At 52.8% G+C, this 115343-nt stretch carries 92 protein-coding genes and 2 pseudogenes (2 of these 94 cut by a window edge); 37 read left to right on the top strand and 57 right to left on the bottom strand.

The window, feature by feature from the left end; genetic code table 11:
* From ACFSW5_RS01905 to ACFSW5_RS01925, 5 genes are all read left to right on the top strand, one after another.
* On the top strand, window positions 1-531 hold the 3' portion of the coding sequence (locus tag ACFSW5_RS01905) for a substrate-binding domain-containing protein (RefSeq protein WP_379269137.1). 477 nt of this gene lie to the left of the window's left edge; the window shows 531 of its 1008 coding nt (coding positions 478-1008); its start codon lies off the left edge, out of view; it ends in the stop codon at window positions 529-531.
* Window positions 528-1988, top strand: coding sequence for a sensor histidine kinase (locus tag ACFSW5_RS01910; protein WP_379269140.1), 1461 nt, complete (start codon window positions 528-530; stop codon window positions 1986-1988). The genes ACFSW5_RS01905 and ACFSW5_RS01910 overlap by 4 nt, the downstream gene beginning before the upstream one ends.
* Window positions 1966-3384, top strand: a complete 1419-nt coding sequence (locus tag ACFSW5_RS01915) for a response regulator (RefSeq protein WP_379269142.1) — start codon at window positions 1966-1968, stop codon at window positions 3382-3384. Before ACFSW5_RS01910 ends, ACFSW5_RS01915 begins: the two co-directional genes overlap by 23 nt.
* Window positions 3385-3651: 267 nt before the next feature.
* The gene (locus ACFSW5_RS01920; protein WP_379269144.1) at window positions 3652-5274 is read left to right on the top strand and encodes a sodium:solute symporter family protein; all 1623 of its coding nucleotides are present in this window, start codon (window positions 3652-3654) and stop codon (window positions 5272-5274) included.
* Between the two features lie 28 nt (window positions 5275-5302).
* Window positions 5303-5524, top strand: coding sequence for a hypothetical protein (locus tag ACFSW5_RS01925; RefSeq protein ID WP_379269146.1), 222 nt, complete (start codon window positions 5303-5305; stop codon window positions 5522-5524).
* A gap of 315 nt (window positions 5525-5839) precedes the next feature.
* Here the strand turns inward: ACFSW5_RS01925 and ACFSW5_RS01930 are convergent, their stop codons facing one another.
* The 13 genes from ACFSW5_RS01930 to ACFSW5_RS01990 form a co-directional block, all read right to left on the bottom strand.
* Window positions 5840-6598 carry an ATP-binding cassette domain-containing protein gene (locus ACFSW5_RS01930; protein WP_379269814.1) on the bottom strand — a complete coding sequence of 253 codons (759 nt, stop codon included), beginning with the start codon at window positions 6596-6598 and terminating at the stop codon, window positions 5840-5842.
* 143 nt (window positions 6599-6741) lie between these two features.
* Entirely contained in the window at window positions 6742-7548 is an 807-nt protein-coding gene (ssuC, locus tag ACFSW5_RS01935) for an aliphatic sulfonate ABC transporter permease SsuC (protein ID WP_379269148.1), read from the bottom strand.
* A gap of 13 nt (window positions 7549-7561) precedes the next feature.
* The gene (gene ssuD, locus ACFSW5_RS01940; protein ID WP_379269151.1) at window positions 7562-8704 is read right to left on the bottom strand and encodes an FMNH2-dependent alkanesulfonate monooxygenase; all 1143 of its coding nucleotides are present in this window, start codon (window positions 8702-8704) and stop codon (window positions 7562-7564) included.
* Window positions 8705-8741: 37 nt separating this feature from the next.
* The gene (locus ACFSW5_RS01945) at window positions 8742-9794 is read right to left on the bottom strand and encodes a sulfonate ABC transporter substrate-binding protein (RefSeq protein ID WP_379269153.1); all 1053 of its coding nucleotides are present in this window, start codon (window positions 9792-9794) and stop codon (window positions 8742-8744) included.
* Between the two features lie 467 nt (window positions 9795-10261).
* Complete coding sequence (locus ACFSW5_RS01950; RefSeq protein WP_379269155.1) at window positions 10262-10675, bottom strand: VOC family protein; 414 nt, start codon at window positions 10673-10675, stop codon at window positions 10262-10264.
* Window positions 10676-10931: 256 nt separating this feature from the next.
* Window positions 10932-13208 (bottom strand): glycoside hydrolase family 88/105 protein, encoded by a 2277-nt coding sequence (locus ACFSW5_RS01955; protein ID WP_379269157.1) that lies wholly within the window; start codon window positions 13206-13208, stop codon window positions 10932-10934.
* Between the two features lie 15 nt (window positions 13209-13223).
* Window positions 13224-14423: a hypothetical protein gene (locus ACFSW5_RS01960; RefSeq protein WP_379269816.1), complete on the bottom strand. Its 1200-nt coding sequence runs from the start codon at window positions 14421-14423 to the stop codon at window positions 13224-13226.
* Between the two features lie 95 nt (window positions 14424-14518).
* Entirely contained in the window at window positions 14519-15256 is a 738-nt protein-coding gene (locus ACFSW5_RS01965) for a DUF1961 family protein (protein WP_379269159.1), read from the bottom strand.
* Between the two features lie 86 nt (window positions 15257-15342).
* Window positions 15343-17967, bottom strand: a complete 2625-nt coding sequence (locus ACFSW5_RS01970) for an exo-rhamnogalacturonan lyase family protein (protein WP_379269161.1) — start codon at window positions 17965-17967, stop codon at window positions 15343-15345.
* 554 nt (window positions 17968-18521) lie between these two features.
* Window positions 18522-20843: a helix-turn-helix domain-containing protein gene (locus ACFSW5_RS01975; protein ID WP_379269164.1), complete on the bottom strand. Its 2322-nt coding sequence runs from the start codon at window positions 20841-20843 to the stop codon at window positions 18522-18524.
* A gap of 530 nt (window positions 20844-21373) precedes the next feature.
* Window positions 21374-22972 (bottom strand): extracellular solute-binding protein, encoded by a 1599-nt coding sequence (locus ACFSW5_RS01980; RefSeq protein WP_379269166.1) that lies wholly within the window; start codon window positions 22970-22972, stop codon window positions 21374-21376.
* 130 nt (window positions 22973-23102) lie between these two features.
* Window positions 23103-23987 (bottom strand): carbohydrate ABC transporter permease, encoded by an 885-nt coding sequence (locus ACFSW5_RS01985; protein WP_379269168.1) that lies wholly within the window; start codon window positions 23985-23987, stop codon window positions 23103-23105.
* Window positions 23988-24008: 21 nt separating this feature from the next.
* Complete coding sequence (locus tag ACFSW5_RS01990; RefSeq protein WP_379269171.1) at window positions 24009-24971, bottom strand: ABC transporter permease; 963 nt, start codon at window positions 24969-24971, stop codon at window positions 24009-24011.
* A gap of 281 nt (window positions 24972-25252) precedes the next feature.
* Here ACFSW5_RS01990 and ACFSW5_RS01995 point away from each other — a divergent pair.
* Window positions 25253-27245, top strand: a pseudogene (locus tag ACFSW5_RS01995) (beta-galactosidase).
* On the opposite strand, the gene ACFSW5_RS02000 reads toward ACFSW5_RS01995, so the two are convergent.
* Window positions 27236-28144, bottom strand: a complete 909-nt coding sequence (locus ACFSW5_RS02000) for an ArsR/SmtB family transcription factor (protein ID WP_379269173.1) — start codon at window positions 28142-28144, stop codon at window positions 27236-27238. The pseudogene ACFSW5_RS01995 and the gene ACFSW5_RS02000 sit on opposite strands and share 10 nt — an antisense overlap.
* A gap of 173 nt (window positions 28145-28317) precedes the next feature.
* Entirely contained in the window at window positions 28318-29829 is a 1512-nt protein-coding gene (arfA, locus tag ACFSW5_RS02005) for an arabinosylfuranosidase ArfA (protein ID WP_379269176.1), read from the bottom strand.
* Between the two features lie 436 nt (window positions 29830-30265).
* Between arfA and ACFSW5_RS02010 the strand changes: the two genes are divergently transcribed.
* From ACFSW5_RS02010 to ACFSW5_RS02035, 6 genes are all read left to right on the top strand, one after another.
* The gene (locus tag ACFSW5_RS02010) at window positions 30266-31192 is read left to right on the top strand and encodes a hypothetical protein (RefSeq protein WP_379269178.1); all 927 of its coding nucleotides are present in this window, start codon (window positions 30266-30268) and stop codon (window positions 31190-31192) included.
* Between the two features lie 13 nt (window positions 31193-31205).
* Window positions 31206-32012 (top strand): hypothetical protein, encoded by an 807-nt coding sequence (locus ACFSW5_RS02015; RefSeq protein WP_379269180.1) that lies wholly within the window; start codon window positions 31206-31208, stop codon window positions 32010-32012.
* Window positions 32009-34114 (top strand): glycosyltransferase family 4 protein, encoded by a 2106-nt coding sequence (locus ACFSW5_RS02020; protein WP_379269182.1) that lies wholly within the window; start codon window positions 32009-32011, stop codon window positions 34112-34114. Before ACFSW5_RS02015 ends, ACFSW5_RS02020 begins: the two co-directional genes overlap by 4 nt.
* A 129-nt stretch (window positions 34115-34243) precedes the next feature.
* Window positions 34244-35014 (top strand): glucose-1-phosphate cytidylyltransferase, encoded by a 771-nt coding sequence (gene rfbF / locus ACFSW5_RS02025; RefSeq protein WP_379269184.1) that lies wholly within the window; start codon window positions 34244-34246, stop codon window positions 35012-35014.
* Entirely contained in the window at window positions 35002-36120 is a 1119-nt protein-coding gene (gene rfbG / locus ACFSW5_RS02030) for a CDP-glucose 4,6-dehydratase (protein WP_379269187.1), read from the top strand. Before rfbF ends, rfbG begins: the two co-directional genes overlap by 13 nt.
* Window positions 36117-37220 carry a glycosyltransferase family 4 protein gene (locus ACFSW5_RS02035; RefSeq protein ID WP_379269189.1) on the top strand — a complete coding sequence of 368 codons (1104 nt, stop codon included), beginning with the start codon at window positions 36117-36119 and terminating at the stop codon, window positions 37218-37220. Before rfbG ends, ACFSW5_RS02035 begins: the two co-directional genes overlap by 4 nt.
* A 49-nt stretch (window positions 37221-37269) precedes the next feature.
* Here the strand turns inward: ACFSW5_RS02035 and ACFSW5_RS02040 are convergent, their stop codons facing one another.
* Window positions 37270-38196, bottom strand: a complete 927-nt coding sequence (locus ACFSW5_RS02040; protein WP_379269191.1) for a hypothetical protein — start codon at window positions 38194-38196, stop codon at window positions 37270-37272.
* A 335-nt stretch (window positions 38197-38531) separates the two neighbouring features.
* On the opposite strand from ACFSW5_RS02040, the gene ACFSW5_RS02045 reads away from it, so the two are divergent.
* Window positions 38532-39206 carry a DUF1796 family putative cysteine peptidase gene (locus tag ACFSW5_RS02045; RefSeq protein ID WP_379269193.1) on the top strand — a complete coding sequence of 225 codons (675 nt, stop codon included), beginning with the start codon at window positions 38532-38534 and terminating at the stop codon, window positions 39204-39206.
* Window positions 39207-39225: 19 nt separating this feature from the next.
* Here the strand turns inward: ACFSW5_RS02045 and ACFSW5_RS02050 are convergent, their stop codons facing one another.
* Genes ACFSW5_RS02050 through ACFSW5_RS02060 form a run of 3 tightly spaced genes read right to left on the bottom strand, consistent with a single transcriptional unit; the run spans window position 39226 to window position 42531 of the window.
* Window positions 39226-40197 carry an NAD-dependent epimerase/dehydratase family protein gene (locus tag ACFSW5_RS02050; protein WP_379269195.1) on the bottom strand — a complete coding sequence of 324 codons (972 nt, stop codon included), beginning with the start codon at window positions 40195-40197 and terminating at the stop codon, window positions 39226-39228.
* Window positions 40198-40199: 2 nt separating this feature from the next.
* A complete protein-coding gene (locus ACFSW5_RS02055; protein WP_379269197.1) occupies window positions 40200-41495 on the bottom strand; it encodes a hypothetical protein in 1296 nt (431 codons plus the stop codon).
* 46 nt (window positions 41496-41541) lie between these two features.
* Complete coding sequence (locus ACFSW5_RS02060; protein WP_379269199.1) at window positions 41542-42531, bottom strand: hypothetical protein; 990 nt, start codon at window positions 42529-42531, stop codon at window positions 41542-41544.
* A 281-nt stretch (window positions 42532-42812) separates the two neighbouring features.
* On the opposite strand from ACFSW5_RS02060, the gene ACFSW5_RS02065 reads away from it, so the two are divergent.
* Complete coding sequence (locus tag ACFSW5_RS02065; protein ID WP_379269201.1) at window positions 42813-44249, top strand: SpoVR family protein; 1437 nt, start codon at window positions 42813-42815, stop codon at window positions 44247-44249.
* A gap of 193 nt (window positions 44250-44442) precedes the next feature.
* Here the strand turns inward: ACFSW5_RS02065 and ACFSW5_RS02070 are convergent, their stop codons facing one another.
* A complete protein-coding gene (locus ACFSW5_RS02070; protein WP_379269203.1) occupies window positions 44443-46059 on the bottom strand; it encodes an amidase family protein in 1617 nt (538 codons plus the stop codon).
* 76 nt (window positions 46060-46135) lie between these two features.
* Here ACFSW5_RS02070 and ACFSW5_RS02075 point away from each other — a divergent pair, with 76 nt between their 5' ends.
* From ACFSW5_RS02075 to ACFSW5_RS02095, 5 genes are all read left to right on the top strand, one after another.
* Complete coding sequence (locus tag ACFSW5_RS02075; protein ID WP_379269205.1) at window positions 46136-46945, top strand: MFS transporter; 810 nt, start codon at window positions 46136-46138, stop codon at window positions 46943-46945.
* A gap of 112 nt (window positions 46946-47057) precedes the next feature.
* Entirely contained in the window at window positions 47058-47399 is a 342-nt protein-coding gene (locus ACFSW5_RS02080; RefSeq protein ID WP_379269208.1) for a DMT family transporter, read from the top strand.
* 1 nt (window position 47400) lies between these two features.
* On the top strand, window positions 47401-47715 hold the full coding sequence (locus ACFSW5_RS02085; RefSeq protein WP_379269210.1) for a DMT family transporter: 315 nt from the start codon (window positions 47401-47403) through the stop codon (window positions 47713-47715).
* Between the two features lie 22 nt (window positions 47716-47737).
* Window positions 47738-48316, top strand: coding sequence for a TetR/AcrR family transcriptional regulator (locus ACFSW5_RS02090; RefSeq protein WP_379269212.1), 579 nt, complete (start codon window positions 47738-47740; stop codon window positions 48314-48316).
* Window positions 48313-50628, top strand: a complete 2316-nt coding sequence (locus ACFSW5_RS02095; RefSeq protein WP_379269214.1) for an ATP-binding cassette domain-containing protein — start codon at window positions 48313-48315, stop codon at window positions 50626-50628. The genes ACFSW5_RS02090 and ACFSW5_RS02095 overlap by 4 nt, the downstream gene beginning before the upstream one ends.
* A 163-nt stretch (window positions 50629-50791) precedes the next feature.
* Here the strand turns inward: ACFSW5_RS02095 and ACFSW5_RS02100 are convergent, their stop codons facing one another.
* The 5 genes from ACFSW5_RS02100 to ACFSW5_RS02120 form a co-directional block, all read right to left on the bottom strand.
* Window positions 50792-51250 (bottom strand): Uma2 family endonuclease, encoded by a 459-nt coding sequence (locus ACFSW5_RS02100; protein ID WP_379269217.1) that lies wholly within the window; start codon window positions 51248-51250, stop codon window positions 50792-50794.
* Between the two features lie 333 nt (window positions 51251-51583).
* Window positions 51584-52075, bottom strand: coding sequence for a CBO0543 family protein (locus ACFSW5_RS02105; RefSeq protein ID WP_379269219.1), 492 nt, complete (start codon window positions 52073-52075; stop codon window positions 51584-51586).
* 190 nt (window positions 52076-52265) lie between these two features.
* On the bottom strand, window positions 52266-53213 hold the full coding sequence (locus ACFSW5_RS02110) for an aldo/keto reductase (RefSeq protein ID WP_379269221.1): 948 nt from the start codon (window positions 53211-53213) through the stop codon (window positions 52266-52268).
* Between the two features lie 103 nt (window positions 53214-53316).
* A complete protein-coding gene (locus ACFSW5_RS02115) occupies window positions 53317-53673 on the bottom strand; it encodes a DMT family transporter (protein ID WP_379269224.1) in 357 nt (118 codons plus the stop codon).
* Window positions 53666-54304: an EamA family transporter gene (locus tag ACFSW5_RS02120; protein WP_379269227.1), complete on the bottom strand. Its 639-nt coding sequence runs from the start codon at window positions 54302-54304 to the stop codon at window positions 53666-53668. The genes ACFSW5_RS02115 and ACFSW5_RS02120 overlap by 8 nt, the downstream gene beginning before the upstream one ends.
* 128 nt (window positions 54305-54432) lie before the next feature.
* Here ACFSW5_RS02120 and pdxR point away from each other — a divergent pair, with 128 nt between their 5' ends.
* On the top strand, window positions 54433-55821 hold the full coding sequence (pdxR, locus tag ACFSW5_RS02125) for a MocR-like pyridoxine biosynthesis transcription factor PdxR (RefSeq protein ID WP_379269229.1): 1389 nt from the start codon (window positions 54433-54435) through the stop codon (window positions 55819-55821).
* A 270-nt stretch (window positions 55822-56091) separates the two neighbouring features.
* Window positions 56092-57612, top strand: a complete 1521-nt coding sequence (locus ACFSW5_RS02130) for a glycosyl hydrolase (protein ID WP_379269231.1) — start codon at window positions 56092-56094, stop codon at window positions 57610-57612.
* A gap of 269 nt (window positions 57613-57881) precedes the next feature.
* Here the strand turns inward: ACFSW5_RS02130 and ACFSW5_RS02135 are convergent, their stop codons facing one another.
* From ACFSW5_RS02135 to ACFSW5_RS02165, 7 genes are all read right to left on the bottom strand, one after another.
* Window positions 57882-58859, bottom strand: coding sequence for a glycosyl hydrolase (locus tag ACFSW5_RS02135; protein ID WP_379269233.1), 978 nt, complete (start codon window positions 58857-58859; stop codon window positions 57882-57884).
* Between the two features lie 103 nt (window positions 58860-58962).
* The gene (locus ACFSW5_RS02140) at window positions 58963-60669 is read right to left on the bottom strand and encodes an ABC transporter substrate-binding protein (RefSeq protein ID WP_379269235.1); all 1707 of its coding nucleotides are present in this window, start codon (window positions 60667-60669) and stop codon (window positions 58963-58965) included.
* Window positions 60670-60742: 73 nt separating this feature from the next.
* Window positions 60743-61681 carry a carbohydrate ABC transporter permease gene (locus tag ACFSW5_RS02145; RefSeq protein ID WP_379269237.1) on the bottom strand — a complete coding sequence of 313 codons (939 nt, stop codon included), beginning with the start codon at window positions 61679-61681 and terminating at the stop codon, window positions 60743-60745.
* A gap of 10 nt (window positions 61682-61691) precedes the next feature.
* Window positions 61692-62645 carry an ABC transporter permease gene (locus tag ACFSW5_RS02150; RefSeq protein ID WP_379269240.1) on the bottom strand — a complete coding sequence of 318 codons (954 nt, stop codon included), beginning with the start codon at window positions 62643-62645 and terminating at the stop codon, window positions 61692-61694.
* An 85-nt stretch (window positions 62646-62730) separates the two neighbouring features.
* Window positions 62731-64281 carry a response regulator transcription factor gene (locus ACFSW5_RS02155; protein WP_417629402.1) on the bottom strand — a complete coding sequence of 517 codons (1551 nt, stop codon included), beginning with the start codon at window positions 64279-64281 and terminating at the stop codon, window positions 62731-62733.
* Window positions 64278-66056: a sensor histidine kinase gene (locus tag ACFSW5_RS02160; protein WP_379269242.1), complete on the bottom strand. Its 1779-nt coding sequence runs from the start codon at window positions 66054-66056 to the stop codon at window positions 64278-64280. The genes ACFSW5_RS02155 and ACFSW5_RS02160 overlap by 4 nt, the downstream gene beginning before the upstream one ends.
* A 118-nt stretch (window positions 66057-66174) precedes the next feature.
* A complete protein-coding gene (locus ACFSW5_RS02165; RefSeq protein ID WP_379269244.1) occupies window positions 66175-68358 on the bottom strand; it encodes an alpha-galactosidase in 2184 nt (727 codons plus the stop codon).
* Between the two features lie 195 nt (window positions 68359-68553).
* Here ACFSW5_RS02165 and ACFSW5_RS02170 point away from each other — a divergent pair, with 195 nt between their 5' ends.
* Window positions 68554-69399 carry an AraC family transcriptional regulator gene (locus tag ACFSW5_RS02170; protein ID WP_379269246.1) on the top strand — a complete coding sequence of 282 codons (846 nt, stop codon included), beginning with the start codon at window positions 68554-68556 and terminating at the stop codon, window positions 69397-69399.
* A gap of 11 nt (window positions 69400-69410) precedes the next feature.
* On the opposite strand, the gene ACFSW5_RS02175 is transcribed toward ACFSW5_RS02170, so the two are convergent.
* The 4 genes from ACFSW5_RS02175 to ACFSW5_RS02190 all read right to left on the bottom strand — a co-directional run bounded on the left by ACFSW5_RS02175 (window position 69411) and on the right by ACFSW5_RS02190 (window position 72533).
* Window positions 69411-69914, bottom strand: a complete 504-nt coding sequence (locus ACFSW5_RS02175; RefSeq protein ID WP_379269250.1) for an arsinothricin resistance N-acetyltransferase ArsN1 family A — start codon at window positions 69912-69914, stop codon at window positions 69411-69413.
* A gap of 21 nt (window positions 69915-69935) precedes the next feature.
* The gene (locus ACFSW5_RS02180; protein ID WP_379269252.1) at window positions 69936-71393 is read right to left on the bottom strand and encodes an FAD-dependent oxidoreductase; all 1458 of its coding nucleotides are present in this window, start codon (window positions 71391-71393) and stop codon (window positions 69936-69938) included.
* Between the two features lie 71 nt (window positions 71394-71464).
* Window positions 71465-71812 (bottom strand): ArsR/SmtB family transcription factor, encoded by a 348-nt coding sequence (locus ACFSW5_RS02185; protein WP_379269254.1) that lies wholly within the window; start codon window positions 71810-71812, stop codon window positions 71465-71467.
* 304 nt (window positions 71813-72116) lie between these two features.
* The gene (locus tag ACFSW5_RS02190; protein WP_379269820.1) at window positions 72117-72533 is read right to left on the bottom strand and encodes a MarR family winged helix-turn-helix transcriptional regulator; all 417 of its coding nucleotides are present in this window, start codon (window positions 72531-72533) and stop codon (window positions 72117-72119) included.
* A 218-nt stretch (window positions 72534-72751) separates the two neighbouring features.
* Here ACFSW5_RS02190 and ACFSW5_RS02195 point away from each other — a divergent pair, with 218 nt between their 5' ends.
* From ACFSW5_RS02195 to ACFSW5_RS02210, 4 genes are all read left to right on the top strand, one after another.
* Window positions 72752-73069 (top strand): ArsR/SmtB family transcription factor, encoded by a 318-nt coding sequence (locus ACFSW5_RS02195; RefSeq protein ID WP_379269257.1) that lies wholly within the window; start codon window positions 72752-72754, stop codon window positions 73067-73069.
* A 15-nt stretch (window positions 73070-73084) separates the two neighbouring features.
* Window positions 73085-74377: an arsenic transporter gene (locus tag ACFSW5_RS02200; RefSeq protein ID WP_379269260.1), complete on the top strand. Its 1293-nt coding sequence runs from the start codon at window positions 73085-73087 to the stop codon at window positions 74375-74377.
* Between the two features lie 20 nt (window positions 74378-74397).
* Window positions 74398-74820, top strand: coding sequence for an arsenate reductase (thioredoxin) (gene arsC / locus ACFSW5_RS02205; protein ID WP_379269262.1), 423 nt, complete (start codon window positions 74398-74400; stop codon window positions 74818-74820).
* A gap of 203 nt (window positions 74821-75023) precedes the next feature.
* Window positions 75024-75596, top strand: a complete 573-nt coding sequence (locus ACFSW5_RS02210) for a hypothetical protein (RefSeq protein ID WP_379269264.1) — start codon at window positions 75024-75026, stop codon at window positions 75594-75596.
* Between the two features lie 713 nt (window positions 75597-76309).
* Here ACFSW5_RS02210 and ACFSW5_RS02215 read toward each other — a convergent pair.
* Together ACFSW5_RS02215 and ACFSW5_RS02220 are read right to left on the bottom strand one after the other, a co-directional pair.
* Window positions 76310-77917 carry a 2-hydroxyglutaryl-CoA dehydratase gene (locus ACFSW5_RS02215; protein WP_379269267.1) on the bottom strand — a complete coding sequence of 536 codons (1608 nt, stop codon included), beginning with the start codon at window positions 77915-77917 and terminating at the stop codon, window positions 76310-76312.
* A 70-nt stretch (window positions 77918-77987) separates the two neighbouring features.
* A pseudogene (locus tag ACFSW5_RS02220) lies at window positions 77988-81433 on the bottom strand (BadF/BadG/BcrA/BcrD ATPase family protein).
* A gap of 146 nt (window positions 81434-81579) precedes the next feature.
* Between ACFSW5_RS02220 and cls the strand changes: the two are divergent.
* Together cls and ACFSW5_RS02230 are read left to right on the top strand one after the other, a co-directional pair.
* Window positions 81580-82986: a cardiolipin synthase gene (gene cls, locus ACFSW5_RS02225; protein WP_379269270.1), complete on the top strand. Its 1407-nt coding sequence runs from the start codon at window positions 81580-81582 to the stop codon at window positions 82984-82986.
* A gap of 39 nt (window positions 82987-83025) precedes the next feature.
* Window positions 83026-83700, top strand: a complete 675-nt coding sequence (locus tag ACFSW5_RS02230) for a class I SAM-dependent methyltransferase (RefSeq protein WP_379269272.1) — start codon at window positions 83026-83028, stop codon at window positions 83698-83700.
* Between the two features lie 31 nt (window positions 83701-83731).
* Here the strand turns inward: ACFSW5_RS02230 and ACFSW5_RS02235 are convergent, their stop codons facing one another.
* Window positions 83732-84661, bottom strand: a complete 930-nt coding sequence (locus tag ACFSW5_RS02235) for a glycoside hydrolase family 113 (RefSeq protein ID WP_379269823.1) — start codon at window positions 84659-84661, stop codon at window positions 83732-83734.
* Between the two features lie 239 nt (window positions 84662-84900).
* Between ACFSW5_RS02235 and ACFSW5_RS02240 the strand changes: the two genes are divergently transcribed.
* From ACFSW5_RS02240 to ACFSW5_RS02250, 3 genes are read left to right on the top strand one after another with little or no spacing between them, the layout of a single operon-like run.
* On the top strand, window positions 84901-86085 hold the full coding sequence (locus ACFSW5_RS02240) for an AGE family epimerase/isomerase (RefSeq protein WP_379269275.1): 1185 nt from the start codon (window positions 84901-84903) through the stop codon (window positions 86083-86085).
* Entirely contained in the window at window positions 86082-87263 is a 1182-nt protein-coding gene (locus ACFSW5_RS02245) for a glycoside hydrolase family 130 protein (protein ID WP_379269277.1), read from the top strand. Before ACFSW5_RS02240 ends, ACFSW5_RS02245 begins: the two co-directional genes overlap by 4 nt.
* 49 nt (window positions 87264-87312) lie before the next feature.
* The gene (locus ACFSW5_RS02250) at window positions 87313-88317 is read left to right on the top strand and encodes a substrate-binding domain-containing protein (RefSeq protein WP_379269279.1); all 1005 of its coding nucleotides are present in this window, start codon (window positions 87313-87315) and stop codon (window positions 88315-88317) included.
* Here ACFSW5_RS02250 and ACFSW5_RS02255 read toward each other — a convergent pair.
* The 7 genes from ACFSW5_RS02255 to ACFSW5_RS02285 all read right to left on the bottom strand — a co-directional run bounded on the left by ACFSW5_RS02255 (window position 88314) and on the right by ACFSW5_RS02285 (window position 99429).
* On the bottom strand, window positions 88314-89768 hold the full coding sequence (locus tag ACFSW5_RS02255) for a helix-turn-helix domain-containing protein (RefSeq protein ID WP_379269281.1): 1455 nt from the start codon (window positions 89766-89768) through the stop codon (window positions 88314-88316). The two genes, ACFSW5_RS02250 and ACFSW5_RS02255, sit on opposite strands and share 4 nt — an antisense overlap.
* A 167-nt stretch (window positions 89769-89935) precedes the next feature.
* Entirely contained in the window at window positions 89936-91726 is a 1791-nt protein-coding gene (locus ACFSW5_RS02260; protein WP_379269284.1) for an extracellular solute-binding protein, read from the bottom strand.
* A 50-nt stretch (window positions 91727-91776) separates the two neighbouring features.
* A complete protein-coding gene (locus ACFSW5_RS02265; protein WP_379269287.1) occupies window positions 91777-92676 on the bottom strand; it encodes a carbohydrate ABC transporter permease in 900 nt (299 codons plus the stop codon).
* 19 nt (window positions 92677-92695) lie between these two features.
* On the bottom strand, window positions 92696-93658 hold the full coding sequence (locus ACFSW5_RS02270; RefSeq protein ID WP_379269289.1) for an ABC transporter permease: 963 nt from the start codon (window positions 93656-93658) through the stop codon (window positions 92696-92698).
* 282 nt (window positions 93659-93940) lie between these two features.
* Window positions 93941-95530 (bottom strand): SagB family peptide dehydrogenase, encoded by a 1590-nt coding sequence (locus tag ACFSW5_RS02275; protein WP_379269825.1) that lies wholly within the window; start codon window positions 95528-95530, stop codon window positions 93941-93943.
* A 54-nt stretch (window positions 95531-95584) separates the two neighbouring features.
* On the bottom strand, window positions 95585-97528 hold the full coding sequence (locus tag ACFSW5_RS02280; protein ID WP_379269293.1) for a TOMM precursor leader peptide-binding protein: 1944 nt from the start codon (window positions 97526-97528) through the stop codon (window positions 95585-95587).
* The gene (locus tag ACFSW5_RS02285) at window positions 97525-99429 is read right to left on the bottom strand and encodes a putative thiazole-containing bacteriocin maturation protein (protein WP_379269827.1); all 1905 of its coding nucleotides are present in this window, start codon (window positions 99427-99429) and stop codon (window positions 97525-97527) included. The genes ACFSW5_RS02280 and ACFSW5_RS02285 overlap by 4 nt, the downstream gene beginning before the upstream one ends.
* Before the next feature lie 236 nt (window positions 99430-99665).
* Here ACFSW5_RS02285 and ACFSW5_RS02290 point away from each other — a divergent pair, with 236 nt between their 5' ends.
* Window positions 99666-99821 carry a hypothetical protein gene (locus ACFSW5_RS02290; RefSeq protein ID WP_379269295.1) on the top strand — a complete coding sequence of 52 codons (156 nt, stop codon included), beginning with the start codon at window positions 99666-99668 and terminating at the stop codon, window positions 99819-99821.
* A 259-nt stretch (window positions 99822-100080) separates the two neighbouring features.
* Complete coding sequence (locus ACFSW5_RS02295; protein ID WP_379269297.1) at window positions 100081-100239, top strand: hypothetical protein; 159 nt, start codon at window positions 100081-100083, stop codon at window positions 100237-100239.
* Window positions 100240-100429: 190 nt separating this feature from the next.
* Here ACFSW5_RS02295 and ACFSW5_RS02300 read toward each other — a convergent pair whose 3' ends face one another.
* The 3 genes from ACFSW5_RS02300 to ACFSW5_RS02310 all read right to left on the bottom strand — a co-directional run bounded on the left by ACFSW5_RS02300 (window position 100430) and on the right by ACFSW5_RS02310 (window position 104507).
* A complete protein-coding gene (locus tag ACFSW5_RS02300; protein WP_379269299.1) occupies window positions 100430-101098 on the bottom strand; it encodes a class II aldolase/adducin family protein in 669 nt (222 codons plus the stop codon).
* An 89-nt stretch (window positions 101099-101187) separates the two neighbouring features.
* A complete protein-coding gene (locus tag ACFSW5_RS02305; protein WP_379269302.1) occupies window positions 101188-102681 on the bottom strand; it encodes a rhamnulokinase in 1494 nt (497 codons plus the stop codon).
* Window positions 102682-102716: 35 nt separating this feature from the next.
* Window positions 102717-104507: an L-fucose isomerase gene (locus ACFSW5_RS02310; RefSeq protein ID WP_379269304.1), complete on the bottom strand. Its 1791-nt coding sequence runs from the start codon at window positions 104505-104507 to the stop codon at window positions 102717-102719.
* Between the two features lie 164 nt (window positions 104508-104671).
* Here ACFSW5_RS02310 and ACFSW5_RS02315 point away from each other — a divergent pair, with 164 nt between their 5' ends.
* From ACFSW5_RS02315 to ACFSW5_RS02325, 3 genes are all read left to right on the top strand, one after another.
* Window positions 104672-105274 (top strand): acetylglutamate kinase, encoded by a 603-nt coding sequence (locus ACFSW5_RS02315; RefSeq protein WP_379269306.1) that lies wholly within the window; start codon window positions 104672-104674, stop codon window positions 105272-105274.
* 140 nt (window positions 105275-105414) lie between these two features.
* Window positions 105415-105540: a sporulation protein YjcZ gene (locus tag ACFSW5_RS02320; protein WP_379269308.1), complete on the top strand. Its 126-nt coding sequence runs from the start codon at window positions 105415-105417 to the stop codon at window positions 105538-105540.
* Window positions 105541-105723: 183 nt separating this feature from the next.
* On the top strand, window positions 105724-105954 hold the full coding sequence (locus ACFSW5_RS02325) for a hypothetical protein (protein ID WP_379269310.1): 231 nt from the start codon (window positions 105724-105726) through the stop codon (window positions 105952-105954).
* A gap of 31 nt (window positions 105955-105985) precedes the next feature.
* On the opposite strand, the gene ACFSW5_RS02330 is transcribed toward ACFSW5_RS02325, so the two are convergent.
* From ACFSW5_RS02330 to ACFSW5_RS02350, 5 genes are all read right to left on the bottom strand, one after another.
* Window positions 105986-107203 carry a Ger(x)C family spore germination protein gene (locus ACFSW5_RS02330; protein WP_379269312.1) on the bottom strand — a complete coding sequence of 406 codons (1218 nt, stop codon included), beginning with the start codon at window positions 107201-107203 and terminating at the stop codon, window positions 105986-105988.
* A 3-nt stretch (window positions 107204-107206) separates the two neighbouring features.
* Window positions 107207-108739 (bottom strand): spore germination protein, encoded by a 1533-nt coding sequence (locus ACFSW5_RS02335; RefSeq protein ID WP_379269314.1) that lies wholly within the window; start codon window positions 108737-108739, stop codon window positions 107207-107209.
* A 2-nt stretch (window positions 108740-108741) separates the two neighbouring features.
* Window positions 108742-109851: a GerAB/ArcD/ProY family transporter gene (locus ACFSW5_RS02340; protein WP_379269317.1), complete on the bottom strand. Its 1110-nt coding sequence runs from the start codon at window positions 109849-109851 to the stop codon at window positions 108742-108744.
* Between the two features lie 119 nt (window positions 109852-109970).
* A complete protein-coding gene (locus ACFSW5_RS02345; protein ID WP_379269319.1) occupies window positions 109971-111101 on the bottom strand; it encodes a glycosyltransferase family 4 protein in 1131 nt (376 codons plus the stop codon).
* Complete coding sequence (locus ACFSW5_RS02350) at window positions 111101-112015, bottom strand: DUF6492 family protein (protein WP_379269322.1); 915 nt, start codon at window positions 112013-112015, stop codon at window positions 111101-111103. The genes ACFSW5_RS02345 and ACFSW5_RS02350 overlap by 1 nt, the downstream gene beginning before the upstream one ends.
* Window positions 112016-112313: 298 nt before the next feature.
* On the opposite strand from ACFSW5_RS02350, the gene ACFSW5_RS02355 reads away from it, so the two are divergent.
* Window positions 112314-113240, top strand: coding sequence for a DUF3895 domain-containing protein (locus ACFSW5_RS02355; protein ID WP_379269324.1), 927 nt, complete (start codon window positions 112314-112316; stop codon window positions 113238-113240).
* Between the two features lie 122 nt (window positions 113241-113362).
* Here the strand turns inward: ACFSW5_RS02355 and ACFSW5_RS02360 are convergent, their stop codons facing one another.
* The 3 genes in view from ACFSW5_RS02360 to ACFSW5_RS02370 are tightly spaced (at most 47 nt apart) and all read right to left on the bottom strand, a layout consistent with a single transcriptional unit that may run on beyond the window.
* Entirely contained in the window at window positions 113363-114427 is a 1065-nt protein-coding gene (locus ACFSW5_RS02360) for an ABC transporter substrate-binding protein (RefSeq protein WP_379269326.1), read from the bottom strand.
* 47 nt (window positions 114428-114474) lie between these two features.
* Window positions 114475-114807 (bottom strand): 4Fe-4S binding protein, encoded by a 333-nt coding sequence (locus ACFSW5_RS02365; protein ID WP_379269328.1) that lies wholly within the window; start codon window positions 114805-114807, stop codon window positions 114475-114477.
* Window positions 114804-115343, bottom strand: the end of a protein-coding gene (locus tag ACFSW5_RS02370; protein WP_379269331.1) for an FAD-binding protein. 1089 nt of this gene lie beyond the right edge of the window; 540 of the gene's 1629 nt are visible here — the last part of the coding sequence; the start codon falls outside the window, past its right edge; its stop codon occupies window positions 114804-114806. Before ACFSW5_RS02370 ends, ACFSW5_RS02365 begins: the two co-directional genes overlap by 4 nt.

A 115343-nucleotide genomic window follows, 5' to 3' on the forward strand; every position in this document is an offset into this window, starting at 1 on the left:
CTGGGCGAGCTCGTTGCGGGCGGAGAGGAGACGCATGGAAGCATCGGCGTCATTATCAGCAGTCCCGAAGCCGACAATCAGCAGCTGCGTCTCAAAGGCTTCCGGTCGGTTGTCGAATCCGCCGACGGGTATACGATTGCGGCTATCGGGCAGTCGAAGCTGTCGCGTATCGAGGCGGCGCGGCAAACGGTTGAAATGCTTACCGCACATCCCGAAATCAGCACGATGGTCGGATTAAGCGGACTGGATGCCCCCGGTATTGCCGAAGGAGTGAAAGTAGCCGGGCGGACGGATGTCCGCGTCTTCGGGTTCGACGATTTGGAGGCGACGCGGGAAGCGATTGCAGCCGGCTCCGTCGCGGCGACGGTCGTTCAGCAGCCGAAAATGATCGGCCAAGAAGCGATTCGGCTGCTGAACCGCTACTTCGCGGGAGAAAGCGTATCCGATATTTCCTATACGCCTTTCACCGTTCTGAACGGATCGAATTTAAACGGAACCGAAGACGGCAGCGGGCAGGGTGAGGCGCCATGAGCATACGCGTAAAATTGGTCGTGTTTATCCCGGCTATTATCTTACTGGTCAACTGCGCCGCCTTTTTTATTTTTCAAAGCGGCCGAAACGTGCAGGAAAGCTACAACGCCATGCTGGAGAGGCTGCTGACCTATTCGCAGCTGACCGCCCAGACGGAACTCAACTTATCCGCACTTAACTTGTATTTGAACGAAAGAAGCTCCGCCTCCTACGAGGCATATATTAACGAGCGGGATGAGCTCGCGGACATCGCGGACGGCCTCCCGTCGACGCATGCCGTGCCCGAAACGGCACTCGCTTTGCGCAGCTACGCCAGCATGATCGCCGCGTTCGCGCAGCAGGAGGAAGCTGCCGTTCAGGCCGCCCGCGACCCCGGTTCCCTGGCTTACGCGGCGAAGTACGCCGAAGCGGAAAAAACGGCAACGTACATCCGGGCGCAAGGCAGCGAAATTATCGATATGGAGCTTAGCTACTATCAGCCGTTCTACCGCCGGCTGTTCGCCCAGACGGAACGGATGAACCAATGGGCTTCCGCCCTGATCGTCACCGACACGGTGATGGGGATATTGTTCGCGTTATGGCTGGCCAGCGGCATAACCGGGCCAATCAAGCGGCTCGTCCGTTCGGCCAAGCAAGTATCGAAAGGTTATTTGCAAACCGAGCGGCCGGCCATATCGAGCCGGGACGAATTGGGCATTCTGTCGGACGCCTTCTCGCGCATGCTGGACGATTTGATCGAGCAAATGGCGAAAGAGAAAAACATGCTGGAGACGGAGAAGCTCGTGAAGGAGCTGGAGCTCAAAGCGCTGCAAAATCAGATCAATCCCCACTTCCTGTTCAATACGCTGAACGCTCTTTCCAAGCTTGCGCTGATCGAAGGCGCGGAGAGGACAAGCGACTTGACGGTTACCGTTTCGAACCTGCTCCGGTACAGCCTTCGCGAGCAGAACCGGCTTGTGCCGCTGCGCGACGAAGTCGAGCATTGCGAAGCGTATATCGCCGTTCAGAAAGCCCGGTTCCGGGACCGCATCGCCTTCGACCAGCGCATCGAGGAAAACTGTCTGGACGTCGAGGTGCCTCCTCTGCTGCTTCAGCCGCTGATCGAAAACGCCTTTATCCACGGCATCGAAGCGATGGAATCGGGAGCCCGGATCGGCCTCAACATTCGGAAGGAAAACGGCGACGTCTTGATTGCGGTGTCGGATAACGGATCCGGAATGACGGAGGAAACTCGCCGCGCTCTGCTTCGTGCGGAAGAAGGGGGCTCGGCTCTGCAGCGGCCCGAAGGAAAGTCGACCGGCATCGGAACGCGAAACGTCTTCCGCCGTCTTGCCCTGCTTTTCGGAAGAGAGGATCTGGTCGATATCGAAAGCGCACCGGGTCAAGGCACGACGATTACGATCCGAATACCCCATGAAGGAAGGAGAAACGACCATGTACCGCCTGCTGATCGCTGACGACGAAGCCCTGGAGCGGGAAGGCCTCGAGCTGATCGTCGAGCGGATGATGCCGGATACGTTCCGGATTGTCCACGCGGAGAACGGACGGACGGCCATTGAAAAAGCGGAGGAATTCCGTCCCCATGTCGTCCTGATGGATATTAAGATGCCCGGCATTAACGGACTGGATGCGCTCCGGGAAATAAAAGCCGGCGATCCGAACGTGAAAATGGTGCTTGTCACGGCCTACGAGCAGTTCGAATACGCCAAACAAGCCGTATCGCTAGGGGTTAAAGAATATTTGACCAAGCCGGTCAGACGAGAAGAAGTGGTCACGCTTCTTTCCCGCATCGTCCGGGAATTGGACATGGAGAAGCGCAGCCGGCACGAGGAGCTTTCCATGAAGGAAAACCGGATCCGAATGCTTCAGCTTGCCGAATCGGAATTGGCGCTCAGCTTCATGACGCACGCCGTTCACGCCACGGACATTCCGGAGCTGCTGGAGATGCTGGGGGTACATGGCGGAGCCGGCATTGCGATCGTCGCGGCGTTTCCGGAATATCAGCCGGGAGGCGGCCGCTCTTATGAAACGGAGCTTCGCGAATTTTACGGCTTGATCCGAGATACGGTCAAGCATGCTTCGCTGCCCCGGCAAATGCAGACGATCGTAAGTCCGCTTGTCGACCTGCATATGGCGGTATTCCTTGCCGGAAGCGAAGAGGACAAGGAGATTCTGCCCGACGAAGCGCTGCTGCTGGCGGACAAGCTGGCGGAAGCGGCCAAAAACAGCCGCGGAATCCGGCTGTCCGTCGGCATCGGCATGGCGGGCACCGGCGCCGAGGGCATGCGCCGCTCGTATTACGAAGCCGTATTCGCCTCGACCTCCGCTTCGGAAACCCGGCAGGTCGCCAAATACGGCGAGCTGCCGCCGGAGAGCGGCTCCGACAACAAAGCCGATGCGGAGGATGACGGCCTATTGGTCAAAGGAAGCTACGTCCAAATGGCGATTCAGCGCATCCGCGAGGAACGGGATCATCAGACGCTGCATCTGATGGACCAAGCCGCCGCCTTCATCCGGGAGCATTTTCGCGAGGATCTGTCGCTCGAGCAAGCGGCGGAGCATGTGCATTTGAACCCCTATTATTTCAGCAAAGTATTCAAGCAATACAACGGAGAATCGTTTATCGATTTCGTCACGCGAATCCGCATCGAGGAAGCCAAGGCGTTAATGGCCGAAGGAAATTTAAGCTTAAAGGAAATCAGCTACGAGATCGGCTATAAAGATCCGAATTATTTCAGCCGCGTTTTTAAAAAGATTGCGGGAGTATCGCCTTCCGAGTACCGCTCGCAGCTCGGTCATCCAGCCTTGAGCCGGGGCGTCCGGGAAGAAGCGGAAAATAAGGAAAGTCCATGAAGGAAACCTGTCCTTTCATGGACTTTTTTGTCTAAAAGGTTAAAATCGTGCTGCTTTCTCGTCAAGGATGCGAGCCGGGATGACGTTTCTCCTAAATAAAATGCTTATTCTCCCCAATTATATGCAGGCAATCGTAAGGGAACCCTTATTGAAGCATGCTACAATGGATTTTGCTCTTTTCGAGGGCAAACGTTTGCCGCCGGATTATCGGCAAAAAATCGTTTCGCCTCAAAAGCAGCGACAACAACAGAATAAGGGGTAATCATCGTGGATAAGGCACTATTCCAACCCGGTTTGATCGATTACGCGATCATCATCGTCTACTTTATCTTTGTTCTTCTGGTCGGTTTCGCGCTGAAAAGCAAAATGAAAACCGGCTCGGATTTTTTTATGTCGGGACGTTCCGTTCCCGGCTGGATTACAAGCCTTGCCTTCCTTTCCGCCAACCTGGGCGCGATCGAGATGCTCGGCTATGTGGGCAGCACGTATCAATACGGCATTATGTCCGCCCACTTCTATTGGATCGGCGCCGTGCCGGCCATGGTTTTCCTCGGTTTGTTTATGATGCCGTATTATTACGGCTCCAAAGCCCGCTCCGTTCCGGAATTTCTGAAGTTCCGGTATAACGAAGCGACGCGGGCGTTCAACGGCATTTCCTTTGCCGTCATGACGGTATTGATGTCCGGCGTCAGCTTGTACGCGATGGCGCTTATTTTGAAAGTATTGCTCGGCTGGTCGATGTCGACAAGCATCCTGCTGGCTGCCGTCATCGTTCTTGTCTATGTCGGCATCGGCGGCTTGACCTCGTCGATTTACAATGAAGTCATTCAGTTTTTCCTAATCTGGATCGGCCTTCTGCCTGTCGTCTTCCTGTCGCTTCGCGACCTGGGCGGCTGGGACGGCCTTATGTCCCGCATTCCGGAAACGTTCAGCCATATGTGGCAGGGTACCGGAAGCGCCGCAACGAACGGCATGCAGGTCGAATGGCTGGGCATCGTGCTTGGTCTCGGCTTCGTCCTTTCGTTCGGTTACTGGACGACGGACTTCCTGGTCGTGCAGCGCGCGATGGTCGCCAAGGATATGACGGCTGCGCGCAACACGCCGATTATCGCTTCGTTCTTTAAAATGCTTATGCCAGTGCTTATCGTCGTTCCGGGCTTCGCGGCTTACGTCTTGCTGCCGGGGCTTGGTCCGGACAGCAGCATCGGCTCTTACGATATGGCGCTGCCGCTTCTGATGGCGGAATATTATCCGACCGGCCTTCTTGGCCTTGGCATTACGGCGCTGCTCGCTTCGTTTATGTCCGGCATGGCCGGCAACGTCACCGCCTTTACGACGGTATGGACGTACGACATTTATCAGGCTTACATCAAGAAAGACGCTTCGGACAAGCATTACTTGAACATGGGCCGCATCTCGACGGCCGTCGGCATCGTAATCAGCGTCGGCACCGCCTATATCGTTATGGGCTTCCCGAGCATTATGGACTACATGCAAACGTTGTTCGGCTTCTTCAACGCTCCGGTATTCGCCGTATTCCTGCTCGGCATGTTCTGGAAGCGGGCAACGGGCTGGGGCGGCTTCTGGGGCCTCGTCGCCGGTACGGGCACGGCTTTCGCGCTTTACTTCCTGCTGCCGGCCGACTATTACGCCAGCGCAATGGCGGGCAACTTCTGGCGCGCATGGTGGGCGTTCCTGGCCGCATTCGTTGTCGAGATCGTCGTCAGTCTGATAACCAAGCCGAAACCGGAATCGGAGCTGAAAGGTCTGGTATACGGCGTCGACGGCAAAATTCACGACGATTCGGAAGTCGAATGGTACCGCAAGCCTTGGGTGCTCGGCGTTGCCGCTATCGTGATGCTTGTAGCGCTTAACGCATGGTTCTACTAATCGATAATCATTTTAGGAGATGATCGGCATGAAAATCGAGCACTTCATGGATTTAAGAGTGAATATCGGCCTGGTTCTTACGATTATCGGCATTCTGCTCATGATCGCGGGCATTAATCCGCAAGAGCTGGAGCGTTTGCACGGCATGAACGTCAATCTGGTCTGGGGAGCCGTAACGACCGTTGTCGGACTCTTCTTCCTGTTCCTGTTCTTCCGCAGCAAGTCCGGTCAAAGCGAAGAGAAACAATAAGAAGCCGTAACGCAATAACGGCGCAAAAATAAAGGACCGCAATGATCGTTCAATCGAGCGATCATTGCGGTCTTTTTGTTACCGTATGGGCAATCGGCAAAAGGCTATTCTTTTCGCCGGAGTATGGCCCCCATGCCATCTTCAAGGAAACGGAGCGGTTCCCGGACGCTCGAGTCGTTGGCGATTGCGGTCCGAAGCGCATCGTTCGCGAAGACGTTCAATCTTTCCCATAGCCTTAAACGGGATCGGAAGGCCCGTGTCGCTAACGGGAGCGACGCTTAATTCACCGGCCCCTGCGAGAAGGATGCCTGCCCGTTATATATCGTAGGCGAGCTTCTGCAAGCCGCTCCCGCTTTCCTCGGTTCTCAGCACGCGGTCGAGAATACGCTTTTCGAAATAGGCGAAGCCGCTGTCCCTCTCGCGCGGGCGCGCCAGCGAGACAGGCAAATCAAGCGCAATGCGTCCCTCTTCGATCAGGACGACGCGGTCGGCGAGAGCGACTGCCTCGCTCACGTCATGCGTTACAAGCAGTGCGGTAAAACGCCGCTTCTCCCATAGCCGCTCGATCAACCGCTGCATCTCGATCCGGGTCAGCGCGTCGAGCGCGCCAAGCGGCTCGTCGAACAGAAGCAGCCGCGGCTCGCCGGCCAGCGCCCGGGCTAAGGCGACCCGCTGTCGCTGGCCGCCGGACAGTACCGACGGCCAGTCGCCGGCGCGGTCCTGCAGGCCGACAAGCTGCAGCGCTTCGCGGGCTTTGAGCTCCGCATCCTTTCCGGAGACGCCGCGAATTCCGATTCGCACGTTGTCGAGCACCGACTTCCAGGGCAGCAGCCGGGCGTCCTGGAACATAACCCGCGTAGCCGGGTCGACGCCTTCCGCCGGCTTTCCGCCGCGCAGCAGCGAGCCTTCGCTGACCGGATCCAGCCCGGCGGCCAGCCGCAGCAGCGTGCTTTTGCCGCATCCGCTGCGGCCGACGATCGCCACAAACTCGCCTTCGCGGACGGCGAGATTGATGTCCTTCAGCACGGGACGGTCGTCGAAACGCTTCACGACTCGTTCCAGCCGGATCGCCAGCCCCCGCTCCCGATGCCCATCCGGCGAAGGATTCGCGGCGGCGGGAGCAACACTTCGTTCCGGAGCGCTCACGATTTTGACGGCTTCGGTCCGGCCGCCGGCCTCCCGTTCCCGTTCTGCCGCCGCGCCGCCGCGGAGCGCCGTCAAGCCGCCTGGCTGGGGGTCGCTTTTTTGCCGAAATGAGGATGCCACTGCAGCCATCTCCTTTCCATCCATTTCGCGATCGTATCGGACAACTTGCCGAGCAGCGCATATAAAATAATGCTGAGCACCACGACGTCAAGCTGGAAAAACTCCCGTGCGTTCATCGCCATATAGCCGATACCGGCATCCGCGGAGATCGTCTCGGCGACGATGAGCGTCAGCCACATAATGCCCAGCGCGTAACGCAAGCCGACCAGAATGGACGGCATGGCGCCCGGAAGAATGACCTTCCGGTACAGCTCGCCGCGGCTCAATCCGTACACTTTGCCCATCTCGACGAGACCGGGATCGACGGTCCGGATGCCGTGCAGCGTATTCAAATAGATCGGGAAGGATACCCCCAGCGCCACGAGAAAAATTTTGCCTTCCTCGCCGATGCCGAACCATACGATCACAAGCGGAATCAAAGCGAGATGAGGCACATTTCGGATCATTTGGATCGACGAGTCCGTCAGCTTCTCGGCCAGCGCGGCCACGCCGTTAAGCAGCCCGAGCAAAAACCCGGCGCTGCCTCCGATAGCGAAGCCGATCAAGGCGCGGCCGGTGCTGACGCCAAGCGCATGAATCAGCTCGCCGCTTTGAACGAGACCGATCCCCGCGGCGACGACCTGAACCGGCGTCGGAAGAATTCGGCTGGAAATCCAGCCCATACTGCCCAGCAGCTGCCATACCGCAACGACGACGATTGGGATGATCCAAGGAAGCGAGGCTTCCCTGGCGCGGCTCCATCCGGTTGTTCCCTTCATTGACCCCGCCCCCTTAGTGCGCCGAAGCCTTCGGGGTCGGGCGCACTTCGTTCGCGATCAGTTCGCCGAAAGGACTGATCGAGCTTGGCCCGTTCGGCGCGGAACGCTTCAAATCCAAATGTGGGAACAGCAGATCGGCGACGCGATACGCCTCCTCCAAATGCGGATAGCCGGACAGAATAAACGTCTCGATGCCAAGCGCCTCGTATTCTCTCATCCGCTGCGCGATCGCGGCCGGATCGCCGACGAGCGCGGTTCCGGCTCCGCCGCGGACCAGACCGATGCCGGCCCACAGGTTCGGGCCGATCGTAAGCGCAGAGCGGTCTCCGCGATGGAGGCGGCTCATCCGCTGCTGACCGACGGAATCGAAGCGGGCGAATATTTGTTGCGCTTCGGCCACCGTCGAATCGTCCAGATGCTTGATCAAGTCGTCGGCCGCTTGCCAGGCAGCCTCCTCCGTCTCGCGAACGATGACATGGAGCCGAATGCCGAAGCGGACTTCCCGGCCGCGTTCGGCGGCTAGCTTGCGCACCTGTGCGATTTTCTCGGCAACCTCGTGAGGCGGCTCGCCCCAGGTCAAGTAGACGTCAACATGATCGGCCGCAACCTGTTGGGCGGCCGGCGACGACCCGCCGAACCAAAGAGGGGGATGCGGCTTCTGAACGGCCGGATAAAGGACGCGGCCGCCTTGAATCTTCAAGTGCTCGCCTTCGTGAAAGACCGTCTCCCCGGCGAGCTCGCGCCGCCACACCTCCAGAAATTCGTCCGTTAAATCGTAACGGGCGTCATGCTCGAGGAAAAGACCGTCTCCGGCCAGCTCGACCGGGTCGCCTCCGGCAACGACGTTGATCAGCAGACGTCCGCCCGATATCCGGTCGAACGTAGCCGCCATCCGGGCGGCGACCGTCGGGGACATCAGTCCGGGGCGGACGGCAACCAGAAACTTTAGCCGCTTGGTCGCATGAATCAGCGAAGCCGCCGTCACCCACGGGTCCTCGCAGGAGCTCCCTGTCGGAATGAGCACGCCTTCGAAGCCGAGGCGGTCCGCCGCCACCGCAATCTGCTGCATATATTCGCCGTCCACGGCGCGCGCTCCGTCCGATGTGCCAAGGTAGCGTCCGTCTCCGTGCGTCGGGATAAACCAAAATACGTTCATATCGATCTCTCCTTTTCTCAGGTGGGTATCGCTTTATTCACTTTTTGATAATGGCTTCGTTAATATCGATTTTTTTCGGAATGAGCTCCAGTTCGCGGAACGTATCCGCGATCTGCTGCTGCGCGTCGACGACGGACCGGTCGATCGGCTGCACGCCGTACTCGCGCCGCTCCGCAGCCAGCTCGAGCGACGGAACGTCGATGCCGAGCTGCGGCGACAGCAATTCGGCAACCGCCTTCGGATTGCTCTTCGTCCACTCGTCGATGGTGTTCGCTTCCTGAAGCAGTGTCTCGACCACGTCAGGATATTTCTCCGCAAAAGGACGGGCCGCCAAATAAAACTCGTAGTTGGAAACGACGCCCGTGCCGTCCGCCAGCAGGCGGCCGCCGGTTGCGGTCTGGGCCGCGGCCAGAAACGGGTCCCAGATGACCCACGCGTCGACATTGCCGCTCTCGAAAGCGGCTCGCGCATCGGCCGGCGGCAGGAAGACGGTCTCGATATCCTTGTAGTCGACCCCGGCCTTCTCCAGAAGCTTAACGAGCAGATAGTGCACGTTGGAGCCTTTGTTAAGCGCAACCTTCTTGCCCTTCAGATCGGCGACCGATTGGATGGCGGAATCTTTCGGAACCAGAATGCCTTCGGACTGCGGGCTGGCCGGCTCATGGGCCAGATAGACGAGCGGCGCTCCGGCCGCCTGTGCGAATACGGGAGGCGCTTCCCCGGTATGCCCGATATCGATGCTGCCGACATTCAGCGCCTCCAGCAGCTGCGGGCCGCCGGGAAATTCCGTCCATTCGATTTTGATGCCCTGCTCGGCCAGCTTCTTATCCAGCGCTCCGTCCGCCTTCAAAATGTTGATGGTGCCGTACTTCTGATAACCGATGCGGACCGTAAGATCCTTGGTTTGCTCCGGGGACCCGGCCGCTGCGGCACTGCCGGACGCTTCGGCGTTAGAGCCGGATGCGCCGCCGCTCGCCGTATTTGCGGCATTGCCGCCGGAGCCGGAGCCGCAAGCCGCGAGCGCCAGCGCCAATATCGCGACCAAAGCAAGCAAAGGAGCATATTTGACGGGGCGGGAGCTGCTACGCATCGATCCTCACCCCCGGTTTTCGATTGATCGGGCGCGTTCCCGAATAAGGAATGGCGCTTGCCGGCCGCCGGGCGTAACCCGGTCCGCCGGATTGAATAACGAGATTGGCCATGGTGCGGAACAACTCCTTCGGTATAAGGTGGTTAGCGGGGATCGGTTTCGTATAAAGACAAAAGCCTCCCGTAACACCCGCGCATGACAAGTTGTCTGCGGGTAACGGGAGGCCTCCGGCGGTCCGGTCGCGCCTATATACTTAAAATCCGATGTAATAACTATGATTTATAACCAACATATTACCATCGCCCATCGGGAAGTGTCAATCTTAAAATTGGAAATGAAATCAAGAAAATAGAGCTTTCCATTTTTCACATTACTGCCCCGTTAGAGAAGCGGATTTCCATCCACGCAAAACAAGCGGTGGGTCGGCTCCGCCTCTACGCTCTTGTTACCCGTCCCTCGGTTCAACTTTAATAGCCTCTAAATTGAGTCAGATCAGGATAACTGTTTATTTCCAATTGATGCCCATCCGGATCATGTAGATGAAAGTCCTGATAAGGTCCATTTTGACCTTCACCGTAGGTAACTATTTCACTAACTGCTATATTTTTATCTTTCAATTCTTGATGTAAATTCTCTATATCAGAAGTTTTGAAACTCAGGACAGCACAAGTATCGTTATCTAGTGAAAAACGTATTGGTTGATTCTTCAAGGTTTTCTTCAAAAATAATAGTGGTCCTGCTGGAAGTTTTAGATTAGCCGATCCAGCATCCTCCCAAATGACTTGGAAGCCTAATGTCTTTACATACCAATCAACCGACCTTCGAATATCAGTAACAGGCAAATATAACTGTACTATTTCGTTAGAAATACTGGACTTCAAAAAACATCAACTCCTTCTATCGTTTTGGCTCCAACAAGAAAAAAGAGCCTTCCATCGCTCTTCTAAGGTTCTTTGTTTCGACAAACTGGTTTATTTTTCCTTCTATAAGATTCTTATATAAAAAACCAAACTTGCCTGATCACGGCAAGTTTGGTTTGAATATTGAGGTAAGGTGCCATTTCAATCTAGGCTCCTACGATAGTAGCATGTAGTTTTTAATTTGAGCTATAAAACACTAAGAAAACTTTATTTTACATCATACGGAACCGAAGCGCTGCGGCTCTGCGCCTTGATGATTGCTTTCGACGAGAAACTTCCCCAGCTCCTTCGCCTCGATGCCGGCCAGCAGCACGATGCCGATGCCGTGCGTATCGTTCAGCTGCCAAGTCAGCTCGTCCTTGTAATAACGGCTGGAGAACGAATAGCCCGACCCCCGGCACACGCCGTATACGTTCCCGTGCTTGTCGATACAGCGTTCCTTCAGTCCCTCCCAGCCTTTTAGCGCCGCCTTCGCGTACCGCGCGGGGCGCTCCAGCCAGCCGAACCGCACGCCTCTCGCAAACGCGTAAACAAACATCGACGTGCAGGACGCCTCCTCGTACGATTCCGGATCGGTCAGCACCTGATGCCACAACCCGTTGTCGCCTTGCAGTCGGACGTATCCTTCGCACAGCTCGCGGAAAAACGAGACCAGCCCGGGGCGCAGCCGATGCGAGGACGGCATTGCCGCCAAAAGCTCGGTCAGCGAAAACAGCACCCAGCCGTTCCCCCTGCCCCACGGCACGCCGTTTGGCTTATCGTGCTTCAGATCGTACACATGATGCATAATTTGCAGATCGGGCATATACAACTTCTCCCGGTACAGCATAAACTGCTGCGCCGCGTCGTCCAAATAAGCGGGCTCCCCGGTCAGCTCGGCGTATTTGACGAGAAACGGCGTGCTCATATACAGATCGTCGCACCATATCGTATTTTGCATAAAATCGGTGGTTCCCCGCGTCCGGTATAACGTTCCGTCCGGGAGACGGTCCTGCTTGCGGGAAATGTAGTTCGCGATATGGGCGGCCGCCGCTTCCGCGCCTTGCAGTCCGCGATACTTATGCGCTTCCAGCATCGCGGCGCCAAACGATCCGCAGTCGTCCAGACTGTCGATCAGCGTCAGCTGATGGTTAATTCCCGGCGCCCCGTACTGCTCCGCGTCCCAAATGGCATATTCATGCATGCGGCTGCTTTGCTCGATAAAATCGGCCGCGTATTCGGCATAATGCGGCTCGCCCAGCGCGAGTCCCGTCCGCAAAATGCCGTAAAGCGTCACGCCCAGCGGATAATTCCATTTGCCGTACATGGCGTTCTCCAAATACGGCCGGACCCACGTATCCGGCAGATCGGCCCGCCAGAACGTCCTTCGGCCGCCTTTGCCAAACGGCCTATCCATCCTCGTCAGCCCGCCCGCTTCCGGTTCGTCTCCGGCAACGAACGGCCCCGCATACAGCCACGGCTCGCGCAGCCCTTCCACCGGATACGGCGCTTTGAATCCCACCGCATCCGCTGCTCCGGGCTGCTGTCCGGCATCGGAAAACCCGACGTCCGGCACCGCCGCCGAAAGCTCGAAGCCCCATTCCTCGCCCGTCCGGACGGACTCGACGATAAGCTCGCTGTCTCCGTAGGGCACAACAATCTCCGCATAGAGCGAACCCCCCGGCGCCTCCGACCGGAACACCGCTTTCCCGTTCAAATAAACGGCGCAGCGCCCTTGACTGGTACCCTTCAATGCCGCCTTTACGGCGCCGGGACAAACGCTTGACAGCTTCGTCCACGCATAAGCGGTCTCTCCGATTTCCGCATCGGCAAATATACGGCCGAACCTTCCTTTCTTCAGCTGTTCCGCCGTCCAGGCCGGAGCGGACTGCCAGCTGTCCGCATCTTCCTTGGTCCCGCTCCCTTGCCCGTCCGAGCCCGGCAGCTCCTCCGGCCGCCAGCGGACGGGCTGGGGCTTGCTGCACCGCCAGCCCTCCTGTCCTTCCAGCTTCGGGTTCAACACATGAAGCGGAAACCCTTTTACGCTGCCCGTGCCGAATTTGCCGCCGCAGCCGGTGCCGGTTTTGACGAATTCGAGCACGATATCGTTCCAGCCTTGGCGGAGCGCCGTCCGGAAATAAGCCTTCCTGTCCGGAAAGACATCGTCGTTCAAATTGGAGGCAAATGCAGCCGAACGGTTGATATAAACGGTTGCCGGCCCGTAACAGCTAAGCGAGAACGGAACCGTCGTATCCTGGTCCATCCAAAGCTTCGCCCATACGTACATATATTCGCCGTCCCGTATCTCCGGGAAACGGTCGTGCAAGCGAATATCGTAACGGCAATCCTCCATCCGCCTAAACCCTTGCCGAGAATACAGCCGGTAAACCGGCGGCAGCTTCGGGTGCGCGCCGATAAACCGCCCCGCGACGGCGGCAAGTGCGATGTCGTCGCTGCCTCCGGTCCGGCCCGCGATCGAGAGCTGCTCGTCGAAATAAGGGAGCTTCTTTGCCAACTTGTCCAGCCTCCTTCAGAAGTCGATCTGGCCGCCCGGATACAGCGTCGAGCTGTACAGCCGTTTCGGCTGCGGCAGCGCTCTTCCGGGATGCTTCGCGGCGAGGCCGATCCGGCTTTCCGCGAATACGGACGCCTTCGTATCGCCGTACACGATCACCTGCTCCGTTCCGGAGCCTAACAGATCCGCATGCACGACGTAGCCGTCCTCGCGGAACTCCGCCACCACGTTCATATGGCCGTCGTACAAGGACGGATATACGCCTCCGCCGCGGCGGTAGGCGAGAATGTAGTCCTGACCGGAGCCGGCCCGCCAATTTTGCAGCGTCTCCGCGATCGTCAGCCATCCGTCCGTCTTCCGGTCTTCCTTCCACAGCTCGTTGCCTTCGCAATCCAGAAGGAACAACGCGTCTTTCCCTTTCCGCCCTTTGCCGTCGTCTTCGCGGACAAGCCGGTCAAGCCCGGCAATTTGCAGACCCGGCAGCTCGGGACGGAACCGGCCGAGCGCGATATGCTGCGATTCGACCGAACCGGAATAGCGCCACAGCTCGCGTCCTTCCCGGTCGTACATCACCGTTACGCTGCCGCCGATCACCAGCTCCGGCAGACCGTCGCCGTTGACGTCGCCTACCCAGATGCAATCGGCATGATCCTCCAGATCGGCGCAGCTCCATAGCCGTTCGCCGCGATGGTTCAGCAAGTCGTAGCCGGCCATCACCTCGTCGCGGCCGTCGCCGTCCAGATCGCAAACCCACGGAAAATGACCCGGATTCCCTTGATACGTCCATAACGGATTGAACTCGCGGTCCACCGCCCACAGCTGATGGTAACGGTCCTTCAATATAATGTCCGAAGGATGCGGTCCGCCGCTCAAGTTCGCGATAATGATGCAGTCATGGGCATGCGGGGAAGGCAGCCCGTACGAAGCCTTCTCCGTTCCGGTCTCCCCGTCGAGCACGACAAACCGGTCGTTCATGACGCATAATACTTCCAGCCGGCCGTCGCCGTCCAAATCGTAAATTTGCGCCGGATAATCCGAGCCTTGGCTTCCGGCGCCCGGATCCGGCTTGCCCGTCTGCCACAGCAGACGTCCGTCCAAATCAAACGCGGTCAAGCATTGCACCTGATGCGGAATATATCTTACGTCCTGCCGGTTGTCGGGCTGCACGAGCAGCAGCTCCGCCCTTCCGTCCCCGTTCAGGTCGCCAAGCAGCATTTTGCAGCGCGGGCCCGCCGCGCTAATGTCGATATCGGCAAGGCGCACCGCCTCGATCGTTTGTTCCGTCACTTGCGCCGCCTCCTTTTCTAAATTTAATGATCTCTTGATTCCGGGGCATACACGGTCAGGTTGGCGTATTCCCCGATAAACGGGGCCATCTGCCGGAATCCGAGCTTGCCGCCGCCGAGGAGCGGCCCATACGTCGCGCCGTCGTCCTCCCACCGGAAGATGGGAAGATCGTTGATCGCAAACAAAATTCGCGGACCTTCCTTCACGATAAGCATCCGGTACGGCCCGATGGCGTCCATGACGCCCGGAATCGGGTCCGCCCCTTGGGCGACCAGATGAAAGCCGTAGCTTTTGCGCAAATTGCAGGTGAGAAACTTCCGTTCCTCCGCCCATTTTCTGCGAAAATACGAGACGTGGAAAGCGTTCATTTCGCCGTGATGATACTGGTCGTATTCGCCTGTTCTCGGCTTGATCGAAGGATCGAACAGATCGCGCCCCTCCGTTCCGTTTGCGCTGAAAAACATAATCGCCAGCCCCGGCTCGCGCACCGGCCAGAAATCCCACGAAACGGCGGCATCCGCCGGAAAATCCGCCGGGCACCAAAACACGAAATTGGCGCGCTGGCCTTCCGACTCGTCGCGAGTGCTCTCAAGTCTCATTCGGCCCAACGGAAACGTAACGGCCGCATCCCCTTCCATCCGGAAGGAGGCGACATGCTCCGGCTTCGCAAGCGGATTCGTATAGATCATGCTCCAGCGTTCGGGAACAAGCCCGCTTCGAACGGGAGCCGTCCCTTCGGTTTCAATCGGGAGACGGTTCATCGCTTTCCCTCCTTTTTAAAGTTGATCGTGCCGCAGCCCAGCCCCTTCGCATTCCTGCCTGAGCCGCGGCTCGTTCGCCTGCTGTCTCACACAACCGTCCCTTGCTTCGCCGGTTCCGGCTTATCCGGCAAGGCGTCGGCGATCAGCTCGAGGCTAATAATCGTGTTCAGCGACCATTGCGAAGCGTCGTTCGTATTGATCCAATCGATCTCCTGCAGCTCGCCGACATACTGTACAGAAGCCGCATCCCGCTCCAGATCGGTATAGGCGAACGGATGGCCAAGCAGCGTCGACCAGGCAAAATCCGCCGTCCGCTTATCCTTGCGGAACCACGCGCCGTAGGCGACGATCGCCAGCGTCAGCACCGGATGCTCGAACCGCTTCGTGCTGATCGCTCCGCCCGTAATTTGGTCTTTTTCCTCTTGCGGGAGGTTATAAAAAATACCGAAATCGGCCATCATTTCGTCCCACTTCCGATCCTTCAGCATGCCGGACAGCTCGAACCACACTTGCGGCCCGCCCATGCACAGCGCCAGATGGCGTCCCCAGTTGTCGTCGCCCATCGGCTTAAGCACGCCGGTCTTCGGATCGTAGCCGTAAGTCGGGCCGGATATAAGGCCGTAATTGGCCCGTTTGATGCAATCGATGCCGGTCAGCAGCTTGTCGCGGTAATACGTATCCTCGTAGCGTTCCCAGCGGGTCATCCAGTTCGAGCTGAACGCCGCCCAATCCGGGCCGACCCGGATATGCGTCGGATGCTCGTCTTTCGAAAAATATGCCCGCATCGGATCGAGGTTCACCGTCGTGAAGTCGGAATCTTTGACCTCGTCCATGATGTCGCCGATCCGTTCGTCGCCGGTCAAGTAGTAGTAGTACCGGTGCAGACCGGCCATGGCGATCCGCGCCTCCTTGCAGCCGCAGCCCCAATGAACGACGTTATGGCGCGATCCCAGCCCGGCGTATTCGCCGAAATGGTAGACGTCCACCTCGCTTGTATGGCGCGTCATCGCTTCCGCCATGCGGAAGATATCTTCCCTGCCGGTGCGCAGGAACATGAGCCACAGCCACATGTTGGGCACGAGCTCCGTATTCTGCCAGGCGCAGCCGCCGAGATCGTAGTTCCATACGTGCCGTGCCGGATCGTAGCTGTGCATGAAGTCGCCGTAATCCCAGAAGCCGAACCAGCGCCGCTGCTCGACCTCCCGTTGGTAAAAGGCGATTATGCCGTCAAGCTTCTCCTCGAGATGCGCTTTGGCGGGCGTGCTGCGGTCCGGCAAGCTCCATATCCCGAAAGCGCCTTGCCGCCGCAAGTAACCCGGCTCGCACATCAGCTGCGTCGGCGAGTCGATGTACTGCGCTATCGCTTCCAACTCTGCCGGAGTAGGTGTCGCCGAGCGGCACCATAGAGTAATCTCGTTCGTGTTACCGACGCCGTAAGGCGTGGCGCGCAGCTCCTCCGCGCCTTCGTAGGAAGACTCGACATGCGTCTTCGTGTCGTAATGGCGCATATCCATCGCAGGGGCGTCCGGCGACCAGAACCAGGCGGTCAGCTGCGCTTCGCCTTCGGTCAAGCCGTCCGCTTCCATGCCGGAAGGATGCTTGCGCCAGAAATTGCGCATCGCAACGGCCAAGCCGCCGCCCGTTCCGCCGACATATCCGACGCCGCGCGCCCTCCGGCCTTCCGCGGATTTCACCCAGCTGCAGCCGGCCTGCGTCCGCTTGGCGATCAGGTAATGGTCGGCGGAGTCCTGCACCAGCTTAAAGCCGTTCCAGGTCGCCGATTCGCGAAGCAGGTTCGTGAAAAACTCGTCGTTCATTTCCTCGTCCGTCAACGTCTCGCCTTTCAACTGGCGCTTGAACTGCTCCAAATATTTGCCTTTGGTCCGGCGCGTATGAAGCGTCTTCGGCGATTCGCTCAAGAAGCCGCTGTCTCCGGCCATTCGGACGTGACGGTTGTAAAGAGCGCCCCGCATCGGCACCGTAAAGCGGATGCCGAGCCCCTTAATGAAATCTTCGCTCGGATTGCCGTCGTAAAAAAAGGTATGAACGATCCGGATCGTCTCCAGCCCTGCATAAGCGTACAGCCGCAGCGAGAACGGCAGCCATTCTCCCGTGCTGGCGGGGCCGTTCGGGCCGCCCATCGAGCGGTGCCTTCCGATCAGCTTTACGACCGCCCGGACGGGACCGGCTTGCTCGAGCTTCGCTTCGTGTATTCGGGATTGGAAGCGTTCCTGCCGGATGATTTTCTCGCCGGTCAGCTCGCTCATGCTTTCCTTTAAAGCGACGAGCTCGCTTCCGCCGCATATTTCCACGCCGTGGCGAAGGATGCTGGCTATAATTTGACTGCCGCGCTTTGGAACGATAAAAGAGATGACGCCGGTATCGACGGCGAACTCCTCGTCCGTTTCTTGGACCGTCAGCGCAGGAGCTGCCGGAGCGGCATCCGCTTGTCCCCGCGTCACGGCATAACGGGAAGCTTGCGCTTCTGCCGAAAAAGCGGCGGCATGCGCCGTCCACTTGACGCTGCCGTCCGGCCAGTAGGCGGTCGGCCAGCTTTGCATCGCCGGCGCCGGGCTGCCGTCGTCGGCCAGCAGCATGAGCTGCTCGTCTCTGGCAAGCTCCCCTTCTTTCCACGGCATGCCCCATGTCACTCCCGCGGGCACCGCCGCCGGTTCCTTCAACCATCGCAGCATGACTGGCGTTTCGTTCATGAACCCCATCTCCTAAAAAGTTTTGTGAAGCTTAACTTCATCGAACTTGCGTCGCAACAAAACTTCGCTTCGGAAGCTCTCGCTTAAGTTTTGTGAAGCTTAACTTCATCGAACTTGCGTCGCAACAAAACTTTGCTTCGGAAGCTTTCGCTTAAGTTTTGTGAAGCTTAACTTCATCGAACTTGCGTCGCAACAAAACTTTGCTTCGGAAGCTCTCGCTTAAGTTTTGTGAAGCTTAACTTCCTCGAACTTGCGCCGCAACAAAACTTCGCTTCGGAAGCATCCGCTTGAAGTCCCGACATTAACGCCTTCATTGTAGTAAGCCGGGAATTTCCCGGCAATGACACTTTCTTGCCGCAGCCTATACGCCGAACTTGCACTAATTCGCGCGCCTTGCACTTTATTGCGGGAACATGTCCCGAAGCCTAGCAGATTTGCCGAAGCTTATACATACTCCTATTTGAACAAAAAACCGGCATGTTCCGTTCAGGAACCATACCGGCTCTATTTCGAATATTTGCAAGTCCGATGTGCATTACTTATGCCCCGCCGCTTTATTCTGCGCGGCTGAGCTCGCGGTAGCGGCTCGGGGTCATGCCTTCGAGCTTTTTGAAAATGCGGTTGAAATAGCTGTGCTGGTAGCCGACCTGCTCCGCGACCGTATTGATTTTCAGCTCCGATTCGCGCAGCAGCTCCTTCGCCTTGTCCATGCGCAGCTCGGTCAAATAATCGATAAAGTTTTTGCCGGTAACCTGCTTGAACGACTTGCTGAGAAAAAACGGATTCGTGCCGATATGGTCGGCGCAATTGTCCAGCGAGATGTCGCGCATATAGTTCTGCTGCAAATAAATCATCGCCTGCTCGATCAGCCGCTTCACCTGGCCGTCGGACCGGTGGATCAGCTCCTTCATGAACGGGTCGATCACTTTCTCCTGGAACCAATCGCGCACGCTTGCCGGCTCCTTGAGCTGGGACAGCTGCTCGTACAGATTCGCGCCCTTGAACAGCTTCTTCGGCTGAATGCCGGAGACAAGAATCGCGTGCTGCACCGAACCAAGCAGATGAAGCATTCCTTGCTGCACGTCGATCGCCTTCGCTCCTTGCACGGACAACGCCTTCTGGAACTCGGCGAGCAAATGGCGGGCGTCCGCCTCCTGCCCGGTGCGAAGCGCCTGCAGAAACTCCCGCTCCAGCGTAAAAGGATACGGCGGCTCGGACGAATCGTCGAAGTTCAGCTGCTCCATCTCGATGATCTGGTTCTCGTTGTCAAAGTTGCGGAAGCTCGCCGCATGCTTGACGCCCTCGAAAGCCAAAGGCACGCTGCCGATATTCGGAATCGGCCGGCTGACGGCCACGGTCACCCGCATGTTCAGCAGCCGGTTTACCGTCTGCGTCAATTCTTCGCAGAACGCCTGAATATCGTCGGCATAAGATTGGCCTTCCGGCAATATAAGCAGCAATCCCGAGCCGAGATCGTGAAAGTTGACCGTGTTGCTTTGCTCGAAATATTTGGCGGCCAGCTCTTCGATCATATTGACGGACGCGAAGGTGACAAGCCCTTCGTCGCCGTATTTGAACTTGCCCTCCATGCTGGCGATGCCGGTCAGCTGAACGTACAGCACGAAGAACTGCTTGCCCCGCACCTGCCACTTGTACCGCTCCATCCGCGACAGCAGATCTTCCTCCGAGTAAGCGTATAAATAACCTTGCAGCAGCTGATGAAGGAAGCTTTCCTTCACATACGGCAGCTGCTCCGACAGCTTGGCGTTCAGCTCGCGGCTCTCCCGGCTCAAATGCTGCCAATGCCGCTCGATAAGCGCAAACTCGTCCTCCGCCGCCGGCCCCTGCGACAAGTTCGGAAACAAATCGCGCATAAGCCGCTTGACCGGCGAATACATCCGGTTCGAGGCGAGCCAAGCAAGCAGCACCGCCAGAAGCAGCGCGCTGGCGCTGACCGTCAGAATGACTTTGGATATAAAAACGACCGGCGCCGTAATCGATGTAATCGGGGAAGCCGACACGTACAGCCAGCTGTCCATAACGCGGGAGAAATAGCCGTACGTTACGGTGTACGTCATGCCGTTCCATTCGAACAGGAAGGAAGCTTCGGCTTCGCCGTCCGATTCGATTCTATCCCGCAGAGCGGCGACAAAAGGCGAATCGAGCGCGCTGCCGTTGGATGAGACGTAAGTCCCGCCCCCGGCCTGAAGCAGGAAGTTCTCGCCGTCGGCGTACGGCGTAATGGTCCGCAGCGCTTCGGCGACTTTATCGGTGTCGAGACGGACGATCAGCGCTCCGAACGGCTTTTGGCTGCCTCCCGGGATCAGATGCACGAACGCCAAATCCCGCTGTCCGGGCAGGCTGGGATCGAAAGCGTTTTGCGTCCAATACGTCGTTCGCCCGGTTGCGAGCAGGCCGTCGTATACGGAGATGACATCGGGATTCTTCAAGTTCGAATATTCCGGGTAAAAAAGCACCGGCTCGTCTCCTTGCAAATACAGGCTTACGTTACGGATCATCGTGTTCGAGCCCTGCATGACGAGCAGCGTGTTCGTAATGTCGCGCGTTCTCTCGAAATCCCGGACGAAATCGTGTCCGCTCAGCGAATAATCGAAACGCGTGTCGAACGCCCAATGCGACAGCATAATCTCCAGATTGTCCAGTTGTCCGTCCAGATTGCGGGCACGCTGTTCGATCTGTCCGTTATGCAGCTTCAGAAGCTCCTTTTCCAGCTTGCCGCCGGCCATCGTATAGACAAGTACCCCCGTAATAATCCCGGGAATGCCGGCTACGACCAGAAACATGATCAAGCTTTTCCTGTAGAAGCTGCCCGCCCCGCCGGATAAACGGGCCTTTAACGTTTGCCATCCGTTCATCTTCAGACCACCAACCATACGTATTTTCGTCAACTTCGGCATTTTCTCCGCTTGCCCCGCCAACTAAATGTAAGCGTATTCATTTATATCGAACGAAAACCTCTATCTACAAGAATAACCGGAGAAGCCCAATAAAACCAGTCTTTTTTCAGACAAATTCATTGAAAAAGCAGAGAGGCGGGCAAAAAAAGAAAGGGGGTCAAACTTCCCCTCCCGCCCCTTTCCGATATTAGACTTACGGCTTTCTGAGCGAGCCGGCCGAACTTGCCTTCGGGTCCTTACGTTCCTTCCCCCGGAACCCCCAGCTCCCTGGCGGCCGCATTCATCAACTCGTCGCGTCGTACATCATTTCCGCCGCTTCGTTTGCCGTAAAATCAAACACATCCGTTAGTACGACCGCCACCGTTCGTTTAGGGGCCAGATATTGGAGCAAATGTTACTGCCATTAAGACGAAAGAAAGCGGCCATTTCTTACGCAAGCAAAAAAACTTGCTATACCGGATAATTCCAGTATAGCAAGTTTGCGTCCTTTATTGTTTCGAAGCCGCGTACAATTCATTGATTTCCTTCACATAGTCGTCGCCGCCGGATTTTTTCCACAGCTCGATGGCGTCGCGCCAGCCTTGCTCGTCGATCTGCCCGACGATGAATTTGATGCGCGCGTCGTTGATAATATTGCCGAGCTGCTGCCCTTTCTGCGCGTATACTTCGGAAATGAACGGCTCCGCCGGATTGGCGACGATCGTCTCCCTGTTTTTCATTTGAACTTCGGTTTGCTTGATGCGAAGCGGCGTTTGCGCAACCTGCATCCCTTTCCCTTCCGGAATATAAGGAACCATCTGGTTCAAGCCTTCAACCTCGGATTCCAGCAGTACAGCGTCGGTGCTTCTTTCCAGCGTCATGTCGTCAATCTTCGTGTAATGCACGCCTTCGAGACCGAAGCTGGTAAGCGTTTGCATATCCGGCTCGTTCAGCTGGTCAAGAAACTTCAGAATGCGGTCGAGCTCTTCCTCCGATTTGACGCTTGACTTCGGTATGGCCAAGAGGCCGGAGAAGCCGGAAGTCGGAAGCGTACGGATCTGGCCGTCCGGACCGGTAACCGCGCCGAACACGTCCATGTAATGTTCTCTTGTATCTTCTTTACCCGCATCTTTCAACGCGGCGTGGATTCTATCGTCGGCCCGCGCGGCGCCGTCCACGACGTCGATGATCGCGCCGGCTTGGCCGTTGACGAGCGGATCGGTCCATTTCGCCGAATCCATAACGGCAAAGTCCTGGTTGACGAGCTTCTCGTCGTACAGCTTCTTCATAAACTTCAGCGCTTCGAAATATTCGTCGTATTCGAACTCCGGCACAAGCTGGCCGTCCTTTTCGCCCCATCCGTTAGGCGCGCCGAACCACAGCTTGATCTGATCGAAGCCGGAACCCCATTGCGGCGTCCATTTCACCATGACGAGGCCGTACGTATCGTCCTTGCCGTTGCCGTCGGGATCCTTCTCCTTAAACGCTTTCAGCATATTGTAAAAGTCGTCGATCGTTTTGGGCTGCTCCATGCCGACGGCTTCCAGCCAGTCCTGGCGGTAATAAACGCCGTTGCGGCCGAGCTCGCGCCCGCGGTATACGCCGTATGTTTTGCCGTTGATCGAGGAGTTGTTCAGAATGACCTCATTCGCCTGGCTTAAGTTCGGATAATTTTTCAGCTTGTCGGTCAAATCCCAGAACGCGCCCGCTTTTACCGCATTCACGAAGCTCGGACTTTTGGAGTCGGGTACGTAAATAATTTTCGGCAAATTGCCGGAGGCAAGCGTGATGTTGAATTTGTCCGGGTACGACGCGTTAGGCACCCATTCGAAATGAATGTCCGTATTGGTTCTCTTCTCGATTTCGGCCGCTACCGGGCTGTCGTCCTTCGGATAATTCGTCTTGAAAATCGGGAGCATAATATTCAATTTCAACGGTTGCTCCGCGCCTGCGGAAGCGCTTGCAGAAGGGGCTGCGGAAGGATCGTTCGAAGCGGCCGTGCCGCCGTTTTTGCCGCCGGACGAGCATCCGGCCAGCGAAATCGCGCAAACCGTGCCAAGAATGAGAAAAGTGGAAATGCGTTTCGCTTTCTTTGTCTTTTTCTTCATGAAATTTGCCTCCCTTAATAGTTAGATCATATTGTAAAACCGCGCGCGTTCCAACCTTAAAAATCAGTGTTTCTCCTTATCGGATAATTGAACGCGGCGGGATCACACGGTTGAAAGCGGAACCGGCGGCTCAGCCTTTCACCGAGCCAAGCAGAACGCCCTTGGCGAAATGCTTCTGCAGAAACGGGTACACGCACAGAATCGGAATCGTGCCGACGACGATAACGGCCATTTTGATCGACTGATCCGGCGGCTTCACGAAGTTCGGGTCCATCGCGTTCATGTCGCCGGCGGCCGCTTGCGACAGCAGGACGATCTGACGCAGCATGACCTGCAGCGGCCACTTCTGCGGATCGCTAATATACAGCAGCGCTCCAAAGAAATCGTTCCAGTGCCCGACGGCATAAAACAGCGTAAAGGTGGCGAGGACGGGCATTGAAAGCGGCAGCACGATTCGCGACAGCAGGCCGAGCTCCGAGCAGCCGTCGATGCGGCCCGCTTCCTCGATTTCCTTCGGAATTTCCTGGAAGAAGTTTTTGACGATAATCAGGTTGAACGCGCTGATCGCGCCGGGCAGCATAAGCGCCCACAACGTGTCCAGCAGCTGCAGCTCCTTCACGACCAGGTACGTCGGAATCATGCCTCCGCCGAACAGCATGGAGAAGATGACAAGATTCAGGACGAAGTTGCGGCCGTATAACCCTCTCCTGGCCAGCGAATAGGCCATCGTGACCGTAAAAAACAGATTGACGAGCGTGCCGATTACGGTGACGTAGACCGATACGCCGATGCTTTGCACGATCGTGTCCGTCGAAAAAATAAATTCGTAAGCGTTAAGCGTAAACGTTTTCGGAATAAAGAAGACCGCTCTCGACGTCAGCTCCGCGTCCGACGCGAAGGAGCCGGCTATGACGTAGATGAAAGGGAGCACGGCAGCCAGCCCGAACAACGTAAGGAAGATATAGTTCGCCGCGTCGAACGTCATGCCGGCCGCGGTTCTGTATTGCTTGGCCATAGTTGATTACCCCTTTCTTGATTAATAAAGTCCCGATTCGCCGAACTTTTTCGCCAGCCAGTTCGTGCCGAGCACCAGAATGACGCCGACGACCGATTTGAACAGCCCGACGGCCGTACTGTAGCTGAAAGCGCCTTGCGTAATGCCCATTGCGTAAACGTAAGTGTCGAACACTTCGCCGACCGAGCGGTTAAGCGGATTCAGCATCAAATAAATTTGCTCGAAGCCGTTCTCCAGCACGTTGCCCATCCGCAAAATAAGAAGGATGACGATCGTGCTGCGGATGGCCGGCAGCGTAATGTGCCAAATTTGCCTCCACCGGTTCGCCCCGTCGATCGTCGCCGCCTCGTATTGCTCTACGTCGACGGCGGCCAGCGCCGCAAGGAAAATGATTGTGCCCCAGCCGCATTCCTTCCAGATCGTCTGGAGAATAATGATCGGGCGGAACCATGCCGGATCGGACAAAAACTGGATTTTGGTGCCGGTATATTGATACAACAGCTCGTTCACCGTGCCGCCTTCCGTCGTCAGGAACACGTACGTCAAGCTCGCCACGATAACCATCGATATAAAGTGCGGGACGTAAATCATCGTCTGAATCGTCCGTTTGAAGAAAGCAAGCCTTACTTCGTTCAGCAGCAGCGCCAATATAATCGGAGCCGGGAAAAAGAAAATCAAATTATAAAACGACAGCAGCAGCGTGTTTCTGAGCAGCATGAAAAATTCCGGGTTTTCGAAAAACAAGCGGAAATGCTCGAAGCCTACCCATTCGCTTTTCCAAAAGCCGGTAAAAGGCTGATAGTTCTGAAACGCCAGCAATACGCCCCACATCGGCACGTATTTGAATATGACAAAGTACAGCAAGCCTGGGAGCATCAACAGGTAGAGCCATTTGTCTCTGCGAAGCCTCGCCGCGATGCTCGCGCGGTATGCCGCCTGCTTGGACGTTTGCGGAATATTCCCTTGGGCCGTAGCCTGCTTCATCGTTCTCCACCTCCGTATGTCGTTCATCGCCTCGCGAGCGGTGTGGCCTTATTATGCGGCGGCTTTCCGTTTTCCGGCAATGAGACATTTTTGAACCGTTCGAACCGGGCGTTGCCGCGGACTTCGCCGCTGTCCCGCAAAGAAAGTGCAAACCCGGCAAAAGAGTGATAAGACAACTGCGTCCCGGCGCAAAAAAGTCGGATTGCCCGCAAGGGCGGCGGCTCTGTAAAGTGAAGCTGAATGTGATCCGGCTACTTTGCTGAAATGGAGTGAAAACGGAAATGGGGAACAAGCTTTATCACGGCGCCGCCTTCTACCCCGAGCTGTGGAGCGGGGAGATCGTGAGCGAAGACATTAAGAAGATGGCCGAAACCGGCATCAACGTCGTCCGCATCGGCGAATTCGCCTGGTCGACGATCGAGCCGCATGAAGGCCGCATCGACGTCGGCCCGCTCGTACGGGTCGTCCGGCAGCTGCACGAGGCGGGCATTGACACGATCGTCTGCACGCCGACCGCCACTCCGCCGATATGGTATTCGCACGGCCATCCCGAGCGGTTGTTCGTCAACGCGGAAGGCGCCGCGCTCGGCCACGGATCGCGCCAGCACGCCTGCACGAACAATCCTTATTTTCGCGAGAGAGCTTCCATTATTACGGAGCATCTCGCCAAGGCGCTCGGAAATCTGCCGGGCGTTATCGGCTGGCAGCTCGACAACGAATTTAAAGCGCATGTCGCCGAATGCATGTGCGGCGTATGCCGCGGGCTATGGCACGAATGGCTTGAGAAGCGGTACGGTACGATCGATCGGCTGAACGAGCTGTGGGGTACCCGCGTCTGGAGCGAGTCGTACACCGCCTTCGACCAGGTGCCGCAGCCGGGGCCGACCCCGTTCCTCCACCATTCGTCGCTTCAGACGATGTACCGGCTGTTCTCGATGGAAAAAATCGCGGAGTTCGCCGACGAGCAAGCCGCGATTATCCGAGCCTATTCCGGCGCGCCGATTACCCACAACGGCAGCATCGCGTTTCACGTCGACAACGAGCGGCTGTTCCGCGGCCTCGATTTCGCTTCCTACGACACGTATGCGAGCGCCGCCAATTACGCCGCTTATTTGCTGAATTGCGATTTGTGGCGCAATATGAAGCCGGGAAGGCCGTTCTGGATCATGGAGACAAGCCCGTCCCATGCCGGTTCCATCGCAAGCAGCGGAACTCCACATCCCGACGGCTATTTGCGGGCCGAAGCGGTCGCCGCCTACGCGCTTGGAGCCGAAGGATTCTGCTACTGGCTGTGGCGGCAGCAGCGCTCCGGGTCCGAGCAGCCGCACGGCGCGGTCATCAGCGCCTGGGGCAAGCCCGGCGTCGGCTATCGCAACGTGCTTGAAGCCGAGAAGGCGCGGCAAGCGATCGAGCCCGTCATCCTGGCCACCCGCCCGGCGCAGGCGGAGGCTGCCGTCACCTACTCCGACAGGGCGAAAGCGTTCCTAGCGACGGAATCGCACGGCAAGCTGCGGCACCGCGGATTGGCGAGCGCCGCTTATGAACGGGTGCTGCGGACGGGCATTCACCGGGATCTCGTTCCGGAAGGCGGCTCGCTTGACGGCTACAAGCTGTTGTGGACACCGTTCGTTCCTTATTTGTCATCCGAGCTGCTGCAGAGAGGGCTTAAGCTTGTCGAAGACGGCGGCATCTGGATCGTCGGACCGCTTACCGGCATCCGGACGGAGGAGCATACGATCCCGACCGATGCGGCGCTCGGCGAGCTGGAGAAGCATGCCGGAGCGGAAACGGTGTACGCCTACGCGATGGACGGCACGGGCGCAACGGGCGAAGCGTTTGGCTCGACCGCTCCTCTGTCGTTATGGAGCGCCGTGTTTCAACCGGTCGAAGCCCGAAGCTTGGGCGAACTGCGCGAAGGGGTTTCTCCGGGCTTGTCCTTTCTGACGGAAACGAAGCGCGGCCAGGGCAAGCTGGTATTGCTCGGTTCATGGCCGGCCGGGGACGCGGGGGAAGAGATGCTGGAGCGGATGATTGTTCATTATGCGGAAGAAGCGGGGGTTTCCCGCCATGCCGACGTTACGGCCGGAACGGTCGTCGCGCCGCGCATATCGGAAACGGAGGAAATATGGGTGATCGTCAATATGGATGGAAAAGGCGGCAGCGTCACCGTTCCGCGGAACGGACAAGCTTGACGGCGGAACCGTTCCGGCCGGCAAGCTTGCGGTCGGCCGTTACGAATACCGCGTCGTCGGCTTCCCCGCGGCTCATTCCTGATAGTAAACGCGAAACACCATGTCCTGATTGTAGTTGCCGAAGCCTTTGCCGAAGATCGTCAGCCCCCCGACATGGGCGGCATCCTCCTCGACGGCCAGCCGGAACGTCCAATGATTGCGGTCGAGACCGATATCCCCGATCGTGACGCCGGACATTCGCTGCCCGTCGATGAAGCTGCCGTCTTCCTGAATGCGGATCACTTTCAGCAGCCCGTATTGGTTGACCTTCTCGAACCACCAGTCCGGCGTAAAATTGCCCCGCTTGTCGCCGTAGTCGCCCGGACTTGTCCACGTCCCGATCGGCACTCCGTTCAGCGAGAACGAAATGTCGGACGGCCAATTGACGTTGGTGCCCGGCGCTTCCGAACCGATCTCCAGCGTAATTTCAAGCGCGGTGGGGCGCTGGTTCGCCAGCAAATAATTCGGAACCTTATATTCGACGAAACCTTTGGCGAACCAAAGAATTCCGGCGTTCATCCGTTCCGGTTCCATAAAGAAGCGGGGATCGTCGAATTGCCCGATAAGCTTCTCCGTCGTCGCTATCCCGCAGGTCGGCTGAACGTCGAAATGCGTATAATGACCGATCGGCACGCTGATTTCATGCATTTTTTTCTGCTCGGCGAGCATGTGGGGCAGCTCGATGACGATGTCATGCTCGGCAAGCGAGCACATTTTATGCGTGCCTCCCTGCTTGCGAACCATCTTCGACTCCACCAATCCCGCTTTTTCCAGCTTTCGGATATGCATTGTCACGATGGCGCTGCTGAGCTCCAGCGCTTCGGCCAATTCTTTGACGTTCATCGGCTTTGCCGCCAGCAGGTCGATAATCGACAGCCGGACGGAGCTCGCCAAAGCTTCGTAAAGCGGCAGCCAAGCCGTATCCGTGTTGGCTCGAATCATACGGTTCCTCCTTTCTTATTCTCCTATCCTCTCGATTCATCCATTATAACTCAAACGGAAACGACTTCGCCGTCCTTGTCAATGAACGATACGTTTCGTCGCCCTATTTAAAACAAGGAGTCCGGCGCAATCGCTTCCGCGGATTGTCGGACTCCCCGTTGCTTCAACAATCGTTACACTTTAACGCGAATAACGTTCCACGACGCCTTCGGCAGCGACGCTTCGATCTTGCCGCCGTCCGTTACCGCCGCGTTGCCGCCTTTGTGAGGCGTCACGCGGTTCGGTTCGGCCGCCGTGTTCACGGCCTTCAGGTCGTCGTTCTCCTGCACGATATGCTCGATGACGCTGCAATTCGCAAAGCTGCGCAAATCAAGCTCAAACGGCATCGGCTCCTCCAGATGGCGGTTCACGGCAAAAATCGTCACTTCGCCGAGCTCTTCGTTATGAACGGCTACCGCTTCCAGATACGGAACGTCCGTAAAGTCGGCCGAATCGTACTTCGGCGATTTGACGAGCGGTACGAGAACGGTTCCGCGGCCATACAGGCTCGCGTGCATGTAAGGATAATAAATCGTTTGCTTCCAGGCAGCCCCGCCGTTCTCCGTCATGATCGGAGCGATGACGTTGACGAGCTGCGCCAGGCAAGCCATCTTCACGCGGTCGGCGCGCTTCAGCAGGCTGATCAGCATGCAGCCGACGACAAGCGCATCCTCATGATTGTAAATATCTTCAAGCTGCGGCGGCGCGATCGTCCACGGCTCCAGCTTTTTGTCCTGCTCGTGGGAGTGGAACCAGACGTTCCATTCGTCGAAGGACAAATTGATTTTTTTCTTGCCGCGTTTTTTCGCTTGCGTGTAGTCGCACACGGAAATGATCGTATTGATAAAGCTGTCCATGCCGAGCGATTGGGCCAGGAAATTGGCGGTATCGCCCTTCGGATTGCCGTAATACTGATGAAGCGACAGATAGTCCACGTTCTCGTAAGCGAGATCGAGCACGGTAGCTTCCCATTCCGGATACGTTTTCATATGGATGCTTGAGCTGCCGCAGGCCACAAGCTCGACCGTCGGATCGGTCCAGCGCATCATCTTGGCCGTTTCGTTGGCGATTCGGCCGTATTCGTAAGCCGTTTTGCTGCCCATCTGCCACGGTCCGTCCATTTCGTTGCCGAGGCACCACGTTTTAATTTTATGCGGCTCTTTGTAGCCGTGGCTGATGCGCAGATCGCTCCAGTAGGAGCCGGACGTATGGTTGGCGTATTCCAGCAGATTGCGCGCTTCGTCGGGACCGCGCGTACCCAGGTTGACGGCCATCATCGGTTCCGTGCCGGCTTTTTTGCACCAATCCATAAATTCGTTTAGCCCGACCCAGTTCGGCTCGACCGTGCGCCATGCCAGATCCAGCTTGCGCGGCCGCAGTTCCTTCGGCCCTACGCCGTCTTCCCAATTGTAACCGGATACAAAATTACCTCCGGGATAACGGACAATCGGAACGTCAAGCGCTTTCACAAGCTCCAGCACGTCGGTCCGGAAACCTTGGTCGTCCGCTTGCGGATGATCAGGCTCGTAAATGCCGCCGTATACGGCGCGTCCGAGATGCTCGATAAAGGAGCCGTAAATGCGCTTGTCGACTTCTCCTACTTGAAAGTCTTTGTCAATGATCATAGAAGCTTTGTTCGTTGTCATCACCGCATCGCCTCTTCTCGTAAATAATAATGTTAACAAGTTAACAACATAACGAATCACACTTCCATTAAACCTCATTTATAAAAATATTTCAACAACTAATTTAGAATTTATATATATATTAATTCTTTCCGCCTTGACTGTCACCCAGCAAGGAATAATTGGTGCGATGATGAGCGCAATGGGTTAAAAGAAACGTCCGCGAGGACGGCTCTTGTCTATGGCTGACCCATTAACCGGCAGCGGATTTCCGGTCCACTCCCTCTCCGCCCTTGTTCCGCCGATCTATTCGTCCCGGCCGCAAACCGTTAGGTTTACGCCAATTTTTCCGGGTAGGGTATACGTGTCCATGAATTGTTTTCTATCTAGCATAAATTAATATGGCAGGTTGAACTAGAGAGAAGAGACGATAAGTTAACGGAGGAGGAGATTGACGATGTCGAATAAAAGCTATCTGGTCGTCGTGCATGCAAGCGACCATTCCTTGCACGAAACTTGGATGAACGACTTGTCGGCACGGGAGTTCGACCTGTTCGTCAGCTATAGCGGGGACGCGGATGGACGCTACGCTTCCGGCTGCGACCGGTACGAGAAGCGAAAAGCCCCGAAATATCCCGGACTCGGCGCATGGCTCGGCGAACTGGGCAAAGCGCTGGACGGCTACAAGGCCATTTGGCTGCCGGACGATAATCTGATCACGGATACGGCCGCAATTAACCGGATGTTCCGGCTGTTTACGGAACACAAGCTTCAGCTTGCCCATCCGGCTTTCAAGCAATATGCCCATAATCCGGTCTCGGCCCAGCATATCGACTATGTGCTTCGGTACACCCCTTTCGTGTTTGCGTCCGCTCCGATTTTTTCGATTGAAGCTTTGCGCAAATGTTTGCCGACCTTCGCCAAGTCGGCAACCGGCAGCGCCCTTGGCTATATTTGGCCGAAGCTGCTGCAAAGTCCCGCCGACAAAATCGCGATTCTCGACGCCGCTCCCGTCAAGCGGAGACCGCGCGTCCAGCTTCTTCACGAGGACGGATACGAAGGCGGATCCCCGTATGTTCATGACGCCGCACTGCTGGAAGAGTTCGGAATTACCGCTCCCCGCCCGGAAGAGCTCGCCTTCCAGGGAGGCATTCCGTTATGGGAGCTTGCTCATACCGCTTCGAACCGTTCCCCGTACCGGCGGAAAAGGAAAATGAAATCGGCTCGGAAACGGAGGCGGCTGCCGCTGCGCAAACAACGCAAATCTGCAACGAACAAAAAGCGGCCCGCCGCCAAAAAATCCGGCCGGCGAAAAGTCCGCTTCTCCACACGCAGAAAGAGCGCTTCTCCCGCCGCGATTCGCAAAAAAGCCCAGGGCAAATAAGAGGTGGTCAACGATGATCTTCGCTACATTGGCAAACTGCGCCCAACTCGCGAACGCCGAAGTGTTAGCGGGCTCGATCAAACGGCATTACCCGGACGCTTATACCGTTCTTTGCCTGATCGGAGAAATCAAGGCCTACAGTCAATCGTCGTTTTTCGACGAGACGGTATTCATATCGGTCAAGCAAAATGGCGATGAGTTCGGCCCTTTATCGCCTTACAAGGCTTATCTCGTCCATTCGCTGCTGCAATCGCACGATGAGCCGGTTATTTATATGGATGCGCGATCGAGAATATACGCTCCAATCGACGAGCTGATTGACGAGCTTGAACGGAAGAACATCGTCGGCGTTCCGTTTATTTCGGAGCCGCAGGATAACGTTGAAGAAGAAATTGAACGTTTGCGGAAAGGAACCGTAAACGCCGGATTGCTGGCGCTTCGCCCGAACGAGCATACGAGAAAATTCGCAGCCTGGTGGCTGAGTCGTGTGTCGGCCGATTATTTCGGTCCTTCGCGGCATGCGGACAGCGAGCATCGATGGCTCAGTCTGGCGATGGATCCGTTCGGGCTGCATCTGTTCAAACATCCCGCCTATCATCTGTCGGCATGGAATGCGCATGAGAAAAGGCGCATGCTCCGCGTGGAGAACGACCATTTCTTCGCGGGCGGCTCGCCGCTCAAAACGGCGTGTTTCGACGAGGCGAACGTCCGTCTCGACCGGCAGACAGACGCTCCAGGCAGCTTGGCTTTCCATCAGCTCGCCCTGCGCTACTCGGAAGAATGTGCAGCCATCTTATCGGGAAAGGAGCCGGTACTTTGATCATCTGTTCCGTAACGACCGCATCCCATCTGTTCCGAGCCAAAATAATGGCCATGTCCGTAAAAAAATACCATCCCGAAGCTAAAGTCGCCCTATTGCTGATCGAGAAAAACATGCATGCCAACGCCATAAGCCCGTTGTTCGATCACGTTTATTTGGCGAAGCAAATCGGAGTGCCCGATTTTGACGCCTTTATGCTGCAGCGCAGCATTCATGAGGCCGCCTATTCGCTGAAGTCGCATTTCATCCGGTTTCTGTTCGCTTCCTTTCCGGAAGAGAGCGACCTGATCATGCTCGATACCGACATGAAGCTGTACGGACCTATGGCGGAGGCGATGGACGCGCTGAACGAGCATCCGATTGTGCTGACGCCGCACGAAATTCATGACGCGAAGGAAAGCTTCTTGTTTCACGGCGTTTACAATATCGGATTCATCGCTTTGCGAAGATCGGAAGAAACGTTCCGCTTTTTGGATTGGTGGACCAGCCGGGTGGACCGGTTCGGTTTCGACGCTTATAAGTCCAGCGGATTGTTCTTTGAGCAGAACTGGCTTAATCTTGCGCCGGCGTTCTTCTCCGTCCATTCGCTCCGCCATCCGGGCTACAATGTGGCGTTCTGGAATTTGTCCGAGCGGGGAAAAGCGATATCCGGGAGCTTAAAGAAGGGCTTTCGGGTAGACGGCGCGCCGCTGCGCATCTTTCACTTTTCCCATGCCGAGAACGCTCTGCCCGGCATTATGCGTCAATTCGTTCCGAATCGGAAAAGCGCCATCTACAGGCTTTATTCTTCTTATATGCAGGATATCCGGAAGCAGCGCTCCCGCAAATATAAAGCGATACAATGGAGCTACGATTTCGATCACAACGGCAGGAAAATTTCGAAGGAGACGCGCGAACAAGCTCGCATTTCCGTTAGCGGCGACGCCGGAGGCGCGTCTTCAGGCGACAAGCATGCGACGGCTAAATCCCGTCTGCGAATCGTTCAGGTCGTGTCCAACGTTCCCAACGCCTACCCGCTGCCTCCCTTCAATCAAGGCGGCACGGAAAAGGTCGTTTACGATTTAACGGAAGAACTCGTCAAGCTGGGGCACACCGTCTATCTATACGCCGCGCAGGGAAGCAGCTCCAGCGCTCATCTAATCCCTTATCCAAAGGATTTGAAGGAAAAAAATATCGGAGCCTTCGTCGCCGCCACGCTTCCGGACGATATCGATATCATACACGACCATACGTTCTCCTCGTCCATGAAAACGGCGGCTCTGTCTACACCGGTTATTACCAGCCACCATATTCCGGTGAGGCATCAGGGCTTCAATCCGGTCTATGTAAGCCGGAATGCGCTGCGCGTCCACGGCCAAAATAACGGACGCTTCGTCTATAACGGGATCAATATAGAAGAATACGAATACAGCGAGGATAAGCGCGATTATTTGCTGTTCATGGGCCGCATCATGAAGGAGAAAGGCGTTCACCATGCGATCTATGTCGCCGAGAAAGCCAACCTCCCGCTTAAGATCGCCGGACCGATCAAAGATCTGGAATATTTCAACAAAGAGCTCAAACCGAAAATTACGTCCCTGCCGAATATCGAGTATATCGGGGCGGTCGGGGGAGCTTTGAAGCAAAGTCTGTTGAAGCACGCCAAATATTTATTGTTTCCATCCTTATGGGAGGAACCGTTCGGACTGACGATGATTGAGGCGATGGCTTGCGGCACTCCCGTATTGGCGTTGGCGAACGGAGCCGTGCCGGAGGTATTGGCCGGCTTTCCGGATCTGATTTGCCATTCGCCGGACGAAATGTTCGTGAAAACGATATGGGATATCCCGCCGCGTCCGCGCGATTTGCGAGATTATGTGGCGCAGCATTTTTCAAGCAGCCGAATGGCGGAAGAATACGAAAAGCTGTACCGCGACATTATTCCGTTCTATTCGCCGGTAGCAAGAAAACTGCACGCCTCCGTTCCAAGGCTAGCCGTAACGGGGAAGAAAACAACTTCCAAAAGCAGAGCCAAACGGCGGAAAAAAACGGTCCGCCTAATCGGAAGCCGATTAAAGCAAAAGAAGAAACGTAGCCGCAAACGCTCCGCCGCCCATTTCTGAAAATTGAGCGTCTGTCCGCGCCGGAACGGGGACGGGCGACGAAGTAGATTCATAGAATGTCTAAGAATTTCACTTATTTACGGCATTTCCAATAACCTCTCATCCAAAAACTTAAGGAGTTGCTATTTTATGAAGGTTGTCATTCTTGCCGGTGGATTAGGAACGAGAATTAGCGAAGAAACGCGCGCCAAGCCTAAGCCAATGGTCGAGATCGGAGGAAAGCCGATAATATGGCATATTATGAGAATCTACTCCTTCTATGGATTCAATGAATTCATCATATGCCTCGGATACAAACGTCACTCCATTATCGACTACTTTGGAAACTATGATCGGAATCACTCGTCTCTTACCTTCGACTTTACAGGCGATCGGAAAACGATCGTCCATGAGCGAACTACGGAGCCATGGAAAGTCACTCTCGTCGATACCGGCCTTCATACGCAGACCGGCGGCAGATTGAAAAGAATCGCCCCGTATATCGGAAATGAGACCTTCATGCTCACCTACGGGGACGGACTGTCCGACGTTAACATCCACGAATTGCTCAGCTTCCATAAGCGGCACGGCAAGCTGGCAACGCTAACCGCGGTGCAGCCGGAAGGACGGTTCGGAGCGCTGCAAATCGACGACAACGATCTGATCCGAAAGTTCCAGGAGAAGCCTAAAGGCGACGCTAGCTGGATTAACGCAGGGTTTTTCGTGCTGGAGCCCGGAATCTTCTCGTATCTGGAAGGCGATGAAACCGTATTTGAGAAAGATCCCCTGGAAAATCTGGCCAAGGACAGCCAGTTGGCGGCCTACCGATTCCAAGGCTTCTGGCAGCCGATGGATACGCTTCGCGACAAGCTATATCTAGAAAAGCTATGGGAGGAAGGGAACGCCCCATGGAAAAAATAAGGTCGGCTTCGTTCTGGAAAGGAAAAAACGTTTTCATAACGGGGCATACCGGATTCAAAGGATCCTGGCTATCCATATGGCTTCATCGACTTGGAGCGAATGTGACCGGCTACTCCCTGGAAACGGAGACCTTGACCGAACCGAACCTTTACACGCTGACCGACATTCACAACCATATCCGTTCGATCGCGGGAGATATACGCGACAAGAACAAGCTTGCCCAAGCCGTCAGGGAAGCCGATCCCGACATCGTCATTCATATGGCCGCCCAGCCGCTTGTCCGCGAATCGTACCGCCGGCCGGTCGATACGTACGAAACAAACGTGCTCGGAACGCTATATTTGCTTGAAGCGGTTCGGATGTGGAACGAAGCCGGCGGCAGGATCAAATCGTTGGTCAATGTGACGACGGACAAATGCTACGAAAACAAGGAATGGGTATGGGGGTATCGCGAAAACGAGCCCCTCGGGGGCCATGATCCTTATTCCAACAGCAAGGCGTGCTCCGAGCTTATAACGGCCGCTTATCGGAGCTCCTTCTTTCCGGAGGAAGCCTATTCCGCTCACGGCGTCGCGATTGCCACCGCGCGGGCCGGAAATGTAATCGGCGGCGGCGATTGGGCGGAAGAGCGCCTCATTCCGGATTGTTTCCGCGCTCTTTTTGCCAATAAAGTGATAACGATCCGCAATCCTCAAGCGATTCGTCCCTGGCAGCACGTACTCGAGCCGTTAAGCGGATATATGCTGCTGGCCCAACGATTGTACGAGGAAGGACCCCGTTATGCGCAAAGCTGGAATTTCGGTCCGGACGAGAACGACGTCAAGCCGGTCGAATGGATCGTTCGCAGCATTTGCCGCAATTGGGGGAACGGGGCTGCCTACACCATTCATAAGGCAGACAAACTGCATGAAGCCAATTTCTTGAAATTGGACTGCTCCAAAGCCAAAGCGATGCTCGGCTGGAAACCGAGATGGTCGCTCGAAACGGCGCTCTCCCGGGTTACCGAGTGGATGCTTGCGTACAAAAACATGGAAGACGTGGCCGCCCTGACCGTGAAGCAAATCGAGGAATATGAGCAATTAAGGGGGGAAGAGGGCGCATTATGAGAATCGTTCACGTCGCTCCCTGCCATGAAACCGTGCCGCCGGCCAAAGACGGCGGCACGGAACGCATGATTCACGAGCTGTCGGAAGGGCTCAAGGCCGCAGGCCACGAGATCGTCGTTTACGCTCCTCCGGGCAGCAGCAGCAGCGGGACCCTCATCCCTTATCCCGGGTCTCATATGCCGGAGGAAGATATCGCCCGTTTCGTTCGAAGAACGCTTCCCGCCAATGTCGACATCGTACACGATCATACGTTCACTTCAACGGTCGGCAGGCTGAAGCTGCCGGGCATTCCCGTCGTATGCACCCTTCACCTTCCTGTCAATAACGGCGTGGATCATCCCGTATATGTCAGCCGGCGGGCATTGGAAATTATCGGGCATAACAAAGGCGATTTTATTTATAACGGAATCCGGCCCGAGCATTATCAATTTAGCGCCGACAAACATTCGTATTTATTGTTTATCGGAAGAATTATAAGAGAAAAAGGCATCGAACACGCGCTTGACATCGCCGACCTTACCGGAGATCCGCTTGTTATCGCCGGCCCGATTCACGACCAGGAGCTGTTCGACACCGTCATTAAACCCCGCATCCAGCGCAATCGCGGCATTCGGTACGTCGGCTCCGTCGGCGGCCAATACAAGCAGGATCTTCTCAAACATGCGAAGTGCGTCTTGTTTCCTTCCATATGGGAAGAGCCTTTCGGTTTTGTGATGATCGAAGCGATGGCTTGCGGAACTCCTGTCCTTGCTTTTAGGAACGGGGCCGCAACCGAAATCCTCGAGCCGTTCCCCCAGCTTCTGTGCGGCAGCGCCGGCGAAATGGCGCAGAAGGTACATTCCATACAAGGACTCTTTCCGCCGGAAACGCTGAGGAAGTTCGTTGAAGAGCGGTTTACGACGGCTATAATGGCAAGCCGGTATTTGGAGCTGTACGATCGTCTCTCTCAAAGCTATAAACGGAAGAGCTCCCGCAGCGTCCGTACAACCGGAGAGGGCGCCGGCATTCAGAAGCCGCACCGCCGCAAACCAAAAACAGGGGCCGGCGGCAGTACGAAAAGAAACCGTTCTGAAAAATCCGGCATGAAAAAGAAACGGTAAAATCAAAACGGGTATCCCCTGTTGCCGGATACCCGCTTCGATTCGCTTATCAACTTTCGGCTTTTAAAAGATCATAACTCCATGGAACGGACGACGCCTCTTGCCCGCCCTCTTCCGCCAGCTCCCTGCGGTATTCCTCCGCCAACCGGTATAACAAGTTCGCTCCTTCCGGATATGCCTCCCGCATCGTGCTCGCAAACAGCTCCGTATCGATTCCCGCATAATGGAAAACAACGAGAGGCTTTTCGTACAAATAGTAGATGCCTTTTTCCGTATGCGTAACGTCCCTGCCCGTCTCGCCTATGTTCCACATTCCCATATTGTACCCGGGATGCCGCAGCGTTTTGGCGTCAAAGTATAACGGAGCGAAGTCGAGCCAGCCCTGGCCGGCGTACCGGCGCTCATCCTTATAGCAGTTTTCGCTCAGTTTACCGTTCCACCATTTCAGAAATTCCTCGGCCGGCTTCGATCGCGCGATTGCGATGAACCCCGAATTAAACAGCCCAAAGCGCTGTAAGCCGTCTTGATGCCTCGAGGTGTTCAAAATATGCGGCGTGAGCCAGATCGGATGCTGGCGCAACGCTTCTTTTGCCGCCTCGAGGCGATAATACACCTTCGTATCGTCATCGAGATACACAAACTGGGAACATTGCGGATACTGCTTCATCGCATGCTGCAAAGCTGCAGCCTTTACCGATGCAATGGCTTCGGAACAGCGATATTTCAACATATTGGAATAGAAGTCCGGAATGCCCAAATCTTTGGCCAGCACCCAGCGATCGACGCAAGAACTTTCCGCCGACGGGGGAAACGACTCTTCCGCCAAGCAGACAAAAACGATTGCTTCCGGCTCGAACTTTTTGACCGAACGCGCCATGACCTTGGCGCGGTGCAAACGTCCGGCGGAGGTAACCGAGCAAACGACGAGCTTATCGTAAGCATCAGGAGCGGAACCGAACGCTCCCATATTCGGCATTGTCCCGGCTTTGCTCCTCCTTTTCAACGCTTTTGCGCTTCGAACGGATCCGGCGCGCGGCTTCCGTCTTCTTTTATTAGCTTTTGTGGCAAATATTTTCCGAAGCCGTGATTTTCTCCTTTTTAGCTTGCGAGGACGCTTGTTTTTTTGGTTACGGCTGCCCGAACGCACACTGGAAAGGAAAACCTCCATTTTATGTCATCCCCTTCGTCCTATATTGAATCGGCGGCATGAAATAGATTAATAGACCGCTCATAAAGTCCAAACTAATAGGAAGCCGGAGGCATTTACTATAATAATCAGATGAAATCTATGGAACCGGAGTTGATATAACGATGAGATTGGAAGAGATTCAGCAACCTTACGATTACGTCATAAGTTTAGGTGCGGCATGCATGCCTGCCTTCCAGCTAAAGATGAACAACCTCCGCTCGTTCTCGGGTCCCTTCGATTGGATGGGAAGTCCGGATGCGAAGGATGTTGCCCGTTTGCTTCGGAACAGGTTCGACAAATTTATGTTGAAAGAAAACATGACCATTGTCGAAACGGCCTTTCATAACACCATTGACGATAACGACAATTTTGTCATCAGCCATACTTACATGCTGAAGGATGAGCTTAACAACATCGTGTCGGGTCATGATTTTCCGGTTATTCCCGGCAAAGATTGGACGGACGGATATCCCGAATTCAGGGTAAAAATAGACAGGAGAATTAACCGGTTCTATGACCGGTTGCAAAACAGCAGGTCCTGTCTGTTCGTGAGAATGAGCGCCAGCTACGAAGATGCCGTCGAGCTCAGATCGGCCCTCGCATCCGTAACGGGCGGACAATTCAACCTTCTGGTGATTAACACGATGCCCAATCTTTCCGAGATGATCATTTCTCCCGCCGGATGGGAGCTGGACAACGTCTGCTGCGTCATTATACCCGAAACGCCTGGTAACTGGCGGGGAGACTACAACGTCTGGAGACAGCTTCTTGGCGGAATCACGCTGCTCAAACCGTAATCAGCCTAAAGAGAAGCCGTTACGGCTTCTCTTTAATTTGAAGCTGGCGAATATAGCTTCGCAGTCCGTCTTCCAATGAGCGCGGCTGCCATCCTAGCACCTGCCGGGCTTTCGCGTTCGAACCGCAGCAAACCATCGCTTCCCCTGCGCGCATGGGCAGCCGTCCGAATTGAAGCAGCTTAAGGTCTCCGCCTTGAATACGGGCAATTCGGAAAAGCAATTCCTTTAAGGCGATGGCGGTTCCCGAGCATAAATTAAAAATATCGAACAGCGGCCCCCGATCCAGATCGTCGATCAAAAGCTCGTAGCCTTTTACCAAATCGTCAATATAGCAATAATCTCTTTGCTGCTCGCATGAGGTCAGCGCTACCGCCCGATCCGACGCCAATGAAGCAATGACGCTGGGGAGAAGCTTCGCCGGCGAGTCCAGCGGACCAAAAGGAATAAATATGCGCGCAATCCGTGCAGGCAGTCCGTATTGTGCCGCCAGCTGCCCGACCCGTATCGTTTCGGTCAGCTTGGATAAGCCGTAGGCGGAGCTCGGCCAGCAAGCCTCGTCTTCCCCAAGCGGCGAGTCGGAGCTACCGTATTCCGATTGCGTGCCCGTCACCACAACGCCCCTGCAGCCGTTAAGGGACAGCGCTTCGAACAGCGGCGCCAAGGGCAGCACGTTGATTTCGTTTCCCTTACGAAGATCGTAGTTGAAGCCTTCATAATCTTTCACGTAACCCGCATGGTGAACCCATACTTCCGGTTTTTCGGTTTCGACAAACCGCTTCAACGCGCTGCTGTCGGTTATATCGAGCTGCGCGAGCCGAACGTTCGCCGCAGCCGCGGCGTTTAACCTGTCGCTTCGGATCGAGGAGTAGCTGTCTCTCCCGTTGCTGATCGTACCGACGACCGTATGGTGAAGAGAAGCCAGATGCACGGCAATATGGCAGCCGATGAAGCTGCTGACGCCGGTCACGACGATTTTCGCTTTATGAGTCATAGTTAACCCCCGCTGACTTTGCTTTCCCACATGCCTCTCGCGTTCAACGACACCCGTCCTGCCGTCCGCCGCCTCGTTTTCCTATTGGCTTGAAGCTTTTTTCTTGGAACCGTTCGTTTTGATTTTTTTAATGTTTTTCTTCTTTTGGCCGTTTTTACTGATTTGGCAGCCGAGCGCAGCTTTTTGGCCTTTTTTGCCCTGACGCGTCTCGTTTTGCGAGCCGCCCGCCGCTTCGCGCCCGCCGTTCGGCTTGCTTGCTGCCCGTCTGCCAATGCCTCCTCATGCGGTTCCTCATCGAGCTCATCCGAAGTTTTAAAGAAATCGTTCGAAAGCGCAAACGGATCGTCGATTGCCGGATCATTGAAATAGCGGGTGCGGTAAACCTTCTTTGACTCCCGCTCGATCGTCGTGCCGTCATAAAAACAGTTATAGCTCCATTCGAGGCCGTGAAGCATGGCTTTGTCCTCTTCGTTCAGTTCCGCCTCGTATTCGTCTCTTAACTGCATCAACAGCTGCTGCTGCCGCTCCGGAAGATAATGCATTGACGACATGTAGAGCGTATTATAGCAAGAGAAATGAACGCAGCGCAGCGGCAAGCCTTCCGCCAAAAAATGCTGTTCTTCGTCCAAACTAAGCGTTCGTTGGTGATAGTTCCAAAAAGCGAAGTTATAGCCCGGATGTCTTAAAATGTGCACGCGGTCGAAATAAGAAGGCACCAGATCGATCCAGGTTTGATCGCCGAAGTGTTCATCGTTTAAATAACCGTCATGTTCGATGCGTCGAATCCACCAATCGATAAATCCGGCCGAAGAATTGTCTCTTTTCACTCCAATAAAACCGGCATTATTGATGCCGTAATATTTGACGGTCTTTAAATAGCCCGGATCGAAAGGATCCGGCGAGTGAATGAGATGGGGAGTCAGTATAATGGAGTAATGCCGGAATAGATCGAAAATCTCGGCGAAAGGGCCCAGCACCTTCATATCCGTGTCCAAATAAACGAACTGCTCCTCTTCCGTATACTTCTCGAATGCGTATTTTAAAATTTGCGCCTTGCCCGCCCCTCCGGCTTCCACAACGCTATATTGAAATATAAACTTGTTGAAATTCGGGAAAAAATGCAAGTCCTGAAAGAGAACGATTTCGTCAAAATACGGATACGAAAAGGCTTCGGAAGGGATATGCCTTTCCATTAAACCGACGATCACTTTACAGTCGGGCATATGCGTTTTTGCCGATTTCGCCATTACCATCGCCCTAGGCAAATGTCCCGAGGACGTGGCCGTCACGATTATCATAGTGTTCGCCAACCTCCGATTCCATCGTTTTAGCTGTGAAGCAATATTATTGGCCAAAAAAACTGTTGGACAGAAGAAACGGATTGCTTATATCGGGCCTGGTATGATGAAACATGCGATACACTTCCCTGGTCTGGTCCTTAATCGGTTCCCCGCTGCTAAAACAATCGTAGCTCCAGCGAGTTCCGCTTAAATAACCGATGTCGATCTGTCCCAGTTCGTTGGCGTAATCGTTTCTCAGCTTGTTGTAGTAATTCTGCTGGTCTTCCCGAAGCGTCCGGATAACGTGAACAAAAGTCGAATTATAGTGGGAGAAGTGGAAGCAGCGCAGCGGCAATCCGTCAATTAATATTTGATCCCCGGAAATCGATGCGGTTCTTTCATGATAATTCCAAAAAGCGGTATTGTATCCGGGATGCCTCAAAATATAGACGTTATCGAAATAAGGAGGCACAAAATCGATCCACGACTGATCGCCGAAAATCTCCGAATCGATATAGCCGTGATGCTCGATTTGGCGAATCCACCAATCCAGAAACTTTATCGCGGCTTGATCTCTTTTGATCGCGACGAAGCCGGCGTTATAAATGCCGTGGAATTTAATGTTTTTGATTTGCTGAAGGCTGAGCGGCTCCGGAAAATGAATCAAATGCGGCGTAATAACGATCGAATGATCGCGGAAAATATCTTGCAGCTCTTCAAACGGACCGTAAACCTTCATATCGGTATCGAGATAAACAAAAATCTCTTCGGATTCGTATTTTTGACAGGCATATTTTAAAATTTGCGCCTTCCCCGTTCCTGCGCCTTCGGCCGCTTTGTATTGGAAAATAAACTTATGAAAATTGGGATAAATACCGGTGTTTTTAATAAGGACAATTTCGTCGCAGCAGTCCAAATTCCAATGAGGATAGGGGAGATTTTCTTCCATCAAGCCTATAATCACTTTACACTGCGGCATATGCTGTTTGACCGACTTCGCCATAAGCTTCGATCTTGGCAAATGAGCGGCAGTTGTCGAGGTTACGATGACCATAAGAAACCTCCTGTCTGATGCTGGCATCTCGAATTCCGGATCGAACTCCTTGCATCCGCTTGAAGCGGGCCGTTCGGCATTCGCCTCCAGGGATATCTATCACTACTTGATGTCTTTATGAAATGATCTGCCTTTTGCCTTATACTATGTTTGCCTAGTTTCATAGGAAACCCCTTCATAAGTCTATATTTGAATCAAAATAAAACCGTTTTGTATTAGTTCCGGCTTTCCGGTCATATGATACTATGAATCGGATTATCGACTTACGGGAGGAATGGCGGATGACGCAGGATGAAATCCGCGATCTGGAGCGGGCTATCGATGAAATAACCGAGATCGCGCAAGGATTTGGACTCGATTTCTATACGATGCGATACGAAATATGCCCCGCGGACATCATTTATACGTTCGGCGCGTACGGCATGCCGACGCGCTTCAGCCACTGGAGCTTCGGCAAGACGTTCAACAAGATGAAGATGCAATACGACTTCGGATTAAGCAAAATTTACGAGCTGGTCATCAACTCCGACCCCTGTTACGCTTTTTTGCTGGAGGGCAATTCCCTCATTCAAAATAAGCTGATCGTCGCGCATGTGCTCGCCCACTGCGATTTCTTTAAAAACAACGCCCGCTTCAGCCGCTCGAACCGCAATATGGTGGAAAGCATGTCCGCTACCGCCGACCGCATTCATCAATACGAGATGGATTACGGCGCCGAGGAGGTGGAGAAGTTCATCGACGCGGTGCTTGCCATTCAGGAGCATGTCGATCCGACGATCATCAAGCCGTACCAGCTGGACAAAACAAGATATATCGAGCTGATGAAGAAAGAAAAAGGCCGCTCGACCAAGATCGCTGCCGAATCGGAATACGACGATTTATGGTCGCTTGATCCGGAAATGCGGAAGGACGCCGCCCCGGAGCCGAATTATAAAAAGTTTCCGCCGGAGCCGGAGAAGGATCTGGTCTGGTTCATCGAGGAATATTCCACGATTCTGGAGGACTGGCAGCGGGACGTCATGTCGATGCTGCGCGACGAGATGCTTTATTTCTGGCCGCAGATCGAGACGAAAATCATGAACGAAGGCTGGGCGTCGTATTGGCATCAACGGATCATTCGCGAGCTGGATTTGACCAGCGACGAGACGATCGAATTCGCCAAGCTCAATTCGGCCGTCGTGCAGCCATCGCGGCACAGCCTGAACCCGTATTATCTCGGCCTGAAAATATTCGAGGATATCGAGAAGCGCTGGGACAATCCGACCGAGGAGGAGCGCGAGCGGTTCGGCCGCGTCCCCGGCCAAGGACGGGCGAAAATATTCGAAGTGCGCGAAAACGACTCCGATCTCTCCTTCCTTCGCAACTATTTGACGAAGGATCTGGTGAAGGAGCTGGACTTGTATATATTCGAGAAGAAAGGTCCGGAGTGGAAAATAACGGACAAATCGTGGGAAAACATTCGCGATCAGCTCGTATACTCCCGCGTCAACGGCGGCTTCCCGAGCATCGTCGTCGCGGACGGCGACTTCAACCGGATCGGCGAGATGTATCTGGTCCATCAATACGAGGGCATCGAGCTTGACCTGAAATATGTAGAGCGCACTCTCCCCTACGTCGTGCAGCTGTGGGGCAAGTCGGTTCACCTGGAGACGGTCGTCGAGGATAAAAAAATCGTCTTCAGCTGCGACGGCAAGAAGACGAGCAGAAAATTTATTTAGTCAGTCTGGTCGCGCCATCGTGCGCGATTTTTGATTACGTGGTCAAAGATATCATATGAACCCTTACTTTACGGCAAAAAACAAGAATCCATTTTGAAAAAAGATGAATCAAAATGGATTCTTGTTTAGCTGATTTAAGTTGGTACAAAGTTCGACCTTTCACTCTCGTCGAATAAAAAGCGGTTTTATTCCCTTACTTAAGTTCAGGAGTATTTGAAGGAAGTGTCCGAGCATTTGTAGATTGCTCGAAAGCGTAAGCAAGGTTTAGCAGCTTCTGTTCACTATAAGCTAGACCAAAGAAAGATATACCAACCGGCATTTCATCCGAAGTCGTTCCGGCAGGAACCGTTACCTCCGGGAACCCGGTAGCCGAAGCTACATAACCGGCCGCGTACGTATCATAAGCTTCACAGACATAGGATGGGTCCTCTTGGTCGAAACGAGGCGATGCTGGACAAGACATCGTCGGAAATACGATGGCATCCAACTCGTTTTGTTCCATAATCCGTTCTATTTCTTTTCGCACATTCGGGATTTCGATCGTTATTTTCTTCATATATTCAGCGGAAGACTTATACGGAGCTTGTTCAAGAGCGGTCTTATATCCTCCGATACGTGCCGGATTAACCGGAGTCTTCGAATTCACAACCTCTTCCGACTCGCTAATGGAAATGATTTCTTGCAATGTACGCGGGAAATTCCCATCTAAACGATTAAGATATTTCTCCAACTGAACTTTAAATTCTGCGTCTCCAACAGGACCTAAGATTGGTGTCCACAAATATTTCGTGGTTTCCGAGAAGGTTACAGGAACAATCTCCGAGCCCATTCGAGACATTTTTCCTATGGCCTTGTCAATCACCGCATCAACTTCTGCATTACCTCCGAAGAAATCCGTTGCAACCCCGATTCTAGCGGTTTGCAACGAGTTCTTGTCTAAAGAAGAACTGTAATCTTTTACGATATGGTTTTTGGCGGCTAAGGTCGCGTAATCGTTCTGATCCACTCCGGCCATGATACTCAGTGCGATGGCTGCATCCGATACAGTTCTGGCAATAGGGCCAGTGGTATCTAACGATAATGAAGAAGGGATGACCCCACTTCTGCTTGTTAGTCCTAGCGTGGGTCTAATCCCAACTAAACCCGTAACGTTGGCTGGACCTCTTATGGACCCGGAAGTGTCCGTCCCCAAACCGAATACGGCAAAGTTAGCTGCGACAGCGGCTGCCGTACCGCTGCTGGATCCGGACGCATCCCGCTTCAAGTTATAAGGGTTCAATGTAAGCCCGCCTAAAGAGCTATATCCTAATCTACCGAAAGAGGCGGCGAATTCGGACATATTGGTTTTGGCTAAAATAATGGCTCCCGCCTCTTTAAGCTTCTTAATCGTAAATGCATCTTGACTCGCATAATTCCCCTTCAAGGTTACCGAGCCCGCTGTAGTTTGCATGCCGGATACGTCAAAGTTATCCTTAACGACGATGGGTATTCCGTGCAATTTACTTCTTGGGCCTTTACTTTCCCTTTCGGCGTCTAATTCCTTTGCTATTTCTAGTGCCTCGTCATTAATGGAGATGATCGAATTTATTGCCGGTCCATTCTTGTCATAAGCTTCAATACGTTTCAAGTAATATTCTACGAGTTGCTCAGACGTTATTTTATGTGAATTTAATGCAAGATACAGTTCGTCAATGCTTTTTTCAAAGGGATTGAATTCCGTCTCTTCTGCATAAACGCTTTGAAAAGGCATAGTGATGGTTACGAAGAAGATGGTAAGTAACACTTTGGATGCGACCATTTTTCGAAACATGTTCTCTCAGCTCCTGATTCTTGTTAGATTAAGTGATAGCTAATGACAGATAATTTTTATCCCCTTCCTACTCCCCTTGTGTAATGTAAGTGAAAAAGAAGCTCCAAAGGCCGTGTCCAAAGTTTTTATAGGAATTTCGGCCGGAATGATCGTCGGAGTACCTATTGCAAGCTTTATGGATAATACTTTTTCATATGAATGGGCCATGGCGTTCTTTTTAATTGTAAATGCCCTTGTTTTCGTAGCTACATTACTATTTGTTCCTTCTATGCCTGTGAAGGAGAGATTAACTTATGGTTCGCAATTTTCCGTATTAAAGAGGCCCGTTCTATGGATTTCTATCGTAGCTGTAATTTTGATAAACGGATCGATTTTTGCAGTCTATAGTTACCTTAGTGAGTATCTTGGAACGGTGTCTATTATGTCACCTAACATCATAAGTTTGACGTTATTTATTTACGGGAGTGCTAATATCATTGGAAATATTGCCGTAGGAAGGCTGCTTACTCATAGCCCCTCCAAAGCAGTGTTCATGTTTCCTTTGTTATTGGCAGCTGTCTATACCGTTTTATTATTCACAGGTCAATTTGCTGTATCTATGATCATCACAACTATATTCTGGGGAATAGTGGCCGGTGGAATCATGACAAACATTAATCAGTATTTGATTATGTCCGCAGCCCCCCAAGCACCTGATTTTGCCAATGGATTGTTTATATCCGCATGTAATGTAGGAACAACAGTGGGTGCAGCTGTAGGAGGGGTATTTATATCCCAATTGGGAACACCCTATGTGATGTTAGCAGGAATCATGTTTTTGGTTCTAGGCTTTGTATCCATTTTGATTAGAAGCTATATGTTTTCTTCAGCTCGTCAACTTTCTTAAATAAACAGGTTTAATTGATGGGATTCGCCCGATCATGATATAATGAATCACGCCTAAAAATCTAACTAATGTTAGTTAGATTTTTAGGCGTTAACCTGAAAGGAGAGTAATTATGGCTTGGTTATTTCTAATTGTTGGAGGTATTTTGGAGGTAGGTTGGGCTTTAGGCTTGGCGTATTCTAATGGGTTTACAAAATTAGAAGTAGTTGTTCCTACGTTGATCTCGGCAGTGTTCAGTTTTTACTTTTTTTCGAAGTCGTTGAAACTGTTGCCCGTATCTACCGCGTATGCCATTTTTACAGGTCTTGGATCTTTCGGAACTGCAGTTATAGGAATGGTATTCCTGGGCGATTCTGTAAGTGTGCTAAAAATCATATTTATCATATCCTTAATAAGCTGCATTATCGGATTGAAATTTGTATCTAAAGAGCCTGAAACTGGAGGAAGTAAATAACATGGGTTGGATTTTTATCGTTATCGCGGGATTACTGGAAGTTGGAGTCGTTATATCCTTAAAGTTCGCTGAAGGATTTTCAAGATTGAAACCTACATTAGCTTTTATAAGCTCTATGCTGCTAAGTCTCTTTTTCCTTTCCTTGTCCCTGAAAGAAATTCCAATTAGTATTGGTTATGGTATTTGGACAGGTATTGGAGCAGCCGGAAGTGTCTTAACAGGGATGTTTTTATTTAAAGAAACGAAAGACATGAAGCGACTATGTTTAGTTGCTGGTATTATTATAAGTATTGTTGGATTAAAGTTAGTATCTTAAAAAATTATCGAGGTGTAATTTGGTGAGCAAAGGTGAAGAAACAAAAGAAAAAATACTAAAGAGTGCTCTAAACTTATTCTCTACGAGAGGTTATGACCAAACGTCTATCCGAGATATAGCAATAGAAGTAAATATTAAAGCACCTTCCATATATGCCTATTTCTTAAGTAAAGAAGAGTTGTTTATAAATGTAATTCATTTTGCAATGAAGGAATATACAATTTTTGTACAAGATCATGCTTTCATCATGGAAGATCAATCCGTTGAAAAGAAATTATATGAATTAATGAAATCTTTATGCGATTACTTTTCTGAAAATGAGTTTGGACGCTTCATAAATAGGTGTTTTACTTTACCACCTGAACAATTTAAAGAGAAATTAGTTCAACTTTATCTAGAAAGTGAAAAAGAAATTAAAAAAGTACTATTAAAAATTTTAAGTACTGATGCTGAAAAATTTATATCCATAGACTTAATTTTAGCCTCTTTTTTCTGCAACCTAGATGGAATGCTTCTCTATAGAGTGAATTACTCTCGAGAGCATTACGAAAAAAGACTAGAAGAAATCTGGCAAGTGTTTTGGCGAGGAATTCAAAAGTGATTGATTTTAGACAGGGTGAAGAGAAAATGATACAAAATAAACAGGATGCCATTGAAATTGTGGGTGCATCTGAAAATAACCTGAAGCATATTGATCTGACCATACCAAAAGAAAAATTAGTGGTTTTCGTAGGCGTTTCCGGTTCAGGAAAAAGTTCTTTAGCTTTTGATACGATTGCAGTGGAGAGCAGTCGACAATGGCAGGCCTCCTATCCTCTTTATTTGAGGAATAAAATGCCGCAATATGAGCGTCCTGCTGTCGAATATATTCATAACCTTACTCCTTCTATCGTTGTAGACCAAAAACCATTAGGTACAAACGCCCGTTCAACAGTGGGAACGGCTACGGATGTAGCTCCATTAATCCGCCTCCTGTTCTCGCGTGTAGGAGATCCAAGTGCAGGAGGGGCTACAGCTTATTCTTTTAATCACCCGTTAGGCATGTGTCCTACATGTACGGGTCTTGGAGTATGTTTGGAACTCAATGAGGACAGCCTTTTTGACCAAGAGAGGACGATTCAACAAGGCGGAATCCGTTTCAGCCAATTTTCTGCTGGTTGGCAAAGCCGATTATACTTAGGTAACCCGTTTCTTGATCAAGATAAAAAACTGAAGGACTTTAGTGATGAAGAGTGGGAGATCCTTCAATACGGCACAAATGAACCATTAAAAATAGAGTTGACCTCCAACAATACCGGTAAATCAGACAAAGTGGACTATGAGGGAGTGATCCCCCGTTTTCGCAGGCTATATCTCAATCGGGATATTTCCACATTAAAAAAGAGTCTGCAAAATGAAATTATGTCCTTTGTGCAAACACGTCCTTGCCCTGTCTGTAGAGGTACAGGACTGAATCCAAATGCATTGGCATCCAAAATTAACAACTATAATATTGCTGATTACTATGATATGCAAGTAAGTGATTTGCTTCCTATCCTTCGAAAAATCAATACCCCAGTAGGTGCTTCAATCGCCAAGCAAATAGCAGATAGCTTAAGCCACATGGTTGAGGTGGGGTTAGGATATCTGACCCTGTCACGAAGGACAGACACGCTTTCTGGCGGGGAAATTCAACGTCTAAAAATGATACGTCATTTAGGAAGTAATTTGAGCAATATCACTTATATTTTTGATGAGCCTACTGCCGGACTTCACCCTGATGATGCCAAACGGATTGCTGCATTGCTTTTAAAGCTGCGCGATAAACATAACTCAGTTCTTGTAGTTGAGCACAGCCGAAGCATGATCGAACTTGCAGATGAGGTTGTAGAGCTTGGGCCGCAAGCAGGTTATCATGGCGGACATCTTGTTTTTCAGGGAACCGTTGAATCTCTCAAAATGGCGGATACACAAACCGCCCAAGCATTGCGTGAGCCAGTCATTCTAAACCGGTCACCTCGAACATGGAAAGATGCATTCCGGATAGAAAATGCCACGATTAACAATTTAAAGAAAATATCTGTTTCCATCCCCAAAGGTGTATTAACAGTTGTTAGCGGTGTAGCAGGATCCGGTAAAAGCAGCTTAATTCGCAAGGAATTTGTTACACGTTACCCGGAATCCGTTGTTATTGATCAAAAACCTATCGGTACATCGTCTCGGTCTACTCCAGCAACATATACCGGAATAATGGATGAGATCCGTAAATTATTTGCAAAGGAAAATGGTGTTGGTCCGGAATGGTTCAGTTCGAACTCAAAGGGGGCATGTCCAGTATGTAATGGTACAGGTGAAATAAAGCCTGACGTTGCGTTTGCAGATGCTGTAGCCATTATCTGTGAAAAATGTGGTGGAGGTCGTTTTAATTCCAAAGCATTGAGCTTTAGATATTTGGGGAAAAATATTCAAGAGGTACTGGCACTCACAATTGATCAGGCACTAACATTTTTCTCAGAAAAGAAAATAGTAAACCGATTAATAAGTCTACAAGACGTTGGTCTAGGCTATATGACGCTCGGTCAGTCTACGAGCACCTTTTCTGGTGGAGAAAATCAGAGATTGAAACTTGCCAGTGAGCTTCACAAAAAAGGGAACATTTATGTACTTGATGAACCGTCAACAGGTCTACATCATCATGATATCAAGCGGTTGGTTGCGTTATTTGATCAGCTCATAAATCAAGGAAATACCGTAATCATCGTGGAGCATCGGTTGGAGATGATTGCATTGGCTGATTGGGTCATCGATCTAGGGCCTTATGGCGGAAATGAAGGTGGACGAGTCGTATTCAGCGGAACACCCGCCGATTTAATGAATTGTAAGGAGTCTGTTACGGCACGTTATCTAAAATCAGTAGTAGATCATTCTAATTAGTCTGTTGATCTGAAAGCTTTTCACCTAGAGACGGTCGCCGAGGATAAAAAATCGTCTTCAGCTGCGATGGCAAGAAGGCGGGCCGAAAATTTTATATAACAGTTAATCGCGCTCTCGGCGCGATTTTTTATTAGCTGCACCCGTGGGAATCGGCTTTATCGTATTAGGCTTCCATGTTAAACAGCTTGTCAAGCGATATTTGAAAATCCTGGAACACGTTCGACCGTACGTTATCTTGCTCCGTATATAAATCCCGCACCTGATGCAAGCCATCCTGCAGCGCATATACATGAACCGTGCGATTCCCAGGATCAACGATCCAATATTCCTGGACGCCATATTTCTGATAAAGATTAAATTTCTCATTAAAATCCTTAAGCGCCGTTGATGGCGACAACACTTCGATAATCAAAGTCGGAGCGCCTTGACAGCCGTTCTTGGAAATCTGATTCTTGGAGCAGACCATCGACAGGTCAGGCTGCGTCACATGATCAGGCGTATCAAATTGATCGCTCTCGCTGAAGAACACGGCGAACGGAGCGACAAACACATAACAGCTTTGATTCTGCAAGTACGTTCGCAGCGCGAAACGCATCTTGATAAGTGCGCTGCTTTTTCTCATCCTGATCCGACACTTGGATCTACCTCCTTCGGATCATTCGCTTGTTACCGGCTTATTTATAATTCACATTGTTTAATCTGTTCGATGATTACGTCTGTTGCCCAACACCACAATCTCGTTCGATGGACTTGTGAAAATCTGGTTGTGTGTACCTGAATTATACCACAAGACGATGCGAATTCTCAGCGCGGAGTTGTTTTGTTACCTTTACCTATTAGAAGGCGGGATCGGCGGCCCATGCTGCAAGCCAGCGGCGAATTCGCCTTCGCGTCGGGTATCCCGTTTTGGGCAGCATCGGCACAGTCGTTTCGGGGCAGCTTAAGGGACGATGCGCTAAATATAAAAAATCAACAAAATAACCAATATTATAATTGGGGTGATCCATATTGCATAAAGCGGTCGTATATGATGAAGACGAAGCATGGGAAACATCATGCAATTAAACAAGAACGAGCACATCCAAGACCAACCATGATGGTATGACATATAACCAATTTCTTTGCCAATCCACTCTAATGAAGAATAGATCATTATCCATTTCAGATAGTGGCCCAAAACCGGTACTTTTTGATTTGGGAAGTTGGACAAAAAAAGCATAACTGTACATGGGAAAATAATAAAGCTATATAAATTATCAGTAATGAGTTCGTTGGGAACGTTACGCTCGTAATGCCAAAGATGGTAGAGGTTATGAGCAATGTATTGATATAGCAAGCTCATGCTTACCATGTAATATATGGTCGGCAAAAACTCCTTCCAACGTTTCCAATCAGCCCATTTCCAAGCTGAAAGTAGTGCCCATACTGTTAATGCAATGTGCAACAAAGTGAACCCCGCCTAAGTTTAATTTACATTCAAGCTTCCCCGCTTAACTGTTTCCTTATTCTTCCCTTCCAAGATATACCACGGGCTCCTCCGGCAGGAATCGTCAGACGAGTAGCGCTCATCATAAAAACAACCTTCGCCATGCAGCGGCGAAGGTTGCATTGCTGAGGTATCTGGAACAACTTGTTTCTTAAAGCTGCAAGGTGCTTAATACCTGCTTGCTTACGACATCCAATCTGGCCACTTCTTCGTCGGACAATACAATATCGACGGCTTTTAAGTTTTCAAGAAAGTGCTTTTCGTTTTGCGTTCCGATAATCGCGGATGTCAATCCTTTTTGATGGAATAACCAGTTTATCGCAATTTGCGAAAGAGTTGCGCTGTGGGCATCGGCGATCTCTTTTAACGCCAATATAAGAGCTTTCGTCTTTTGCATGTTTTCAGGCTGAAACAGCGGCCGATTCCGTCTGAAGTCGTTTACTTCGCGGCCTCCCAGATGAAAGATACCCGTCAAAATGCCTTTGGCGATCGAGTTGTAACTCATGACGCTAATCGCATTATCATGGCAGAAACGCATCAGATCCCGCTCAATATCTCTTTGCAAAAGGTTATACTCCGGCTGAATGGCGTCAATCCGCCCGAATTGCAGCGCTTCCTTTAATTGCTCCAACGAAAAGTTAGAAACGCCTATCGCTCTAATCATGCCCGATTCTTTTAATTGGTTAAGCGCATGCATCGTATCTTCAATCGGAATTTCCTTGCTTGGCGAATGGATATAGTACAGATCGATATAATCCGTATTCAATCTGAACAGGCTTTGCATTACGGCCGTGCGGACATCCGCTGGCCGCAAATGATGGGAACTGATTTTGGTGGCGATTACGCATTCCTTTCGGATCTCGCGCAGCGCTTTGCCCACGAAGAATTCCGAATGGCCTGCGCCATAGATTTCAGCCGTATCGAACGTGGTTACGCCGTTTTCAAACGCCGTGCGAAGAAGTTTGATGTTATCCTCGTCCGACTTCACTTCCCATCGGTCGATGCCGTTTCCAAAGGCGTTGCCTCCCCCAAGCTCCATCGCTCCAAATGTAATTCGAGAGACGTCGAAATTTGTTTGGCCGAGTTTTACGTACTCCATACCGAAACCACCTTTTATGTAAATGTTGGTAAACGCTTCTTTAACTATTCTTCGTTGGCCCATCGTCGGCCTCTAGATATTTTTTAACATAATGGCGGTTTTTTTATGGCGTTTTTGGAGCTCTTTTTCTGCACTTATGTAAACTCATCATTGCCTTTTTGCTGCGATGAAAGGAACGCCTGTAACGAAAGCCTCCGATCAGAGCCATTCCGATTACGACCATGATACAGCCTGCCCATTGACGCCACCCGGCCTGTTCGTTCAAGATCGCGACCGATAATAGAAAAGCCGTAAACGGCATCATCCCCGAGAAACCGGCTGCCGTCGCCGCATCGGTTCTCTGAATGCCCGCATACCAGAACATGAAGGCCAGTCCGGTTACAAAAGGACCGTACCAAACAAGCGCCAGCCAAGCATGCCATCCGATGGCGGACAAGGCGGTTAACGGATTTTCAAACAAGGACGGAACGACGCAAAGAAAAAAAAGCGATAGAGGAAACGAGCGTCGTTTGGGTCAGCGGATGAACCGTTTCCTTGCCGGAGGCTGCGGATCGAACAGCCGCCGCACGCGACAATACATTGAACGAAGCTACGCTGGCAGCGGCGCATAATACCAATGCGTTTCCCCATAAATGCGCCATAGATAACAGGCTTTCCGGCGCCAAAAAGCCTTGGATCAGAATAATGCCCGCGACGGTACACGCGATCCCGGCCATTTTGTAAGATTCCAATTTTTCCCGCAGCAGCAATCTGGCCAATAGGACTGTTAAGGCAGGCGTTGCGCCGGTCAAGATCCCTGCCTCCGCCGAGCTTGTGAACGTTAACCCGTATAAAAGAAACAAGCGAAACAAAAAAACGCCGAATAACGCCTGGCACGCCAGCAGCATCCACTCTCCCGCGGTTAGGCGCCGTACCGCCGCCATCGTTTCTTTCCATTGGAAAGGAAGCAGGCAGATCATGGACAACAACAAGCTGACAGCCGTAATGGTAAATACGCCAAGCCGACCGTTTACCAGACTTGCCGCGATAACGGAGCTTCCCGCAAGCGAGAAAGCGCCGATCAAATACAACATTCCTTTGTACGATTCCAATACGTCCACATCCCGGTCAAAAATTTACCAATTTATCTTCGAAATTGATGTTAAAATCATAGTCAATGAACCGGTAACGGGAAAGGACCAGTTCAGCCCGAATTTATGCGAACCAGTTGGAGGCTTATATGTGGGAAATCGAATTGCAAAGGCAAAGCGAAATATCCTTGAAACGACAAATTTACGCCGCCCTTCGGGATAAAATTTTGAACGGAAAGCTGCCGGCAGGCGAAGCGCTGCCTTCAACGAGACAACTGGCGATGGCCCTTAACGTATCGCGCAACACCATTAACGAAGCTTACGATATGCTGATCGCCGAAGGCTATATCCATAGCTCGCAAGGTGCCCCGTCCCGGATTGCCGATGGCTTGCAGCTCTCTCCCAAGCCGAACGGCGGCATGAACGAAACGGATGAGCCGGCTGCGTCCTTCTTGGCCGATTTCCGGACCGGCCAGCCGGATTTAAGGCAGTTTCCCCGTTATTCCTGGCAGCAAATCGCGCAGAAGAAGATGCGGGACATGACGGCAGACCAATTCGGGTATACGGGTCCGCAAGGCATGTCCGAGCTTCGCGAGGAAATATCCGCCTGGCTGTACAGAAGCAAAGCGCTCGCCGTTCATCCCCGCGACATCTTCATTACCGCCGGCGCCACGCATGCCCTTCACGTCGTAGCGGACCTGATGTTCCAGGACGCACGGGAGCTGCTCGTGGAAGATCCTTGCAATATCCACATGCTGCAGACGTTCATCAACAAAGGTTATGCCGTCCGCGGCATTCCCGTGGACCGCGAAGGTCTTCGAACGGAGTTGCTGGACGGTCGCCCCGGCAGCCTCGTCTATGTCACCCCGTCCCATCAATTTCCGCTTGGCGGCATATTGCCGGCCTTTCGGCGGGCGGGACTGATCCGATTCGCAAGGGAAAACGGAAGCTATATTGTGGAAGACGATTATGACAGCGAGTTCCGATATTATGGAGCTCCGGTAAGCCCGTTATATGCCATGGATCCGGAGAGGGTCATCTACGTCGGCACATTCAGCAAAGTACTGTTTCCGGGCCTCCGTATCGGTTACGTCGTTCTTCCCGCCGAATTGCATAATCGGTGGCGGCGCCTGCGCACCTACACGGATGTGCAGAACCCTCCCTTCGAGCAGGCGGCGCTTGCGGAGTTCCTTCGGACCCGAAAGTTCGACAAGCACATCGGAAAGATGCGAAAGGTTTACAGAGAACGCCGGGAGGCTCTGCTGTCGGCGCTTAAGGAATATTTCGGAACGGGATGGCAACCGTGGGGAGACGCGGCCGGGCTGCATCTTGCAGTCGATTTTCAAGACATGGTGTTTGACGAGCCATGGATGAAGGCCAGCAGGCAGCACAAAATCCGGGTTACCCCCGTAGATTATCATTGTATTCGAAAGGGAGCCCATCCCCATAAGCTGCTGTTCGGGTACGGCCATCTGGAGCCCGGCGAGATTTGCAAAGGAATGGAAGTTTTACATCAGTTTTTTGAAAAAGGACTATAGTTTAAAACAGGAACATGAATACAACAGGGACCTAGCTTAGCGCTAGGCCCCTGTTGTTATCTAATTATAAATCCATAATTTGTAGATGAATTTATCCGAAATTCGTTGTATGGGCTCACCCTTCCTAAAGATTTATGATGAAGTTCAGAGGAAGGGAGGGGGAATTGCTCCAAATAATTTCATGTGTACGCCTTAAATTGAAAGCGTTTTATTCCATTAAGCTCGCCGGCATACTCTGACGGCAGCCAACTCATTCAAGGGGTGAATTTGATGTTCGTTTCACGGAAAAGATGGTTTTCCGGCATTCTCGCTTCGGTACTGTTCTCTTCTTTATTTGTATCGGGGCATGCATTACCGGCCTCAGCAACAACTTCCGGCTTGTCCGGCGGCGTTTCTCCCTCTTCTCCGGCGGTCAGCAGCAAGGAGGCCATCATCGAAGCCGAAGACGGAGTCATGTCCGGCGAGGTCAGTATCGGTTCCGCCGGCACGGGCTATTCCGGTACCGGTTACGCCAACTTTAAAAGCACAGGGTCGTTAATCCTTACTTATCATGCGGCTGAAAGCGGCCTTTACGATCTTGCAATCGGTTACAGCGCTCCTTACGGGGCCAAAAAGACAAGTCTGACAGTCAACGGCCAGACAAGCGAAATCTCCCTCCCCGCAACCGAAAGCTACACGGAGGTGCCCGGCGGTAAAGTGATGCTGAATGCGGGCGATAACACGTTTCAATTTGATCCTAACTGGGGCTGGTACAATATTGACTACGTCAAGCTGTCTGCAGCGGCCTCCCCGGCTCCGCATCAAGTGAAGAATAAGCTGGCGAACCCGAATGCGACCGTGGAAACCAAGGCGCTAATGAGTTACTTCGTCGAGCATTACGGCAGGAACATTTTTTCCGGCCAGCAAACCCTCGAGGATGCGGAGTGGATTAAAGAGCAGACCGGAAAGTATCCTGCAATCTTATCTACGGACATGATGGATTACTCCCCTTCCCGCGTCGAACATGGTACCACCTCAACCGAAGTGGATAAGGCGATCCAATGGGCTAGAGAAGGCGGAATTGTCTCGTTCGTCTGGCACTGGAACGCTCCTGGCGGGCTGTACGACATCCCCGGAAAGGAATGGTGGCGCGGGTTTTATGCGGACTCAACGGCCTTCGACGTTCAATATGCGCTCGACCATCCGGATTCCGAGGATTATCGGCTAATTCTGCGGGACATCGATGCCATCGCCGTTCAGTTGAAACGCCTTCAGGACGCTCACGTTCCGGTGCTGTGGAGACCACTGCACGAAGCGGAAGGCGGATGGTTCTGGTGGGGAGCCAAAGGACCGGAACCCGCCAAGCAGCTGTACCGCCTCATGTACGAGCGCCTTACGGAATATCATCAGCTGAATAACCTGATATGGGTATGGAACTCCGAAAGCCCCGATTGGTATCCAGGCGACGATGTCGTTGATATCGTAAGCGTGGACATCTACAATCCGGCAGGCCATTACGGACCGAGTATCGCCAAATACGACAGCCTCGTGAATCTCGTCAATGACAAGAAGCTGGTCGCCATGCCCGAAAATGGGCCAATCCCCGATCCGGAGCAGCTTCAGGCCTATTCCGCGCATTGGCTCTTCTTCAGCACGTGGGCAGGCGATTTCATTCGCGACGGACAACATAACTCCCTGGATCATATCCAAAAAGTTTTTAACAGCGAATACGTTATTACAAGAGATGAACTTCCGGAAAATCTATATACTTCGAGCAAGTATAAAGCAAAGAAAGGCTCCACACCGCACTAGTAATGCCGAATCATGAAATCGCTCCCATTAAAATATGTGGAAGGCTAACTTGTTAGTTGTTATAGGAAGTTATCTTGTCTATATAGGGAGTAAAGATTATCATGATCGTCATCATTAAGTAGGTCAATGCAACTAAAATAGCTTGCTCTGAAACGAAAGCTGTCGCCCTCGGAAAATTCCGGTGGCGACAGCCATAGAAGCAAGGAACTGCCGTACTCTTTGACCGATCTGAGACGGATCCCCGTTTCTGATTTTAAAAGGGTTATGGATTAATACAATACGGGAAGCTTATCAAGGGTTATCGCATATTCATGATGGTATGCCTGACGCAGCTCCTCCTCGGAAGTCCATTCTGCGGTCGATCCGAACTCATTCGACCAGGTCATATACCAAACCCACGGAATTCTTGTTATCGACAGCTGCTTTATGCTCGGCAGCACTCCGATCTCTCCTAATGCAACTAACTTCGGTTCCGAGGTTATACGGACCAGCTCCTCATATTCGGGCCGCAAGTGGGTATGACTATGCTTGGGAGGGTACAGGTCTCTGGATATGACATCCGCCACATCATCCCCCACATACCCTTCTGCCAACGGGGAGTTCCAAACCCAGATCAGATTGTTCAGCGCATGAACGCGAGTATACCGGTCGTACATGATGCGGTACAGCTGCTTGGCCACCTCGGGGCCTTTGTGTCCCCACCAGAACCAATCTCCTTCGGCTTCATGGAACGGTCTCCACAGAATGGGGATTCTTTTCTCGCAAAAAGGTTTCAGAATATCGGCCATATGATCCATATCGGAAATTAAAGCCTTATGCTCATCCGTTCCTTCTATTACGGCCTTGGAAGCGTCAAATGTCGTATTGCTCGAATAAAATCCTTTATCCCAGCTCCCAAAAGGCGAGAACCAATGCCAGGTGAACGTGATCAACCCCTTTCGTTCCGCCCATTCCCAGGCCCGGTCCAGCGTGTTGCGGTTCTCTTCGATTTCAAGCAGGCATTCTGCACTGCTGTTGTCGTAATTAATATTGGGCGAATAACTTAACAGCTCGAAGCCGCAAAGCGCAGGAAGCTTCCCCGTAACCTGTTCAATATACCGGAGTTCCTTCTGTACATTGGTTTGGGTATGTTGGCCGGTAATAATGGCTTTTCCGGATATGCCGCGCAAGTATCGGAGAACCGATGTTACTTCGTTCAAAGCGTTCGGATTGCAAGGTGACAGGTCAGCCATATTCATAGGATTCATGGGTCTCTCCTTCAGTTTGGTTTAATTTCGCGCTCCTGGAAAAAAGGGGCGTGTCCCTCTCCGGCAGGAAAGTGAGAACGGCCCCTTCTTTTCATGAAACGAGTTATTTGGCGGACCAGAGCTTGATCCGGTCTTGAATATGCTTGGTGTAGGAGGCCTCCATTTCTTCTACGCCTGCCTCCTCCAATTCAGCCATATAAGCGTCCCAAATCTTATCGAAGTCTTCCGGCTTGGACATGACAGCCTCCGGAATGCGTTTCCAGGTAATGTCCTTCATCTTGGCTCCCAGGATAACGGCAGGATCATCGTTAGGAAGCGACATCGTATATGCTGCTCCGTATGCTCTCGGTTGGAATTCTTCTTCCTTGGGGAAAAGATCTTTCCAATGCTCGGCGTTATATGCTTTCAGGGCTTCCTTTTCCGGCTCGCTATAAGCCAAAGTCAACATTTCCGGGTAACTGCGAGTGAAGTAGTTGCCGGTCGAATCCTTGATGCCGTCGCCGTAATGAACCATCAAGTTCCAGTACAGTCCGATGCCGGACTCTTTTTGGAACGCCGCGTTATCGTTGTTCATCCGTTCTTGTACGGCCGGAATGATTGTCCGTTTACCGTTCTCCATCGTATAATGCTTTCCCTCAATACCCCAATTGTTCAGGATTTGCCCTTCTTCCGATGCCAGAAAGTCCAGGAACTTGATCGCACGTACCGGATCCTTGCATGTACTCGAAATCGAGATTCCGTATCCTCCGTCAAAGCCGGCGGCCCAGAAGCTGGTATCCTTGTATTCCTCGCTCATGGTAACCGGATAATGACCGTAAGTCTGGTCGAATTTACCCGCGGCCTTCAGCGCATTTTGACCGTCGCCATAATCCCATTCCGGACTTGCCAAGCCAAGAACCCTGCCCGAAGCGACCTTCGCCTTGAATTGATCGGTTTTCTGCACGAAGCTTTCCGGATCGAGCAATCCGATGTCGTTCATGTGATTCAACCAGCGGAAAAACTCCTTTTCTTCCGGACGGCGGAAATGGTAAATCGCTTCGTGCGTTTGTTGATCGATGAAGTATTCGCCGTCGTCCGGTCCTCCGGTCGTCTGGAAGCCCAAGTTGGTCACCTGGTACATATGCCAATCGTCCGCATTCAGAGACAAGCCGATATGTTTATTGCCGTTTTCATCCGTTGGATGCTTGGTGATATAATCTTGAATCACTTTCTCGAAATCCTTCACCGTACGAATTTCCGGATAACCTGCCTCCTTGACGACACGGTGCTGGAGTTCAAAACCTCCTTCGGCTTTAAACTTCTTCTCGTCGACGGAGGACCAGGTCGGAATCGCATAGATCGATTGGTCGTCGAGACTGTACTTCGTTCGAACAATCTTGTCCCCCAGCATTTTTTTGATGTTCGGAGCATGCTTGTCGATCAAATCCGTCAGATCGATAACGGCGCCGGCGTCGACGAGCTTGCCTAAATCCGCCTTGGCCGCGATTAAATCCGGGTATTTGCCCGTTGCCGCAATCAACGAAATCTTTTGCACCGGGTCGCCGACCGCAAATTCGGCATCCAAGGTTACGCCGGTTTTCTGCGTGATGATCTTTCCGACCTCGTCCTCCATGTTATTCCAATTCGTGCTGGAGTCTTCCGAAAAATAAGTGAACGTGATCGGCTTCAAGTTACTGTCTGCCGTCCCGGAGAGAGCATTTCCTTCGTTCTCAGCCGAAGACGGGCCATTGTTTCCGCTGCACCCTGCAAGCGATACCGCTAAAGTCAGCGCCATTAGAGACGTGATCACCTTTTTGTTCCGTGACTTCATAAAGCGTACCCCCAATTGAATAATGATTTTGTATGATGCAAGCGATATGCCGGGACACACCGGTTACGGCGGTTTAGCTCTTTACGGCGCCAAGCGTCATGCCTTTAACAAAATATTTTTGCAAAAAAGGATAAACGATAAGAATCGGTACCGTAACGACGATCGTAATCGCCATTTTTACGGATTCCGGCGAAACCTGCGCCATGCGCTGGGCCATATTGGCGGCGTCCTGGGAATTGGTTGCGCTCGTCGTCGTGCTTTGCAAAATTTTCATCAGCTCATATTGCAAGGTCGTTAACGATTCGTTGGAGCCATTGAACAGATAGGTATCGAACCAGGAATTCCGTTGTCCTACCGCCAAAAAGAGCGCCACCGTCGCCAATGCCGGTTTGCAAAGCGGAAGAATAACCCGCCAATAGATCGTGAAATCGTTGGCGCCGTCCAGTTTAGCCGATTCTTGCAGCGCGTAGGGCAAACCGTCAATAAAGGAACGAATAACGAAGACGTTAAACGCACTGACGAGGCCGGGCAAAATGTAAACGGCAAACGTATCGATTAAATGCAGGTCCTTCATCAGGATAAAACCCGGAATCAGCCCCCCGGAGACATACATCGTTATAGCGAGAAAGGTTGAAATAAATTTTCTTGCCAGGAAATCGCTGCGCGCAAGCGTGTAAGCCAGCATCGAACCGCTGACGAGCCCCGCGACAGTGCCGATGACCGTTCGAAGAACGGAGATTTTAAATCCGGTGAGCAATCCCCCATAGGAAAAGATCAGCTCGTAATTTTTCAGCGTAAATTGCCTTGGCCAGACGGTAATTCCTCCTCTAACGGTATCCACCGAATCGTTAAAGGAGATCGCAAGCACGTTTAAGAACGGGTAAATCGTCAAAACGGTTACGACAATCATGGATGCATAAACGACTGCTTCCAAAATGAGGTCCTGCGGCGGTTTCGACTTCAGTTTGTTTTTGAACCGGCCCGCCGGTGCGGTACGATTGACAGCTGCCATGACTTCCTCCTTACATAATGCTTTCGTTGGTAAAACGCTTAAAAAATCCGTTAGCCACAAACAATAGGAGCAGGCTTATCGCCGAATTGAACATATTGATTGCCGTACCGAAGGAGTAACGTCCCATTGCCAGACCATAATTAAGCGCATACAAGTCAAGCACTTCGGAGTAATCGATGACCAGATGGTTGCCTAGAAGAAATTGCTTCTCGAAGCCCGTGCCGAGCAAATGGCCGATCGACATAATCAGAAGAATGATAATCGTCGGCCGAATGCCCGGCAACGTGATGTGCCATATTTGCCTGAGCCGGCTCGCTCCGTCAACCCGTGCCGCTTCGTACAGCTCCTGACCGATTCCGGAGATGGCCGCCAAGTAAATAATGGCGTTCCATCCGGTTTCCTTCCATATATCCGCGCCCGTTACAATCCCCCAGAACAAATGCCCTTTGGCCATAAACTGAATGGGCTGATCGATCATGTGAAGGCTCATGAGCAAGCTGTTCACGATGCCGCCGTCCGTCGAGAGCATTTTGGTGACGATGCCTGCGGCAACAACCCACGAAACAAAATGCGGCAGATAAGATACGGTCTGCACAAATCGCTTCATCACTTGGAACCGAACCTCGTTGAGCAGCAGAGCGAAGACGACCGGTACCACGAAACCGGCAACGATGCCCATGAAGCTCATGGCCAGCGTATTCCGAAGCACCTGGTAGAAATGGTCGTCTTGGAACAAAACGCGAAAATGCTCGAGGCCCACCCATTCCTGTTCCCAAAAAGTTAAGCCGGGTTTATATTTCTGGAAGGCCATTGTCCAGCCCCATAAGGGCAAGTACTGAAACACAAAGACCCACAGAACGAACGGAATGGACATGTAGAAAAGATACTTCTGGTTTTTCACCGCCTTCCAGGCACTCTTCCTCGGCCTGTATGCGTTTTCTGCGTTGATTGATATCGTTTTCATATTTCCTCCCCTCTCTTGAATTCCATCATAATTCAGAAAGGAGGACGAGCCCATACAACGGATTTCGATAAAAATCATCTATAAATTATGGATTTTTAAAATCCGACGGCGATCGGCCCTCGTACTTTTTGAATTTGCTGTGAAAGTAGTTGACGCTCGTGTAACCGACGCGTTCCGCCGCTTCATAAACCTTCATTCCTTGTCCCAGCAGCTCCTTTGCCTTCTGAATGCGGACTCTGTCGAGGTATGTGTTAAAGTACTCTCCCGTTTTGTTTTTGAAAAGCTGCCCCAAATAAGCGGTACTATAGTTCAGCATCCCGGCGAGCGTTTCCAGTTTCAGATTGTCGGCATAATGTCTGTGAATGGTGTTGATCATGATCTTCACTTCCTTGTCCTTGCCTCCCGGTTCGGAGTCCTCCGCCAAATTAAGCAGAAAACGGTGCGTCTCGTCCAGAAGATCGTCCAGATGCTCATATTCGAATATCCCCTTCAAAAAACGCGAAACTTCGTCCGTCTCTTTCGTTTCCTTGCGGTAACCTGAGGTCAGCTTATGAACGACCGCGTTGGACAGAAAGAAAAACGATTCTTTGACGGCGTTCTCATCCTGCTCCTGCATTAGAAAAAACGCCGCGGCCTCTTTCAACAACGGCAGGATCATCGTCCCGTTCCCGGCATCCAAACTGTAATATAGGCGGGAGATGAATTCTTCCATCATCCCTTCCGCGTTATCGCCGGACTGCCGGCAAGACTCCGTTAAAGGGTGATGCGAAGGATTCGGTCCCAGCAGCCGCCCCTTTTCGCTGAAGAACGCCTGTTTTATCAATTCTTGAGCTTTTAAATAAGAACCGCTGACCTCTTCGAGTTCAGACACCGCTCCTCCGGTTGCGGCGACAAACCGGATATCGCTCGCAGCGTTCCGGATCTCCCGGTATAATTTCTCCCTCCGCTCCGCTCCGCGCAGCGGCTCATGGAGGAGAACAATGACGTACGGAAAACGGATCGTTACCATCCCCATAGCCTTGCCTTCGATTGTTCGTTTCAATGCCTCCGACAATTGCTGCAGCGCATCGGAACGGCTTGCATCGGAAACCCGCGGGAAAACGATGACGACCTCATAACAGCTCCGCAGCAGTCCGGCTTCTTTGGCCATGCTTCTTAATTGCGCAGGGGCTTCTTTTTTATCCTGGGGAAGAAGAAGGTTGTGCAGGACCCAGTCCCGGTTTATGAGCTCGGTCTGATTTATCCCCTGCTTCAGACGCTCCTCTTCGATACGCTCCCGCACCTGCTTCAAAGTATGGGTCATTTCCTTAATATCCACCGGCTTAAGAAGATAACCGGCTACTCCGTATTTGATTGCTTGTTTGGCATACTCGAAGTCCGCGTACCCGCTAAGAATAATAAATTGCAATTGGAGTCCGGCAGACGTTAAATATTGAATCAATTGCAGCCCATCCATAAGCGGCATGCGGATATCGACGACTACAATGTCCGGAGGCTCTTTCTCAATAATTTCCACCGCCTCGTTTCCATTGGCTGCCGTGGCCGTAACCGTGAGACCCAGGCTTTCCCATGGAATCAAGGTTTGAAGGCCTTGGCGAAGCTTCGGCTCATCGTCCACGATAACGACTTTCATCAATGAAACTCCCCCCCTGGAATAAAAAACGTAATACAAGCTCCCGCTCCAGGCTCGCTTTCGATATGCAGTGCGCTGGACGCCCCATACAGCAGGACAAGCCGATCGTTTACATTTCGCAGACCGATTCGCTGCTCCTCATCCAGAACGGATGAAGCAAGCTCCTCCCGTACGAGAGCGAGACGATCGGATGAAAGGCCGGCGCCGTTATCGCTCACCTTGACTCGGACTCCGCCCCGATATTTGTTCGCTTCCACCTCAATCAATACGCCTTCCGCGCGGTTATCCAAGCCATGAACGATGGCATTCTCCACTAAAGGCTGGATAATGAGCGGCGGTATCGGCATCTCCTCGAGTCCCTTATCAAGCGTCAACCGGTACTTCAAACGGTCTTCATACCTGAACTTTTGAATGTCAAGATAACAGCGCACCCGGTCAAGCTCTTCCCGAAGCGAAATTTTGCCGTTGCCGGTCTCGATACTGCTGCGCAGCAGCTTGCTCAGCAGCCACACCGCCTGCGCGATATCGTCCTGCTTGCGCATATGGGCCTCCATCCGGATCGACTCCAGCGAGTTGAAGAGAAAATGAGGGTTGATCTGACTGGCCAGCATCTTGAACTTGATCTCGTTTTGCCTTTGCTCGACCAGGTTTTTTTGGCGATTCGTTTCTTGGACTTCATGGACCAAATCGTTCACGTCTCTGACTAGCGCATTGAACCGCTTGGACAATAAGCCGATTTCGTCTCTTCCGTCGATATCTGCACAAGTTTCCCAAGCTCCCGATCGGACTTTGGACATATGCTTGCTTAACAGAAGGAGCCTTCTGGATATTAACGAAGCGGAAGCATAAATCAGCAACACAGCGAATAGAAGACTGGCCGTAATCACAACCGCGCCAAGCCGGATCACTTGATTGGCTTCGCGGGTAATCTCCGAAACGGAAAAAATGGAAATGATGCGAAGCCCGTTCCAGCTGTCCTGGGGAGTTAGACTTGCGATAACCACCTTCGACGCTTTGCCGTTAATAAACGCGTTGTAACTTCCTTCCCGGTACGCAAGTATGTTTTCGTCGGCATGGATTTCCGAAAGCGGCTTTCCCAACAAGCCTTCTTCATTGGACGCGACGATCCGATTCCGGCTGTCCACAATTAAGGTAGGGAACGACTCCTGTTCCACAATTGAACTTAAGCGCTCTTCGTCTACATTGATGACCATAACGCCTGATTGACCGGGGGATTCCATTGGAAACGAACGAATCAGACTTAGATTTTCGGTATCTTTCCGTTCATCCTTAATATAATTCCAGCCCGCAAGTCCCTTCTGCTCTTTGGCTTCCTTGTACCAATCTTGAGCTGTGATCGTATCGTCCGGCTGGATAAACTCCCAATTATTCAATGCTCCCGGATTAACGACATAGACGCGAATACCGGATATCTCTTCGTAGAGCTGGAGGTAATCGCGAATATCGGTGTACTCCCGGTACGTCTGAACGACTTCGAGGTAGCTGTCGTACTTTTGGCCGGCCACTCTCTTCATCTCGTTGTCCATCATTAACCGGTTGGATATGTCGAGCGGCACCTTCATCAGCTCTTCCGTACGCTTGCGGACACGTTCGACATTGTCGGACGCTTGAATGAAGGCGTCCTTCACAACGATCTCGCGAAGCTTCCCGGTCAGATACAGGCCGCACAACAACAAGGGTACGACAGCTACCGAAATGAACGTAATCGCCAGCTTCTTCTTCATTTTCATGTCATTCATCATTCGAACGAAATACATAGTATAACCTCCCGAGCCAGTTCGGCTGCTGCGCGCAAAATGCCCCTTTTCGCACAAAAAGGGGCATCGCTCTCCATAATGGTTGTTTGCTCTTTCGGGCGTCGGCTGGTCCTCCCCATCACGCATTCCCGGGCTTGATGGCTTGAAGCCGGAACCAACCGCTTACATAGTCTCTCTGTTCGAACACAAGAGGCAGGCCTAACCGCATAAGCCTGTCTCCTCCAAGAACCGGCTTGTGCCCGCTATCTCCCGACTGAACTTCGTAATCGAGCTCCGGATGAAGTCCGGCGAGACGCAAGCTGCGCCGAGGCGCATTCGGTACGGCCATCACTTGGAAATAGTAGACGAGAGCCTCCTCCTTGTCTTCGGAAATAAACATCCACGCCGACACGTTTCCTTCAAACGGACTCTTCAGACGGTACAAGTCGCCCTTCTGCACTAAACCGCGAATCTGTTTGTAAGTGGAGACTTGGCGTTTGACCGTCTCTTTCTCCTCATCGGAAAATTTCGTTAAATCAAGCTCATAGCCGAAGTTTCCGGACATGGCCACATCTCCTCGAAAATCCAGGGGCGTTATCCGTCCGACCTGATGGTTCGGAACGGCCGACACATGCGCTCCGATTGCGCTTACCGGATAAACAAGGCTGGTGCCGTATTGAATCTTCAGACGTTCCACCGCATCGGTATTATCGCTGGTCCACGTTTGAGGCATGTAATAAAGCATCCCGGGATCAAAGCGCCCTCCGCCGCTCGAGCAGCTCTCGAACAAAATATGCGGAAACCCGGACGTGATCCGCTCGAGCAGCTCGTACAATCCAAGAACATAGCGATGGGCCGTCTCGGATTGGCGCTCCGGCGGCAGGACCGCGGATCCGATTTCCGTCAGGCAGCGGTTCATATCCCACTTCACGTAAGCGACCGGCACGCTGGAGAAAATGGCGGAAAGCGAGTCATAGATGTAATCCCGCACTTCCTTGCGAGTGTAATCGAGCACTAACTGCCATCTGGCTTCGCTGCGCCTCCGCCCTGGAACATGAAGGCACCAGTCCGGATGCTTCCGGTAGAGCTCGCTGTCCGGCGAGATCATCTCGGGCTCGAACCAGAGCCCGAATTTAAGCCCGCGCCGATTGATGCGTTCCGCAATATCCGCAAGCCCGCCCGGCAGCTTGCGGCGATCCTCGTACCAATCGCCCAGAGACGAATTGTCGGAGTCCCTTTTCCCGAACCAACCGTCATCCAACACAAACAGCTCGATTCCCAGCTTGGCTCCCTCTTCCGCTATCGCTTCCAGCTTATCGGCATCGAAGTTAAAATAGGTGGCTTCCCAGTTATTGACCAGAATAGGCCGTTCTTCGTCCCGATATTGTCCGCGGCAAAGCCGGGTCCGATACAAACGGTGATACGTCCGCGACATATCTCCCAGCCCTTGTCCGGAGTAAACCATAACGACTTCCGGAGTTTGAAAGCTCTCCCCCGGATTCAGCAGCCATGCAAAGTCGAAGGAGTTCACGCCAATGCTAAACCGCGCCGAGCCGAACGAATCCACTTCCGCCGCCGCTTCGAAGCCGCCGCTGTACACAAGGCTGAAGCCAAAAGCCTCGCCGTGAGACTCCGTCGTCTCCTTCGTGACCAATGCGGCGAAAGGGTTGAATTGATGGCTGCTCATGCCCCGCTTGCTATCGATTCGGGTTTCGCCTTGAAGAAGCGGTCTGCGGGTTATATTGGCTTCTCGAGCCCAGGCTCCGGAAAGATACATGATCTCCAAATCGTCTTTACCCGAAAAGTCGACACTGGCACTCAAAGCGCGGCGAAGCCGCAGCCGCTTTTCGCCCTCGTTAATCAGCCGGGCCGAACGAACGATAACGTTGCGATCGGCGAACAGAGTATACAGAAGAACAACCCGGAGGCCCGAATAGGCATCCTTTAACAGGAGCTCCAACGTATCCGCTTCGTTCTCATCCTCGGCGTAGACGGCCGGCAGCCCGGTTAATGACGGCTTCCCCTTTATGATCCGGTAACCGTCGTACTTTAGCTCCGTAATGCGCGTTCCATCCTCAAGTTCTACTTGATACGCCGGATTGCGGAAGTCCCCGCTCCCGTATTGGGGGTATTCCTGCGGGAGCCGATCCAATCCCGCCCTTTCGGGGGTATGTATCAACAGATCGGACATCGGTTCCCGGTGCTTCAGCCGGCCTCCCCAATATACATGCGCCGGATATCCGTCCACGATCTGAATCATATAACTCATGTCGGAAGACTGCAGATGAAACAGCCCCGCTTGCTCTTGAACAATTACGCCCATTGGAAAATAGCTCCCTCCCTAGTTCGTACGGCATGATGCATACCATTGATCCGACATGGTTTTAAGCTTGATTGTACTCTATCATACACAGTCGGCTATAGAGAAATCATATATTAAATTCAGGAACTCCGTATATGGCATGGTACTCACTAAATATGTTATAATGCTTGAAATTTTACACAAGGAGATTAGATCGTGATCGAGTATTTGCAAGGCAGCAAGCAGCACACGGAGCTGCACCTGACTCAATTTGGCATGGAGGAATGTATTCCCGGTCATTTTTTTGGGCCTGCAGTAAGAACGCACTATCTGCTCCACTATATTTTGGAAGGGGAAGGAATTTTCGAGGTTGGAGGAAACAGGTACAGACTGGAGAAAGGACAAGGGTTTCTCATTGTCCCCGATGTCATCACTTATTATCAAGCCGATGAGACAAACCCTTGGTCTTATTGCTGGATTGGTTTTAGCGGGACTCTTGCAGAGACGCTCCTCAAGCAAGCCGGCCTGACGATGGCATCTCCAATCCTTCATTATAATAGGGACGATATAATCTGCCAGTATTTGCAGCTCATGATCGATTCGAGAGAATACCGCAAAGCTCGAGAAACCCGGCTGACCGGGCTGCTTTATTTAATGTTATCGGAGCTGGCGGAGTTCGGTCCAAGCACGCCGCCCGGCCATAAGGAAAGCCGGACGGAAATATACGTTGAGAAAGTGAAGGATTTTATCGAAATCAATTATGCTCAGAAAATTACAATTGAGGACATTGCACGTTTTATCGGACTCAATCGAAGCTATTTATGCTCATTATTCAAGCAGCGAATGAATACGAGCATTCAAGATTACTTAATTCGTTACCGAATGAATAAAGCATGCGAAATGATGGCGAACGCTGAGCTTTCGATAGGCGATATCTCCCGATCCGTCGGCTATAGCGACCCTCTGCTCTTCTCCAAGATTTTTAAGAAGATGAAAGGAGTCTCCCCCAGGCAGTACCGAACCGGCGAGACGGACCGTCATAAAGTAAATAGTCCTTCTTGAGGACGGACTTCTTATGGATCGATAAGCAATTTCTCCACAATGACGCAATTAAGCCATTTACCATCGAGCTGGCCGTGCTTTTCATAAATCCCTACTTCACGAAAACCTAAACTGCGGCAAAGCTGACGGCTCCCGGTATTAAAATCGAAGATCCGGGAAAGCAGCTTCCAATAGCCAAGCGTTTTACACTCCTCAATGAGTGCGCTCAAAAGCTGTTTCCCGATTCCCATTCCCCTGTAATCCTTATGAAGATAGATAGAGAATTCGCCTACCCCTTTATAGCATTCTCTTGCCCGATAAGCGGAAACATAAGCGGAGCCGACAACTTCACGGCCATGATGAGCGACTAAGATCGGATAATGGGATCCCGCGCTTTGTATCCACTCTATACGGCTTTCAAGGGTTCTGGGCTCCGTTTCAAAGGTCGAATTCCGCTCATGCACGATATTATAATTATAAATTTCCGTTAGAGCGGCTGCATCCTGAACGGTAGCTTTGCGAATTTCGATGTTCATACCTGCTCCCCCCGATATCTGTTATCCGCAGCATGAAGCTGACGCAGCCGCGCTTGCAGTAGACGTCGAATTGCAGCAACCGCTTGCATGCATGTCATTAAGCTCCTGAACGCTTTGTTTGCCGAAGTTGCCGACGCTGCACACTCCGGTTTCAGGCAGCTCCAATTCAACTTTCTCCGCAGCCTCCCAATCTCCTGTCAAGGCGGCAACAACCGATCGAACCTGCTCATAGCCGGTAGCCATTAGAAAAGTCGGAGCGCGGCCATAGCTTTTGGAGCCTACAATATAGAAATCCGGTTCCGGCTGACGCAGCTCTTTTTCCCCATGGGGCCTCACGGTTCCGCAGCTGTGGATATTGGGATCGATGAGCGGAGCCAGTGCGCGGACGCTTTCTACGGCGCTATCCAGGTCTGTTCTTACTTCACGCAGAAAGCTCATATCCGGACGAGATCCCGTATTGCTGATAATCTCATCAATCGAATCGATCTGAAACGTCTCGCCGTTACGACTCCCCTTAACAATCATTTTATCTCCCGATGGTTGGAAGCCTTCAATCAAGAAGGAAGAATGGACGTGAACCTTCCCCGAAGCGACAAGATTTTTCAAACGAATGCCTAAAGCTCCGCGTTCAGGAAGGCCATCGTTTTCTTGCCCGCCATAGACGGCACTGACATCGGATTTTCGAATGATCCAGGTAATATTGGTTTGCGGCTCCTGCTCTTTTAAACGTTCCAGATCGAGCAGCACATTAATGGCGGAATGACCGCTGCCGACAACCAAAACGTTTTTGCCCGCATAGCGGTCCCGGTGCTTACCCCATACATCGGGGATGCCATAGGTGATTTTATTTTTCATTTTAAGCTCATCGTCCGTCCAAACACCTTCAGATACCGCGGGATTGGGTGTGGACCAGGTGCCGGATGCGTCAATAACCGCTTTTGCTTCATACACCTTCCGCTCGCCTTTTTCAAGGACATGCAGCACGAAAGGAAGCTTTTCACGACCGGCTGTTTTTATTTTACTCAGCCCTTTTCGGCTAACCGCGGTCACCTTCGCATTTAGGTGGATATACGGTTTAACGACCGGCAATTCCGCTAGAGGAGCAAGATATTGATCCACCAATTGACCGCCGGTTGGAAGGTCATCATCTTTCGGGGCTTTCCACCCGCTTAATTCGAGCAATTGCTTAGCTGCCTTATCTATATTGTACCGCCATGGCGAAAAGACGCGTACATGGCTCCAGGAGGCGACATTCCCGGCAATTTGGCCGGCCGCCTCGAAGAGAATAAAGGACTCTCCTTTTGCAACCAAGTGCGCGGCAGCGGCCAAGCCTACAGGCCCTCCTCCGATAATGGCTACCGGGAGCTTACTTAGATAACCCGCTGAAGGCTTTGTCATCCTAGCCGAAAATTCTACAGAAACTGAAGCACCGCAACATCCACTCATTGCATATACCTCCAATTTGTTTTTTGGATCCATCGTTTAACAGCAGCGGCAGCATTCCCATTAAATCAATTTTTTTTGATTAATAATTGAAAAACAAAAGCGATTTAACAACAATCGTTTGTTTTAACCTCATCGGTACGAAAAATACAGCATAGCTCCGGTGAAAGAAGATTGTTTACTTCCGATGCATTCAATTCATAGTAGCTCCATGTTCCTCTTGTTTCCCGTCGAATCAGCCCGGCGTCCAACAGAATCTTCAAATGGTAAGACAACTTGGACTGCTGCATGTCAAAAATTTCGGCAAGGTCGCATACGCACGTATTCCCTCGCTGGGTAAGCTCATACATAATTTGAAGTCTCTTTTGATCCGCTAAAGCTTTAAATTTAGCTTCATATTTGGAGAAGTCAACAGAAGATGTATGCTGATTGACGACTGGAAGTTCCTTGATCATCTTCTTCCCTCCGATCTCTTCACATCTTGCATCAATTTATTTTGATTTATGCATTCAATATAGCATTGGAAATTTAAGGGGTCAATAGTAAATCAAAAAAAATTGATTAATTATTCGGACCGAGTTTATTTGAATGTCTTTTACAAATATTGCGAAAGCTTTTTCACGACGTATTTAGCATCGGATCCGACGCCGCGAATCGTCGCCTTGTCTCATACAACTCTAAACTCATTTCAAATCCATCCCTTTCACATTATTTGCAAATTGCAAATATTATGCATAGTTAGACGACAAAATCATCCGTCTAACAGCGTAACGGGTATAACGTCTTTGCTTTCATGATGCTGTCGTTCAAAAGCTTCAGTGAACGCAACACCGTATCCCTTTCAAAATCATTCATAAGCGAAAAGACTTTCTCTAAATAGTCATTGAGCATATGATCGATTGAGCCTGCAACAAATTTCCCTTCAGTCGTTAAGCTTAAAATATACACCCTTTTATCTTCTGGCAGCGGCGACTTGCGAACCAACTTCTTTTTCGCTAAGGTTTGGATTTGCCGGCTTAGCGTCGTTATATCCATCCCTAAGATATCGGCGATTTGCTGAACAGAAGGATTATGCTGCCGGTCAATTTCGTAAAGAATGTGGCTTTGAACCAAAGAAATCTCGTTAGCCCCTACACTGCAGCAAGACTTATTTAATAAACCAAAATTCCGTGTCATGAGTTGAAGTAAATCTCTAGGACTTGTTTCCACTCTCATCGCCTCCTGCTTTATTTATATCTCCAAAATTTGCAATTTGCAAGTATTATCGATCGTTTTCTTTATAATTACTTCATTATATAATCCTTTACTTATATAATGGGCTGTGTATAATGAACATGGAAAGGGAACCGGATAGACCGTCGGGCTCCCAATCGACCGTTAAAGGAGTGAAGCGTTTGGCCCAAACCGTGGAAGCTCTCGTAGATACGCTCAAATTGCTCGCCGACCAAACGCGGTTAACCATTCTCGCTCTCCTCAAGGAGCAAGATCTGTGTGTTTGCGATATTGTCAACGTTCTTCAAACGACACAACCTAATGTAAGCCAGCATTTAAGGAAATTAAAACAAGGGGGACTGGTTGTTGAAACCAGGAAAAGACAATGGATTTACTATTCCTTAAATGTAGAAGATAAGCCCTATCTTAAGGGGATAGTAGATCAGCTTCCTTCCATGAAAAATCAATTGGAAAAGCTGAATCCAAATTGTTGTCCGTAATCCGAGGGGGAAATTATGTTAGTCGCCGCATCTATCATTTTCGTTTTAACTCTTATTTTCGTAATCTGGCAGCCTAAAGGCTTAAACATCGGTTATTCCGCTGCAGGCGGTGCCGTCTTAGCTCTTCTATTCGGCGTTGTAAGCTTCCAGGACGTCCGGGATGTGACCGGTATCGTCTGGAATGCGACGCTTGCCTTTGTCGCCGTTATACTGATTTCATTGATTTTAGACGAGATCGGTTTTTTTGAATGGTCCGCCCTGCATATGGCCCGTTTTGCCAATGGAAACGGAACTCTCATGTTCACCTACGTCGTTTTGTTGGGGGCCGCCGTTGCCGCGTTTTTTGCAAACGACGGAGCCGCTCTTATCTTGACGCCAATCGTTCTAGCCATGGTCAGAGCCTTGAAATTTGACGAACGGATGGTATTGCCTTTCATTATGGCCGGCGGGTTTATTTCGGACACGGCCTCCCTTCCGCTTATCGTTAGTAACCTGGTCAATATCGTGTCGTCCGACTTCTTCGGTATTGGATTTGCGGAATATGCCGGCCGAATGATCGTCCCGACCCTATTCTCCGTTGGAGGAAGCTTGCTTGTCTTATTTCTCATGTTTCGCAAAAGCATCCCCAAAACCGTAGATCTCAATCACTTAAAGCAGCCGAGGGAAGCCATTAAAGACATGCGCATGTTTAAGTTATCCTGGGTCGTCCTGGCCGTTCTGCTCGTTGCTTATCTCATCAGCGAATTTATCCATGTACCGGTGTCCGTCATGGCGGGGCTTGCTGCAATTGTGTTTATTTTATTTGCGAGAAGAAGCCCAGCCGTCCAAACCGGTGCCGTTATTAAAGGAGCGCCGTGGTCCGTTGTCGTATTTTCGATTGGCATGTATGTAGTCGTTTATGGGCTCCGCAATGTCGGCCTAACCGATGAACTGGGGAAAGTGTTTCAATGGCTGGCCGATCAGGGGCTCTTTATCGCAACGGTCGGCTCCGGCTTTGTTGCTGCAATCCTCTCTTCCATTATGAATAACTTGCCGACGGTCATGATCGATGCTTTAGCGATTCAAGGAACCGCGACGCAAGGCGCAATAAGAGAAGCGCTTATCTACGCAAACGTCATTGGGTCGGATCTTGGTCCGAAAATTACGCCAATCGGTTCGCTCGCTACCCTCTTATGGCTGCATGTGCTCGCAAAGAAAAATGTCAAAATTACATGGGGCTACTACTTTAAAGTCGGAATCGTACTAACTATGCCGGTACTGCTGATCACATTGATTGGTCTTTATCTATGGCTTAGCCTCATTTATTAAAAACAAAGGAGAAATGAACGATGGAAAAGAAACTCGTTTACTTTTTATGTACAGGGAACTCTTGCCGCAGCCAAATGGCCGATGGATTCTTAAAAGCGATTGGCGGCGAACAGTATGAAGTGAAAAGCGCCGGTCTCGAAGCACATGGTCTAAATCCAAGAGCGGTACAAGTCATGATGGAAGCGGGCGTTGATATTAGCCATCATTCTTCGGACGTCATTGATCCGGACATTCTGAACCGTGCCGATTATGTCGTAACGCTATGCGGACACGCGGACGAGCATTGTCCGGTCATTTCGAATCCGAATGTTGTGAAATGGCATTGGGGCTTTGATGATCCCGCCAAAGCAACGGGAACGGAAGAAGAAATTATGGCTCAATTTAGAAATGTCCGCGATTCGATTAAAGCTCGAATGGAACAATTTGTTGCAACAGGCAAATAAGTTGTTCAAACAGATCGTTACATCCGAAGCTTTGCATACCTGAAAAACTAGGCTGCCGATACCCTTTCGGCAGCCGTTTTATTTTTTTGACATTTCCAGAACTTGGGGAGACTGTGATCCCAGTTATATTTTTCCATGCGACAACTTTTTTGGAGAATTTAACGTCTTATTTATCGGATCCATAATCATCACAGGAGGACTTCATGAAAATCGTCTATTCTTTGATCGGGAGCATTGCGGCTGCGATTGCATGTTATCTTGTCTTTTACAATTTCCTGGATGCTTTATTACTAAGCAACCCGAATCGCGAGCCGCAGGACGCTTACCAAAATTTCGCTTACTTTATTTACGGTTTCTATGCGCTTCCGTTCATCATCCTTTTGTTCTTTATTCCGTTTCTCAAGTTATATCCGAAGACCAATATTCGCGGCATTGCGGTCGGAGGCGTGATTGGCCTATGGTTTTACAGCCTTTTGTCCCTTCACTTCTCTCCGATTAAGCTGATTCTTGTGTTTATTCCGTTGTTATCGATCATCGGAGGATATCTTTTTATCAAGCCCGGAAATACGGACATAAGGCTGAGGAACACGCTGCTTGGGATGGCTTCAGGATGGTTTGTCGGCTACTTGCTCGTAATTGGAATGCGTTCATTGCAAAATTCACTCACTTCCTACTTTAACTTTGGGATTGGCGAAAAAACGGCTGTCCTAATGGCAATAGCTTCCTTCGGAATAATCGGTTGGCTTATCGCAAAAAAACAAAAACGCCTCGTTTAAACGAGGCGCTTCAGTCCGCCGGACACCGGCAACGATCCGCCGGCGGTCCTGTCGTTCCGATCTTATTGCTTCACGCCTTCCGAAACGGTTTAATGATATGCTTTTTCGGAAAAAATGGGAATCTGAGGCGGTGAGGCAATGTTATTCAACTGGCTGATCGGATTCGTAATCCCTTGGATTTTCGGCATTTATTTACTGCGGAAAGACTTTATCCATATCGTCAGAATCGGTCCTGCGGCGGGACTAATCGCATTTCTATTTAGTGATATCGGGTACTATATGGAGTGGTTCCAAATTTCTCCCTTTCGCAGCGGCTCATTATCCTTTGTGCCGTATAATCTTGGAATCTATATTATCCTTCCGTCTTACATGGTTTACCTTATAAATCAGGCAAAGAAACTCCCCGCCTTCCTTGCTATTTGTGCGTTTTCCATTGTAAAAACGATACTCGAGGCCGTTCTGGTTTACACGGGGAAAGTGATTTACTTGCATGGGTGGAATCTTATATGGACTTTCGTATCCTATGTATTGGCATGCTCTGCGACTTACATGATTTATCTCTTTATTGCGAGCACGGAACAAAAAAACAGGAATTAGTGCAATATCAGGCAGGCGGCCAGGAAACAAAAGCTTTCGTTGAACCAATTGAGATGCCCCTAGAACAGAAAAAAAGGAGGAACTTATTGTCCTCCTTTTTCTATTTGTTTGAACGTTTATTCATGCACCAGGTTTTTGTTCATTTTTCTTCGGAACGAGAAGCGTCCGAAGAGCGGTCCCGTCATCGAATAAACGGCATTGGCAGCTGTGCAGGCGACGACGTGACGGGTTTGGCGCAGCGGCCGGCGCATGGAAGAGCCTCTTGGCAGAAAGTCGATCGTAAAGCCTTTTTTCGCGAGCGCTTCTTCAAACTCCCTTTTGGCCTCCTGCTTCGCTTTAAACAGCATCATTTGAATGCGGCTGTAAACATTAATCGCTCCGTCGCCGGTCGTTTCGATCGGCAAAAAGATCGCATCCGGATACTTCTCGGTAATGAGCGACTGAACCCCGTCGGAAACGCCGGAGGAGGGCATGCATCCGAAGGGCTTGACGGAAATCGTCATGTTCACCTTCCGTTTGACGACGTTCAGAATCAGCTTGCCGACTTCCATATGCCCTTCGCCGCCGCGGAGCTGGTTATTGTAATGCTCGTGCGCAACTTTGGCGATCTCCTCCATGTCGGGCAAATGGTAGCCCCGCAGCCCGATAATCCGGGCGAACGATTGGAATAGAAACCGGACCGCCAGATCGGCAAGCCCCAGCATGCGAATTCGCGCGGCCGCATTTTTTCCTTGCAGCCCCTGACGGCCCCCGTCCGCTTCCCGCAAATGCATCCTTTTACGGGTATCGTAACGGCCGGACCAGATCAGGAACAAGATCCATGCGGTAACCGATTGAACCTCGACCTCGGCCCCTTCCTTCTCCAGAAAACGCTGCAGCTGATAGTTGCCGTCTCCCTCGGTCGTCATCGCCCAGAACTCGCCGATGATGCTTACTTTCGGCTTTACCCGCGTCCGGTCTACGCGCACGCTCTGCAGCTCTCGGCGGCAGCGGATCAGCGCAGGGAGCAGTCCTTTACGCCGGTTTAACGCGCGATAAAGATATTGCTTGCATTTTTCCAGCGCGGCGTCAGTGGCTCCTTCTTCCACTTCGTAGGGACGAATGCGGTATCCGAGCGCATTCAGGATGTCGCCAAGCAGAACGGCCTTCAGAAACGCGATAAAGAAGGAAGTATCCAGCTTAAGCGCCGATTCGTCGCCGGTCGCTTGCTTCAAGCCGTCCGTCTGCTGGAACAGCAGCACGCGAAAGCCGTCGAACCCGGCATCCCTGAGAGCCTTTCTGTACTCCGTCACATAGGTGCCGAAACGGCAAGGACCGCAAGAGCCGCTCGTTACGAACAAATAGCTGCTGACGATCTCTTCCTTCGATTTCCCTTCCACATCGCGAAGATGATGCAAATATTTGATCAAATTGCCGACCGTAAAATAGGTCGGATTGCATTGTCCGCGGTTCCCGAACTCCTTGCCGAAGCGCAGCGATTCGTTGTCGGGGCAATCCATGTTTTTGACCTTGTAGCCCAGCCCCGCCAAAGCCCCCTCGACCAAATAATCCTGAGCCATCGTCAGCCCGCCGAACAAAATCGTCGTATGCGCTTTGTCCTTCGCCAGAAAGCGGCGGGGAACCGGGTCGAACCATTGGTGCTTCTCCGCCAGACCGAGCGCTTTCTCCTGTTCTTCGCGGAACAAGCGGAGCTCGTCCTCAAGCGATATCTTCTCCTTTGCCATCTTGTCTCCTCCTCGTATTTAAGTAATCGGAATATGCTCCGAAGGCCCTCGTCACTTTGCGGGGTCCGTTTTAGATCGTTTTCTTCAGCAGCTCGTTTCGTTTTTGCTCTAATAGGAGCTGCAATTGCGCTTTTTTCTCGGCCAGATCCTGCAGTCGTTCTTCATGCAGGCTTAGGCTGTGCGCATATGTCTTGACACGTATTTTGATCGAGCCGCTCGGCTTGTTCGCGTCGATATCGTGCAGCGCCGAATATGGCGTGCCCGAAGCCGTAATGATCGAGTCGATCAGCCCGTAAGTGGGAGCGTCATGCCCGCACTTGAAGCTGGACAAGTCGAGAACGGCCACATTCGGATGGCGCGCGGCGAATTTGGCCGCCCATACTTTCTGCACGCTGTTGGAGCTGAAGTTTTCGGGCCATACGTCGGTTACTTCGAGCGCGTAATTCACCCGCCCGCTCTGCAAATCCTTTTCGAAATACCGGCGAAGCCACTCTTCGTCTTTCGGAATGGAGCGCATCGACAAGACGGGATATCCGAGAACCTGAAATTCATCCAGCACGCCGTGATTGAGGCCCGGATCGGAGTGGTACGGGCGGCCGATGAGCAGAATGGCGATACGGTTCTCCTGTTCCACCTGCTCCAGAATTTGCCGGCCTTTCTCCTGCATTTCGGCGTCGAACAGCTCCATCGCCTTCCAGGCTTGCTCGGCCGCAAAGTCGCTTTCGTCCTCCTCCGTCACCGCCAATTGCGGACCGAATGCTTCGAACAGCTGCCGCTTAAGAAGATTCGGCTCCGTGAACGTAACCGCCGGATCCAGATAAACGATGCCCCGGCTTTCAAAGAAGTTAACCTCCTTCGTGAAAGCGGCTTTGATGACGTTCGGCGCTCCGGCCACGATCGGGCAGCTTGCGGAGTCCATGACGTTATTCAAGTGGGTCGGAATATGCGTAATGCACGGGAAAAAGATATAATCGAGCGGCTTCTTCTCGTGATGCTTGAACAACAGATTATGAACGTGCGCTTGCGCCACCTTCGACGGATAACACGGGTCGATCGAGCCGTATTTGCCGCCCTGCTGCCACATTTCTTCGCTTGTATTGTCGCTGAACACAATGTTCTTCTGGTCGATGCCGAGCGTCTCGAAATAAGTCCGCCAGAAAGGGGCCGTCGACCATATATTCAGCACCTTCGGAATGCCGATCCGGATCTGCTTCCGGCGTTCCGCCGCTTCGGCGGATGAACGCTCGAAAGCGCGCGTATACGTTTTTTTCCGCAAGCCGAACAGGCTTTGCCGAATCTCCACATCCTGTACCTCAATGCCGGAGTCAGGCATGGGTTCCGGATCGTAAAAATGCTGAAACATGCGGCGGGCTTCGTATTCCACCAGGTTCGGATAATGTTTCTTGAGCTCCACCCGCTGCTTCGACAGCTTCACCATGGCCGCCTCGTCTTCGACCGTTCCCTTCTCGCAGCTGAAGCCGGAGATGTAACGGGCGGTTTGCCCGTCCGGGGTCACGGAATCGATGAACGTACGGCTGCAGTTATTGGGACAGAAGTTGCAGCGGGTCGATTCGTCGTTTCGAGAAGTGTAGCTCAGATGAATCGCCGCTTCCAAACCAAGGAATGTTGAATAACCGCGCCGCTTGACGACGCGCAGCGTTTCCATGGCCGCACCGATCGCACCCGCCTCTCCGGGATGGGGTGAACGTATACTTCCGCGTCCGGAACCCGCTGTTTAATGTAATCGACCTGCGCCTTAACGGCCGCCAGATTGTACTGCGTTCCGCCCTGCAATACGAATTTGCGGCCAAGCTCCGCCATGCGCGGAATTTGAACGACATATTGCCATACGTTTTTCGGAAGGACGAGCGCGAGCCCGGCCAGAAGCTCTTCCTTGGAATAACCTTCCTTCTGGAAATTGACGCGGTCGGCATCGAGGAATACCGCGCACCCGTAGGAATATTTCGGGCTGAGATCGGCCGCGAAAGCGGTATCCGCATATTCCTGAATCGGAATGCCGAACTGGTCGGCCATCGCCTGCAGCAGCATCCCGTTGCCGGCGGAGCATTGGTTGGATAGCCGGAAATCGCGAAAATCGCCGTTTTTCATAAAAAGCACTTTAATGTCCTGGCCGCCGATATCGCAAATGACGTCGACATCGCCGAATTGATTGACGGCGCTCATCATATGGGCGACCGTCTCGACGATGTTGACGTCGGCCTTCAGCGTCTTCTCCAATACATCCGCCGCATAACCGGTCGCGCCGAAGCCGATGATTTTCAGGTCTGCGCCCTGGCCCGTCACTTTGTCCTGAATCCGCTTCAGCATCTCTTTCGTATCCTCAAGCGGATTGCCTTTGCTGAGCTGATATTCTTTAATTAGAATTTGCCCGGACTCGTCGACCAGAACCGCTTTCGACGACGTGGAGCCGCCGTCAAGCCCGATCACGGCTCTGACCTCTTGGCCGGGGCGGAAAGCAGCCGGCTCAAACCGGGGAATGCTGTATTCGCGGCGGAACCGTTCAAGCTCGGTTTCGCTAACCGCGAGAGGCGGACCTGCGTTTTCTCCCAGCTTCGCTTTTCGCCCGTACGCAATAAATTGCTTTAGCTGTTCCGTGCCCGTATACTTTCCTACTTCCGCCGGCTCGTGCAAGCCGTACATGACCGCGCCGTAGGCGGCGTAGTATTGCGAATTTTCTGGAACGAATATTAGCTCCTCAATCGGTACGTCCGACGGATAGTCGTATCCGCGGTCCCGCCAGGTTTGGGGGATGCGCAATCGCCAGCATTGCTGCAGAAAAGGCAAATATGTATTGGGTCCGCCAAGGAGCAAGACGCGATGGCGAAGCGTATTGCCGCGGGTCAATACGGACAAGTTCTGCATGACGATCGCATCGGCCAGCGAGCACATGATTTCTGCGGAAGGAATTCCGCTCTTCACCAAGTTGACAATGTCCGTTTCGGCAAATACGCCGCACTTGGCGGCGACATGATGCAGCTTGGAATCGTCAAATTGCAGCTTGCCGACTTCTTCCGCCGGCATGCCCACCTTAATCATGCACTTATCAATGGTAGCTCCCGTCCCGGACGCGCACTTGTCGTTCATGGACGTTAACGCCTGCTTGTTCCCCGTCTCCTCGTTCACCTTGAAAATAATAATCTTTGCGTCTTGCCCGCCGAGCTCGATGACGCTTCCCACGTCGGGATGAAGACGCTCGACGGCCATCGTGACCGCGTTTACTTCCTGCACGAACTTCGCCCCGATATGCTCCACGATCGGCCCGCTGCCCGAGCCGGTCATAAATACCCGAATCCGATCCCGGCTTACATCCGGAAATTCGTTTTCGATGGTCAGCAGCATGTCCAGAACCATTTCGGCCTGCTTCGTATGATGCCGACGGTAATCCGACCACAAAATCTCGTTCGTCGCCGGATTGACGACAGTGGCCTTGACGGTCGTGGATCCGACGTCAATGCCGAATATTAATGCATCCAGTCTTCCGTTGTTTCGTTCCATCCGTCGACTCCTTATCCAAAAAATTTCTCGCGATAGGTTGCGTATATTCCGGCCGCTTTATACAAAGAACATGGAAGTGCCATACCTTCAATGGAAAAGCCAAACTAAACCCATGCTCTCGACTTTTAGGAGGTCAGGATGAAGCGTTGCTTTGGATCGTCGCAGTTCTCCTGTTGTTTATTATCCAGCTAGCGGCCGTTATCGTACTGGAATATAAGCGTTCGAACAAAGCCGTCAGTTGGCTCGTCGTTCTATTCGTACTGCCGATTCTCGGCTTCTTGCCCTATTACTTCCTGGCTAGGGAATATGCTTGCGACCGTATTTTCAAGGGCAAAGACAGCCGGAACTTGGAACAAACAAGACTGGAATTAGTCGATCGCTGCAACCGGCGAATATCGGCCGAAGCGCAGGAGGAGATGGAGGACGAACGAATGCCGGCCATCCTTCGAACCTTCTCGACGGCTCCGGCCTATTGCTGCGAAACCGAAGTTTTCGATGAAGGCGAACGAGCGTTTGAAGCGATGCTGGAATCGATCGCGGCGGCCCGGCACCATGTCCATGTGGAATTTTACATTATCCGGGACGATGAGCTCGGCAGGCGGTTTGAGCGTTTGCTGATTCGTAAAGCCCGGGAAGGAATAAAGGTGAGGCTCATCTACGACGGAATCGGCAGCCGGAAACTGGGTAAGGACTATGTAAAACGGCTTCGCGCCGCAGGGGTGGAAACCGGAACTTTTTTCCCGTTCTCGTCGGCGTTCATGCGCAAATGCCTCAACTATCGCAACCACCGCAAAATTGTCGTCGTAGACGGACGTATCGGTTTTTTCGGCGGGTTGAATATCGGGGACGAATATTTGGGCAAAGATCCGTACTTCGGCTATTGGCGGGACACGCATTTTTGCATACGGGGCGACGCGGTTTTGTGGCTTCAATATACGTTTCTGACCGACTGGCTGCTGGTCAAGGGACAACTGCCGGCCGATGCGGAATACTTCCCCGATCAACCTTCTGCGGGCAACCAATGCATTCAGATCGTCAAGACCGGGCCGGACGAAACGATTCTCGAGCTCGTTTTTTCCCTCATTGTTTCGGCCAAAAAACGGATTTATATAGAGACGCCGTACTTCATTCCGGACCCGGGGGTGCTGCTCGCTTTAAAAACGGCCGTCAAGAGAGGCGTCGACGTCAAGGTCATCATCCCGTCGATTCCCGACAAGGAGCTGGTTTATTTCGCTTCGCTGTCCTACGTTCGGGAAATGCTGGAGGCGGGAGTCCGATTTTTTCGTTATCGAAAAGGATTTCTTCATGTTAAGGCCATTATATGCGACGACTTGGCCTGTTCCGGAACCGCCAATATGGACATGCGCAGCTTTAGCGACCAGTTTGAAATCAGTGCGGTATTCATTGACGAAAAAATCGTCGGCCGTCTGGTCGAGCAATTTAAACGGGATTTGGGCGAAAGCGAGGAAATAGGACCTTCGGAATTCGAAGGACGTCCCAAAAAGCAAAGGATGAAGGAAGTTTTTGCCCGTCTGTTGTCTCCGCTTTTTTGACGCAAAACAATTTCAACGAATGGATGTGAATAGCGAGCTATGCCTCTTACGCCGCGATTATATCATTGGTTCGTCCGACCGAAATGGTTAACGAAAAAGTACATTCACGACCATATAAACGGACATTTCGATCTGAGCGACGGAAACGTGCTTGATTTCGGAGCCGGCACCGGCGCGAATTGCACGATTTGCAAGCCGGAATCGAATCTGGGCATCGAACCCGATGCCAAACGAATCGGACTGGCCAAAAAGCTGTATCCGAATCATCGGTTTATCGAATTCGACACCAAGCGGATTTCGGTGCCGGACAACTCGATTGACACGATTCTCGTCATCGCCGTCCTTCATCATATACCCGACGAGCAAATCAAGGCGTATCTGCGCGAGTTTGAAAGGATTCTTAAGCCAAACGGAAAAATCGTCGCCATCGAGCCTTATTTGTGCCAACGGACCCGGTTTAACAACCGGTTTATGAATTGGTACGACGACGGCGATTATATTCGTTATGAAGACGGTTATTTGAATTTGTTCAAGAACGCTGAATACGATTTCCAAGTGCTGAAAAGGTTTAAGAAGTGCTTCGTGTACAATGAACTGTTTTTTCACGCCGCGCCGAAATCGAAGTCGTCCCCTTCCTTCAGCCGGTTCGCTTCAGCGGACGAGGATGAAATGGCGATAACCGGCAATACAATATACGGCCTCGGTCCCGACTAATTCGGGATCGAGGCCGCAAGGGGGCGCTTGCTTAAATACTTTGATAGAACGACTTAATAACGGCTTCCGCCGGCTTACCGTATACGCCGTACCCGTCGTCCGACGTCGCCTTCTCTTCGCCGTAAAGCAGCGCCGCCCAATCCCAAAGGCCAAAGCCGCGGACCCACGGGCGACGATTCGCGTGCTTGAACATCGCTTCGTAATACCTCCTCTGCTCGTCCGCGCTCGCCTCTCCGGAGAGGCCCCAATCGTTCGGCACAAGCGCCGAGCCGACCCGGCTCGGACATCCCGCTTCCGCGAAAAAAAACGGCTTGTCGAACCGCTCAAGCGCGGCTTCGATCCGGTCGAGCTGATTCTCCCAATCGTGAATCGGATAATAGCCGCTGGACGAAATGACGTCGACGGCATCCCACCAGCTTACGTTCGATTCTTGATATTTGTCCGTATTGTAAGAGATCAGACCGGTGTAAACATTCCGGACCCGGGCGATAAAGGCGCGCCATTCGTCGGCTCGCCGTTCCGTCTGCACCATCTCGCAGCCGACGATCAGCATTTCGCACCGAGTCTTTTGCGCAATGTCGGCGTAATGAAGCTGGTACTCGGTATAGCTGGCGAACCAATCCCGCCACTTCGGCTCGCAAGGAACGTCCAGATCGAAGAAATTGATATGGGCTCTCCACGTTCCGTCCGCGCAGTTGACGGTAGGCTTCAGAATGATCTTAAGCCCGAGCGAACGGGCGTATTCAATCATGCCGACAAGCTCCCCGTCTCCTACCATATGGCTGCCGTTATAATCGATGGAGGTCGAATGAGGCGTTTGCTGCAAAGCCGCCAAAGCGAAAATAACGTATTCGCTTCCTGTCCTCTCCTTCATCAGACGAAGCGACTCTTTTGCTTCCTTCTTGAGGAAATCCCCTCGTCCGCTCATCCATCCGTAAGTAAAGCCTTTAATATATTCCATATTCAAATCGAACGCCATAATGCCGGACCTCCCGCTTGAAGGCTGACAGAGCCTTTTGTTAGTTAATCGTTTAAGTTACAAACTGAATTGTACATTGGGACCGTTTTCCCGTCAATTACTCCTGCTAAAAAAATTTGTTCTTGATTTTCCCGGTTATCATCGTTGACATCTGTAATCGAATAAACTTATTATGAATTTAAGTTAACGTTAACTTAATCGATAGAAGGAGTTGTAGCTTCTTGGGATCGTTAGACATTGTGAAAAGCGAAATTGAAAGCGAGCTGCTGAATCATATTCTTCCTTTTTGGACCGCGTTAAAGGACGAGACCTACGGCGGATATTTCGGGAAGCTGGACTATGACTTATCGCTGCACAAAGACGCCCCGAAAGGAGGCATCGCAACCGCAAGGCTGTTATGGTCGTTCTCCGCCGCTTACCGCAAAACGGGCATATCTTTATATGCCGAACAAGCGGAGCATGCATTCCGGTTTTTACAAAATCGTCTGCTGGACCGCGAATTCGGAGGCATATACTGGGCCGTCGATTACAAAGGCAATCCGCTAGACACGCGCAAACATATTTATAACCAATCGTTTGCCGTCTACAGCCTGAGCGAATATTATTTGGCTTCACGCAACGCCGAGGCGCTGGAGCTGGCGAAGGAATTGTATTATCTCATCGAAGACCGCGGTTATAACGCCGAAGCGGGCGGTTATAAAGAAGAGTTCGACCGCGAGTGGAACGAAAGAGAGAACGAAATGTTAAGCGATAACGGCGTCATGGCCGCGATGACCATGAACACCCATATTCACGTGCTGGAGGCGTACACGACGCTTTATCGGGCATGGCCGGACGAACGCGTTCGAGCTTCCGTCGCGGGCTTAATGAACATTTTGTACGAGAAGATCTATGATCCCGGCAAACAAAGACTGAACGTATTTTTCGATCACGAGTGGAATTCGCTGGTCGACTTGACCTCCTACGGACACGACATCGAGGCGAGCTGGCTAATGGACGAAGCGATGAAAGCGATCGGTTCCGACAATTCGGATCATAGGCGCATGATCATCGATTTGGCTTATGCGGTAGCCCGGGAAGCCGTCCAATCCGACGGGTCGCTGGCCAACGAGAAAGAAGGAGCGCATACCGATACGTCCCGAATCTGGTGGGTTCAAGCCGAAGCGATGGTCGGTTTCCATAACGCCTATACGAGGACCCAAGACGCTATGTTTATCGAATTAGCAACAAATCTATGGACTTATACGAAAAACAATATCATTGACAGCCGCCGGGGCGGCGAATGGCTCTGGGCCGTCGAAGAAGACGGGACGCATGACACGCGGGAGCTGGCAGGCCCATGGAAATGCCCGTACCATAACAGCCGGTTTTGCATCGAACTGATCGAAAGGATGAATACGCCATGATCCATGACAAATATTACGAGCTGCTCGCCGAGCAGGAGAAGCTGCTTAATAGAAAGAACCATAAAGACAACCAATTTTATAACGGCGTATACGAACGTTACGCCTACCCCGTTCTGACGCGGCACCATGTGCCCCTGCATTGGAGATTCGATCTGAATAAAGAAAGCAATCCCCATTTCATGGAAAGGCTTGGCATTAACGCAACGTTAAATCCCGGCGCGATTTACCATGAGGGCAAATATATTCTCGTCGTGCGCACGGAAGGGCTTGACCGCAAATCGGTATTCGCCTTGGCCGAAAGCGACAACGGCGTCGACGGCTTCCGATTCGTCGGCCGGCCGCTTGTGTGGGAGGACATTGACGAGAACGAAACGAACATGTATGATATGAGGCTGGTCAAACACGAGGACGGCTGGATTTACGGCATTTATTGCTCCGAAAGCAAGGATCCGGACGCCGCTCCGTACGATACGTCCAGCGCCGTCGCCCAAGCGGGGTTCGTCCGCACGAAAGACTTGAAGACGTGGACGAGGCTTCCCAACATCCGGACGAACTCTCCGCAGCAGCGGAACGTCGTCCTTCACCCCGAATTCGTAAACGGCAAATACGCCTTTTACACCCGGCCGCAGGAGGGCTTTATTTCCACCGGCTCCGGCGGCGGCATCGGTTTCGGTTACTGCGACGATATTTTAAATCCGTACATCGAGGAAGAACAAATTATCGACGAGAGGCGTTACCATACCGTTTACGAAGTGAAAAACGGACAAGGCCCGGCGCCGATCAAGACGGAACAGGGCTGGATTCATATCGCTCACGGCGTCCGCAACACGGCCGCAGGTCTTCGTTACGTGCTGTACACTTTCGCCACCGCCCTGGACGAGCCGAACCGCGTCATTGCCAAGCCGGGCGGCCATTTTCTCGCGCCGTACGACGACGAAAGGGTCGGCGACGTCTCTAACGTCGTCTTCTGCAACGGAGCCGTTGTGAACGACAAGCGGGAAGTGTATATTTATTATGCTTCCAGCGATACGCGAATTCATGTTGCGACAACGACGGTCGACAAGCTGATCGACTATACGTTTAACACGCCGGCGGACCCGTTCCGCTCTCTCGGCTGCGCAAGCCAGCGGGCAAGCCTGATCGAGAACAACGAGCGGCTGTTAAACGAACGGTTGTAACGAATATCTTATCCGAGCGCTTCGCGAAAGGGCGAAAGGAGTTGATGCGATGAATAAACCAATAACGATGCGCGATATCGCGAACAGAATCGGGGTAAGCAGCGTAACCGTATCCAAAGCGTTAAACGATAAAGAAGGCGTCAGCGACGAGCTGAAGGAGCAGATCAAGCTGCTTGCGCACGAGATGGGCTACCGCATCAATACGGCTGCCAAGTCTATGCGCGAGGGCTTGACCTATAACATCGGGGTCGTTATTCCGGAAAGGTTTACCGGGCCGAATCAATCCTTTTACATGCAGGTTTATCAGGAAATTTCAAAATCGCTCGAAGCGCACGGGTATTACGGGATTCTGCATATTTTAAGCGCGGCCGACGAAGAGGAGCTCGCCCTTCCGCGTATTTATTACGAGCGAAAAGTAGACGGCTTTATCCTTTTAGGCCAAATCAACAAGCCTTATATTGAAGTGATCGAAGAAATCGAGCAGCCTAAACTGTTTCTCGATTTTTACGACGAGCATTCCCATATCGACTCTATCGTAACGGATAATTTCTACGGGGCGTACGAGCTTACGAATTATTTGGTCCGGCAAGGCCATCGGCAAATCGCTTACGTCGGCAACATTTATTCGACAAGCAGCATCCAGGATCGCTTCCTCGGCTATTACAAGTCGCTGCTGGAGCATAATATCCGGCTGCAGCCGGAATATATCGTTAACGACCGGGACGAGCAAGGGGCTTATATCGATATCGAACTGCCGTCCGTTCTCCCGACGGCGTTCGTATGCAATTGCGACCAAGTCGCCTATTCGCTTGTGCAGAAGCTTAAGCAATCGGGTTATAAGGTTCCCGACGATTGCTCCGTCGTCGGCTTTGACAACGATATTTACGCCACGTTGACCGAGCCGCATTTGACGACGGTCGAAGTCAATATCAAACAGATGGCCCAAACCGCCATCCAGTCTATTTTGAAAAAAATAGACGACCCGGCGTCCAGCTTCGGGAGAACCGTCGTGCAGGGCAAAATCATTTACCGGGATTCCGTGAAAAAAATTTAAGCATCCCCTGCGTTTCCGCGGGTTTCGATGTAATACTCCTCGCAGTCATGGGCGGAATGCCTCCGGCCTTCCGCCCGATAATCGCTTGGCAAGCGGCCCGCAAGCTTGCGGAACAGCCTGCTGAAATATTTATCGTCTTCAAATCCCGCGTCATGCGCGATTTTATAAATCGGCTCGTCTGTCTCCAGCAGCAGCTTTTTGGCCCGTTCGATCCGCATCCCTTGCAGCGCGCTGCCGAACGGCTGTCCCGCAAACCTCGCAAAGCAGAGACTGAAGTAGCTGCGGCTCATGTTGACATGATCGGCCACATCCTTCTGATTCGTTATGGCATGCGAATTCCGTTTCATATATCGAACGGCTTTCACCAGCGATAGGAGCACTTCCTTCGATACCGACAGCTCGAACGCCCTCCGCTCCGCTTGCTCCGCGAAATGGAGGAACCACGACTTCCAATCGTCCCATATCCGGTTGTTAGGGATAGCCGCAATCATCTTGTCGCGCTTCTCCGCCGGGAACAATAACCCGTTCCATTCTTTGCACAGCTTCTCCGCAAACGGGGCGAATAAACAAGGCGAAGGTTTGCGCTCCCGAATGCCGCCCGCAAAAGCTTCCCAGCCGGATTTGTTCAGCGCCCACCGAAGGTCCTCATGCTCCGTTAATTCATCTCTATGCCCGTTGTCCGCCGCCAGCTCTAACCATTGCTCATAAGTAATCCGCAATGGCGACTGAGCCGGGTTCGCATAAAAGACAAGCCTTTCCAGATAGTCGGCTAGATGCTGAAGGCCGGACTGCAGCCTGCCCGCAAGGCCCGACACAAGAACGACCGCCCATTGCCCGCCGAGCTGCGCGGCCGAATCCCGCAAGCCGCGATCTCCGGCATCCGGTTCGTGAAGCGGAGACAACCACATCCGGCCTAAAGCGGTAAGCGAATTTCGCCGTACGATGGGAAGCCGGAGCAAGTCGCGGACCTCGTCGCGAGCTTCCCCGGAGAGCGGAACGAAGACTAGAGCCGTATCCGACGGCATCGGCTTGAACGGAACGCCTCCGGAATAACGGTGCCGGTTGTTCTCCTCCCACCGCAAACGATCGACGATGCCGAGCATCGTTGTCTCCGCTTCGTCCGAATCGAGCCGCGTCTTGACAATATAGTCGATGGCTCCGAGACGAAGAGCCCGCAAAATCGAATCGCACTCGGAATGACGTGCAAGCACGACCGAACGAATATGCGGGTACAGGAGGCGCACCCGCTCCAGCAGCTCAAAGCCCGACAACGGAGGCAAAGCGATATCGGTAAACAGAAGATCCGCTTCTTCCGTTTCCAGCAGTCGAAGCGCCGACAGGCCGTCGGCAGCCTCGCCGACGATCCGAATGCCGAAGGAGGACCAATCGAACATCGATAGAAAACCTTTCCGGACCAGATTTTCGCTATCTGCGACAATCGCTTTAATCATCGAAATCCTCCCTATGCCCCCCATATGCCTTCCGGGAAAATGACAACGCTTTCAATAATTAATCCTTATATTACATTTTTAAACAAATTTATGCAACAAGGCGAACAAAAATAAACGGAAGCCCCCGGTATTACACGGAAGCTTCCAGTTGTGCGAATTTCGCTAAGTTATTGCTTGCGGTATTCGAAAACCTTTTTGTTCTGCTCGATATTCCAGTTCAGCACCTCGTCGTAGCCAAGCCCTTTCGCTTTGTCGATCATTTCCTGCTTCAGCGCGTTAAACTCGTTTTCGTCTTTGGCGAAAATCATCCTCCAGGAATATTGCTTAATGACCTGTGCAACCTGGCCTCTCTTCTGCTCCAGCTCCGGCGCCATGACCGCCGGCGGGGTCCCCGTAAAGATCGCTTTCATAACGGCCAATTGGTTGTTTTTCTCCAAATATTCTTTCGCCGTCAAGGCGCCGCCCATCGCCGCTCTCCAGCTTTCGTCCAGCTTGGTCGGAGATTTCTGCAAAGTCGACGTCCACAAATTGTAGTCGTAAGGCTCGCCGTTATCCGGGTTGATATTCGTATTTTTGAAGGTGGTGTTGTTAAGCTGATTCATGCCGTCCTTCCACGTGCCGCCGCCGAACTCTTCCGGCACGGGAGTATCGTTGGCCGGCAGCGCTTGTTCGCCGAATGCGGTCAGCACCGGCTTGCCGTCCTTGAGCTCCCAGGTCAAGCCTTCCGGCCCGTTGGCGGAAACCATCATCCCTTCCGGACTGTACAGCCAGTCGATCAGCTCGAGCACCCGCTCCGGATGTTTCGCCTTGGAACCGATGGCCCAGACGCGCTGCCCGCCGTACGGAACATAACCGTAAGAGAACGTGCGCTCCTGTTTAAACGGAACGAGCGCGAACCCTTTTCCTTCGCTTAGATGCTCTTGCGTGTTGTACGTGTCGTCCAGCCAAGGGAAGAAGGTAAAGAGCAGCTGGCCGTCTTTCATTTTGTTTACGACGTCGTCGAATTTCTGCGTCATCGAATCCGGGTCGACGAGCCCCATCTGGTTCGCGTCGAAATAAAGCTTCAGCCCCCGCATGTAATAACCGTCTTCGTCAAGCACGCCTTGAATTTCCTCCGTATCCGCGGATATAAGCGTAAAGCCGCCCGGATTGAATCCGTCCCCCTCGTCGAAGCCGTGCAAGCCCGCCCAAGCTTTAGCCAGCACCATCATGTTGCCGTCCCAGTCGGACCACATGGAGAAGGCGTAGGTTGGACGCCCGGATTCGCTTTTTGGTTCCAGCTCTTGCATCTGCTTCAGAACCGGCAAATAATCTTCCATTGTATTAATGGCCGGCCGGCCAAGCTTCTCGTACAAATCCCATCTTAAATTCGGATGATAAGTGAGATCCTTCGCTTCCGAAGGCCCGTCTTTGTCGTCGCCGACATCGAAGCCGATCCCGTATACGCTGGCGCCGTTCCCGAAGTTCGCCTTATTCTTCTCGATCGCCTTCGGGGCGTATTTCATAATGTTCTTCCCATAGTCGTCCAGCAATCCGTCCTTCGTCCAGTCGACGAGCATTCCCGCCTTGATCGCGTCCAGATACTTCTGCCCGTCGTCGCCGAAGATGACCAGATCGCCGAGATTGCCGGAGGCCATCATTGTCGCGAATTTCGTATCGCCCCCGCCTTCCAGGTTGGATGCGATGATGTTCAGCTTGATGTTGAACTTATCCTTGATCACTTTGGCGAACCAGCCGGTCTGCTCCCCCGAAAAATTCGACAGCATGGAGAAAACGTCAAGCGTAATCTCCTCGCGCCCGGCCGGCGCGGACGAGCCGTCGCCGCTTGCCGGCGGAGCCGAAGGACTTGCGGCATTGTTCCCTTGATTCCCGTTGCCCCCGCCCGAAGTGCACGCTGCCAAGCTCACGCTTAGAAGAACAATGAAAAGAACGTAAACCGTTTTGTGAAATCGGATCAAATCGTTTGCCTCCCTGTCATTTATTAAATGCAAGCCAAGCGAGCTCCTCTTTATCCTTTTACCGCGCCGATCATGATGCCCTTTACGAAATACCGCTGGAAGAACGGATAAACAAACAAAATCGGCAGCACTACGATCATCGAAACCGTCGTGCGTACGGAGGTGGCCGTCTGTTGGTTCGTTAAATCGACGTTGCCGAGCGAGCCTTGCGAGTTCCGTATAATCGCGGCAAGCGAAGTCGACTCGTTCAAATATTTGTACAAGACGAATTGCAGCGTATAATATTTGTCGTCGGTCATCAGAAAGACGGTATCGATAAAGGAGTTCCATTGGTTTACCGCGGAGAAAATCGCGATTGTCGCCGAAATCGGCGTAATCAGCGGGAAGATAATCTTGGCGAATACCGTCCAGTAACCCGCGCCGTCCATCTGCGCCGACTCCTGCAGCACTTCGGGGATCGACTCGATAAACGTTTTGGCCAATATGACGTAGAAGGGAGAAACGATTGCAGGCAAAATATAGGCAAGGAAATTATTCGTCAGGTTCAGATTCATCATGATGATGTACCATGGAATAATGCCGGCATTGAAATACATCGTAATCATGACAAAACGGTACCAGAAACGTCTGCCCCACATTTTCCGCTGCGTGAACAAATAACCGAGAAACGCCGAGGCGGCTACGGTCAATACCGTGCCGATAACGGTCCGAAGCAAAGATACGACGGCCGCGTTCGCCAGCCCTTTCACCTTCAGCACTTCAATATAGTTGGTGAAATGAATCATTTTGGGATAAAAGGTGACGAGTCCTCTCGAGCTTAAATCGTTGCTGCTGATCGTATTGATGAACAGATAGTAGAACGGAAACAAGCAGATCAAGGTAAATAACGTAAAAAAGGTGTAGTTGACGCTATGAAACGCGATATCTCCGATCTTTCTGCCGCTGCGCATGCCTATCCCCCTCTCGTCTCTAAATAATCGCTTCGCCGCGCACAAGCTTGGACAGCCGGTTGGCAAAAAACAGCAGCAGTATGCTGATAATCGACTTCAGCATGCTTACGGCCGTGGCGAACGAGAAATTGAAGCCCAGCATGCCGATGTTATAGACATATAAATCCAGCACTTCGATATGGTCTTTGTTAATGGCGTTTTGGAATACGAAATATTGCTCCATGCCGTTGTTAATGAAGTTGGCGATCGACAGCAGCAGAAGCACGAAATAGGTCGGCATAATGCCCGGTACGGTAATGTGCCAAATCATGCGGAAGCGCCCGGCGCCGTCGACTTTGGCCGCGTCGTACAGCTCTTGATCGATCGAAGCGATGGCCGCGATGTACATGATGGCTCCCCATCCGAGCCCTTTCCATAGCCCCCATAACGTCATGGCAAGCCACGTATGATTGTCCGTCGCCAAATAGTTGACGCCCGTTTCCTGAAGCCCGAGGCTGATCATCACTTTGTTGACGATGCCGTTATCGACCGAAAACATCATGAAGGCGATGGCATAAACAAGCACCCAGCTTATAAAGTTCGGAAGGGTCGTCAGTACTTGAACGGTTTTTTTGTACCACAGCACACGGATTTCCGAGAGCAGGACAGCGAAAATCACCGGAAGAACCGACGTCAATATGCCCAGCGAGCTCATGGCAAGCGTATTGCGCATTACGCGAAGCACTTCTTGCGTTTGCGTAGGATTGGCGAACATCGCGCGAAACCATTGAAGCCCGACGAACGGAGTTTCGGAGAGCGGAAAGCCGGGCCGATAATTATAAAACGAGTAAATCCATCCGTATAGCGGAAAGTAACTGAAAACGAGCACAAGAATGAGAAATGGCAGCGCATACAAAAATAGGCGGATACGGTCAGGAACCGCTTTGACAGGGCGTCGGGAGTCTTTGGCCGGCGCCGGCTCCGACGGGGTGACCGTCTTCATGGAATCACTCCTCGATTGGCATTTTCCATCTTCCGATTGACCGGGACACAAGTTGACGTTATCGATAACTCCTTTCTGCGCTTCTTTTTCCATTTTAACGGCGCTCCGTCATTTCTCGATAAGATAACGGTTTGGAATGGCGGGATTTCGGTTTCTTGTTATCGAACCGTTTTCTCACCTTTACAGAACCGTTCCCCCCCTAGAAGCGTAAACGGCTTTCGCCGTCCTCGGACGAAAAAGGACGGCCGGAATGCGATCCGCAATCCAGCCGGCATTTCGGGTTTATTGGCTTAATCCTCCTTCCAGGCGGGAACGGGCGCGATAAGGCCCGACCGGAATTTGAATTAAGGCGGTTTTTCCGTCGGAAGCGAGCCCGTAAAGCTCATCCGCCGATTTGGCGTCGTATCCGAGGAGCGGATGTCCCCCCATCCCTAAGGCGAAAGCAGCCAGCAGCAAACGCTGGACAAGCATGCCTGCTTCCATTTGCTGGATACGGTAACCCCGATATCCAAGCTGCGGGCCCAGATGGTTCCTGTCCGCCGCCACATGAAAGCAAAGCGGAATCTGGAATAAATTCAAATTGTGCAGCGACATCCCGTATTGCAGCCAGGACCGGCAGTCGCCGGGACGAACCGGCTCTAGGGCATGAGCGGCAGCGTCGTAGCGATAAGCGCCGTCGTCAATGCCCTCGACCCCATAGAAGCAGCCGTACAAGGAGACGCGAGCTGCGGCATTCCGTTCCGTCCCGTCCAGATCGTTGCGGTAGGAGAACGAAGCCGTCGTCTCTTGCAGCAGAGCGGCGAGATCCAACAGGCTAACTTGACGCAATACGAAATTCGTCTCCGGCGAAAACCGCATCCGGCTGACGGCGGCCAGATCATAGCTCAACCTGTCGGCGGCAGGCAGTTTTACCGCATCTCTCTTGCGCGTACCGCCCCCTTCCTCCCGTTCCAACGGCCTGAACATGCCTGCGGAATTTTGCATAGACGCTTCATTCAGCTTAATCAGCATCGGATAATCGACGACGTTCATCGATCGAACGTAATGGTCATGCCGAACCGCTTCCAGCTCCTTGCACAGCTCGGGTGCAGACAACTTGCCGCCGCTTTCGCTTTCGTCAAGGTTAGCGAACCAATTCGTCTTAGGCTCCGCCGACAGCGGTATAACCGCATACACGCTCTCCTCTTGTTCGGAAAGCCCAAGCAGATGATTAACGGCCCGGTCGACAAATTGAAAGTAGACGCAAGGCTCAAATCCAAACCGTTTGGACACTTCAAGCAGCTGCCCGAGCAGCACGCCGGCGTCAAGCCCTTGCAGGCGGTAAGAAAAGTTGTTGTATTTAAAAAAGTTTTTCCAAAACATGGAGGTGACCAAAACGACACCGAAGCAATCCGCCAGGTCGCAGCGGTTTCCGAGAGCTTTTCCCAGATAAGAGTCGAAATGGCCTTCCCGCAGCAAAACAAGCCGGTGATGCGCTGCGTCGTAATGATAAACCCCGGCCGGCAAATCCTCCAGTTTCAAATAAATGTACATTTCGTTCGGATACAGCCCTCCGCCGGAAGGCGCAAAACGCCTGTACAAGTGAACGGGCCCCGCCGGCTCCTCCATCCGATCCGGGACAAAAACCGATTGGCTTACTTGCGCCAGCCCATATACGTACCACAGAAAATGGCCGACATTCCGAACATTCGGCTTTCCCGGCGTCTCCTTGCCCGCCAGCGTAAGCGGTACGTCCGCCGGCAGCGGCATCCCCGGCAAGCGGCGATAAAGCTTATACGGAAGCGGCGCATCGTCCCAATTCGTCTCCCAATCGGGCGGTTTCACCTTGTCCGGATCAAATTGCAGATCGTGCAGGAATGATTTCAGATTCAGGCCAATCCTCTCCTTCCCCTGTGCAATAACCGCTCTTAGACCGCAAGCCCTTGCTTACGGGAACGGATGCGGGTGCGGGTTGAGCTGTTCGGGCTTAAGCGGCTCCTTCACAAACCTAAGCTCTGCCGGAATTCGGAGCACCCTCTCCAGCCCTGTCAGGCGGACCAGATGTTGGCCGAAGGTCATCGGCAGCATGCCCGGAATCAATACTTTTACGCAATGAAGTCCGTTTCGCAGCGTTTCCGGCGTCGTCTGATCGACTACGATCACATCCAGATGCAATTTGCGGAACGTTTCAAGAAAATCCTTCAAATCGTCGGTTAAATCCGCATGCTTGGCTCTAGGCTTAAACTCCTCTGCAAACGATCGCGCGGGACGGCCGGGGTCCAGCAAAAAATGCAATCGTTCCTCGGCTTGCGGCAAACCGTACAGCATGGAATGATCCTCCATCTCCCGCACCAAATAAGGATCGCGGAGCATTCGTTCGTACTGCTTCCGGTTCTCTTCGAATTTATCGCGAAACGTCAGCAGCATGCCCGCCGTCTCGTGAAGCGCGCTTTTGGCCGCCCGTACGGGATCCGGATGGGCTCCCGCCGCGCAGATGAGATTCAGTCCCTTCTGCGTTCTGTTTTTCGCCACCGCCCATACGCTCGGAATTCCATTCTCCATCGTCGAGTTATACAAATAGACGTCATACCCGGCAACGTCCTGCAAACGCTCGACCATCAAGTCCAATTCAAGGTCTCCGGCCGAATAAGGGTCAAGCCGCGGAAGAGGCAGCCGCGCATACCAGGTCATCAGGAACGAATCGCGTTCCACCACTTCCAAAATGCCGTAAAAAATCGCTTCCTCCAAGCTGCCGCCTAACGCGCATCCGTTTGAGGTTTCATAAACGAAGCCGTGTCCGCATCCCGAGCTGTAGTAAGCAAGCAGCTCCGGCACAAGAATCGGACGCTCCTGCAAAAAGGAGTAGCCCCACACCCAACGGACGGGCTGGTCCGGATCAAACGGCCGAAACGGAAAGTCCGGCCGCTCATACTGTTCCTTGCCATGCACCCCGACCTTGACGGGATCGAGCGCCCGGTCTTTCAAATTGCGGTAGCTGTCATACACCGCCGTCCGTTTGCCGCGCGGCGACAGGCCGCAATATCGCTCCAAGCCTTCCAATATGGCCGTCAGCTCGCTGTCCGCATAGGAATGAGTCCGCCCTGCGCACCCCTCGTCCCCGGCAAACAACGGCAAATTAATGCTGGCATCGGCAAAAGGCGACAGGAGATCGATCATTTTTCCGTTCAGAAAGCCGGTCCGGGCGTCCAGATAGTCGCTTGCTAAAACTTTCTTCAATTCGTTCTTCGGACGGGAGCGGTAACTATCGGCATCTGTCTTAGGGCTTGGCTGCAGCACAATACGGGACGCCGCCGCAGAGTCTTCGGGCAGCTCGCCGCAAACCGGACAAAGCGGGTCGGGCAAAAAAAAGTGCCGCGATGTATTCAACGTCTGCGTATGGATCAAAAACAGTCCGTTCTCCGTCTGCCCCTTATTGCCTTGCAATATTTTCCTCGCTTCTGCCGCAAGAAGACCGGCCATCTGCCATAGCGCCGTCCGCGAAGCCCACGGATCGGGGCGCATCGAATTTTGCGCCGAAAGCCTTTGCTGCAGCTCCCACATTTCCTTGCGGTCGCTGCCCGCCAACAGGCGCCGCGTATCCGCGCATTGCGAGCACCCCGGTACGCCGGGGCGCACCAGCGGTCCGATTACGCCTTCGCCAAACGATACAAATGCCCGGAGCCAAGGCGTTCCTGTCCGCCGGAAGCTTTCTTCCGCCAAATCATAAGCGGACGGATTCCAAGAATCGCTTAACACAAGCGCTAAACTCACGGATTCGGGCACGCCGGCTTCGATATGGTTTTGCCGGACAAGCCGATATTGGGGGGATAAAACGTCATATACGAAGCCTGCGAGCTGCCCTTCGCCAATGACCGCCACCGTGTCCTTCAATGCGATCCCTCCTCACGCAGCAATACGCCGAAAACTCCCGCCAGCTCCTCTTTCAAGAACGGTTCAGTAGCCAAGTCGAACACCAGAAGCCGCTGACGGTTCCGTTTCAATAATTGCATAGCGGTCTGCAATTCCTCCCCGGACGGCTCCCGCGCAGGGAGCGAAACGAACCCGGGCGCTTCCTCTCTTTCGATTACGGTTGCAAGCTCCAATGCTTGCGCCGCACGGTAAACTCCTTTGTTCTGAGCCTTTAACAGCGCTTGCCGAAGCACCCGGCTTAAAGCCGCCGTAAGGCTCAAATCGGTACAGCCGTACCAGCCGTCTTTCGTGCCTACCCAAACGGCCGGAAAGCCGAACACTTCCTCGCCCAAGCCGATCTTCGGCGCGCCTTGCATCGTAGTTAACGTCCGTAAATAATAGCGGCAGTTGTCGTCCTCTACCCTGCCGAGCCGTATCCGATTGACAGTAGGCTTGCGCGTTTCCAGCCGCTTGCGCAGCCGTTCCGTCAGGCACTTTTGCAGTCCGCGGGCAACGCCTTCCTGTATCGTCTCGCCCGCTCCTACGCCTAGAAACTCGAATGACCGGGGTTCGAGCGAACTCCCCGCCGACACCTCCGCCAAGCGCGATACATACGCTTCGATTCCTGCAAGCCCCGCTTCCCTTCTTGCCTCATCATGGTTTAAACCGTTGCAGACGATTTCCGGCAGCAGCTCGGCGGCCCCTTCCGACAGCGGATCGGCCGCCTGAACGAGGCACTGCGACAGCGGAAGCTGCCTTAAATCCCCTTCCTCCCAACGATGAAAAATTCCCGTTTCCGCTGACGTTAACCGGCTAAAATACGAAATCAGGCCGTGCGATCCCTGCTCTCGGGCACGTGGTTCAAAATCTATAACCGGCTGCGCGGCGGGCGGAGTTCCTCCGGCCGCAAGAGGATGCGGCAGGAATGTATGCCAGCGTCCTTCCAACGTCTCCAAATTAAGCAGAAACAGTTTATTTTTCAATTCCGATTCCGTCGCTCCCGTAATGGTCTTAAACGCTTCAAACACGATGACGTTCGCAAGCAGCGCTTCCGCCGTCGTGGAAACCGTGTGCAAATCAGGATCTTTACAAAGCGCGCCACGATGAATGCGCCGCCATGCCGATTCGAGGCCGCTATCCGAATCCGGGTGCACCAGCGGCCCCGCCAGGCCGGCTTGCTCCATAAACATGGCGGGAAGCAGCGCCTTCTTCTTCCTGCAAGCCGAGTTAAGGGCTTTAAGCTCCTCCATTCCGCTCTCTTGGGCGACATACAAGATCAAATCGAACGGCTCGATGACCGCATGCCAATCCATACTCCCCTTCTTCGGCAAGTGGATCTCCTGCGCCTTGACTTCCGGATCCGTTGCGCGGGCATATTCCAGCAATTCCGAGATTCTCTGCCGATTGGTCGTTTCCGAATCGGTAATAAGCATGCGGAATTGGGGCAGTCCGGATTCCAGCAAAGACTTAATGAGCGCCACAAAAAACGAGCCTGAGCCGACAGCGAGCACCTTAGCCTGACGGTAAAGCTGCAGCCGGTAAGCGCCCGAACCGCCGAAGCTGTCCAAAAATTCGATTTGAGAAGCATATTTCCGGAGAATCCCGTCCGGCAATCGATGCAGCCTGTCTTGGCTCACGTCACGGACAAAGCCGTTTGTATAAAGCACTTCGGCGATTTTATATACATGTTCCCGGTATTGGTCCGTCAGCCCGTCCGTCAAATCCGCCATCGAGTATTCCCCGTTAAACATCGGGATCAGCTTTTCAATCCATTGGGCGATTGTGCCGCCCTCCATTCGGAACGAGCCGACATTGTTGCGAAAGTAAACACCTCCGTCCGGGCCGGGGAGATAAAACGTATCCCCTTTCACTTTAAGACGCATGGAAGGATTCAACCGGATGCCTCCTTTTCGTCAATCTTGCAAAATCGTTCATCTCTAATGGTATGTAAGGCGATTTGTCCCTCATGCCTGAACATATATTGAAAGGCGCCCCTGCATGCAGGAGCGCCCGATAAGCTGCATAGGCCGTATACTCTTCCGATGTTTAACGGCAGCGGGCGCAGCTCCCGCAGCGGAAACAGTTGTGGCACCGGAAGCAGTTGGAGCAATGAAAGCAGTTGAAGCAATTGAAACAGTTGAAGCAGCGGAAACAACCGACGCAGAAGCCGATACAGAAGCCGATACATAGCCTTGGATCCGAAGCGTTCATTTGGCCTTGGCCGGCATTTGGCGTCATCCCGCTCGCTTGGAAACCGTCGATGCTCAAGTTTTGAAGCTCGTTTTTAAACTCATTCATGTTGTTTAACCTCCATATTGATTCGTTGCTGCACCATCGGCAGGTAAATGTGGAACAACAACTTTCTGCATGATTATGATGCCGATGAAACTTCACGTGATAAATTATGTAGGCGGCTCCGCGGGTGTTCCTAATGAAGACGCCTATTGCAAAAATCAACGCGATCCTGCGTTGCGTAAAAACCCGCGTTTCCGCGAATAATAGGCTTGTCTTTTTCAAGAAGGAGGTGCACCGAAATGGCCAACAAACGAAAACAAGACGCCAAAGCTGCCGTACAATCGACAAGGTTGAACACGATGCCTGTGCCGGGCGCTGACGATACGGAGTTTTCGGCGGAGGAAGCGGCTCAAGCGTTCCGCGACAACAATAACGCCGAGAGCAAGCGCCGCACGTAAACGAACCACCGAAGACAAACGAAGCGCACCGATCTCCGGCATCAGCCGGGTCCTGCGCTTCTTTTTGATCCCCGGCTTTGCGGATTGCCCATTATTGCGGCCCGCATGGCCGCTCCGCAACAAAAAGAACAGCAACCCTTCTCCTAGCCGGGAGAAGCGGTTACTGTTCTTTAAAGGCGGTTATCGGTTATTACGACTTCAACCGTTGAAGCAAGTTGATGCGATAGGCTTCGCTTTCCAAGCCTTGAATTTCCTTATACTCCTCGGCGGTGAGCGCTTTCGGCACGCCGACGCTTTTGGCCAGCAAATAAATCCGCGCGCTTTCCTCCACCACCTCCGTCCGGTAAAACGCTTCGCGCAAATTTTTCCCGACCGTGACCAAGCCGTGGTTTTCCAGCAGCAGCGAATTGTGGTCGTTTAATTTAGCCGCAACCGCTTCAGCCAGCACGTTTGTCGTCGGAACGACATAAGGGACGAACCCGACGTCGCCGACCAGCGCCGCCTGGTCGGGAAACAGCATCGGAAGCTTGCTCTCGACAAGAGTTAAAGCGATGCAGTGAGCCGGATGCGTATGCACCATCGCCGTTATGTTCGAATTCGCCCGGTAGCCGTATAAATGCATCAGAACCTCGGAGGAAGGCCGGTACGTCCGGTCCAGAATGTCGCCCGAATCGACGGCTACCGGTACCCATTGCTCCGGTTCGATATCCTCAAAGGCGAAGCCGCTTGGCGATATATACATCGTGTCGCCGCTTCTGGCGCTTATATTGCCTCCGGGGCCGACGACAAGCCCCTTTTGCACGATTTTTTTGGCGTAGACGCTTAGCTCAAGCCGCAGCTTGTAGTCATCATGTGCCATCGCTTCATCCCCGCTCCCTTTTCATCGTATTCGAACATGAAGTCCGTAAAATTATGGCGGCTGCGCTTCGCGCCCCGGCCTCCTGATCGTTAAGCGATAGTCCGGGTAAGCTTGGCGTACTTTTCGTAGGAGGCCTGCCACTGATTGCCGGTATGGCCCGGTTCGTACGTAGCAGGGGGAAACGAACGTCCGACAATCTCGCGAATTTCGTTTAATCCGCTAATTTCCCCGTGCGCCGACGCTTGGACAAGCAAGTTGCCGATTGCCGTCGCTTCGACCGGTCCGGCAATAACGGGCCTGCCGGTCGCTTCGGCCGTTAACCGGCACAGCAGCTCGTTTTGAACTCCGCCGCCGACCATATGAATGACCGGAAAGCTTTGCCGCGTCAGCAGCTCCAGCTCTTCAAGCGTCTGCCGGAACTTGAGCGCCAGGCTATCCAGAATGCACCGTACGATCGCGGCTTTCGTCTGCGGCACCGCTTGCCCCGTCTCACGGCAATAATCCTGCACACGACGCGGCATATCCCCGGGAGCCAGGAAAGATGGGTGAGCCGGATCCACGAAGCTTTGATGTCCCGGCTCCCTCTCCGCCAGCTCCTGAAGCTGGGCGTAGGACCAGTTTACGCCTTCCCCGCTCCAATGCCTTTTGCACTCCTGCAGCAGCCATAATCCCATAATGTTTTTGAGCAGCACGGTTTTGCCGAAAGCTCCGCCTTCATTCGTATACCCGAGCCGCCCGCTTTCCGGCGTAATGACGGGGCTCTCGCGCTCCACCCCCATAAGCGACCAGGTGCCGGTGCTGATGTATGCGAACGGTCCGCTCCCGGCGGGCGCCACCGCGATGGCCGAAGCCGTGTCGTGGGAAGCGGCGTTAATGACCGTGAGGCGCCCGGTCTGAAGCTCCTCCCGTACGGATGGCGCAAGCTCCCCCAGCACATTGCCGGGCATGACGACGTCCGGGAACAGCCGGGCCGGTATGCCAAGCGCCTTCATCGTTTCGCCCGACCAATCCCGAACATAAGGGTCAAGCAGTCCGCTTGTGCTGGCAATGCTGTATTCGGCCGCCCGTTCGCCCGTTAAAAAATAATTGAGCAAGTCCGGCGTAAAGAGCAGCGTGTCGGCAAGATCAACCAGCGGTTTGTTCCGCTGCAGCATAGCGTAAAGCTGAAAGACGGTGTTGATCTGCATGATCTCGATGCCCGTCAACGCATACAGCCGTTCTAACGGAAGACGTTCCGCGGCCAGCTCGGGCACGCCGTTCGTTCGCCCATCCCGGTAATGGTAAGGAATTCCCAGCAGCGAACCGTTCCGGTCGAGCAGTCCGAAATCGACGCCCCATGTGTCCACCGCAACCGACACGCCCGATCCGCCCGTCTCCCGTTGAAAGCTTCGAATGCTGTGCAGCAGCTCCGCATATAGTCGGGGGAAATCCCAATGCAGCCCCGATCCGAGCCGAACCGGCTCGTTTTCAAACCGGCGAATTTCGCGGAGCTGCAGCCGCGAGCCGTCATAATGCCCCAGCATCGCCCTGCCGCTGCTCGCCCCGTAATCGACGGCCAACATGTTTAATGTCTTATTGCCCATCGGCGACGCCTCCGATCGTATCCATATGCCGAAAGTTATTTATAAAGAGGCCCGAACGCGGAGCATGCCCGGAAATCGGCCGATTCCGGCGACTCCGTGCCGAAGGAGCCCCAAACGCGCGGCCGGAATATTTGCTCTTCCGCTACGTTATGCATGGCAACCGGAATGCGAAGAATCGATGCCAGCGTTATCAAGTCCGCTCCGATATGGCCGTAGCTGAAAGAGCCGTGATTGGAGCCCCATTGATCCATCACCGAATAGACGTCTTTGAACGCTCCCTTGCCCGTCAGCACCGGAGCGAACCAAGTCGTCGGCCATGTCGGGTCCGTCCGCTTATCGAGCGCATCGTGAATGTCCGCAGGAAGCTCGACCGTGTAGCCTTCTGCGATTTGCAGCGCCGGTCCGAGCCCTTTGACGAGATTGAGGCGCGACATCGTAATCGGCATTCCGCCTTTGGTCGTGTAGTCGGTGGAGAAGCCGCCGCCGCGGAAATATTCGACCGAAGCCGGACGGAATAAAGTCGCTTCCAGGCAAGCCTTCGCTTCCGCATCCGTGATTTCCCAATACGGCTTCATCGCCGGCTGTCCGTCCCTGGTCTGCTCGCCCGTTCCGTCCAGCGCCGCCGAACCGGAATTGATCAAGTGAAGCAAGCCGTTTGACGCACGGCCCTCCAATGTGTAGCCGGTAACGCGTTTCACCGCTTCCGGACTCCAGTAGGTCCGAACGTCCGCGAATACTTGCGCCGTATTGGTCAGGAGATGGCCGAACAACATGACGACGCCGTTCAGGCTGTCGTTTTCGGTAGCCATCAAATAAGGAGCGCGGCGGCCGTTCCAATCGAAGGAGGAGTTCAACACGGTTTCCATGAAATCGCCGTTCGGGAAATGGTCCGTCCATTGGCGCTGCCCTTGAAAACCGGCCAAAATCGCGTTATGCCCCTGCGCCTCCTCCGCGAAACCAAGCTCGGCAAGCTTCGGATTGCCGGCCATCAGATCGCGGCCGATCATCGTCATTTTCACGACCGTTTCCCAGTCGGCGTCTTTTTTCCCGCGGGACGCTTGAAGCGCTTCCGGGTTATTGTCGGCTCCTTCCTTGCAGTTCTCCTTCACCCATTGCAAAGCGAGCTCGTACTCGTCTTTATCGTATATTTCTTCTTCAATGCGGCGGATGATTTCCGAGCTGTCCACATATTCGTTCCGCATTCCCAAATATTCTTGAAAAAATTGATCGTTCACGATGGACCCGGCGATCCCCATCGATACGGAACCGATCGACAAATACGATTTGCCGCGCATTAGCGCCGCCGCAAGTCCCGCCCGCGCGAATCGGAGCAGCTTCTGTTTCACGTCCTGCGGTATTTCCGTCGTGCCCGCATCCTGGACGTCCGTTCCGTAAATGCCGAAAGCGGGCAGCCCTTTCTGCGCGTGCGCGGCCAGAACGGCCGCCAAATAGACCGCTCCCGGACGCTCGGTCCCGTTGAATCCCCATACCGCTTTAGGCGTGAACGGATCCATGTCCATCGTTTCGGTGCCGTAACACCAGCAAGGCGTGACCGTAATTGAAACGCTTACATTTTCGCGGCGGAATTTATCCGCGCAAGCGGCCGATTCGGCCACTCCGCCGATCGTAGTGTCGGCCACGACGCATTCAACCGGCTCTCCGTTCGGATAACGGAGCTCCGAGGAGAGAAGCTTGGCGGCCTCCTTTGCCATATTCATCGTTTGCTCTTCGAGCGACTCGCGCACTCCTTTGCGCCGCCCGTCAATCGTCGGACGAATGCCGATTTTCGGAAAACCGTCTTTCCACCTATAGCGATTTTGGTCCATCGTAATTCCCCTCTCTAACGGAAATAGAATTAGAGTTACCGATAACACTATCCTACATGGTATATCCATGATTTACAAGCAAAAGTTCATTGGAAACCGGCTAGGCACGATAGAATCGCCGGGCCAATATACTATAAAAAACCGGAATGGTGGTGTATCGTTGCATGTTAACCTATGCTCCCGGCTATTATTACGGGAATAGACAGCCTTCCCCTCATTGCTGGACTACGTCTATGGTGAAATTGAACCAAAATCTGCGCGTATTATGGGAACAACATGTGTATTGGACGAGAAAAGCGATGACGAGTATCGTTGCGGGGCTTCCGGACGAACAAGAGACGCTTAAAAGGCTGCTCCGCAACCCGGCCGATTTCGCCGCGGCGCTGCGGCCTTTCTACGGACCGAACGTTGCGAATCGGTTCGCCTCTCTGTTCACGGATCATCTTACGATTGCGGCAGAACTTATTAGAGCGCTGAAATCCGGAAACTCCGCAGCGGCCGCGGATGCCCGGAAACGCTGGTTCGCCAATGCCGACGATATTGCGGTTTTCCTAAGCCGGATCAACCCCTACTGGCCCGAAGCGGAATGGAAAAAAATGCTCTATGAGCATTTGAACCTGCTGGCAAGGGCAGTCTCCGCGCGCCTTTCCGGAAATCATGCGCTATACGTCGAGCTTGGCGATCCCATTGAGCTTCAAGCGCTTGGAATGGCGGATATGATGACGGCCGGTATCGTCCGGCAGTTCCCTAATGCTTTTATAGCATAGGCCGTATCCGCCCCGATTATCGTCAATCCGGTTCAGGGCGAATGACCGGGGGCAAACGCTTCCCCGGCAAACGTCCAATCAACCATGCCTTGCCGAACATACTCTATAGCGTACTCCATTAACGAGGAGGTGCATGAGAAATGTCAGGTTTCGGTTATGGTTGCGGTTTTGATAGCTTCGCCTTCATTCTGGTGCTTTTCATTCTATTGGTGATCATTGTTTGCGGCTGCGGCTTTTTCGGCGGTCACGGCTACAAGGGCTGCTAATCAAGCGATCGAAACTCTTATGTTCCCGTGTACCCGTCTGGATTCAGCAACAATAAGCATAGGATTGGCTCCAAAGACCCGTTCAACGGGTCTTTGGCATTTCCAATCCCCGTTCGCATATTTCAAGAAGCGAAAACGAATCCTAACGAGGAAAAATTTACATAAAACGAGGAGAATGCTTCAATGTTTATTCTGTTGGCCTACGCCTTTCTGCTGGCTATCGGTTTCTCCATGCTCGTCATTGCCGACCTGATAACCGGGCAAACGGTCGCCGAATCGCTTAAAAATTTGATCGTCGGGATAAGCCACCTTACGAGCATCGATTTGACGATTATGTTCATCGTTTTAACCATGCCCTTGATTCCGGCTGTGAAGAGTGTCCGGAAACGCCGGCAATCCGCGCAGAACAAATAACGCGGCCAGGCTGACGCCCGGCCGGATTTCGTTACTTGCTCTGCTCCTCTTTAAAGGTTTCGCCCCGCATGCCCGTCCTCCGGAGGAACATGTCGACATGGACTTCCACTCCGCTTTCGGCAAACCGCTTCGGCCAATCCTTCTCCATCGTTTTCCACTGCTCCGGATAACGATGCCGTACGGTCGTTCCAAAGCCGAATATGTCGCTTTGCTTCTCCTGGGCCGCCTTGACCGCTTCCGTCACCTCTTGCTCCACCAGCTTCTCCCATTGCTTCTGAAGCTGTTCCAGCGTTTCGCTGCGCCCGGGATCGAGCGCGCAATTGGCCTCTACGACGCTTCCGGTTTCCATAATATCTACGGCAAACGTTAATTTTCCTTGTTCCAGTTTGGGCTTAACGCCTACTCTCGACCGGGCGACGGAAACGACGACCTCATGCCCGGAATCGCCGCAAGGCACCTCATATACGGTGTTTTTCAACTCCTTCCGCAGCAGCAGCGCTCCTCTCGCCAGCCTGCCGTCCAGCCAGCCTGCCAGCTTGCCTTCCCGCAGCAGCGACAAGCCTTGCACTTTCAAAAAGGAGGGCAGTTTGGAATTTTCCAGGTTTTTCGTCGTTTGTCCGGCATTTTCGGCGTCAAATACTCTGATTCCTCCGATAACCGGAACTCCCGGACCAACGATCTCTCTCACAACCTCGTGTACCGTAGAATCCGCGTTCTCCGCCCATAAATGAGACGACATTCTCGTCCGCTTCGCGATGCCGATGGCGGACAACCTCTCGAGCGGCGTAATGATGCTAATGACTTTCTCGGCGGTCGCGTCTCTTGCAATCAGGACGGCGGAGTTCATGCGAATCTCATGCGCTCGTTCGAAAAAATCGAACACCTCAGGCATCCCTTTTCTTGCGATGCTTTCTCCGATAACAACGACCTGGATATGGCCGAAAAATAATCGTCTCGGCACCTTGCGCGACACTTTGCGAAGCGCTCCGAACAACGTATCGGCCTTTTCGTTGAATACGACGATCGGCAGCATGTTAGCCCCTCCTTGGCTGCTGCCGGCGGCTTGCATCGCTCCCGAGTTGACGATTTGAAAAGAAACCCGGTACTGCTGCGAATCCGGGACGGCGTCGATGCCCATCCCGATTACGATGGACATGTCCCTAAGCTCCCGGCTGTTCCAACACCCCGAAGCGAATACGGCCATGAGCGCGATCATAAGCGGCAGGCCGTATTTCTTCACGCGTTTCATCCCTTAGCCCCCTCTCTTGTCATCGCGGGGACGGGCAAACGAGGGACGGCTCGCCATGTTATAGAAGGAGGCGCGAACGAGCGTATCCTTTTGGTCGTCGGTGTATAACGGCGTAAGCGGCGACATATACGACACGCCGAACGAGCGCAGTCCGCACATATGCGCCACCATCCAAATGCTGAACAACACGATCCCGTAGAAACCGAGCAATGCCGCGCACAACATGATCGCGAACCGAATGAGCCGGACGGACAGTGCGACGTTAAACGCGGGCGACGCAAAGCTTGAGATGCCCGTAATGGCCACGACGATGACCATGGCCGAAGAGATGATTCCGGCTTCTACGGCGGCTTGTCCCAATACAAGCGCACCCACGATCGAAACCGCTTGGCCGACCGCCCGCGGCAGCCTTACCCCGGCCTCCCTTAATATTTCGAACGTGACTTCCATAATAAGCGCCTCCACCAAGGCGGGAAAAGGCACCGATTCCCTCTGTGCGGCAAGCGATATGATAAGCTGGGTCGGGATGAGCTCCTGGTGGTATGTAATGGCGGCTATGTATATCGACGGCCCGAACATCGAGATAAAAAAAGCGAAATAACGAAGCAAACGGATAGCCGTGGCCACGTCCATCCGCTGGTAATAATCTTCCGCCGCTTGGAAGTACATAAAAAACGTCGTCGGCGCAATGAGGACAAACGGCGTCCCGTCGACGAACACCGCGACCCGTCCTTCCAAAATATTGGCCGCCACCGTATCCGGCCGCTCCGTGTTAAGCAGCGTAGGAAAAGGCGTCATAGCCTGATCCTGAATAAAGTTTTCGATATAGCCGGATTCCAGAATCGAATCGAAATGAATGTCGTTTATCCTTTTTTTTACTTCCTTTATAATTTTTTCGTTCGCGACGCCCTTCAAATACATCATCGCGACGTCGGTTCTTGTCACCGTGCCCACCTGCATTTTTTCAAGCCACAGGTTCGAGCTTTTTATCCGGCGGCGCACGAGCGACACGTTAGTGCCTATCGACTCGTTGAAGCCGTCCTTCGGGCCCCGTATCACGATCTGGGATGTCGGTTCCTCGATGGACCGGACAGCCCCTCCCTGCGTGCTGCAGCCGAGCGCGTCCGCATAACCTTCCAGCAGCAGAACCGTGTCGCCGGACAATAAGCCGAGCAGCGCGCCGTCCAAGTCCCGGACGGGTTCTACCCCTCCGATGGACAGCATGTTCGCCTGAACGGCATCAATCAAAGATTTGCCGCTTGCTGTCTGTTCAACTTCGCCGCCCGACTCGGCGATAAGGGCATGAAGAATGAATTCGTTAACCATTAACTTGTCGGTCAGACCGTCCATATAGACGGCAGCCGCTTTCGTCCGCCCGGCTTGCAGCTCGAACCGGCGGATAATCAGATCCGGACTGGGCCCAAGCTTCTCCCGGATTTGGGCAAGGTTCTCCTCCACTGACTGGCTTAAAGCCATTCGATGCGCCTTCTCCGGATTCGATCCGCCGCCCCGGTCCGAAGCTCCGTTTTTCATCATCGTCATGCGCCTCCTTGCTTTTTCGGGAACAACGTCTTTTTGGACAGATGAACAATCGCCAGCAGCAGCGGGATGGCAACCGACACCAGGAACAGCAGCGGCATGGAAGATAGCTTGCCTTCGTTCTCGTGCTCGGGAAAGCTGGCAGCCGCGAAAAGCGACAGAAAAAAGACGGTGGATCCAACCGGGGCCGCGAGCATTTCGCCCGAAGGCAGACGGAACAGGTCCGCCGTCATCGCCACAACCGCATAGCAATACATGCTCATTTTGAAAAAAACGCAAATGATCAAGGTCAACATCACCAGAGCGTCCAGACGCTGCAGGAAATCGGCGATATCGACGATCGAAATGGCGGAAAGCAGCGGGAATGTCGAGCGCTGATACACGCTCTCTCCGAGAACCGCGATTTGCAGCGCGTGAGCAAAGGCGAGTATTACGCCGCTGACGGCAATTGCCGTCAAGCCCGCCCGTCCCGCCGCTTGTTTGTTTTCCAATACCGGAAGCACGGTTGCAAAGCAAATCAATTCGCCGAAAGGAAACAGCATAATGGAAGGATACGCGCTTCGGAGCGCCGACAACCAATCTCCTTTGCCGTACGGCCATAACTGGCCCCAATCCAGCACTCCCGAGCAAAGCAGCACCAAGAAGCCGATCCCTCCGATGACAGCGATAATGAACAAATAAAGCTGCGCCGTCCGGAAAAACACTTCCGTTCCTTTGCCGAGCACGTATATCACGATCATGATCATGGCGAGGTTAATGACGGGAAGAGGCGTTTCGTCATAGACCGAAGCGACCAGCAAATCGCCCGCTTCCCGCAAATTGCGGGAGGCGTTGTACATAAAATAGCCGATCATAAAAAGGCAAAGCGGCCACGCGGCATACGAGCCGAGGATCCGGCGCATGTATCCGCTAAGGATAAGGTTCGGGTATTCGCGGAACAGGTAGTTGTAAAGGGAATAAAGCAGCATTCCGCCGGGTATGGCAAACAGGGTCGAAAGCCAAATGACATGGTTGGCTTCCAGTCCGATATGAATAATAATCGCCGTGCCAAACTCGAATAAAATCATAAGGGCAAACATCTGTTTGGGACTGATTCTGACTTTGTCCATTTAAAGTCCCTCCCGGATCCATAAGGGTAATAAGGAAATGTTTCCCCAATTCCGGTCGAACTATGTAAATTCAGGATTAAAGCAAAGACGCCCCGCTCATAACGCTGGCGGGGAGTCCTTCATCCTCTGATTACGGAATCGATCGCTTTCTCCATCACGCTGCCGGCCTTATCCCAACCCAGCTTCAGCATGTCGCCGCGAGCCTTTCGTCCTTTCGCCCGGCACAAGGCGGGATTCCGGCTTGCCTTGCGCATCAGCTCCTTCAGCTTTCGCAGATCGGCTTCGGCCCAGCGCTGCCTTTCGTCCGCGAACAGATGCCGGAACGATTTGGCGATGGCCGATCGGCCTTTCATGCTGGCAGCGGGGGCTTTCAACCTATAAGGAATTAGAAAAGAGTTGGCCGGCTTAACAAAATCCATATGCCCTCCCCAAGCCGTCGCGATAACGGGAATTCCGCTCGCCATCGCCTCCATGAAAGGCATGCCCACCCCCTCCCCTCTGGTAGGAAGAACAAAGACGTCCGCCGCCGTATAGAGCCCTTTCAACTTTTTCTCGTTCATAAGCCCCGTTAAGATGACAAGGGGCGCCGTCTTGTGGGGAATGTTTAATGAAGCTTTGTACCGCGCAATCCGGCTGCGTATCCACTCGCCGGTTTGTTTGGGGCCGTAACCGCCGGTTTTGATCACCAGCATGACGTTGTCCTTGTCCGTAAACTCTTCCCAATAAGCGCGAAGCAGCGTCTCCGGATTTTTGCGATGCTGAAACCCGAAGACGGAAAGAAACACGAATCTTCCTTTGCTTCCCTGAATCGGCTTCGGCGCGTTCGAAGGGTTGTATACGGCGGTATCGACTCCGTGCGGGACGATATAAAGCGGCACCCGGACGCCGCTCTCCCTCATAGCCTTGACATTATGCCGCGTCGGTACGAACACGGCGTCGAATTCGTTAATCGCAGGAATCCACCTTGCCGGAATCCGGCTTGTTTCCCATACGGCGTTCAGGATAATCCGGCCGTAGCGTCTCCGCTCCCGAGCCATGTCCAGCGTATGCGGCGGATAATGATAAATTAGCACCTTCATTCCGCGCTTGCTTTCCAACAATCCCGAAGCGGCCGTTCTGCGGGCTGAGCCGGAATGAACCGTTATGCCGCGCCGCTTCAGCGCTTTGACATATTCGCGGCTGGCATGCCCAAGTCCACCGAGGCGGTGAAGCGGTCCACGCCACTCGATCTTGTACGGCTTCCCCGGCATTACCGCCCTCTCCTTATTCCGCTTGCTTCCGCCACGCGGCCGGCTCCCGAGCGGCTCTGCCGTCTTTCCGCTTTCCCTCGGCGATTCGCTCTTGCGGCAGCCGTCTCCGCTTTCCGTACATATCCTTTACGCTCATGAAAGCTGACGGACCTGTATCGAGCCGCCAACGTCTTGTACCGATCCGGGGTCATCCGATCGACGCTTGCCGACATGGCCCGGTTGAGCGCCTTTCTGAGCTTGACGCTGCCGGGATAACGGCTGTAAAGAAAATTGCCGTACGTTTCATATTCGCTGAAACCAAACTTCGAGGTCCGGTCGATGCATTTCAGCACGGCTTCGTGCCAGCCCATCCGATGCCGGGCTTCGATATGCCGCTTCAATTCGGCAAGCTTCTCTTTTTCGAACAGCATATAGTGGGTTACAAACGAACGGGGGGCAGACGCACAGGAGCCCATAAGCCTGGCGTATGCCCGGAAATATTCGGGCTGGCTCCATTCTCGCGTATAAAACACCGTTTTTTCGCCCTTGAGGAACGTATGGGGGCGTATAAACACCGTGTCCGCATCGATGACCAGAAAATGCCGGGCCCGGCACAGCTTGTCGCCGCTAAGCTTCAGGAGCTGTTGAAACAGCCAGCCGGACCGCTCCCAGCGTTTGGAACGGTAACGGATGTCTTTTTTCGTAATCGGGAGCACCGTATTCTCGTCGACGAACCTCCAGCCTTCTTCGCGGCACAACGAGCGGATCGATTCCTTCCGGGGAGCGACGATAATCACTTCGCCGATCGGGTGTCGGACATGCCGTTTGGCGGCCCGAACGACATGAGGCAGCGTTTTTAAATCCTTTTCGATCGCCGGAATCAGGATATCTATCAGCGGACCCTTTTTCTTCGCGGCATCCGATATGCGGGGCATGGCATCATCTCCCGTCAAGCAAGTTGTATGCCTACAACATATGAAAGCCCGCTGCGAAACGATTGGACATCCGCCCTTCGCCAAGCGCCCTACAGCGTTAGCAGTGACTTGCGGCAAAACGGCCCGTGTCCTCTGTGTGTTATAATATGCCTAAACAAAAGCGACTGCTAGGAACGGAGAAATCACGCCGGCGATCTATTCGGAGCGGATGCCGTCACCTTAAATTTTTTCGCTTGCGGCGTTCGGATTGCGGTTTGCCGAATTTCGCGGCTGTGAGGCGGCCGGGGAGGAAGAATGAATGAAGTTAAGCCAGGAAGAACGCGATCAAATTTTATGCACCCTTACTCAAAATCAACGGGATTTCCTCAACGAAACGATGACGCGCGGAAGACGCACGATGGTTGCCAACGCGCTTGCCCGAAGCAAGGGACACCATATTTCGGATGACACGCCTTTTGAAGAAGTCGAACACCTTTTGGATTCTTGGATTTATATAGGATATATTGATGCAGGTACCGTTTCCTCCGACTATCCGTATGAGTGCGGCAGGCCGCTTCGTTATCAGCATTCGGTGCAGGACCGCTCTACCGGAGAGGTGAAAAAATTCGGAATCCATCACTTGCGGGAGCATACCGGTTTAGATCCAAAAGTTGTTTATGACATCGTGAAAGGGTTCGACAAAATCGATTACGAACTGGACGATGTGCTCATAAAAAAACAAACAGGCTGGAAGCTGAATCAAGCGCTTGGACAAATACCGGAAGACATCGTTTTGCCGGCGGATATTCAAGGCCATATCGATCATGAGCTTCCCCTGCTCGACCGCCAAATACAAAAAATCCGCAGACTGATTAAAGAACGGAAAATCGAAGCCGCGCGGGCTTCGCTTCGAAACCGCTCCGCAACAGACCGAGCGTTCCAACAGTCGCTGCCTTTATTCGAACCCGCGCCTTCGAACACTTTCGTTCGGCAGGATGAGCCGTTACTTGGCCTCGACGATCAACTGCAGGACGCGATTCTTGAGCTGTTGATTTCCGGGGAAGGGAGCGCAAGGCGTATTTGCGAGAGCCTGATCTCCCGCCGGCTTGCTCCGGGCCTTAGGCTCTCTTCCGGAAAACCGTCCTTTTATCCTCTCGTCGTTGAATTCATAGAACATTTTGTAGCAAGCGGCCAGTGCAGGAACATTTCAGGCGACTATCGGGATCGCGTGTATGAATGGTTATAAGCGGCGGGCCGCCCAAGCGCCGGCCGGTCCCGCCGCCAAGCGCGAGGCACGTCGGCCGCAGCTTTTATATCTTGCTTCGGCCCATATCAGTCTCCCCCGCCTCGCGTCATTGCTTGGCATATCTACTCTGTCCGAATGGCCCAATCGCCGATTTCAAAATCTTTTTTGGCCAGCCCCTCCCCGATCAGGAAGTCTTTGGTTCCGGTAATCCGAGAAAGCCCTTCGTCGCTGAACGGTTCAACCGTTATTTCGCTGATCGGACTTACTTTCTTCGCCAGCTCGACGGTCGTTTTGTTCAAATCGGCAATAAACCGGTAATATTCCTCCTCATGCTGCTTCAGGTCGTCGAGCGCCTTCTTTCGGGCCTCGTTCCAAACCTTCGGGAAATCCGGGAATTTCTCCAAATAGCTTTCCGATACGACCGTTACGCCCGTTCCGTGAAGGTCGGGATGCTTGGTCGAATCGTCGATGAGCGTGTACCCTTCGGCCAACAGCTTTTGCGCGGTATAACCGGTATTGGTCATCGCGTCCACATCGCCTCTCGCAAGCGCCGCCTGCGCGTCGGGAATAAGCATATGCACGAGCTTGTAATCCGTGATGCCGGCCTGCTTCAGCAGCCCAACCACATAACGGTGCATATAGGATCCTTTTTGAATGGCAATCGCTTTTCCTTTCAGCTCCCCGACGGACTTCGGACCGTTCGCAGCCGAGATCAAATAACCGATATTCGTAATGTTCGTCTGATTGACCAGCCTTGTCTTCGCGCCGGACGCATAAGCGATAATAGCCGGCGTATCGCCGAGCCCGCCGAAGTCGAGCCTGCCGCTAATTAGCGATTCCGTCTGGTCGGGACCGTTCGGGAAACCCGTCAGCTTCACTTCTTCAATGCCGTACTTTTTTAGTTCCTCTTGAATAATTCCTTTATACAAGCCCCAGCCCTCCGCGCCGCCGGGCAAGTTTTTGTCGTTGCTGCCGATATAGCCGTAATTCAGAACGGACGGGACATTCGATGCAGGGGCGCCGGCTTCCGTATCGGGAGCGGTACTTGCGCCCGTCTCCTTGGCGCCGCCGGCGTTTCCGCCCCCGCATGCTTGCAGCCAAGCCGTTGCCGCGACGAGCAAGGCGACTAAAGCAAGTCTGGCCGGCCCCGCGTGTTTTGTTTTTTTCTCTCTATTTCGAACGATCATGCTGATGACCCCTCTCGTTATTTGGATAAATGGTTCGATAGATAACTTTAAAATTTGGCGACAAGCGAAAGCCGGTACATGTAATCGTGCGATGCGACCGGCGTTCTTCCTTTGCCCCAGCCGACCTTCTCCCGGTAACCCCCAAGCAGTCCTTGCCGCTCGGCTTCCGCTTCCGTAATGCCGATAACCTCCTCGGAATCCGGCGCTACGTATAAAGCGTCGGCCGGACAATAAAGCTCGCACATAAAGCAGGTCTGGCAATCGTCTTGCCGCGCGATAACGGGCACCCCTCCCTCGACCCGGTCGAATACGTTTGTCGGGCAAACCGAAACGCATTGATTGCATTCGACGCATCGCGATTCGCTTACAATCTCGATCATAGAACCGCCTCCTCCTTCGCCGTCTTGCCTTCGTTTACGGCCTCGGGCTTTACCCATACCCGGTCCAATCCTCCGCTGATGAGACGATGATGCTGATTCTCGTCCGTTCCCTTATAATCCTCGCGCTTATGCATACCGCGCGACTCCGTCCTTGCCAAGGCGGAGTTGTACATCCACCTTGCGGTAGCCGTCATCGCGGCCGCTTCCCGGGCCTTCGCGCCGGCGGCGGAACGCTCCACGACGAGCTCCCGCTGCGCCTTCCAAATGCCGTCGATCCGCTCCAGCGAGTCGTTCAGCTTCTGTTCGGTACGGAACAGATTGCGGTCATAAGGCGTTACTTCCTCCTGCACGGCGCGCACGATTTCCTCCGTCCTCGCGGAAGCGGAAAGGCTTCCGGCCGCGCCCGGATCCGCGATCTGCGACGAAGAAGCGCTGCGCAGCTTACGGCTTGCCGCCTTCTCACCGAGCTTGTTCGCGTAGGCGGCCGCTCCCTCGCCGGCGAAAGAGCCCGACGACATCGCCCATGCGGCATTATG

This window comes from Paenibacillus thailandensis (assembly GCF_042685365.1).
Taxonomy (GTDB): domain Bacteria; phylum Bacillota; class Bacilli; order Paenibacillales; family Paenibacillaceae; genus Paenibacillus_AP; species Paenibacillus_AP thailandensis.

Bases quoted from the DNA above. Each gene is read 5' to 3' on its own strand.
- ACFSW5_RS01910 (WP_379269140.1), top strand. From the start codon at position 528: ATGAGCATACGCGTAAAATTGGTCGTGTTTATCCCGGCTATTATCTTA.
- ACFSW5_RS01915 (WP_379269142.1), top strand. From the start codon at position 1,966: ATGTACCGCCTGCTGATCGCTGACGACGAAGCCCTGGAGCGGGAAGGC.
- ACFSW5_RS01925 (WP_379269146.1), top strand. From the start codon at position 5,303: ATGAAAATCGAGCACTTCATGGATTTAAGAGTGAATATCGGCCTGGTT.
- ssuC (WP_379269148.1), bottom strand. From the start codon at position 7,548: ATGAAGGGAACAACCGGATGGAGCCGCGCCAGGGAAGCCTCGCTTCCT.
- ssuD (WP_379269151.1), bottom strand. From the start codon at position 8,704: ATGAACGTATTTTGGTTTATCCCGACGCACGGAGACGGACGCTACCTT.
- ACFSW5_RS01945 (WP_379269153.1), bottom strand. From the start codon at position 9,794: ATGCGTAGCAGCTCCCGCCCCGTCAAATATGCTCCTTTGCTTGCTTTG.
- ACFSW5_RS01960 (WP_379269816.1), bottom strand. From the start codon at position 14,423: ATGCTGCTTGGCGACCTGAACGGGGACGGAAGGGCGGAGCTGCTGCTC.
- ACFSW5_RS01965 (WP_379269159.1), bottom strand. From the start codon at position 15,256: ATGAACCGTCTCCCGATTGAAACCGAAGGGACGGCTCCCGTTCGAAGC.
- ACFSW5_RS01970 (WP_379269161.1), bottom strand. From the start codon at position 17,967: ATGAACGAAACGCCAGTCATGCTGCGATGGTTGAAGGAACCGGCGGCG.
- ACFSW5_RS01975 (WP_379269164.1), bottom strand. From the start codon at position 20,843: ATGAACGGATGGCAAACGTTAAAGGCCCGTTTATCCGGCGGGGCGGGC.
- ACFSW5_RS01980 (WP_379269166.1), bottom strand. From the start codon at position 22,972: ATGAAGAAAAAGACAAAGAAAGCGAAACGCATTTCCACTTTTCTCATT.
- ACFSW5_RS01985 (WP_379269168.1), bottom strand. From the start codon at position 23,987: ATGGCCAAGCAATACAGAACCGCGGCCGGCATGACGTTCGACGCGGCG.
- ACFSW5_RS01990 (WP_379269171.1), bottom strand. From the start codon at position 24,971: ATGAAGCAGGCTACGGCCCAAGGGAATATTCCGCAAACGTCCAAGCAG.
- ACFSW5_RS02000 (WP_379269173.1), bottom strand. From the start codon at position 28,144: ATGATTCGAGCCAACACGGATACGGCTTGGCTGCCGCTTTACGAAGCT.
- arfA (WP_379269176.1), bottom strand. From the start codon at position 29,829: ATGACAACGAACAAAGCTTCTATGATCATTGACAAAGACTTTCAAGTA.
- ACFSW5_RS02010 (WP_379269178.1), top strand. From the start codon at position 30,266: ATGTCGAATAAAAGCTATCTGGTCGTCGTGCATGCAAGCGACCATTCC.
- ACFSW5_RS02015 (WP_379269180.1), top strand. From the start codon at position 31,206: ATGATCTTCGCTACATTGGCAAACTGCGCCCAACTCGCGAACGCCGAA.
- rfbF (WP_379269184.1), top strand. From the start codon at position 34,244: ATGAAGGTTGTCATTCTTGCCGGTGGATTAGGAACGAGAATTAGCGAA.
- rfbG (WP_379269187.1), top strand. From the start codon at position 35,002: ATGGAAAAAATAAGGTCGGCTTCGTTCTGGAAAGGAAAAAACGTTTTC.
- ACFSW5_RS02035 (WP_379269189.1), top strand. From the start codon at position 36,117: ATGAGAATCGTTCACGTCGCTCCCTGCCATGAAACCGTGCCGCCGGCC.
- ACFSW5_RS02040 (WP_379269191.1), bottom strand. From the start codon at position 38,196: ATGCCGAATATGGGAGCGTTCGGTTCCGCTCCTGATGCTTACGATAAG.
- ACFSW5_RS02045 (WP_379269193.1), top strand. From the start codon at position 38,532: ATGAGATTGGAAGAGATTCAGCAACCTTACGATTACGTCATAAGTTTA.
- ACFSW5_RS02050 (WP_379269195.1), bottom strand. From the start codon at position 40,197: ATGACTCATAAAGCGAAAATCGTCGTGACCGGCGTCAGCAGCTTCATC.
- ACFSW5_RS02055 (WP_379269197.1), bottom strand. From the start codon at position 41,495: ATGATAATCGTGACGGCCACGTCCTCGGGACATTTGCCTAGGGCGATG.
- ACFSW5_RS02060 (WP_379269199.1), bottom strand. From the start codon at position 42,531: ATGGTCATCGTAACCTCGACAACTGCCGCTCATTTGCCAAGATCGAAG.
- ACFSW5_RS02065 (WP_379269201.1), top strand. From the start codon at position 42,813: ATGACGCAGGATGAAATCCGCGATCTGGAGCGGGCTATCGATGAAATA.
- ACFSW5_RS02070 (WP_379269203.1), bottom strand. From the start codon at position 46,059: ATGTTTCGAAAAATGGTCGCATCCAAAGTGTTACTTACCATCTTCTTC.
- ACFSW5_RS02080 (WP_379269208.1), top strand. From the start codon at position 47,058: ATGGCTTGGTTATTTCTAATTGTTGGAGGTATTTTGGAGGTAGGTTGG.
- ACFSW5_RS02085 (WP_379269210.1), top strand. From the start codon at position 47,401: ATGGGTTGGATTTTTATCGTTATCGCGGGATTACTGGAAGTTGGAGTC.
- ACFSW5_RS02100 (WP_379269217.1), bottom strand. From the start codon at position 51,250: ATGAGAAAAAGCAGCGCACTTATCAAGATGCGTTTCGCGCTGCGAACG.
- ACFSW5_RS02110 (WP_379269221.1), bottom strand. From the start codon at position 53,213: ATGGAGTACGTAAAACTCGGCCAAACAAATTTCGACGTCTCTCGAATT.
- pdxR (WP_379269229.1), top strand. From the start codon at position 54,433: ATGTGGGAAATCGAATTGCAAAGGCAAAGCGAAATATCCTTGAAACGA.
- ACFSW5_RS02130 (WP_379269231.1), top strand. From the start codon at position 56,092: ATGTTCGTTTCACGGAAAAGATGGTTTTCCGGCATTCTCGCTTCGGTA.
- ACFSW5_RS02135 (WP_379269233.1), bottom strand. From the start codon at position 58,859: ATGAATCCTATGAATATGGCTGACCTGTCACCTTGCAATCCGAACGCT.
- ACFSW5_RS02140 (WP_379269235.1), bottom strand. From the start codon at position 60,669: ATGAAGTCACGGAACAAAAAGGTGATCACGTCTCTAATGGCGCTGACT.
- ACFSW5_RS02145 (WP_379269237.1), bottom strand. From the start codon at position 61,681: ATGGCAGCTGTCAATCGTACCGCACCGGCGGGCCGGTTCAAAAACAAA.
- ACFSW5_RS02150 (WP_379269240.1), bottom strand. From the start codon at position 62,645: ATGAAAACGATATCAATCAACGCAGAAAACGCATACAGGCCGAGGAAG.
- ACFSW5_RS02160 (WP_379269242.1), bottom strand. From the start codon at position 66,056: ATGTATTTCGTTCGAATGATGAATGACATGAAAATGAAGAAGAAGCTG.
- ACFSW5_RS02165 (WP_379269244.1), bottom strand. From the start codon at position 68,358: ATGGGCGTAATTGTTCAAGAGCAAGCGGGGCTGTTTCATCTGCAGTCT.
- ACFSW5_RS02175 (WP_379269250.1), bottom strand. From the start codon at position 69,914: ATGAACATCGAAATTCGCAAAGCTACCGTTCAGGATGCAGCCGCTCTA.
- ACFSW5_RS02180 (WP_379269252.1), bottom strand. From the start codon at position 71,393: ATGGATCCAAAAAACAAATTGGAGGTATATGCAATGAGTGGATGTTGC.
- ACFSW5_RS02185 (WP_379269254.1), bottom strand. From the start codon at position 71,812: ATGATCAAGGAACTTCCAGTCGTCAATCAGCATACATCTTCTGTTGAC.
- ACFSW5_RS02190 (WP_379269820.1), bottom strand. From the start codon at position 72,533: ATGACACGGAATTTTGGTTTATTAAATAAGTCTTGCTGCAGTGTAGGG.
- ACFSW5_RS02200 (WP_379269260.1), top strand. From the start codon at position 73,085: ATGTTAGTCGCCGCATCTATCATTTTCGTTTTAACTCTTATTTTCGTA.
- arsC (WP_379269262.1), top strand. From the start codon at position 74,398: ATGGAAAAGAAACTCGTTTACTTTTTATGTACAGGGAACTCTTGCCGC.
- ACFSW5_RS02210 (WP_379269264.1), top strand. From the start codon at position 75,024: ATGAAAATCGTCTATTCTTTGATCGGGAGCATTGCGGCTGCGATTGCA.
- ACFSW5_RS02215 (WP_379269267.1), bottom strand. From the start codon at position 77,917: ATGGCAAAGGAGAAGATATCGCTTGAGGACGAGCTCCGCTTGTTCCGC.
- ACFSW5_RS02230 (WP_379269272.1), top strand. From the start codon at position 83,026: ATGCCTCTTACGCCGCGATTATATCATTGGTTCGTCCGACCGAAATGG.
- ACFSW5_RS02235 (WP_379269823.1), bottom strand. From the start codon at position 84,661: ATGGAATATATTAAAGGCTTTACTTACGGATGGATGAGCGGACGAGGG.
- ACFSW5_RS02245 (WP_379269277.1), top strand. From the start codon at position 86,082: ATGATCCATGACAAATATTACGAGCTGCTCGCCGAGCAGGAGAAGCTG.
- ACFSW5_RS02250 (WP_379269279.1), top strand. From the start codon at position 87,313: ATGAATAAACCAATAACGATGCGCGATATCGCGAACAGAATCGGGGTA.
- ACFSW5_RS02255 (WP_379269281.1), bottom strand. From the start codon at position 89,768: ATGATTAAAGCGATTGTCGCAGATAGCGAAAATCTGGTCCGGAAAGGT.
- ACFSW5_RS02265 (WP_379269287.1), bottom strand. From the start codon at position 92,676: ATGCGCAGCGGCAGAAAGATCGGAGATATCGCGTTTCATAGCGTCAAC.
- ACFSW5_RS02270 (WP_379269289.1), bottom strand. From the start codon at position 93,658: ATGAAGACGGTCACCCCGTCGGAGCCGGCGCCGGCCAAAGACTCCCGA.
- ACFSW5_RS02285 (WP_379269827.1), bottom strand. From the start codon at position 99,429: ATGCGTCTTAAAGTGAAAGGGGATACGTTTTATCTCCCCGGCCCGGAC.
- ACFSW5_RS02295 (WP_379269297.1), top strand. From the start codon at position 100,081: ATGGCCAACAAACGAAAACAAGACGCCAAAGCTGCCGTACAATCGACA.
- ACFSW5_RS02300 (WP_379269299.1), bottom strand. From the start codon at position 101,098: ATGGCACATGATGACTACAAGCTGCGGCTTGAGCTAAGCGTCTACGCC.
- ACFSW5_RS02305 (WP_379269302.1), bottom strand. From the start codon at position 102,681: ATGGGCAATAAGACATTAAACATGTTGGCCGTCGATTACGGGGCGAGC.
- ACFSW5_RS02310 (WP_379269304.1), bottom strand. From the start codon at position 104,507: ATGGACCAAAATCGCTATAGGTGGAAAGACGGTTTTCCGAAAATCGGC.
- ACFSW5_RS02315 (WP_379269306.1), top strand. From the start codon at position 104,672: ATGTTAACCTATGCTCCCGGCTATTATTACGGGAATAGACAGCCTTCC.
- ACFSW5_RS02320 (WP_379269308.1), top strand. From the start codon at position 105,415: ATGTCAGGTTTCGGTTATGGTTGCGGTTTTGATAGCTTCGCCTTCATT.
- ACFSW5_RS02325 (WP_379269310.1), top strand. From the start codon at position 105,724: ATGTTTATTCTGTTGGCCTACGCCTTTCTGCTGGCTATCGGTTTCTCC.
- ACFSW5_RS02330 (WP_379269312.1), bottom strand. From the start codon at position 107,203: ATGAAACGCGTGAAGAAATACGGCCTGCCGCTTATGATCGCGCTCATG.
- ACFSW5_RS02335 (WP_379269314.1), bottom strand. From the start codon at position 108,739: ATGATGAAAAACGGAGCTTCGGACCGGGGCGGCGGATCGAATCCGGAG.
- ACFSW5_RS02340 (WP_379269317.1), bottom strand. From the start codon at position 109,851: ATGGACAAAGTCAGAATCAGTCCCAAACAGATGTTTGCCCTTATGATT.
- ACFSW5_RS02345 (WP_379269319.1), bottom strand. From the start codon at position 111,101: ATGCCGGGGAAGCCGTACAAGATCGAGTGGCGTGGACCGCTTCACCGC.
- ACFSW5_RS02350 (WP_379269322.1), bottom strand. From the start codon at position 112,015: ATGCCCCGCATATCGGATGCCGCGAAGAAAAAGGGTCCGCTGATAGAT.
- ACFSW5_RS02355 (WP_379269324.1), top strand. From the start codon at position 112,314: ATGAAGTTAAGCCAGGAAGAACGCGATCAAATTTTATGCACCCTTACT.
- ACFSW5_RS02360 (WP_379269326.1), bottom strand. From the start codon at position 114,427: ATGATCGTTCGAAATAGAGAGAAAAAAACAAAACACGCGGGGCCGGCC.
- ACFSW5_RS02365 (WP_379269328.1), bottom strand. From the start codon at position 114,807: ATGATCGAGATTGTAAGCGAATCGCGATGCGTCGAATGCAATCAATGC.